This window comes from Acidithiobacillus sp. HP-11, assembly GCF_015100075.1.
Taxonomy (GTDB): domain Bacteria; phylum Pseudomonadota; class Gammaproteobacteria; order Acidithiobacillales; family Acidithiobacillaceae; genus Acidithiobacillus; species Acidithiobacillus thiooxidans.
This window is the reverse complement of record NZ_JACKYY010000003.1, coordinates 35,001-118,437: the sequence shown is the minus strand read 5'-3', so window position 1 is coordinate 118,437 and position 83,437 is coordinate 35,001. Positions and strand designations below refer to the sequence as shown.

Genomic DNA, 83,437 nt, shown 5'->3' with positions numbered 1-83,437 from the left:
GTGGGCTCGGAGATGTGTATAAGAGACAGAAGTCGCCTATACCATGCAGAACCACTGGGACGGCATTCTACGTTGGTTCGAGAGCCATCTGAGTAACGGCACTCTGGAAGGTTTCAACAGTCTGCTCCAGTCCGCCAAATCCAGGGCACGGGGCTATCGCACCCACAAGAATTTTATTAACATGGCTTACCTCGTACTGGGTAAGCTGGATCTCAAGCTACCCACTTAAAACAGCGAGGAACCTGGCAGATTTGGTGCGTGCCCATAAAATTACTCGCGAAGAGGCAATGCGCCGGGTGCAGAACAAAGACAGTTTTATGAATGTGGCCTGAGGAATATTGAATGTCTGTACTGGATGATCTGCTGGCATTGATGGTCGAAAAAAACGGTTCTGATTTGTATCTGACTGTGGGTTCTCCGCCGGTCATGAAAATTGATGGACGCGCCGTAAATCTGGGTACAGATATGTTGAAACCCGGGCAAGTGCTCAGTCTCGCCAAGGAAATTCTGGGGATGGAGCGTCTGCAGGAATTTCAGCACGAAAAAGAAATCAACATGGCTATTTCAGCTACAGGCATCGGGCGTTTTCGGGTCAATGGATTTTATCAGCGTGGTGAACTGAGTTTTGTGTTGCGTGCCATTAAAACCCAAATCCCGACCCTGGAGCAGCTCAAATTGCCACCCATTCTGAAGGATCTCGCCATGACTTCGCGAGGTCTGGTGCTGTTTGTGGGCGCGACCGGTTCGGGTAAAAGTACCTCATTGGCTTCCATGATTCAGTATCGTAATCAGAATGCTGCCGGTCATATCCTGACCATCGAAGATCCTATTGAATTTATTCATAAGAATCAGAAATCGATTGTCAATCAGCGGGAAGTCGGCATAGATACGCTTAGTTATGAAAGAGCACTGGAAAATGCCCTGCGTGAGGCGCCTGATGTGATTTTGATTGGTGAGGTGCGTAATAGGGATACAATGGATCACGCCATGGCCTACGCAGAAACCGGGCACTTATGCATGTCTACCCTGCATGCCAATAATGCCAACCAGGCCATTGAACGCATCATCAACTTTTTCCCCGAAGATCGGAAAAAGCAGTTGCTGATGGATTTATCCCTGAATCTGAAAGCCGTTGTTTCCCAGCGACTTCTGCCCATCAAGGGGCAGGCGGGACGTATTGCCGCCATTGAGGTGTTGATTAATACGCCGGCGATTGCTGATCTTATCTACAAAGGCGAAGTCGGAATGCTCAAGGAAGCCATGGGTCGCACCAATGATGTGGGCATGCAAACCTTTGATCGGAGTCTGCTGAATTTATACGCTCAGGGTTTGGTGGAATATGAAGATGCGCTCCGTGCCGCCGATTCTCAAAATGATTTACGTTTGGCTATCAAGCAGGATTGCTTGCGTCGCGGTTTGGATGACCCAGGGGTTAAGCATTCTTCCGAGGATAAGTGGCAAATATAGCGGGAAGCCCTGTGTTTTGGTTTCTGGATGCACTAGCAGCCTTGGTTCTCCTGGCCTGGCTGGTGCTGTTTTTTGCCCGGGGATTTTTCTGGCGCGCTGATCAGCGCTTGCCGGCGCTCTCCGCAGAATTCCTGAAAGCCGCTGAAACCACTACCGCCGGTCTTCCGGCGGTGACGGCCATTGTCCCGGCACGTAACGAGGCCGAAGGCATCGGACCCTGTGTAACAGCTTTGCTGCGCCAGAATTATCCGGGAGAGCTGCGGGTCATCGTAGTGGATGATCAAAGTGAGGACGGAACTGCACAGCGTGCGAAAATAGCCGCTGAAAAGGCAGGGGCTTCAGATCGTCTGCAGGTTCTCAGTGGAACAACGCTACCCGAAGCGTGGGCGGGCAAAGTCTGGGCCATGCACCAGGGTGCGCTGGCTGCTGAGGATGTGTCACTGCTGTGGTTTACCGATGCGGACATTGTCCATGGTCCTGATGTGCTCACCCGCTTGGTGGCCCTGCAGCAGCGTGCAAACCGCGCATTGGTGTCGCTGATGGTGATGTTGTCCTGTCACAGTTTCTGGGAGCGCCTGCTGATCCCGCCCTTCATTTTCTTTTTTCAGATGCTTTATCCTTTTCCCTGGGTGAATGATCCGCGCCGCAAGCTGGCTGGAGCCGCAGGCGGGTGCATGTTGTTGCGGCGGGATTTACTGATGCAGGCAGGGGGCTTTGCTGCCATGCGCGGGGCCTTGATTGATGACTGTACGCTGGCTGCCTTGTTGAAAACTCAGGGCCCGATTTGGTTAGGGTTGGGTACCGAAAGTTACAGCCTGCGTGACTATCGTTTTCTCGGCGAAATATGGCGGATGGTGACACGTTCGGCCTACGTGCAGCTGGAGTTCAGTCCATGGCGGCTGTTGACGGCGACAGTGGCCATGCTTTTTCTTTATGCCGTACCACTGATTTTGTTGATTGCCGGATGCTGGGAGCAGCAATGGCTAGGGCTGATCCTGTCGGCATTGACCCTGGCCCTGATGTTCAGGGCTTATTTACCCAGCGTCCGCCTCTATGCACAGAACAGCCTCTGGGTTTTGACCTTGCCCCTTGCAGCCATGCTTTACATGCTCATGACGCTGGATTCTGCACGCCGTCACTATCTGGGCAAAGGGGGCGCCTGGAAAGGGCGCCACTACGACCAGTCTGGAGAAAAAAGCTGATGAATGGCTCAGGAAAAGCCGGGTTCTTATCGATAATGCAGCAGATAACGCCATTCAAAAGCCATTTTTGCGGCATGCCAGAGGGGATTGGGGAGAACGCTGGCGTGGTCCTTATTGCGAAACACCATGATGCCGCTGTCCAGCGCATCCACAATGCACACCAGCTCAGCCCGGAAAGGCTTGTCAGAAGCCTTGTTCTGGAGACTTAAAACCGCATTGTGCACGGCGGCTTCGGCCTGCAGGTCGGCGGTATGGCCCTGCTTGGGCAGCCAGTCCGGACTGTTGGCGTAGGATCCCGCATCGCCCACCACAAAAACCCCCGGATGTCCGGGAACCTGACAGTACTCATCCGCCTGGATAAATCCACCGGTCGAAAGCGGTAAACCGGATTGTTGTGCCCAATCAGGCCCCGTCATGCCGGGCATGAAGAGAATCAGATTTGCCGCGATTTCGCCACCTTCCGTCATGACTTTATCTGCAGAAAATCCAGTGATTTTATGACCGAGATGCGTCTTGATCTGGCGTTTTTCCATTTCGGCCAGCAATCCGGTAACTGCTTTGGCACCCAGGCGGTTACCGGGTTCGGTCATGGGATTAAAAAATACCAGATCAATCTGTTCACGCCTACCGGTTTTGCGCAGATAGCTATCAATGCCAAACAGGAGCTCAAAAACCGGCCCGCCGCGCACAGCGGTGGGCTCCTGGGGATTACCGGCAAAGCCAAAGGCGATAGTGCCCTTGTCCAGGGCCGCCAGTCGGTCACGAATTTGTTCGGCGACTTCAATACCGTCACAAATAGCCAGGCTATGTTCGATGCCCGGCAATTTGCGCAGACCCCGGCCACCGCTGGCAATCATCAAAATATCGTTGACTATTTCACCCTGATCAGTAACCACCGTCCGACCTGCGTCGCGCAATTCCGTCACCCGCCCGGCATGGAAATGCACATTTTTGCGCTGAAAAAACCGGTCCAGGGGGATGCGGAGCTGCTCACCCTGACGGAGACCGGTGGGAATCCAGATCAAACTGGGGTAATAAATGAACTCTGCCTTGGGGGCGATGAGGGTGATTTCGGCATCGGGTAACTGCCGGCGAATTTGCCGCACGGCGGTCAAACCCCCAAATCCTGCTCCTATAATGCTGACTTTGTGCATGTTATCGGTCCTCGTTCATGGGTTTCCATATAAAAGCATCCATTTCGATGCATGAGTATATCGCAAAACCTTTTCCGGGATATTGCACCATAACGGAAGGCAGCATACCGAAAAGTCTTATCCTAAAAACGGCATCTGCCGTGGGTGCTTTGCAGCGACTTTTGTTTTGAGCCGTTGTTGTTCTTGGCGAAATCCTGCGCCCGTCAGGAGAGCTGTTTGAGCCCGCAGGGCGAGTTCTCTCCTGACAGCAGGATGAGCCCTAGAACAACAGGCGAGGAACAACGGAGCAAAAAGCACCCACGGCAGATGCCGTTTATGGATCAACTTGTGCGTCGATACACCAGATCATAAACACTGTGTCCGAGTTTTTCGCCACGACGTTCAAAACGGGTCGGAATACGATTGGCGGGTCGCTCCGAAAAGCTATTTCCAGAATCCGTATTTATCAGGCCCTGGGTCTGATTGAGGACGGTCAGCATTTGTTCTGCATAATCAGCCCAGTCCGTTGCCAGTTGTAATTCTCCACCCGTTTTGAGCAGGCGCTGCAAAGTGTTTGCGAACTCAGCCTGAATCAGACGGCGTTTTTGTTGCCGGGTTTTCGGCCAGGGATCGGGAAACTGAATGATGATGCGCGCAAATAAAGCATCTGGCAGGGTTTTCATCCAGGCCGCGACATCATCATGAACAAGACGGATATTATCAATGCCCGCATTTTCCATCTGCAACAAGAGAGAACCGACCCCTGGAGTATGTACTTCTGCACCAATAAAACCCTGTTCGGAATGTGCGGCGGCAAGGGCGGCAAGATGTTCTCCGTTGCCAAAACCAATTTCCAGGGTGATGGCCCGTTGCCCATTCCAGGGATCCTGCCAGGGTTCCCGGGTTGGGATTTGCAGGACAGGGAGGGCATCCCGAATCACCCGACGTTGTGCGGCGGTAATACGTCCCTGGCGTAATACAAAACTGCGAATCGGGCGTTGCCCGGTATTGAGCGCTTCTTCCATGACAGGCATTATAACCCGTTTAATGTGCAGGCCTAGAGAGGAGAGCAGGCATGGAACATCCCCTGGTCGGGGTGGTAATGGGCAGCAACAGTGACTGGGAAGTCATGGTCGCTGCGACAGAACAACTGCAGGCATTGAATATTCCCCATGAAAAGCGGGTGGTTTCGGCGCATCGAACCCCGGACCTGCTTTTTGATTATGCCGCGACGGCCGCATCCCGGGGGCTGCGCTGCATTATTGCCGGAGCGGGCGGCGCTGCCCACCTGCCGGGGATGCTCGCCGCCAAAACCCTCTTGCCGGTATTGGGTGTGCCGGTGCCTTCCCGACACCTTAACGGCATGGATTCACTCCTGTCCATTGTACAGATGCCCAAGGGCATTCCGGTAGCCACTTTTGCCATCGGCACTGCGGGTGCCGCCAATGCCGGTCTTTTCGCCGCAGCCTTGTTGGCGGCAAGTGATCCGATGCTTGCCCGGCGCCTGCAGGATTTTCGTCACCAACAGGAAGCAGCCGTATTAGCCATGACTTTGCCGGATTCTGAGCCATGATTTTACCCGGTGCCACCCTCGGAATTCTGGGAGGTGGGCAGTTGGGTCAAATGTTTACGCTGGCGGCCCGGCGCATGGGTTATGGTGTATGGGTTCTCGATCCTGATCCGGATTGTCCGGCGGCGGCCGTGGCAGACCGTCATCTTTGTGCACGCTATGATGATTTTTCTGCCTTGGAACTTTTGGCGGATCACTGTGCAGCGGTGACCGCCGAGTTTGAAAATGTCCCTGCCTCGGCCATGATTTATCTGGAAGCGCGAATACCTGTGCGCCCCGGCTCCACGGCGTTGGCCATTGCCCAGGACCGGGCCCGGGAAAAGACCTTTTTTCAGGACCTCGGTCTGGAGGTCGCACCCTTTGCATTGCTCAGACAAGAGGATGATGTGGAGCTTGTGCCACGAAAGCTGAGTTTTCCTGCCATCCTGAAAACTACCCGCTTTGGGTATGATGGCAAGGGGCAACAGAATGTGACCACGGCCAGCGAACTTCCAGCCGCATGGGCCAGCCTGAATACCCCGGAAGCCATTCTGGAGTCACGGATTAAACTGGTGCAGGAGTTTTCCGTAGTGCTGGCGCGTTCAGTGGAGGGGATGATGGTGTTTTATCCCCTGGCAGAAAATCGTCATCACCATGCTGTGCTTGATCTCAGTATTGTGCCCGCCCGAATTCCAGAGGCACTACAAAATCAGGCGCGACAAAGCGCGGCGTGCATTGCTGAGGCGCTGAACTATGTCGGTGTGCTTGCCGTTGAATTTTTTGTGGAGGAAGAGGGCCGTCTGTTGGTCAATGAAATGGCCCCGCGCCCCCACAATAGTGGTCATTATACCATTGATGCCTGTGTCAGCAGTCAGTTTGATCAGCAGGTACGTGCGCTTTGCGGGTTATCCCTGGCAGATACCCGTCTGCTCAGCCCCGTAGTCATGATGAATCTGCTGGGCGATTTGTGGGAAGAAGGCGGACCGGATTGGCAGAAGCTGTTCCAGCATCCGCAAATCAAGGTTCATTTGTACGGCAAGAAGGAAGCCCGCCCCGGTCGCAAAATGGGCCATATAAATGCCTTGAGTTCTGATGTCGAGCGGGCTTTGGCGGTGTTGGAGACGCTGCGCCAGGACTGGAACTGGCCGCGTTAACTGCCTGCCCGCTGAAAAAACGGCAACTGCCGTTTTCAGGATTAAGTCTGAACGCGGCGGCTCAACCACTGGGCGATCAGGAGCAGGACGGCGCAACCCACAAAAAAGGCCATACTCCAGTGGGTGATGGGCCATCCTGCCAGGCTTTTGCTGCCAGCCAGCGCACAGGAACCATGGCCGGATAAGGTCGAGGCTAAATCATTTCCCAAGCCGCCCAGGGCGGGACTACTCTGAAAAACCTGGACCGAAGAGCAGGTTTCTATCTGATCTGCCGCCATCTGCGTCAGGTGCCACTGCCACCCTGCCAGGGCTGCGCCCAGCAGGGCATATAACGCTGCCAATATCCATAAACCCCGGCGTACCGTGCCTTTCCAGAAAAAGCCCATGGTGACAATGACGATGACGGCCAGATCAGCCAGACGTTGGTAAACACAAATGCTGCAAGGTTGCTCACCTTGCGCAAACTGCAGCCACAGCACCAGCGAAAAGACAAGGATGCCAGCCAGAATGACCAGAGCCGCCAGCCAGGATGCGTATCTGGACGCAGTCATTGTGCGTGAATAATTTCTGACCATTGTTTGTTGTTGGGTAAACCAGGGACATAACGAATTTTGCCATCCTGGCGATAGACCAGAAAAGGCACACTGGCTCCGGGAATCCCGAGCACTTCGGCTTCCTTGTTGACCAAAAGCGAAGCATTGAAATTCAGTACATCACTCATTTTATTTTGTACGGCAATGGGCGCAGGATCTATGCCCCCTTCTGGACCATCTTTGGTACTGAATTTATTTTCATTCAGTTTCAGGGCGGCTAGCGGGTCCTTGGCCGCGAGAATGGCGGCAGCTTTACCGGCGCTACTGGGTGTCAGAAAACCTACGGTAATAAATCTGACCTGTATTTGTTTGTTATGGATTGGGTTTTGCAGCCAGGTATAGATTTCATGGCAATAAGGACAATTGGGGTCGTAAAAATCATAAATAATCGGTCCCTTGCTGCCTTCCTGAATGTAATGGGTGTGGGTCAGGGCCTGCCAATAATCCTGATCCCCGTCACTGCCTGTTGCTGGTCCAGCGACGGCAACGGTCGAGGCGCTCTGAACAAGTAGAACCCCCAACAATAAGCAAAGCGTCAGACAAGTCCGGTGCAAATTTTTCAGTGCATGAATCATGGGCATAATTCCTTGTATGCTTCAGTTGTGAGGCAAAATGGATATCATTTGGGCGTGCAGCCCATCAAACATCCCTGGACCCGCCTTTCATGATCCGGGCCTTGTCCCTTTGCCATTCCCGCTCTTTGATCGTTGCCCGCTTGTCATGTTCCTGTTTGCCCTTGACCAACGCTATTTCGGCCTTGGCCCGACCCTGCTTCCAGTACATGGCCAGGGGGACAATGGTAAAGCCCTTGCGTTCCACGCTGCCAATCATCCGATTGATTTGCTCGCGGTGCATCAACAACTTGCGGGTTCGGGTAGGGTCGGGATTAATGTGCGTGCTGGCGGTCAGCAGGGGGCTGATATGCGCACCCAGCAGCCAGAGCTCAGCGTCTTTGACAATGACGTAACTGTCTTTGAGGTTCAGGCGCCCGGCGCGCATGGATTTGACTTCCCAGCCTTCCAGGACGATTCCCGCCTCAAAACGTTCTTCTATGAAATAATCGTGTTTCGCCTCACGATTCAGGGCGATGGTGCTGCTCATTGCACAACTCCCGTGCCAGTCAGCCGATGATTGTACGTGAAAAAAGGGGTATGCAGAAAGTGGCATTGACTTTACATGCCCTCCTGTGGAATTTTTGCGCAGTGCGAAGGGAGGAACATGGTGGAGTCCAGATTGTTGACGGGGCACTTGCTACGACGTCGTACCCGGCAACAGGAGGCTATTCCTGACTGGGCGCTGCTGAATGACATGCAGTCCATTGCCGCATGGCTGGAAACCCGCTTGAGCGCCGCGTCCAGCGAAATTTTACTGGAAAACTATATTTTTGCGGCGGGCCTCTGGCCCCGGCAAATTTTGCGGATATTATGCGACAAAGCCCTGACCGGAGTGGCGGTATATATTACGCTCGATGCCCTGGGTAGTCGCAGCTTTCCCGAAAGTTGGATTAGCGAGCTGCGCCAGTCTGGAGCGCACCTGCATTTTTATCACCGTTTGCAACTGAAGGGGCTGGAAAAGCGCTTGCGGCGTACCCACCGTCGTATTGTCGCGATTGATGGCCAATGGCTGGCCGTTGGTGGCTTTGCCCTGGATGATGAGTGGCTGGATGCCAAACCAGGAAGTCCGCCTTACCGGGACATGCTGTTTGCCTGTCGTGGTGCTCTGGTGGATCGTGGTCGGGAAATATTTTTCCGGCACCGGCCGGAACATCTGCCAGCCCTGCCTGCCGGAGTGAGTGAAGAAATGGCGTTCTCTCCAGAATCCTGGGGCGAAGGGCGATTTCTCGAAGGAACTCCGCCTGCCAGTTATGCGGTGCGCCGACGCTTGTTGGCGGCCATTCGGGGGGCGCGCCAAAGCATCTGGATTGCGACGCCCTACTTCAATCCTGATCCGGTGATATTGCGCAGTATTTATCGGGCGGTGCAGCGCGGGGTGGATGTGCGGCTGCTGCTGGCTGGACGCATTACTGATCATCCACTTTTGCGATTCGGGATTCAGGCGTATTATCAAAAACTGATGCGTAGAGGTGTGCATATATATGAATATCAGGGCGCTTTCCTCCACGCCAAGTACGTATTGGTAGACCGATCCTGGGCGACACTGGGTTCGGCAAATTTTGATTTCCTGAGTTTGTGGTTTAATCACGAGCTCAATCTTGAACTGCGTTTGGCCCGGGTATCCTTGCTGTTGCACGGATTATTTGTGCGTGAATTTGCCATATCCCGAAAAATCGATCCAGAACCCTGGCGTAAACGCCCCTACTGGCGACGTTTGCCGGAATGGTGCCTGGCTCAGCTCGATCGCTGGGTGCAGGCCCATGCCATGGGTCAACGCCGTTATTGAGAGGATGCATGCATCATATTTGTAAAACGGCTGTGTTGCCGTACAGCGCGGGTCAGGTTATGGCCCTGATTGAAGATATTCGTTCCTACCCACAATTTCTGCCCTGGTGTGGCAGAACCCGAATCATTCAGGATCGGGACGAAGAAGTGATTGCCGAAATCACCATTTCTCATGGTGCATTTGGTAAATCATTTACCACCAAAAACCGCTATCAGCGCCCCAAGCTGGCAGAAGTGCGTCTGGTGAATGGTCCTTTTCGTTTTCTGGAAGGATTGTGGCAGCTTGAACCTGACTCCAAGGGCACCAGGGTGACGCTGGATATGCGCTTCGAATTTGCCTCACGGCTGGTGGGCGCGTTTCTGGAGCCCATTTTCAAGCAGGCAGCTGAAACCATGGTGCAGCGTTTTGCGCAAAGAGCGCGCGCTGTATATGGCCCCCCTGCAGCCATTCCGGTAACAGGGGACCGTCCATCTTCTTAGGCTTTCACCCTAAAAACGGCAGTTGCCGTGGATGCTTTTTGCTCCGTTGTTCCTTGCCTGTTGTTCTAAGGCTTATCCTGCTGTCAGGAGAGAACTCGCCCTGCGGGCTCAAACAGCTCTCCTGACGGGCGCAGGACTTTGCCAAGAACAACAACGGCTCAAAACAAAAGTCGCTGCAAAGCACCCACGGCAGATTCCGTTTTTAGATTTATCCGTCTAGGCGTCGGGTTTTTCCGGGCTTTTAACTGTGCCTTTCACATCCCCCTGCACGCCGATGAGCTTGTCGTCCTTGTCAAAAAGGACAATCACCTTGCGAACCTGGGTACTGCTATAGGCTGGCTTATAGCTATAAGAGTAAATCCATTGATGGGGGTGCCAAGGGTCCTTCAGCAGTGGTGAACCCAGAATAGTACGCACTTGCAGCGCATCCATACCCGGATGCAATTCTGCCAGTTGCTGGCTGGTGACGACGTTACCCTGCTGTACGGCAACCCGATAAATACTGCAGGCTCCGAGCGAGAGGGCACAAAAGGTAATCAGGGTAATCAGGCGGAGGCTTCTCATAGTCCTTGTCTTAAGCGTCAGGTACAACTATCCTAAACCATTACGCATGGGAATTGCTACGAGCACATGAACTACGAAAAATTGAATAGTGACGAATTGAAGCGGGCTGGTCTGAAAGCTACATTGCCACGTCTGAAGATTCTCCGCATTTTTGAGGACAGTGACACCCGGCATTTAACGGCGGAAGAAGTGTATCGTCAGTTGCTGGATGCCGGCGAAGAAGTGGGTCTGGCCACGGTCTATCGGGTATTGACCCAGTTTGAGATGGCTGGTCTGGTACGCCGTCATCACTTTGAAGGGGACAAGGCCGTTTTTGAAATGAACGAAACCGGTCACCATGACCATATGGTCTGTACGGCTTGTGGCAAGGTTCTGGAGTTTTTTGATGAGGCGCTGGAAGCCCGTCAAAATGAAATCGCCGGAGCTCAGGGGTTTTTCATCAGCGATCATAGCCTGTATTTGTACGGGACCTGTCTGGGAATGCAGGAATCCGGGGTCTGTTCTTTGCAGGCTCCAGCGGGCAAATAATTTTCTGAACATTTGCAAAGTTAGTTGCTGAGTACCAGATTATCACGGTGGATGATTTCCACCTCGTCAATATCTCCGAATAATTCCAAAAGCGTCTTGCTGCTTTTTCCCATTCTCAGCAGGACATCTTCATAAGCAAAATTCACCAGGCCACGGGCTATTTCCTGTCCTTCCGGGTCGACGCAGCATAACAGATCGCCGCGCTGAAAATCGCCCTCGGCAGCAGTAATCCCTACAGGTAGCAGGCTGCTACCTTTTTCGCGCAAGACCTTTACCGCACCGGCATCCAGATGCAACAACCCGTTGGGGCGGAGCTGACCGACCAGCCAGCGCTTGCGTGCCGCCAGCTTGGCGACGCCGGGCCGAAAATAGGTGCCCAAAGGTTCTCCCGCCCAGATGCGCAGCAAGACATCCTCAGCGCCACCCGGCGCGATGATGGTGGCCGCACCAGATTGTGCCGCACGGCTGGCTGCGTGGACCTTGGTGCTCATTCCGCCGGTGCCGACGGCGCTGCCGCTGCCCCCGGCCATGCCCAGCAGGGCAGGATCCCCAGCCTCCACCTCGGTCAGTAAACGGGCATCAGGGGCTTTGCGGGGATCCTGGTCGTACAAACCCGCCTGGTCCGTCAAAATCACCAGTAAATCAGCTTCCAGCAGGTTGGCAACCATGGCAGCCAGAGTATCATTGTCGCCAAAACGGATTTCGGTGCTGGCAATGGCATCATTTTCATTGATGATGGGAATGACCCCGAATTCCAGCAGCGTACGCAGGGTTGCTCGCGCATTCAGATAGCGATGGCGTTCCTGAAGGTCTTCGTGGGTCAGCAGGACCTGACTGCCGTGAACCCCGCCCCGGCGGAGGAATTCGTTATACACCTGAATCAGTGCTGCCTGGCCGACGCTGGCTGCCGCCTGCAGCTGGTGCAGGGCATTGGGGCGGCTCGTCCAGCCCAGGCGCTCCATGCCGGCTGCCACGGCGCCGGAAGAAACCAGTACGATGTCCAGGCCATGCCGGCGTAGCACCAGCAGTTGTTTGACCCAGGTCTCAATGGCAGGGAGGTCCAGACCTTGGCCATTATTGGTGAGCAGGCTGCTACCGATTTTAATGACCCAGCGCTGGGCATTTTTAAGGTTGCGGCTCATTCATCGTCATCCCAGTCGGCGCTCAAATCATCACCTTCCCACTCTTCCAGATATTTTTCCTCTTCATCGCCCCATTCTTCCGACTGGACTGGATCAGGTGCGGGTGGCAGATCCGGCAGTGCCTGCCAGATGGCGTGGGTGAGGGCATTGCAGCCCGCACCGCTGGCGGCGGAAATCAAAAATGCCGGGCCATCCCAGGAAAGCTCGGCACGAATCGCCTGAAAACGCGCCTCGCCTTCTTCAGCGCTGAACAAGTCGGCCTTATTGACCACCAGCCAGCGTGGGCGCTGGGCGAGGGCGGGGCTGTAAGCGAGCAGCTCTTCTTCCAGGGCGCGAATGTTCCCGGCAGGGTTGCTTTCATCCACAGGAGCCATGTCGACCATGTGCAGGAGCAGGCGGGTTCGACTGAGATGTTTCAGAAAACGGGTACCTAGCCCGGCGCCCTCGGAGGCTCCGGGGATCAGGCCGGGAATATCCGCGAGAACAAAAGATTCGTGGGTCGCCACCCGGACTACACCGAGATTGGGGTAGAGGGTGGTGAACGGGTAGTCTGCTACTTTCGGACGGGCCGCACTGACTGCCCTGATCAGCGTGCTTTTGCCCGCATTGGGCAGGCCCAGCAGGCCGACATCGGCCAGAACCCGCAGTTCCAGGCGAAGATTGCGTTCTTCTCCCGGCGTGCCTTTTTCATATTGACGGGGTGCGCGATTGATGCTGGATTTGAAATGCAAATTGCCGTGTCCGCCGCGTCCGCCTTGAGCGACCAGCAAACGTTCCCCGTCTTCGCGCAAATCACCCAATAATTCACGGGTGTCGTCATCGTAGACCAAGGTGCCCACCGGGACGTGGATTTCCTTATCCAGACCCGCGCGCCCGGTCATTTGTCTACCCGCACCACCATGCCCGGTTTCGGCCCGGTAACGGCGCTGGTAGCGGAAATCTATCAGGGTATTGAGGCTGGCCTGGGCGACGAGGAAAACGCTGCCACCGCGACCACCATCACCACCATCTGGACCGCCAAAGGGGATAAATTTTTCCCGACGAAAGCTCAGGGAGCCGTGCCCACCGGTACCCGAAGCAACATGGATGCGTACTTCATCAATAAACTTCATAAAAAAACCCCGCTCCCGCAAAAACGGGGCGGGGTCCCTCTGCGCAGAGGCCTGTTCAGGCCACGGATACGACGCTGACGGTACGTACCTGGCGCGGTCCCTTGCGCTCGAATTTTACGACCCCTTCTGCGGTGGCAAAGAGGGTGTGATCCTTGCCGATACCGACGTTGCTACCCGGATAAAACTGGGTGCCACGCTGACGAATGATGATGTTGCCGGGGATAACCAGCTGTCCGGCGTAACGTTTCACGCCCAGGCGCTTGGATTCTGAATCGCGTCCATTGCGCGAAGAGCCACCCGCTTTCTTATGTGCCATGACTGTGCTCCTTAGGCTTCAATGCCGGTAATGCGGACTTCAGTAAAATACTGACGATGTCCCTGCTGCTTACGGTAATGCTTGCGCCGACGCATCTTGAAAATATGCACCTTGGCAGCCCGTCCCTGACTGAGCACGGTGGCCTTGACGGCTGCACCTGCTACCAGCGGTTGACCGACCACTACATCACTGCCAACGCCGACCATCAGTACCCGGTCCAGCGCGAGTTCCGCACCTGGCTCTGCTTCCATCTTTTCGAGCCGGAGCTTGTCGCCCACCGTCACCCGATACTGCTTGCCACCATTTTCAATGACCGCGTACATCACAAACCTCCAACAAGGGTTTTACCCGGTACTGTCCGGAAAAGTTCGCAAGGATAGCGTTATCAGTCTATTAACGCAAGAGGATGAAGACTTGTTTTGTTGGCTGATCTGCATCGGCGCTTAAATTGTCTGAGCGAACCGCTCAAGCGCGTGGCAACAAGTGGTCCAGAGCATTGGCAAAGGCCTGGCGGTCGGCTTGGCTCAGGGTGGCAGGGCCACCGGTACGCACGCCGGAATCTCGCAGTTGCTCCATCATATCCCTTATCCGTAGACGCTCACGGATGGTTTCGGAGGAGTACCGCTCGCCGCGTGGGCTGAGCGCATAGCCATTTTTCTCCAGTACGGCAGCGGCCAGGGGGATATCGGCGGTAATGACCAGATCGCCCGCTTCAATACGGCGCACAATTTCATCATCGGCCACATCAAAGCCTCCTGGCACTACCACACTGCGAATATGAGCCGATTGGGGCACGCGCAGGGGCTGATTGGCGACCAGGGTCAAGGGCAGTTTCAGACGCGTACTGGCGCGAAACAGAATTTCCTTGATGACATTGGGGCAGGCGTCGGCATCGACCCAGATATGCATGGAAAGACTCGGATATTATAGAGGAATGGACCTTGGCATAGATGGAACTTGCTGGCAATGCCAATATCCCGTTGTGTGGTAGCTAACAACCCACTGGAATCAGTTGAAATGTAGATGGCGGGTAAGTATCTGGAATGCCTTGTCCAATCACTTGCATCAGGCACCCCAAGTATGACAACCTGATTACAAGAGGTTGTAGCGCTGCAATAGCCAAAAGCGCATAAAAACCCGTAAATGAAAAAAGGAGGCAGGCACAGGCTGATCATGGACCCGATTACCTGCTGCAAGGAGCCTTGTAGGAATGTCTCAAACCCGTTTACATACCATTTTGCCCAGTGATTTCAATGATTCTCCGGATTTTCTTCAGGAGCCTGTGTCACTACCACCCCCGTACCGGGATGAAAATCAGCAGGTTGAAGCACTGCTGTCGGCGCTCAGCGGCAAGCTGAACTGGCTGAACGTCATCGATCAGGCGCGGCCCTGGGTGGAGGCGGTGCGCAAGCAGCCAGCCCCGTTCTGGGCTCTGGAGTCGCTGTTAAGGGAGTATCCCATCACCAGCGCCGAAGGCTTGGCCTTGATGCGTCTGGCCGAGGCCCTGCTGCGTGTCCCAGATACCGGTACGGCGGCCTTGCTGGCGGCGGATCAGCTGGGCAGGGCGCGCTTTGCCGGTGAGGAAAAACAGTCCTGGATTACCCAGATTTCGGGTCGGGTGCTGATTCTATCCCGCCGTCTGCTTGCCGAAAAAGAAACACGCAGTCTGGTGCAACGACTGGGCATGAATACCGTCGTGACAGCAGCAGTGCGGGCCATTGCGCTACTGGGGCGGCAGTTTGTACTGGGGCAGGATCTTGGTGAGGCGCGCCGGCGCTCTGCCGAAGCCCGAAAAAAACAGCCCGCACTCTGCTATTCCTACGATATGTTGGGAGAAGGTGCCCGCAACAGTGCCGATGCAACCCGCTATGCGGCTTCTTATGAATCTGCCTTGCGCGTTTTGGCTACCCAACCCGGCAGTGGGGGTTCCCGGGAGCGGGATGGCATCTCCATCAAATTGTCAGCACTGCATCCGCGTTTTGAAGAAGCCCAGCGCGCCCGTCTGTGGAAAGATCTGTTCCCCAAGTTGCAGCAACTGGCCGAGCTGGCGGCTCAGGGGCGTTTGAATCTGACGCTGGATGCGGAAGAAAGTGATCGTCTTGAGTTGCAGCTCGATTTGCTGGATGCCTTGCAACAGCATATTGCCGGGCAGGCCACTTGTGCGGGCTGGGACGGTCTCGGCATTGCCGTGCAGGCGTATCAGAGCCGGGCAGATGCTGCCATTGACGAAGTTCTGGCCCGAACGCGCCGCAATCAGAGCCATTTGATGATGCGGCTGGTCAAGGGCGCTTACTGGGATATGGAAATCAAAAGAGCCCAGGAGATGGGCTTGTCCGGGTATCCGGTGTTTACCCATAAACATCATACTGATATCAGCTATCTGGCCGGTGCGGCGCGGCTCCTTGAAAACGCCAACGGTCCTCAGGCGTTGGTCTACCCGCAATTCGCCACCCACAATGCAGCGACCATTGCTGCTGTTTTGCAATTGGCGGATCAACAACCCGATGCCCGTTTTGAGATGCAGCGTCTGCATGGCATGGGAGAAGGAATTTATCGGGAGGTTTTACGCCACGCCCGCATTCAGCACTTGCGGATATATGCCCCGGTGGGTCGTCATCGCGATCTGCTTGCCTATCTGGTCCGGCGGCTTCTCGAAAACGGCGCCAACACGTCTTTTGTTCATCAGTTGGCTAATCAGCATGTGGCTGCCGAAGATCTGCTGATCAGTCCGCTCTGGCGGGCGGAAGAGACGGCCTTGCCCAAACCCATAGAGATTTACGGCCATCTTCATGGTGAATTACGACTGAACAGCCAAGGAATGGATATGACTTACATTGCTGAACGTAGCCCCGCCCTGGAAGCCGCATTGGCCCTGCGGGTAAAGACCCCCGAAGAAATACAGGTGGAAGAAGTAGACCCCTTAATGCACACACTGCATGCCGGGCAAATGCGCTGGGATGCAGTACCCGTCGAGCGTCGTGCCGAAATTTTGGCTCAGGCGGCTGAGCTGCTGGAAACCCGACATGACAAATTGCTTGCTCTGATTATGCGCGAAGCACATAAAACTTTGGCAGATGCGGTTGCCGAACTGCGTGAGGCCGTAGATTTTTGCCGTTATTATGCCATTCAGGCCAAGGCGCTCATGCGCAAGGAAGCTCTGCCCGGTCCCACCGGTGAGGCCAACTCCCTGAGTCTGCGGGGGCGCGGTGTGTTCGTTTGTATCAGTCCCTGGAATTTTCCCCTGGCAATTTTTGCCGGTCAGGTTGTTGCGGCGCTGGTTACGGGCAATAGTGTGGCAGCCAAGCCCGCCGAGCAGACCATGGCCATTGCCCAGGCTTTTGTCGAACTTTTGTGGGAGGCCGGAGTTCCCCGTGATGTGCTGGCGCTGATGCCAGGTGCTGGCGAAACCGTAGGCGCGGCTCTGGTAGAGCATCCGCTGACTGGCGGCGTGGTGTTTACCGGTTCAACAGGTGTTGCTCGCCACATCCACCAGGGTCTGGCGGCCAAGGAAGGCCCCATTGTGCCCTTGATTGCTGAAACCGGCGGCATTAATGCCATGATTGTGGATTCTACGGCTCTGGCGGAACAGGTGGTCGATGCAGTGATTGCCTCGGCATTTCGTTCCGCCGGACAACGCTGTTCGGCACTGCGTTTGCTCTGTGTACAGGAAGAATGTGCAGAAGAAATTCTGACCATGCTCAAAGGGGCCATGCAGGAACTGGTGATCGGAGCGACCATCCATTATGCCACTGATGTCGGACCCGTTATTGATGCCGAAGCGCAGGCCAATATTCTGGCGCAAATTGCCCGGGTGGAGCAGGGCGGGGGAAGATTGCTGGCCCGTTGTGCCTGGCCCCCGGCTTTGCTGGAAAATGCCCGGGTTACGGATGATTCTGTAGCATTGACCATGCAGGACGATCAGCAGCGTAATCTGCATTTTGTAGCCCCCTGTGCGTATGCCATTACTCATGTCAGTCAGGTTCGCGAGGAAATATTTGGTCCGGTGCTGCAGGTGGTCACCTGGAAAGCCGGACAAATCGATGTCCTGGTGGATGCCATCAACGCTTTGGGATTTGGGCTGACTTTAGGTGTCCAAACGCGGATTGATGGGCGGGCGGCCCATATCGCCGCGCGGTCGCGCTGCGGCAATGTTTACGTAAACCGCAACATGATTGGCGCGGTGGTTGGTGTGCAACCTTTTGGTGGCGAAGGCTTGAGTGGAACCGGCCCGAAGGCCGGTGGTCCCCATTATTTATTGCGCATGGTGGCCGAACAGACGGTGAGCATCAACACCACGGCAGCAGGAGGCAATGCGGAGCTGCTCTCCCAGGGCCGATTGTAAGGATTATACGGGGGCTTTGAGTATCGGTGTGTCGAAATTCTGTTCGCGTAACTGGATGTTTTTCAGTTCGGCGGCACGTTCGAAATCACGAATGACTTCCAGCACGTCGTGATCAATGAAACGGACCTTTTTGCCATCCAGAATCACTTCGGCGTCTCTGGGCAGCCTTTCCAGAATGTGGGAAAGACGTGCCTTGTTGACGAAAGTTACCTCCCTGTTCAGGGAGATTTTGTAGGCGTTACCCTCCCGCCCGATGTCGATGGCGCTGTGATAGTTAGCCTTGAGCACAAAGAAAATACCGGCCAGCAGTCCGATGACTACGCCGGTAATCAGACTGGTGAACAAAATCGCAATAATGGTGATGAGGAAGGGCAAATACTGGGATTTATCCAGCTTGAACATTTTTTGAAAAATTTTCGGATGAGCCAGTTTGAAACCGACGAAAATCAGGATGGAAGCCAGGGCAGCCAGCGGAATGTGATTCATCAGCGTAGCCAGAAACAGGACGGCCAGCAACAGAAAAATCCCGTGCAGAAAGGCGCTGGCTTTGGTCCGTGCCCCGGCCGCCACGTTGGCCGTGCTCCGTACTATGACGGCGGCAACCGGAAGTCCACCAATGAGGCCGCTGGCGATGTTGGCCACTCCCTGTCCCAGCAGTTCGCGGTCAAGAGGGGTGCGTCTTTTGAAAGGATCCAGTTTGTCGGAGGCTTCTGTGGAAAGCAGGCTTTCCAGGCTGGCAATAAAGGTGATGGCGATAGCGGTCATCCATACGGTTTTTGAACCGATCATGCCCCAGTCAGGCATTTGCAGCATGCCCCTTAAGTCCGCCAGAGAACGAATTTCAGGCAGGTTGACCAGATTGCTTTTGTCGATAGCAAGCCCGGGCAGGGCATGGACAAACAGCACATTCAGGAGGGTTCCGAACACCACCGCCATCAACGGGCCGGACAGCCAGGTCTGTTTGCGCAGGACGGCTATCTTATCCCAGACAATCAGGATGACCAGGGCCAGTACGCTGACCAGCAGCGCTCCCCATTCCACATGGGCGAGTGCGGCAATAACGGCACTGAAGGTGTTTTCTCCATGGGCATCAAAAAAATCCTGATTACCAAATTCGCCAATATCAAAACCAATGGCATAGGGAAATTGTTTGAGGATGATGATAATCCCGATGGCCGACAAAATACCCTGGATGACGGCCGACGGGAAAAAATAAGCCACCACCCCTGCACGCAAGAGCGCCAGAATAATCTGAATGCCGCCAGCAATAACCACAGCGAGCAGTAACGCCGGAAAACTGTGCAGGGTTTCCATGGCCACCAGCAGCGTGGCCACAATGGCTGGGGTGGGGCCACTGACGGCCAGGGGCGAGCGGCTGAACAGAGGAACCAGGACTCCACCCATGATGCCAGCAATCAAACCCGCAATCAGTGGGGTGCCAGAAGCCAGGGCGACCCCAAGACAGAGGGGCATGGCGACCAGAGCAACGACCACGGCGGCAGGCGCATCGGCCCGTAGATTTTTGAGTGGGGAAAGATTGATTGACTGATTCATGAAAAGTTCCAAAAAGATAGCAGGAAACTGATGAGTCGCGGAGCACGGTGCAAGCAATCACATGGTATCTTTTTAATTGCCAGTGAGTTTATAGGGGGGGCTGGTAATCAGCAAGCATTAAAAAAGGCCCCGGATGGGGCCTTGTCAGTTTGAAGCCGGTATTCAATCAGGCGTGTTTGGCACGTACCTGTTTGGCTGCCTCGACCATGTTTTCCAGAGCCGGGGTGACTTCTGCCCACTTACGGGTTTTCAGACCACAGTCGGGGTTGATCCACAGCCGCTCTGCGGGAACCACTTTGACCGCTTTTTCCATCAGGCCGACCATTTCTTCCACGCTGGGAACGCGGGGAGAGTGAATGTCATATACGCCAGGTCCGATTTCATTGGGGTAGTTGAAAGTGGCAAAAGCATCCAGCAACTCCATTTGTGAACGGGAAGTTTCAATGGTAATGACATCTGCATCCATGGCCGCAATGGCGGGGAGGATGTCATTGAATTCCGAGTAGCACATATGGGTGTGAATCTGCACGTCATCAGGCGCAATTTGCGCAGAAATGCGGAATGCACGCGATGCCCAGTTCAGATACTGATCCCAGTCCTTGCGCTTCAGGGGGAGTCCTTCACGGTAGGCGGGTTCGTCAATCTGGATGATGCCGATACCGGCGTCGATCAGATCCTTGACCTCGTCGCGGATCGCCAGCGCAATCTGCAGCGCCGTTTTCTCACGGGGCTGATCATCGCGCACAAAAGACCATTGCAGGATGGTCACCGGGCCGGTAAGCATGCCTTTCATAGGCCGCTGGGTCAGGGACTGGGCATATTTGCTCCAGGTCACGGTCATGGGGGTAGGACGGGATACGTCACCGAAAATCAACGGCGGCTTGACGTAACGTGAACCGTAACTCTGCACCCAGCCATGCCGGGTAAAAGCGAATCCAGCGAGCTGTTCGCCGAAGTATTCCACCATGTCATTGCGTTCGGGCTCGCCATGGACCGGCACGTCAATACCCAGACGTTCCTGTTCTTTCACGACCAGCGCAATTTCTGCTTCCATGGCTTTCTGGTAGTCGGCATTGCTCAGTTCGCCCTTGCGATTTTGCAGGCGGGCTTTACGGATTTCGGGGGTCTGCGGGAAACTGCCGATACTTGTGGTGGGGAAGGCCGGCAGTTTGAAACGGGCACGCTGTGCGGCTTCACGGGTCTGGAAAGCACTTTTGCGCTGGCCATCATCGTTGCCCAAACCTTCCAGACGCTGGGCAACGGCCGGGTTGTGGATACGTGGTGAAGTTTTACGCGACTGGACGGCGGCACGGGCGGTTGACAGTTCCTGCGCTACGGCTGCCACGCCTTCACTCAGAGCGCGACCAATAAGGGCGACTTCATCGAGCTTTTGTACGGAGAAAGCCAGCCAGGATTTCAATTCGGTGTCGAGTTCGGTTTCCTGATCCAGATCAACCGGGGTGTGCAACAGGCTGCAGGAAGGTGCTACCCAGAGACGGTCTCCCAGCTGTTTATGTGCAGGTTCCAGGATCTTGATGGCTGCATCCAGGTCGGCGCGCCAAACATTGCGGCCATCTACCACGCCCAGAGAAAGCACTTTGTCAGCCGGATAATTTTTCAGGAAGCTGTCCAGCTGCTGCGGAGCGCGCCGCAAATCCAGATGCAGGCCGGCGACGGGAAGGGCTTTGAGAGCCTCGGCATGCTCCGCTACAGAATCAAAATAGGTGGCCAGCAATACCTTGGGGCTTTTGCCCTTGCTGAGGGTCTGGTAGGCAGAGGTCAGAGCCTGGTGCCATTCGGCGGGCAGATCCAGTGCCAGAGCGGGTTCATCCATTTGCACCCATTCCACGCCCATGCCGGCAAGACGCTCGAGTATTTCGGCATAAACAGGCAGCACCTTGGGCAGCAAAGTCAGACGGTCAAAGCAGGCATTACCCACCGGTGCACCATGACCATGACAGGCGCTGTCGTCATGATGATGTTGGGCTTCGTGATGGGCTTCGGCATTCAGATCTTTTTCCTTGCCCAGCCACAGATAGGTGATGGGACCGACCAGTACGGGCTTGGCCTTGAGGCCCAGGGCCTGGGCTTCCTTGATTTGGTCGAACAGGCGTTCGCTGCTCAGGTGAAACTCCATGTTTTCATGGAATTCCGGCACAATGAAGTGATAGTTGGTATCAAACCATTTGGTCATTTCCATGGCGGGCTGGGTGCTGGAGCCGCGTGCCATGGCAAAAAAGGTATCCAGACCCACCAGACCGCCGGAGAATCCGTAACGGGGAGGAATGGCACCGAGGGTGCAGCTCATGTCCAGCATGTGATCGTAGAGGCTGAAATCACCAACCGGGATGAAGTCCATCCCGCAGGTCTGCTGGATTTTCCAGTGACGGTCACGCAACTGGGCAGCGCGGGACTGCAGTTCCTGCTCATCAATTTCTTTGGACCAGAAGCTTTCCAGCGCTTTTTTGAGTTCGCGTTTATGACCGATACGCGGAAAACCGAGACTGTGGACGGACGTCATGGGCATTACTCCTCTGCGAAAATTGTCGCCATCATGCCCTGCCCGGAGTCTCGGCTCAAGAGGGAATTTTTAGGCATTCAGATGAAAAGCATTCATCAATCCATACGAAAGCCGCGATGCAGGGCAACAATACCACCCGACAGGTTGAACACCTCAACCCGTTCCAGACCGGCTTCTTCCATCATCATTTTGAAGGTTTCCTGATCGGGGAAGCGGCGGATGGATTCCACCAGATATTGATAGCTGTCTCGATCCCTGGCGACGAGTTCGCCAATGCGCGGCAGTAACTTGAAGGAATACAGATCATAAATGGACTGCAACCCCGGCCAGCGCGGGTGTGAAAACTCCAGAATCAATGCCCGCCCGCCGGTTTTGAGGACGCGGTGAATTTCCTTCAAGGCCCGTTCGGGATGGGTCATGTTGCGGATGCCAAAGGCCAGGGTGACCAGGTCGAATTCGCGGTCGGGAAAGGGGAGTTCTTCCGCATTGGCTTCGACAAACTCGACGCCTGCGATGATACCCTTGTCCGCCAGGCGGTTTTCGCCAACCGCCAGCATTTCCGGATTGATATCGGAGACCACAATGGAACCATTGGGTTTGATGCGCGGATAAATGGCGGCAGCCAGGTCACCCGTGCCTCCGGCGAGATCCAGCACCCGTTGGCCGGGACGGGGACGGGCGAGGTCAACCGTGAAGCGCTTCCACAGGCGATGCACACCCAGTGACATCAGATCGTTCATCAGGTCGTATTTACCCGCGACACTGCTGAAAACCCCTTTGACCAGGTCTTCTTTTTCCGTTTCCGGAACTTCCTGATAACCAAAGTGGGTGGTGGGCACGAGCGCCTGATCCTGCATGTCCTCTCCCTGTTGATCACTCATACGCATGACTCCTGTGCAAATCGTAAATGCGGCAGCTTGTATTCAGACTGAGCGTAGCAGAAGACTGCCTTTTTCGCTGATATAATTCCGCAGCCGTTCTGGAAAGTCGGCGGTTACGGAGCCTGCTACCTCGGGTAATTCCATGAGTAAGGCCGTCCAGCGGCGCAGTTTGCCCAAGGATTCCCAACGCGGCAATGGCCGTAATGCGTGCAGAATTTCCATGCGCATGAATAAGGGAGCAAAGGCAGCATCCACCAGGCTGAAATGTTGACCCGCAAAAAATGGTCCTTCGGCCATGTTTTTTTCCAACCGCTCAAGCTTGTCAAAAAGCTGGCGACTGGCCGCCGTAAAAGGTTCTTCACCCTGGGCCACCATCATCTGGAACTGATCACCAATCATTTCGCTGCCAAAGGCAATCCAGGCGCGGTGCCGGGCGCGTTCCAGCGGGTCAGAAGGATGCAGTGGCGGTGCAATGGTTTCATCCAGATATTCATTAATCACCTGAGATTCGAACAGTACGGCGTCAGTGCCGATTTTCAGGCAGGGGACCCTGCCCATGGGCGAAAGTTCGAGAAACCATTCGGGTTTGTGGGCGAGATCAATGTGCGTCAGTTTGAAGACTACCTGTTTGTGCAGCAGAGTAATCACCGAACGCTGTACATAGGGGCAGAGGGGGAAGCTGATCAGTTCCAGGGTCATGGCGTTCTCCTCGCATGAGCTTCAGCGTGCGACCAGGGCGCAACGATATAAAGCGACTTCTCCAAATAGGTTGGGTAACAAACGGTTGCGCCAAGTGCTGCGCCGCCGCTCATTGAGCACGACCCGCTGATGGATGGCGATGCCGTTGTCGGCACAGAGTTGTTCAAAGTCACGAATCGTACACAGATGGATGTTGGGGGTATCGTACCACGTATGGGGCAAGGCGTCTGTGGTGGGCATTTTGCCCAGCACGCCCAGTTGCCAGCGCGCATGCCAGTGTCCCATATTGGGAAAGGTGACAATGACCTCACGGCCGACGCGTAACATTTCCAGTAATAACTGACGGGGATAGGTAGAAGCCTGCAGGGTCAGGGAAAGTACTACCGTATCGACACTCTGGTCTGCAAAATTTTTGAGTCCCTGATCAAGATCCTGCTGAATGACCGGAATTCCGCGTCGGATGGCGGCGACGACCCGATCTTCCTCAATTTCCACCCCATAACCTTGCACGCCCTTTTCGGCGCGCAAATAGGCCAGCAGTTCTCCTTCCCCGCAGCCCAGATCGAGAATGCGGCTTTGCGGGGGAATCCATTCGGCGATAATGGCCAGATCCTGGCGTAGCTTCATAGTCCGATTTCCTCTGCAACGCGTTGCAGATAAGTGCCGAGAACGGCGACATATTGGGGAATGGGCATTAAAAAGGAATCGTGGCCGTGGGTGGCCTCAATTTCCGCATAGCTGACATCGCGATTACAGGTATATAGTGCCTGCACGATTTCGCGGGAGCGTTCCGGGGAAAACCGCCAGTCAGAACTGAAAGAGACTACCAAAAATGCCGCTTGCACCCGCGCAAAGGCTTCCGCCAGGCTGCCGCCATACGCACTGGCCGGATCAAAATAATCCAATGCCTTGGTAATATATAAATAGCTGTTGGCATCAAAGCGTTCGACAAAGCTTGAACCCTGATAGCGCAAATAACTTTCCACCTCAAAATCCACATCAAAGCCAAAGGAAAAGGCCTTGCCGCCCCGGGTATCCCGGCCGAACTTGGTGCGCATGGCGTCATCAGAAAGATAGGTGATGTGACCGATCATGCGCGCCAGTGACAGTCCCCGGCGCGGTTTGGTGTCATGGGCATAATAGCGGCCATTGTGAAAATCCGGATCAGTCATGATGGCCTGACGACAAACTTCGTTGAAGGCGATGTTCTGCGCCGTCAGTTTGGGTGCAGCAGCAATGACCACGGCGTTACGCAGCCGGTCCGGATAATCCATGCTCCATTGCATAACCTGCATGCCACCCAGGCTGCCGCCAATAACCGCTGCCCATTGTTCAATCTCCAGATGATCGGCCAGGTCGGCCTGGGTTTTTACCCAGTCGCGGACGGTGACCATAGGAAAATCCAGACCCCAGGGACTGCCGGTTTCAGGATTGATGCTGGCTGGACCCGTTGAGCCTTTGCAGGACCCGATAAAATTGGCGCAGACGAAAAAAAACTGTTCAGTATCCATGGCCTTGCCGGGTCCAAGCAGATGCTCCCACCAGCCCGGCTTACGATCATCCATGTGATGATACCCGGCAGCGTGATGATCACCAGAAAGCGCATGGCAGAGTAAAATCGCGTTACTGTGATCCTTGTTCAAGGCCCCATAACTTTCATAAACCAGGGTGTAACCCGGCAAGCTGCGCCCACACTCCAGTTGCAGGTCAGCTGGAAAAGTGACCGTCTGCGGGGTTACCAGTCCAACGGAATCAGCGGGTATCTGAGCAGGCATTGTGTGCTTTTCTAATCATCAAACAGAGCCGGAAGAGTCTAAACGTCAAGACCGTCGGCGACAAGCGGCGTAAGGCGGCAGCATTTTGTGTTTATCCTAACGGCAACTGATGTTTTTAGTTTTATGCGCCTTGATGGTTTAGAATCAAAAGAGATAGCATGAGCGACAAGTTGTGCTTGGCCGTGTGTCATGTTGCCGGGAGATAATTTTGGCCTGGAAGTGGGTAAATCGTGTAGTGAGCTGGGTCGAGGGAGGTGCCGAGCTGGTAGTGGCCCGGCCTCGGCCATGGCTGTTACTTACCGCTGCTGCATTGGTGTTTGCGGCCATTCCCTTTCCCGAATGGTTGATGTACGCCATGGCGCCCTTCGGTCTGCTGTTTGGCCTGGAAATCGCTGCCAATACCGATGAAGAAACGGAATCTTATACGAACCGACAAATGCGGCATGCCCTCCATGTGGCGGTGGTTTGGGGTATGCTTTTTGCCGTTTTTGGCATGATTTTCGAATTTGGCCAAGACATAGTGGTCATGGGCAGCTTGCTGGCCGGGATAAATATTCCCTGGCATGACGACTCGGGCATGGGTCAGGGATTCTGGGGCTGGTGGTTCGCTTTCGGACAGCGGTTTTCGGATTTATCACTAATGCCTTACTTCTGGTTCTCTCCGGCTTTTTTCGGGATTGCCCTTGCCTTGCACAAAGGACATGGCTGGCTGGAGTCAGAAGTGGAAACTACACTCACCCTGCTGTTCAGGCCGGAATTGCGGGATCCTCTGATCGGTCTCTGGGCCGTCATTTTGCTGGCGAATCTGTTTATGCCAGCTTTTTCCCAGTTATGGTTGGGCTTGATTGTCTGGGTGTTGGGTCCACCGGTCATCCATGTGGCCTATCAGGATATTTTTGCTGACAAGCGGCGTCCTCCCCGAAAAAAGAAAGAAAAGAAGGCCGCCCGCTTTGTACTCGCCCATCACCCGCAGCCGGTGCGTGTCAAACTCTGATGAGTTTCATTCATGACTTGCACGCATTTTTTACCCTTGCCGTTCGTTCTTGCATCCATTAGTGTCTAGCCACAAATTTTCCGGAAGTTTTTGAAGGAGTGCACCATGTTTTCCAAAACCCTCAGTATTGCTGATTTTGATCCTGCACTATGGGATGCCATGTGTAAGGAAACCCAGCGTCAGGAAGATCATGTGGAACTCATTGCTTCTGAAAACTACGCCAGCCCCATGGTAATGGTGGCGCAGGGTTCAGTGCTGACCAACAAGTATGCCGAGGGTTATCCGGGCAAACGCTATTATGGTGGTTGCGAGTATGTGGATGTTGCTGAACAGTTGGCCATTGATCGGGCTCTGGAGCTGTTCGGCGCAGAACACGCCAACGTTCAGGCCCATTCCGGTTCTCAGGCTAATCAGGCTGTTTACCTTTCGGTATTGAAGCCGGGCGACAAAATTATGGGCATGAGTCTGGCGCATGGTGGACATCTGACCCACGGAGCCAAGGTCAATGTTTCGGGCAAGCTGTTTCAGGTGGCCGCTTATGGGGTGCGCGCCGAAGATGGTCGAATTGACTATGAGGCAATGGCAGCACAGGCCGAGCAGGAACGTCCCAAAATGATCGTCGCCGGGGCCAGTGCCTATTCGCGCATTATCGATTTCGAAAGGATCGGTGAAATTGCCCGGAGTATCGGCGCTTATTTGCTGGTGGACATGGCCCACATTGCCGGATTGGTTGCGGCCGGTTTACATCCCAGTCCCGTTCCCCATGCGGATTTTGTCACCACCACGACCCACAAAACCCTGCGTGGACCGCGTGGTGGTCTCATCCTTTGTCGGGAAGAATATGCCAAGAAGGTCAACTCGTTGATTTTTCCTGGCTTGCAGGGTGGTCCTCTGATGCACGTCATTGCTGGCAAGGCGGTAGCTTTCCGTGAAGCTTTGCAGCCGGAGTTCAAAACCTATCAGCAGCAGGTCATTCGCAACGCCCAGGCGCTGAGTCAGGTACTTGCCGGGCGAGGTTATACAGCCGTGTCAGGCGGTACGGATAATCACCTTTTCCTCCTCAATCTGGGCGAAAAGGTGACCGGTAAGGAAGCCGAGGAAGCGCTGGGTCAGGCGCACATCACGGTCAACAAAAACGCAGTGCCTTTCGATACCCGTCCGCCAGCGGTGACCAGTGGTATTCGCATCGGCACCCCGGCAGCAACCACCCGTGGCTTTGCAGAAGCGGAAATGCAGCGCTTGGGCAAGGGGATCGCCGATGTGCTGGATGCTCCCGCAGATGCCGCAGTGATTGCTCGGGTCAAGGCGGATATGACTGCCCTGTGCAAGCAGTTTCCGGTGTACGGCTAGGTTCCGTGCATTGCCCGTTCTGCGCCTTCGCTGACACCCGGGTGGTGGATTCCCGCCTTGCGGATGAGGGCGGGACGGTGCGGCGCCGTCGGGAATGTCCGCAATGTAATCAGCGCTTCACGACTTTTGAGCGTGCCGAGCTCGCTTTGCCCATGGTGGTTAAAACCGATGGGCGTCGTGAGTCTTTTAACGAAGACAAATTGCAGCGTGGTTTGACGCGGGCGCTGAGCAAGCGTCCGGTCGCTACCGACCAGGTAGATTCAGCCCTGCGTTTGATTCAACGGCGTCTTCGTGAAAGAGGCGAGCGCGAAGTGCCGGCGCGCCTGATTGGCGAACTGGTTATGGAAGCTTTGCGCGGCCTCGATCCGGTGGCTTATGTGCGTTTCGCTTCGGTGTACCGGCGTTTTGAAGATGTAGATGCATTCAGTGCGGAAATTGCCCGCCTGAAAGAGGGCTCCCATCCCGATCAGCAACAGGCACCCGGAAAAGGACGATCTGGTGCTGACTGAGCAGGACCATAATTTCATGGAAATGGCCCTGGACCTGGCGAAGCGGGGTTTATATTCGACTCACCCTAATCCGCGAGTGGGTGCGGTGGTGGTGCAGGAAGGGGTCGTTGTTGGCCGTGGCGCTCACCTTTTTGCTGGTGAAGCCCATGCCGAAGTGCTGGCCCTTGCCGAAGCCGGAGCGGCGTCGCGTGCGGCGACCGTTTACGTCACCCTCGAACCCTGCAGTCATCAGGGGCGGACCGGCCCCTGTGCGGATGCCCTGATGGCCGCAGGAGTGAAACGGGTGGTGGTGGCGGTTCAGGATCCCAATCCTCTGGTTTCCGGACAGGGGATTGCCCGGCTCAGGGCCGCTGGCATCGAGGTTGAACTGGGCTGTTGCGAAGCCGAAAGTCGTGCGCTGAACCCCGGATTTTTTATGCGCATGGAAGGCGGGCGTCCCTGGATTCGCTTAAAGCAGGCAGTCAGTCTGGATGCAGGTGTGGCGCTGGGCAATGGACAAAGTCAGTGGCTGACCGGTACCTTGGCGCGCGCCGATGTGCAAAAAGAGCGGGCCAGCGCCAGTGCCATCCTGGTGGGGATTGGCACGGTTCTGGCCGACAACCCGCGTCTGGCCCCGCGTCTGGATATTCCGCTGCGCCGGTGTCCAGTGAAGGTGATTTTGGACACCCGTTTGCGGACCCCGGCAGATGCGGCACTGTTTGCTTCACCCGGCGCGGTCTGGATATTCCATGGGCCGGACCGGCCGGAATCAGCCAAAAAAATGCTGCAAGCCGCAGGTGCAGAGTTGTTTGCCGTGCCGCTGGATGGCGAGCGCCTGGATTGTCCGGCAGTCATGCGCATTTTGGCAGAGAAACAAATGAATGAAGTATTGGTAGAGGCGGGCCCGGGTCTGGCCAGTACCCTGTTTGCAGCCGGATTGGTCGATGAGTGGTTGCTCTATATGGCCCCCATGCTCCTCGGCCAGGGGGCATTGCCCGCCATGCAGGTTGGTCCTTTTCAACAACTGACCGAAGCGCCGCGCTGGCGGAGTCTTCGGGTCGAGTCGCTGGGTAATGATTTGAAGTGGACCCTGGGTCCGCAGGAGTTTTGATTCATGTTCACCGGTATTATCGAGGCCTTGGGTCAGGTTAGACAATTGCAGCCTCAGGGAGGTGATTTTCGGATGACGCTCGCCTCTGGCGGGCTGGATTTGGGTGATGTCAAACTCGGTGACAGTATTGCTGTATCGGGTGTTTGCCTGACCGTAGTGGAACTGCACAAAGACGGGTTTGCCGTGGATATTTCCCGCGAGACCCTGGACAAGACCCTGCTGGGTAGCCTTAAAACAGGTAGTGCCGTGAATCTCGAAAAAGCACTGCGTCTGGCTGACCGTCTGGGCGGTCATATGGTAGCGGGTCATGTAGATGGGGTCGGACAAATCCATAGTGTGCAGAATTCCGGACGTTCACAGGTTTTTGCGGTGACCGCACCGCGCGAACTGCTGCGCTATATCGCCGCCAAAGGCAGCATTTGCGTGGATGGTATCAGCCTGACCGTCAATGCTCTGGAAGGCGAGCAATTCATGCTTAATCTGATTCCCCATACACTGACAAATACGACTGCATCAGCCTGGCGTGCGGGTCAGGCGGTCAATCTCGAAGTGGACCTGATTGCCCGCTATCTGGAACGTTGGGTAGCGACGGAGGCGCAGTCGGGGCTAAAATCGGAGATTACCCGCGAATCACTAGCTGCCAGAGGATACCCCGTATGAGTGAAGGTAAAATCAGTCCCGCCGAAGAAATTATTGCCGAAATTGCAGCGGGTCGTATGGTGATCCTCATGGATGACGAGGGCCGTGAAAATGAGGGTGACCTGATCATGGCGGCGGAGTTCGTGACTCCCGCTGCCATTAATTTTATGGTGACCCAGGCACGCGGACTGGTCTGTCTGCCCTTGACCCGGGAACGTTGCCAACAGCTGCGTCTGCCACAAATGGTCGGACATAATACGGCCAGCCTGGGCACCGCCTTTACAGTATCCATTGAAGCGGCTCGGGGAGTGACTACGGGTATTTCTGCAGCCGACCGGGCAGCCACAGTTCAGGCTGCTATTGCTGAAAATGCTGCGCCCGAAGATCTGGTCATGCCCGGACATATTTTTCCCCTTGCTGCCGAGCCGGGTGGGGTTCTGGTCCGCGCCGGGCATACCGAAGCGGCCGTTGATCTGGCACGACTGGCGGGTTGTCAGCCAGCAGGAGTGATTTGCGAGATTCTCAATGCCGATGGGGAAATGGCTCGTTTACCCGATCTGCTTCCCTATGCCGCAAAGCATGGACTTAAAATTGGCACCATTGCCGACTTGATCCGCTATCGCCTTGAAAGAGAAAGGATTGTCGAGCGCCAGGCCCAAGGGCCATGGCAGAGTCCCCATGGAGAATTCCAGCTAACGGTTTATCGGGACTGGGTAGCGAAAGAAACGCATTTTGCCTTGGTCATGGGTGAAGTGGCGGCTACAGAAAGTCCCGTGCTGGTGCGTGTTCAGGTAGGTAAAACACTGAATGATCTGTTTGCGGGAGCGGCCAGTCCCAATACGCGCGCATTAGAGCGGATTGCGGCTGAGGGTCGGGGCGTGCTGGTGTACTTGCACCATGAAGAAAGTGTGGAAGAGCTGGTCCAGGAAGTATCTGCCCTGCCGGAAATGCCCAAAGGGCCTGGGCAGGCTGGAGATGCTGGTCGGGTTTTGCGCACTTTTGGTATTGGCGCCCAAATCCTCACGGATCTGGGCGTGCATCGTGCCGAGGTGCTGAGTGACAGCCATTTCCAGTACCGGGGTATTGGCGGATTTGGTCTCGAAATTGTGGGCCAGCGTCCATTTCAGGAAAATAAATAAGGAAAAATCATGATTCAGCAAATAGAAGGTAGTCTCCAGGCCGGTAAGTTTCGATTTGCCCTGCTGGTCAGCCGCTTTAACAGTTTCATTACCCAGCAACTGGAGCAGGGCGCTATAGATGGTTTGCGTCGTCATGGTGCCAGTGATGAACAAATTCATGTGGTCTATGTGCCTGGCGCTTATGAAATTCCATTGATTGCGCAAAAACTGGCGCGTAGTGGAAATTACGACGCGGTTCTTTGTCTGGGTGCCGTTATTCGTGGCGGAACGCCCCATTTTGATTATGTAGCAGGAGAGGTTTCCAAGGGTGTGGCACAGGTGGCCATGGACACGGGTATTCCTGTGATTTTCGGCATTTTAACCACTGACAGCATTGAACAGGCTATTGAGCGTGCCGGTACCAAGGCAGGCAATAAAGGTTTTGATGCGGCCATGACGGCTCTCGAAATGGTACAGCTTCTGGGTCAGATCTGAGCCTCCATGAAAAACAGTCGTCGTCGCCTGGCGCGTCAGGCTATTATCCAGGCCCTTTATCAGTGGCAGCTGAATCCGGGACATTGTGCAGAAATTGCGCTTCAGTTTACTACAGACCCGGAACGGCTTCGGGGCGCCGATCGCGCTTTCTTTGCGACAGTATGGGAAGGCGTTTGCCAGGCGATTCCGCACTTGGATCCGGCCATCGCCGAAGAAATCCCGGATCGGCGCTGGACTGATGAAATCAGTGAAGTGGAGCGCGCCATTTTGCGTCTTGCCGCCTATGAGCTCCGTGATCTGCCGCAAACACCATACCGGGTAGTCATCAATGAAGCCATTGAATTGGGAAAGGACTTTGGGGCTGAACAGGGGCATCGTTTTGTCAATGCGGTACTTGATAAGCTGGCCCAGCGCTGGCGCCAGAGCGAGATAGAGCAAAGCACAAAATCCTGAAAGAGGATTTTCCCTGGTTGGGAGGTTGGCGTAAAAAGTTGTGGCAGTTTCTTAGCTTTATGGTGTAACCTTCACATCTGAAAGCTATTAACCCTCATTTATGGAGTGAATCATGCCAGCTCATCGTTTATTTTCCAATCCTGCGGTGCTTGCTTGTTCGGCTGCCGCGTTTTTGCTCCTTGCCGCACCCTTGGCCAATGCCCAGACGACGGCCAATAAAGCAGAAATGGAAGACTCAGCCAGCTCGCAGCCGACCGATTTGACCACCGCCAAACTGGAAAACAGCATCGGTACCCGCTGCGCATTGGGCGATGGTGTGCCACAAAATTACACGTTGGCGGCACAGTGGTTTGAAAAATCAGCCATGCATGGTTACGGCAAGGCCGAGTACAACCTGGGCATGCAATATTATTTTGGTCAGGGCGTGCCCAAAGACCTGATTAAAGCAGCCTATTGGTGGAACAAGGCGGCAGAGTTGGGGGTTTCGGCTGCTCAGTATAATCTGGGCAACCTCTATTTCATGGGCCAGGGTGTTCCTCAGGATTACGCCAAAGCGGCATTGTGGTGGCACAAGGCGGCAGAAGCAGGTAACACGCAAGCTACCAAAAACCTCGAAGTACTTGCCCGTGCCGTGCCGATTAATAAAACGGCTTCTGCGGTACCCGTCGCGGACAAAAAAGCCGAATAAGCTTACCAATATCGCCGGGTTCTCAGCTTTCGGCCTTGGACCCGGTCACACCGTTGTTTTTCTGGATGCGTAAGGCGGCGGCGTGTTCCTTTTCAATATACTCACGCTTGCCCTTTTCTTCATTGAGTTGCCCTTCAAGATCAGACAGGCGGCGTTCATGACGACGTATTTTGAGCTTGTTGCGGATATGGGTGGGTAGATAGATCAGCATGCTGGCTATAAACCCCGCCACAAACCCACCCAGTAAAATCACGCCCTGAGATTGGGCAAAAGTCCATGAAAAAAAATGCACGGATGTCATGGTATTATTCTGTACGGCGAATAGGACAGCAACAGCAGCAATCACCAGCGAAATAATGACCCACATAAAAGCAATCCTCCCTTGTTGTTAATCGATTAAGCGTTAATCTCGGATCCTGAAAAAACTACCGACCCATCGAACGCCAACCCAGGTGAATCCAGGTATTAAAATCAACCATGCCCAGAGAGGCAGATCGAAAATCGCGTAATCCAATTTATGCGCGAGTGCCGCCATAATACCAATGCCGACGACAATGAAAGTACCACTGACACCAAATGAAAGGCGCAACATGCCGCGACGGATTTCCTTGCGAATCCCTTCCAGATCCTGATTACGAATAACCAGGGGCAGCTCTCCCTGTTGGGCCTGACGAAGAATGCCATGCAGTAAAACGGGCATTTCCGGAAGGACCAGTCCCCATTCTGGAAAATGGCGCTTCATTTCCGTCCACCAGCCACGGGGGCCGCGCTGACGACTGAGCCATTCAGTCAGCAGTGGAGTGGCCACTTCCCACATGTTCAATGCAGGATTGAAATCGCGGGCGATACCTTCGACGTTCACTAAAGTTTTCTGGAGCAATAGAAGTTGGGGCTGGGTTTGCATGTGAAAGGCCCGGGTCGTCTGGAATAAGCGCAGCAACAAGTTAGCGACCGAAATTTCGTTTAGGGGTTTTTCAAACACAGGTTCGGCAATGGCCCTGATCGCTGTTTCAAAATCCTGAACATTGGTATCGGGCGGAACCCAGCCTGCCTCCACATGCGCCTCGGCGACTCTCCGGTAATCTCTTTGAAAAAAGGCGATCATGTTTTCTGCCAGATAATGCTGGCTGGCATCATCCAGGCTGCCCATGATGCCAAAGTCCACAGCAATAAAGCGCCCGCTTTGGGGATCTATGAAAATGTTGCCGGGATGCATATCTGCATGAAAGTAGGCGTCGCGAAAAACCTGACGGAAGAAAATATCTGCGGCGCGTCTGGAGAGTTGATCAAAGTTGATGCCGGCAGCGCGTAAGGCATCCAACTGACCAATCGGGATACCGTAAATCCGTTCCATGACCAGGACCGAGGAACTGCAGTAATCCCAGTAAATTTCAGGGATATAAAGCAGATCAGGATCGGCGGCAAAATTGCGACGTAATTGACTGGCATTAGCAGCTTCGCGAAGCAAATCCAGTTCTCCGCGCAAGGTCTTGGCATATTCCGCGACAACAGCGCGAATTCTCAGTCGTCGTCCTTCCTGGGAATAGCGTTCCGCCAAATCAGCCAACAGGCCTAAAATAGCCAGATCCTGATCAATAATTCGTCTTAAGCCGGGACGGCGGACCTTAATAGCGACTTCGCGACCATCCTGCAGCACGCCGAAATGAACCTGAGCAATAGAAGCCGCCGCAGCCGGTTTGGAATGAAACTCTGAAAACACTGTATTGATCGGTTTGCCCAATGCGCTTTCAATGATTTTGCAAGCTTCTTCAGAGGGGAAGGGTGGGACGGCATCTTGCAGCTTGGCCAGTTCCTGGGTGATATAGTCAGGCAGAAGATCGCGTCGGGTCGACAACATTTGTCCGAGCTTGATGAAAGTTGGTCCCAGAGTTTCCAGAGCCTGGCGCAGTCGTTCTGCAAAATCCCCCTGCGGCTTGGGACCCAGCCAGGACATGGGGCTAAGGCGTAAAATAGCCTGATACGGCTTTAATATGGGCAGAAAATAAAGCACTTCATCCAGGCGGTACCTCACCAGGACGCGAGTGATGTGCAGAGTACGTACGAAACGAAGCAGGGATTGTCGCATGGTCGCTAGTCTAGCATGGAATTTGAATGCTGCATGATGGACAAAAGGCACAAAAAAGGCGGATCAATTTCGACCCGCCTTATTCAGCCGTTCAGGACTGGTTACTGAACTGTTTTTTGAACCTTGATGTTGGAATTGATTTCCACACGCTGGTTCAGGAAGCGCCCTTGTGAAGTGGCGTTGCTGGCGACGGGATCATTGTAGGAATGTCCTTTCAAGACCATGCGATCATTGGAAACACCATGATTGGCAAGGTATTGAGCAACGCTTTGGGCGCGCAACTTGGACAGCTTCAGGTTGTAGGCGTAACTACCAACTTTGCTGCAATATCCATTCACGTCCAGAACAGCCGCCGGATGATTTTTGGCAAAATCGGCTACTTCGTCCAAAACCCTGATGTCATGATCCAGGAGTTTGTAGGAATCAAATTTAAAGTTGATGCCAGTAATGGTAATGGGCTTACTGACCAGAACCGTACGTTCGACTGGGGCAATAGGTGCCGGAACGGGAGCCGGAGCGGGTGCTGGCTTCACCGCAACCGGAGCAGGCTGAGGTGCGCAATAAGCAGGAATGGCGCCATCCGTGACTGGACGTCCGCCACGGACACAAGCACCATTGGAAGCGACTACCGGCTTTCCACCAGCCTCAATGGCATAACCGTTGTAAGCATTATCAGCAAACGCCGTTCCAGCAATAAAACCGCCGCTGATGGCAAGCATCAGCGTAATACGTTTAATATGTTGCATTATAAACCCTCCTCTCAAGCCCAGGCAGAAATCTACCTGGCAAAATCTAGTACAGCCAGGCAGAGAATGTTGTAAATCGGCAACGATGTCAAGAAATGGGCACAATAAGCAAAGAGGATCTTTTAAAATCAAGATAAAAAAGCCATCTGGGGCACTTGACTGGCGTGGTGCGGGATAAATAAAGTGCGACAGAGATTGTCATAATTTCTATTGACAGGTGCCAGCACTAAGCGGCACAATGCGCCGCTAATCGTGGAGGGGTTCCCGAGCGGTCAAAGGGATCAGACTGTAAATCTGACGGCTCTGCCTTCGGAGGTTCGAATCCTCCTCCCTCCACCATATTTCGATTAAAAGTGCATAGGTAAATAAGTAGTAAGCGGCGCGGGCGCCACGGTTTATGCGGGTGTAGTTCAATGGTAGAACCTCAGCCTTCCAAGCTGATGGTGTGGGTTCGATTCCCATCACCCGCTCCAGAAGTAGGCCCACATAGCTCAGGCGGTAGAGCACTTCCTTGGTAAGGAAGAGGTCACCGGTTCGAATCCGGTTGTGGGCTCCATATTTTTTTCTTGGGTCTGTTTTCTTGGGGAGTTTCTGATGTCCAAAGGGAAATTTGAGCGGACGAAGCCGCATGTAAACGTGGGAACGATTGGTCACGTGGACCATGGGAAGACCACATTGACGGCGGCGCTGACGAAGGTGCTGTCGACGAAGTTTGGTGGAGAAGTACGGGCCTATGATCAGATTGACAACGCACCGGAAGAACGGGCGCGTGGCATCACGATCGCGACCTCGCACGTCGAGTATGAGACGGAAGCGCGTCACTATGCCCACGTGGACTGCCCCGGACACGCCGACTACGTCAAGAACATGATTACCGGAGCGGCGCAGATGGATGGCGCCATTCTGGTCTGTTCAGCGGCGGACGGCCCCATGCCGCAGACGCGTGAACACATCCTGCTGGCCCGTCAGGTGGGCGTACCTTTCATTGTCGTGTTCCTGAACAAGGCTGACATGGTGGATGACGCCGAACTGCTTGAGCTGGTCGAAATGGAAGTCCGCGAACTGCTGTCCAAGTATGATTTCCCGGGAGACGATATACCGGTAATCATTGGCTCCGCCCTGAAGGCCCTGGAAGGCGATCAGAGCGACATCGGCGAACCCGCTATTTTCAAACTGGCAGACGCCCTGGACAGCTACATTCCGTTGCCTGAGCGTCCGGTTGACAAGCCCTTCCTGATGCCGATCGAAGACGTCTTCTCGATTTCCGGACGTGGCACCGTGGTCACCGGGCGTATTGAGCGCGGTATTGTCAAGGTCGGTGATGAAATTGAAATCATTGGCATCCGCGACACCGCCAAGAGCATTGTCACCGGTGTAGAAATGTTCCGGAAGATTCTGGATCAGGGACAGGCGGGCGACAACGTCGGCGTGTTGCTGCGTGGCACCAAGAAAGACGACGTGGAGCGTGGACAGGTACTGGCCAAGCCCGGCAGCATCAAACCGCACACCCGTTTTGAAGCGGAAGTGTATGTCCTGTCGAAAGAAGAAGGCGGACGCCACACCCCGTTTTTCAATGGCTATCGTCCACAGTTTTACTTCCGCACCACGGACGTAACCGGTGCGGTGGAATTGCCGGAAGGTGTAGAGATGGTGATGCCTGGTGACAACGTGTTGTTCAAGGTTGCCCTGATTGCCCCGATTGCGATGGAAGAAGGCTTGCGCTTTGCGGTACGTGAAGGCGGCCGTACGGTGGGTGCCGGCGTCGTTTCCAAGGTGGTCGAATAATGGACAGTTCAAAAATTCGTATTCGCTTGAAATCATACGATTACCGCATGCTGGATATTTCTGCAGCAGAAATCGTTGAAACAGCCCGGCGGACCGGGGCACGGGTATGCGGTCCTATTCCTCTGCCCACCAAAATCGAGCGCTTCACGGTGTTGCGTTCACCCCATGTGGATAAGAACGCCCGGGATCAGTTTGAACAGCGGACTCATAAGCGTTTGCTCGATATTCTCGATCCCAATGATAAAACCGTAGATGCGCTGATCAAGCTGGATCTTGCAGCGGGAGTCGACGTCGAGATCAAGCTGTAATTTTAGAAAGGACAAGAAAATGGTAATGGGTCTGATCGGACGGAAAGTAGGTATGACGCGTATCATCTCGGATGATGGGCGGGTTTTGCCGGTAACCGTCATTCATGTGGCACCGAACAAGGTGACCCAGATTAAAGATATCGCCACTGATGGTTACTGTGCCGTGCAGGTGGCCTGCGGTGAACGACGTCCCCAAAGGGTAACGTCCGCACTGGCAGGACACTTCCGTAAAAGTGGTGTAGTCCCCGGTCGCTTGCTGAGAGAGTTCCGGGTTGAAGATACCGGGGCATACAGCAGTGGTAGTGAGATTGGTCTTGATGTGTTTACTGCTGGTCAAAAGGTCGATGTAACTGGAACCAGCAAAGGTAAAGGATTTGCTGGGGCCATCAAGCGTCATAATTTCCGGAGTAACCGCGCCAGTCATGGTAACTCACGGGCGCACAATGCACCGGGCTCCATTGGTTGTCGGCAGACACCTGGTCGGGTATTCAAGGGCAAGAAGATGGCCGGACATTTAGGTGATGAACAGGTCACTACGCTGAACCTTGAATTGGTGCGCATTGATGAAGCTCGGCATTTGCTGATGATCAAAGGTGCTGTTCCTGGTGCACGCGATGGTGATGTCATCGTGCGTCCTGCAGTGCGCGGTTAGGAGAGAGAAATATGCAAGTCCAAAGTCTGGAAATTGCCAGCGGCAAAAACAGTCCGGTTGAAATTGCCGACGGTGTTTTTGACGTTCCCTACAACGAAGCGCTGTTGCACCAGGTGGTTGTAGCGCAAATGGCTGGCATGCGGGCTGCAACTGCGCACCAGAAGAATCGTTCTGCTGTGCGCGGTGGTGGTCGTAAACCCTGGAAGCAAAAGGGTACCGGTCGTGCGCGCGCTGGTACAACACGCAGCCCAATCTGGCGTGGTGGTGGTCGGGTGTTCCCTGCTGGTGGTGAAAACTATCATCAAAAGGTCAATAAAAAGATGTGGGCAGGTGCCATGCGTACTGTCCTGGCAGAGTTGTTGCGCCAGGGTCGGTTGCAGATTATTCAGCAGGAAGATTTTTCCGAAGCACGCAGTAAAAACGCGCGTGAGTGGATTGATCAGGCCGGTGGTACGGATTTTCTCCTGGTCATGGGTGAAGTGCCAGTCAATTTATTCTTAAGCTTGCGCAATTTTCCGAGAGTCGGTATTGCCGGCTGGCAGGATATCGGTCCTGCAGATCTTCTCCAATATGGCCGTGTGCTGATGGATCAGGACGCAGTCATGAAATTAGGTGAGGTGTACGGATGAATGCAGAACGTAAATATCTGGTCCTTTTGGCCCCGGTCATCAGCGAAAAAAGCACCATGGTGCAGCAGCAGTCTAACCAGTTTGTTTTCAAAGTGGCGCGCGACTCTACCAAGCTTGAAATTAAGTCGGCTGTTGAAAAACTATTTGAAGTTCAGGTGTTGTCTGTTCAGACCTGCAATTACATGGGCAAGGAAAAGCGTATGGGACGGCACGTTGGCCGCCGCTCTTCCTGGAAAAAGGCTTATGTACGTCTGGCCGAAGGCAACAGCATTGACTACGGCGTGGCCTGAGGAAAGGATCTAAAAAATGGCATTGATTAAAACCAAACCCACCTCTGCAGGTCGACGTTTTGTCGTTAAAAGCGTAGATACGCGTCTGCACAAAGGGGATCCGTATCCCACGTTGGTGGAATCTCAGTCACATAGTGGCGGCCGTAATAACCATGGGCGAATTACCCGACGCCACCAAGGTGGTGGGCACAAGTCACATTATCGTCTTATCGATTTTAAGCGCAATAAGTTTGACGTTCCCGGTAAGGTTGAACGCCTGGAGTATGATCCCAATCGTTCGGCACATATTGCACTCGTTTGTTATGTCGACGGAGAACGTCGTTACATTCTGGCCACCAAAGGAATGAACGTCGGTGACGCCATCCTTTCTGCTGAACAAACGCCCATCAAGCCCGGCAACTGCATGCCGCTGCGCGGTATCCCGGTAGGTTCGGTAGTGCATAATATTGAAATGCGTCCGGGCAAGGGTGGGCAGATTGCCCGTTCGGCAGGTGCATCGGCTCAGCTTATGGCGCGTGATGGAGAATATGCTCAGTTACGTTTGCGCTCTGGTGAAGTGCGCCGAATTCATGTATCCTGCCGCGCTACCATTGGTGAGGTCGGTAATGAAGAACACGGATCTCAGCAGTTGGGTAAGGCTGGTGCCACACGTTGGCGCGGTGTTCGCCCAACCGTACGAGGTGTGGTTATGAACCCGGTAGATCACCCCCACGGTGGTGGTGAAGGTCGTACTTCCGGTGGTCGGCATCCGGTTTCACCTTGGGGGCAACCGACCAAGGGTTATCGTACCCGTAAAAACAAGCGTACAAGCAATATGATTGTACGACGTCGTTCGCGTTAGTGGTTAAGGGGATTTGACGTGCCACGTTCCATTAAAAAAGGTCCGTTCATTGATGAACATCTGGACCGTAAAGTACAAAGTGCACAGGCGAGTAGTAGCCGGCGTCCGATCAAAACATGGTCGCGTCGTTCCACTATTACCCCTGATTTCATCGGTCTGACCATCAGTGTACATAATGGTCGTCAGCACATTCCTGTTGTGGTCAACGAGAACATGGTTGGCCATAAGCTCGGTGAATTTGCACTGACACGGACCTTCAAAGGTCACGTGGCTGACAAAAAAGCCAAGCGATAAAGGGGAATCAGATGAAATCATCAGCTGTACTTAAAGGACTGCAGATGTCTCCCCAAAAAGCGCGACTGGTTGCTGACCTGGTGCGCGGCAAACCGGTAGACAAGGCGTTGGAGATTTTGCAGTTTACCAACAAGAAAGCAGCATTGCCCATTCGTAAATGTCTCGAATCAGCAATTGCTAATGCAGAAAACAATGAAGGTGCCGATGTGGACGCCCTTTTCGTCGAACAGATTCTGATTGACGGTGGTGCGGTGCTGAAGCGCTTTGCGGCCCGGGCAAAAGGTCGGGGCTCACGGATCCTGAAACGGACCAGCCATATCACGATTGTGGTCGCAGAGAGTTAACTGAGGAAGCTATGGGACAAAAAACCAATCCAGTCGGACTGCGTCTGGGAATCATTAAGAATTGGAACTCCCGTTGGTACGGGAAGGGCGATTTCCAGGAAAAGTTGCTGGAAGATATTAAAATCCGCCAGTTCATTCGCGAGAGACTTTCCGGTGGAGCTGTTTCCGATATTATTATCGAACGTCCTGCACGGAGTGCGCGTATCACAGTACATACTGCGCGCCCTGGTATCGTTATCGGTAAAAAGGGCGAAGACATCGAAAAGTTACGTCACGATGTGCAAAAGCGCATGGGCGTTCCGGTTCATATTAATGTCGAAGAAATTCGTAAGCCTGAATTGGATGCGCAGCTGGTTGCTGAAAGTGTTGCACAACAGCTGGAACGCCGAATCATGTTCCGTCGGGCGATGAAAAGAGCCGTTACCAATGCCATGCGTTTCGGAGCACTGGGTATGCGCATTAATTGTGCCGGTCGATTGGGTGGAGCAGAAATTGCTCGTACTGAATGGTATCGGGAAGGGCGGGTGCCTTTGCACACCCTGCGAGCCGATATTGATTACGGTTTTGCTGAGGCGAAAACCACCTACGGTATTATTGGCGTCAAGGTATGGATTTTTAAGGGCGAAATTCTGGAATGGAGCACGGTACAAAATACCGGTGCTCACCAGAAGTAACGGGAGCTTCAGATGCTGCAGCCTAAACGTACGAAATTTCGTAAACAACACAAGGGACGCAATCGCGGCATAGCGACGCGTGGGAGTAAGGTAAGCTTTGGCGAATTTGGCCTTAAAGCCATTGGCCGGGGCAGAATTACTGCGCGTCAGTTGGAAGCCGCTCGGCGTGCCATTAGTCGTCATGTAAAACGTGGCGGTCGGATCTGGATCCGTATTTTTCCGGACAAGCCCATCAGTAAAAAGCCGGCAGAAGTCCGGATGGGTAAAGGTAAAGGTAACCCTGAGTATTGGGTGGCGCTGATCCAGCCTGGTAAAGTTCTTTATGAAATGGAAGGTGTCAGTGAGGAAGTGGCCCGTGAAGCTTTCGCTTTGGGTGCGGCCAAACTTCCAGTGCAGACCGTATTTGTAAGTCGGCGGGTGATGGGATGAAAGCGCAAGAAATACAAAAACTGGATCTGGCCGGCTGCCAGACTGAACTCATGCAATTGCTGGAAGAGCAGTTCAAGTTACGCATGCAGCATGCTACTGGTCAGCTCGCCAAGACTACCCGTTTGCGTACAGTGCGCAGAGATATTGCCCGTGTGCGTACAGCGATTAGTGCCAAGAAGGGAGTGCAGTGATGAGTGAAGTAAAAAATCCCCGTAGTCTCGTTGGCACTGTTGTTAGCGACCGTATGGATAAAACCATTGTAGTTCTGGTCGAAAGACGTATCCAGCATCCGCTTTACAAAAAGTATATTCGTCGTTCCAAAAAGTTTCATGCGCACGACGCTGATAATGCCTGCCACATTGGTGACACGGTAAAAATTGAAGAATGTCGGCCCTTGTCTAAAACCAAAAGCTGGCGCCTGGTGAATGTGCTCAGCCAGGGTGTTGTCGAAGGAGATAACGCATGATTCAGATGCAGACTAGATTAAGCGTCGCGGACAACAGTGGTGCGCGGGAAGTGATGTGCATCAAGGTTCTCGGCGGCTCGCACAGGCGTTATGCGGACATTGGCGATGTTATCAAGGTCAGCATCAAGGACGCAGTGCCTCGTGGTAAGGTCAAAAAGGGCGATGTTTACAATGCCCTGGTCGTCCGTACTCGCAAAGGCGTTCGTCGTGAGGATGGTTCCTTGATCCGCTTTGATACCAATGCAGCGGTGCTGCTTAACAATCAGTTACAGCCTATTGGTACGCGTATTTTTGGACCGGTAACCCGTGAATTGCGCGGGGCTAATTTCATGAAAATAATTTCGTTAGCGCCAGAAGTGCTGTAGGGGATGACCATGTTGAAGTTGCGTAAGGATGATGAAGTCGTGATTCTGGCCGGTAAGGACAAAGGTAAGCGCGGTAAGGTGCTGAAAGTTCTTCGTAGCGAATCACGGGTGCTGGTGGAGAAGGTGAACATGATCAAGCGTCACGTTCGTCCTGATCGTATGGGCAAGCCTGGCGGCATTGTCGAAAAAGAAGCGCCACTTCATATTTCCAATGTGGCTATTTTCAATGCTACTGCGGGAACTGCAGACAGAGTTGGTTATAAAACGCTGGAAGGCGAACGTAAGGTTCGGGTTTTCAAGAGCAGCGGCGAAGTTATCAGCGGCCGTTAAGGGTAAAATATAAAATGGAAGCACGTTTACATACTTTGTACAAAAGCGCCATCGCCCCCAAGCTGATGCAGGATTTCGGTTATCAAAGCGTGATGGAAGTACCCAAGATTCTCAAAATCACCTTGAATATGGGTGTGGGTGAAGCGGTTGGTGACAAGAAAATTCTTGAAGCCGCCGTTGGTGACATGACTAAAATTGCAGGTCAGAAGCCAGTGGTCACCCGTGCCCGTAAATCGGTTGCTGCTTTTAAAATTCGGGATGGTTATCCAATTGGTTGCATGGTGACTTTGCGAGGTCTGGTCATGTATGAGTTTCTCGATCGCCTGGTAACAGTAGCTATTCCCCGCATTCGCGATTTCCGTGGTCTGTCACCAAAATCTTTTGATGGCCGTGGTAACTACACCTTGGGTGTGAAAGAACAAATCATATTCCCTGAAATTGAATATGATAAAATTGATCGTTTGCGCGGGTTGGACGTGGTGTTCACTACCACCGCCAAGAATGATGAAGAGGGCCTTGGGCTGTTAAAAGCCTTCAAGATGCCCTTCCGGCCTTGAAGGGAGTTTGACGCGTGGCAAAAAAATCATTGATTGCAAAGTCCGAAAGGACCCCAAAGTTTAAGGTGCGTGCGTACCACCGTTGCAAATTGTGCGGACGTTCACGTGGTTACTATCGGAAATTTGGTCTGTGTCGTTTGTGCCTGCGTAAGCATGCCTCGGCGGGTTCAATTCCCGGTATTGTCAAAGCGAGCTGGTGAGGAAACACGATGAGCGTAACGGATCCTATTGCTGATATGCTTACGCGCATTAGAAATGCGCAACAAGTAAATAAAGCGAAAGTCTTAATGCCTGCTTCAAAACTGAAACGCGCCATTGCTCGCGTTCTGGTTGAAGAAGGTTATATTACCGATTTCCGGGAAGAAACACAGGATGGTCATCCGGTTCTGAATCTGACTCTTAAGTATTATGCCGGAGCTGGGGTTATTGCCGAGATCCGTCGTGTAAGTAGACCGGGTGTGCGTATTTATCGGGGTGCTGATGATCTTCCCAAGGTTCGGGATGGATTTGGCATTGCCATCATTTCAACTTCGCAGGGAATCATGACTGATCGTGCGGCACGTACTGCCGGGATTGGTGGTGAAGTACTCTGCGTAGTCTCTTAAGGGAGATTCAGTATGTCTCGAGTAGGGAAACAGCCTGTTACTCTTCCTAAAGGTGTGGAAGTTCATGTGGCTGATAAGTATTTGCATGTAAAAGGTCCCAAAGGTCAGATTTCCACTCCATTTCACTCCAGTGTGACGCTGCAGGTGGACGATGGAGTCGCTACCTTAGCCTGGGCTGATGGGCAAAATGCTTTTGCCGGCACAATGCGTGCCCTGTTAAACAATATGGTGCATGGCGTCTCGGTAGGTTTTGAGCAGAAACTTGAAATTATCGGTGTGGGTTATCGTGCGCAAGCAAAAGGCAAAACTCTAAGCTTGAGTCTGGGATTTTCACATCCTGTAGATTATCCGGTACCTGACGACATTACGATTGAAACGCCGACCCAGACAGAAATCGTGATCAAGGGTATTGATAAGCAGAAAATCGGGCAAATTGCCGCAGACATTCGTGCGTATCGTCCTCCTGAACCGTACAAAGGTAAAGGTGTACGTTATGCAGGTGAAAATGTCCGTCGTAAAGAAGCCAAGAAGAAATAATGGTTGAGGCAGGTAATCATGAATAAAAATACATCCAGACTCCGTCGTGCACGTAAAACCCGTGCCCGAATTGCATCTCAAGCCAAACCAAGACTTTGCGTCTTTCGTTCCGGAAAGCACATCTATGCACAGGTCATTGATGATTCCAAGGGGGTCGTCATTGCCCAGGCATCCAGCGTGGAAGGTGAGTTGCGGGCGACCATGCCCCGAGGTGCCGATGTGGCTGCGGCAGTGACCATCGGTCAGCGGGTTGCCGCCAAAGCATTGGCTGCTGGTGTGAAGGAAGTAGCCTTTGACCGAAGCGGTTATCGTTATCATGGTCGGGTGCGAGCCCTGGCCGACGCCGCCCGCGAGGGCGGGTTGTCGTTCTGACGGAGATCTGAAAAATGGCAAGGGAAAATCGTGATGCTCAGCCCAGCGATGGTATGCAGGAAAAGCTGATTCATATCAATCGTGTATCTAAGGTGGTCAAGGGCGGTCGGCAATTTGGTTTTGCAGCACTGATGGTTGTCGGCGATGGTGATGGCAAGGTCGGGTTTGGTCGTGGTAAAGCCAAGGAGGTTCCTGCGGGAATCCAGAAAGCCACAGACCAGGCTCGTCGTTGGATGACGCAAATCCCATTGATGCGTGGTGGCACAATTCCCTACCCGGTAGAAGGTCGTCATGGTGCTGCTCGTGTCATGTTGCGTCCTGCTCCAGAAGGTAGTGGTGTTATTGCTGGTGGTGCCATGCGCGCTGTCTGTGAAGCAGTTGGCTTGCGCAACGTGGTGGCTAAGTCGCTGGGTTCCAATAATCCTATCAATGTGGTGCGTGCAACTTTTGATGCATTCAACAAGCTTTCCAGCCCCCAGGCCATCGCCATGAAGCGTGGCAAAAGCCTGAAGGAAATTCGTGGTGATGGAGGTCATGATGAGTAAACAGTTACGCATTACTCTGGTAAAAAGTTTAATTGGGGTGACCGAGAATCATCGCCGTGTTGTGGTCGGCCTTGGTTTGCGCCGCACCAACCATACTGTTGAACGTCCTGATACGCCAGAAATCCGTGGCATGGTCAATAAAGTGCCTTACCTATTGCGCTGGGAAGAGTTGTCATGAAATTAAATACAATAGCGCCTGCAGAGGGTGCCAAGAAAGACCGTCGTCGTGTCGGACGCGGCATTGGAAGTGGCCTCGGTAAAACCGCAGGTCGTGGTCACAAGGGGCAGCATGCGCGGTCAGGTGGTTACCACAAGGTCGGTTTTGAGGGCGGTCAGATGCCCTTGCAACGCCGTATTCCTAAAAGAGGATTTCGGAATACCTTTGGTGCCCGTACTTGCGAGGTAACCTTGTCCCAGCTGGAAAATGCAGCGATTGATGGTGTGGTCGACATGGAAGGCCTACTGTTGCGGCGCATTGTTCGGGGCAGTCCGGACGTCGTTAAGGTTATTTTGACGGGTGAATTGAGCCAGGCGCTTACCGTGCGTGGATTGAGAGTCAGTGCGGGAGCCAAGGCTGCGATTGAAAGTGCTGGCGGAAAGGTCGAAGAATAATGGCCGGGTTGCGTAACATTGCGGGTGCCGCAAAGGGCGCTGGTAAGATCAATGAATTACGTAACCGCATTTTATTTTTGCTGGGTGCTTTGCTGGTTTTTCGTATTGGTGCGCATATTCCGGTTCCGGGCATTGATCCGGCTGCTATGGCTTCTTTTTTCAATGAGCAGCGCGGAACAATTCTCGGCATGTTCAACATGTTCTCCGGCGGTGCTCTGTCGCGCTTGACAGTTTTTGCATTGGGGATCATGCCCTATATCAGCGCTTCCATTATTTTCCAACTGGCGGGTTCTGTTTTCCCCAAGCTGGAAGAACTAAAAAAAGAAGGCGAGTCAGGCCGTAGAAAAATCACCGAATACACGCGTTATGCCACGGTCGGTCTCGCCCTCATGCAAGGGCTGGGTATTGCTGTTGCCATTGAAAAAATGCACGCAGGTCATATTCCTGTTGTAATTGATCCTGGTCCTTTGTTTTTGTTTACCACGACGATCTCTCTGGCCTGCGGTACGGTTTTTCTCATGTGGATTGGTGAACAAATCACCGAGCGAGGTATTGGCAATGGCATATCGCTGATCATTTTCGCGGGGATTGTCGCGGGGCTACCTGATGCTATCGGGACAACCTTTGAGTTGATGCAAACCGGGCAGTTCCAGCCGATGTTTGTGGTGGCACTGTTTGTTCTGGCCCTTCTGGTTACCGCTTTTGTGGTCTTTATGGAAAGCGCCCAAAGACGTGTTCCTATTCAGTACGCCAAGCGTCAGGTTGGACGTAAAATTTATGGTGGGCAAAGCACGCACATGCCCCTCAAGGTCAATATGAGTGGCGTTATTCCACCGATTTTTGCGACCAGCATATTATTGTTGCCAGCTACGCTTTCGGGGTGGTTTGCCAATGTCCCAGGTATGGAATGGTTGGCGCGCTTCGGCCAGGCCTTGAGTCCGGGTTCTGCGCTATATGTCGTCGTATTTACTACGGCCATTGTATTTTTTGCCTTCTTTTATACGGCAATGGTCTTTAATCCGAGAGACACGGCCGATAACCTCAAAAAATCCGGTGCGTTTGTTCCAGGGATCAGACCAGGGGAACATACTGCCCGTTACATGGACAGGATTTTAACGCGTCTAACCCTTTGGGGAGCCATTTACCTGACACTGGTCTGCTTGTTGCCTGAATTTCTCATTGTTCAGTACAACGTGCCCTTTTATTTAGGAGGCACCAGTTTGCTGATTGTGGTTGTGGTGATGATGGATCTTATGGGTCAGATTCAAAGTCATCTGCTTACGCATCAATATGAAGGGTTGATTCGTAAGAATCCCCTGAGTGGACGATGAGTTTGGCCAGACACCTCATATTTCTGGGTGCTCCAGGAGCGGGTAAGGGTACACAGGCTCAGCGCCTGGCTCAATATTTAGGCTTGCCTCATGTCTCTACCGGTGATATGCTCCGCGCCTCTGTTCAGTCTGGTAGTGATATAGGACGTCGTGCTGCTGCAGTGATGGATTCTGGGGCACTGGTCAGCGACGACATTATTGTTGGTATTGTTGCAGAGCGCTTGACGTTGGAAGATGCGGTTGCTGGGGTGATATTCGACGGCTTCCCGCGCACCGTGTATCAAGCGCATGCATTAGACCAACTATTGCAGGATAGCGGTGGGGTCATCTCTGCTGTACTGCATATTGCACTGGATGATGAGGAAATTGTTGTGCGGCTTTCAGGACGGCGTGTCTGTTCTGGTTGTGGCGCGATTTATCACGAACGCTATCATCCTTCATTGGTCACTGCAGTATGTGATCAGTGTGGGGGCAGTCTGGTCCAGCGTGAAGATGACCAGCCGGATGTGATCAGAAAACGTCTGGCGGTTTATCAGGCGGAAACAGCTCCTTTGATCGCTTATTATCACGATCGGCCAGCCTACCATCAGATTGATGGTCATGGTGAGGCGGATGAAGTGTTTGCCAGAATCGTGGAAGCGGTGAGGGAAAAAGATTAGATGTCTAAAGAAGATACTCTGGAGATGCAGGGCGAAGTGATTGAAAACCTGCCGAGTGCAACTTTTAAAGTGCGTCTCGAAAATGGGTATGTAGTGAATGCACATATATCCGGCAAAATGCGTATGCATTATATCCGTATTCTGCCAGGAGATAAGGTGACCGTAGAAATGACGCCCTATGATTTAACCAAGGGTCGCATTATATATCGTGCCAAATAGGGGGTTGTAATGAAAGTTCGGGCGTCGGTAAAAAAGCTCTGTCGTAATTGCAAGATAGTCCGTCGTAACGGTGTGGTGCGGGTCATTTGCGTGGAACCCCGTCACAAACAACGTCAAGGTTAAGGCGACTAAATTTATCAGTCTGTGGGATTGACCCACTTAGTCTTTTGGAGGAATTGCGGATGGCCCGCATCGCTGGTGTTAATATTCCAAACAACAAGCAAATAGAAATTGCTTTGACGTATATTTATGGTATCGGCAGAACTCGTTCGCAGAGTATTTTATCTGCAGCTGATATTGCGTTTGATATGCGCGTCAAGGACATCAGCGAACCCGAGCTGGAACGCATTCGGGCTGAGGTCGCCAAATTTCTGGTGGAAGGTGATCTCCGTCGTGAGGTAACCATGAACATCAAACGATTGATGGATCTTGGTTGCTATCGCGGTATTCGGCATCGTCGTGGACTTCCTGTTCACGGCCAGCGTACCAAGACGAACGCACGGACACGTAAGGGTCCTGCGAAATCGATCACTCGTTAACTAGGAAGATTCCAGTAATGGCGAAAACTCAGACAAACTCCCGTGTGCGGAAGAAAGTAAAGAAAAACGTACTTGATGGAGTAGCGCATATATATGCGTCATTTAATAACACCATCATCACCATCAGTGACCGTCAGGGCAATGTTCTGACTTGGGCCAGCTCTGGTGGCTCCGGTTTCCGTGGGTCGCGCAAAAGCACCCCTTTTGCCGCTCAGGTGGCAGCGGAAAACGCGGGTAAAAAAGCGCAGGAATATGGTGTCAAAAATCTGGATGTAGAAGTGCGCGGTCCTGGGCCCGGTCGGGAAAGTACAGTTCGTGCGCTGCATTCCATCGGCTTTCGCATTGCGAGTATTCGCGACGTCACGCCGATTCCCCATAACGGCTGCCGTCCGCCTAAAAAGCGGCGTGTTTAATTTTTAGGTGGAGGTAGTTAGTGGCTAAATATACGGGTCCCAGTTGTCGTTTGTGCCGTCGTGAAGGCGGCAAGCTCTTCCTGAAAGGTGAGAAATGCTTTTCGGACAAATGTCCTGTGAGCATTCGTGCCTATGCACCAGGCCAACATGGTCAGCGTCGTGGAAGAGTGAGCGAATACGGCGGTCAGCTGCGTGAAAAGCAGAAAATTCGGCGCATTTATGGTGTTCTCGAAGGTCAGTTCCGACGTTATTTCGAGCGGGCCAGTCAGGCTCGGGGTGTAACCGGTGAGACCCTGCTGCGTCTTCTTGAACTGCGTCTGGACAATGTTGCGTACCGGCTTGGATTTGGATCTTCGCGTGCGGAAGCCCGTCAGGTCGTTCGCCATGGCCATGTTCTGGTCAATGGCCGCCGCGTTGATATTCCATCCTATCAGGTCCGCGCCGGCGATGTGGTGAGTGTGGCTGAATCTGCCCGTCAACATGTACGGATTGTAGCTGCGGTTGAAGCAGCCGGTGGTCGCGGGTTTCCTGAATGGGTGAGCATGGATGCTGCCACACTCAGTGCAACAATTAAGGCCGTACCGGCGCGTGAAGATATCGCACCGGATTTGAACGAACAGGTCGTCGTGGAGTTGTACTCTAAGTAAGACCGGGGGTTGAGGAACGCTTATGACTGATGTTGGTGATTTGTTACGTCCGCAGGGCGTAGAAGTTGAAGAAATTTCCGTACGTCGTGCGCGCCTGTCTTTGGGCCCTCTGGAGCGTGGCTTTGGTCACACCTTGGGCAGTGGTTTGAGGCGTATTCTGCTTTCTTCGCTGAAGGGAGCGGCAGTGACCGAGGTGGAGATTGAGGGTGTTCTGCACGAATATTCAAGCATCGAAGGGGTGCAGGAAGATGTCGTGGATATTCTCCTCAATCTGAAAATGCTTGCGGTCCGCTCCCAGGGACACAGTGATGTGATGGTTACCTTGCGCAAGCGTGGCCCGGGTTTGATGACCGGTGCAGATATTGTTTCTGAGCATGGTATTGAAGTGGCCAATCCTGATCAGGTCATAGCTACTTTGACTCGGGATGTCGAACTGGTGATGCATCTGCGGATTGACGATGGTCGCGGCTATGATGCTGCAGCTACCCGGCGTCAGAATCATGAGAAACGTATTGGCGTGATGGCGCTGGATGCCAGTTTCAGTCCGGTTTTGAAAGTCAGTTACCAGGTCGAAAGTGCGCGTGTAGAACAGCGTACCGATTTGGATCGCTTGGTACTGGATGTGGAAACCAACGGCGTCGTTGATCCGGTTTGGGCCGTTCAGGAGGCCTCACGGATTCTGCGTAGTCAGTTGGGCGTTTTGGCTGGCGCTGAAAACCAGCAGGAGCCTGAAGCTTCTCAGGTACAAAACGGTCAGGATCTGATGCCCTTGCTGATACGTCCCGTGGATGATCTGGAGCTGACGGTTCGTTCTGCCAATTGTCTCAAAGCAGAAGATATTTTTTACATTGGTGATCTGGTTCAAAAATCCGAACAGGAACTATTGAAAGCTCCTAATCTCGGCAAAAAATCACTCACTGAAATCAAGGAAGTGCTGGTGGCCCATGGCCTCAGTCTGGGTATGCGTGTTGAAAACTGGCCGCCGGAGAACCTGCCGCCCATTTCCGGGCGCGGCGCAGACGTTGATGTTAACGGCTAATGTTCAGAATTTGGTAGAGGGAATGGGTTATGCGTCATCGCAAAAGTGGTAAGCAACTAAATAGAAATAGCAGCCATCGGCAGGCCATGTTTGCCAACATGATGGTGTCCTTGTTTCACCATGAGCGTATTGTTACGACGCTTCCAAAGGCCAAAGAGCTGCGCCGCTTTGCCGAACCGATGATAACCTTGGCGAAGGATGCCACGGTTGCCAAGCGTCGTCTGGCTTTTGCGCGCTTGCGTGATCGGCAGGCCGTGGTTAAACTTTTCGATGATCTCGGCCCACATTATGCTGCGCGTCCCGGTGGATATTTGCGTATTGTGAAATATGGCTTTCGTGCTGGTGACAATGCCCCTTTGGCTATTGTCGAGTTGGTCGACCGTCAGGTTGCTACTACCTGATATCGCTGTACAAGGGCTTTTGAAGCACAAATCGGTCCATGATGAAAATCTGGGCCGTTTTTTTTGTGCTTTTTTTAGGTTTCTATCTACACATTCAACATGACTATGTACTATAGTAGTTTGGTATCGTTGTGCTTATTCTTCGGTACCCATGCTAATAGGAGAAGTGTATGAAGAAGTTGACCCGTCGTGAATGGTTCCGGTCGAGTGGTAAGGTGGTTTTGGCAGCCGCAGTGGCACCGGCAGTGCTGTCCAATATCGCAGAGGCCGCAACCAGTAAGGCCAGTCAGGCCTCAGTGCAGTATGTTACCCACCCCAACGGCAAGGAAATGTGCAGTAATTGCAAATTTTTTATCCCTGGAGCCAAACCCAACGAAGATGGGGCGTGCAAGGTCGTGTCGGGCAAAATTAGTCCCCATGGATATTGCGCTGTTTATATGCCGAAAAAATAAATCGCTGAATTATTGCTGTCCGGTGCTGCCAAATCCGGCACTACCCCTCTCTGTGGCAGCAAACTCATCCACCACCAGAATTTCGGGGCGAATAACGGGTACCAGAACCATCTGCGCTACCCGTTCTCCCGGTTCAATGACAATTTCATCTTGACTGCGGTTCCATAGTGACATTTTTATGGGTCCCTGGTAATCCGCATCAATGAGACCGGTTAGATTACCCAATACCAGTCCCTTATGTCCGAGCCCGGAGCGGGGTAACAGGAGTGCGGTGATTTTGGGATCAGCGATGTGCATGGCAAAGCCAGCTGATACTAACTCCACAGTGTTTGCCAACAGATGCAAGGGCTCATCCAGGCAGACGCGTAAATCCATCCCAGCGGCGTCAGCGCTGGCATAATGGGGTAAAGGCCATTGTTTACCAATGCGTGGGTCGAGGATGCGAATTTGCAAATTAGTCACGGGAATGATGAACCTCGCTGGCGAAGTGGATTTTGCTGATGTGGCGGATGAGTATTCTTGCCATATCAATTTTACGGCAAGCTGGAATTTCTATATGCATTTTATCGTGGAGTAGGGTGCAGGCATTGATTTCACAGCCCATTCCAGTCGTGCTCCTGCTGATATCGTTGACAATAATGGTATCGGCCCCCTTGCGGCTTGCTTTGGCGCGTGCTGAATCCAAGTGATCCCGGGTTTCTGCGGCAAAGGCAACAATGACCCGTGGGCGTTGGGGGTGACGATGGATGCTGGCCACGATATCTGGATTCTGCGTTAACGCAATCTGCTCAGGAACTGCTGATTTGGGCGTTTTATGCGGGCTTTGCAGAGTGGGTCGATGGTCCGCAACTGCGGCATTGGCAATCAATAAATCCGTGGGTATTTCCAGACTATGCAGGCAGGCCTCGAGCATCTGCTGGGCCGAGGTGACATCTTCGCGCACAACCCCTGGCGGCGTTGCTTCATGACTGGGACCGCTGATGAGTCTTACCTGCGCACCGGCTTCAGCACAAGCCTGAGCCAGAGCAAATCCCTGTTTGCCGCTTGCCCGGTTGGTCAGTCCCCGGGCTGGATCCAGGCTTTCCCAGGTGGGGCCTGCAGTAACCAGTATTTGCTTTCCAGAAAGCGTTTTGCTGGCCAGAGCCAGGCGCAGTTGGCCAACTATCTGCTCTGGTTCCAACATGCGTCCCGCACCCTCTTCGCCACAAGCCAAAACTCCGGCATCAGGGCCCAGAAATTGGGCACCAAATTCAAGCAGACGCCGGACATGTCCCTGGGTTGCAGAATGTGACCACATGCTGGCGTTCATGGCCGGAGCAAGAAAAACGGGTGCGTGCGTGACCAGCAGCAGGGTACTGAGTAGATCATCGGCAAGGCCCAGGGAAAAACGGGCAAGACTATTTGCCGTCACCGGCGCCACAATAATGGCATCCGGCCAGCGTGCCAGGCGAATATGATCCATTGCGGCTTCTTCCTCAGCGGCAAATAAATCCTGGCGTACCGGCTGACCACTCAGGGCCTGTAAAGTGATGGGCGTAACAAACTGCCTGGCATTTTGGGTCATGACTACGCGTACTTCGGCGCCCAGGCGCAGCAAATGGCGGACTATTTCCGGACTTTTATAGGCCGCAATGCTGCCACAAATTCCCAGCAGAATTCGTTTGCCAGCCAGGGGCTCGGTCGTGTTGAATAGGGTTCCTATCATGATAATCCCAGTTTAAGGGATGGAGGGAGCAAATGGCTATTACTGATTGGCCGGTGGACGAACGGCCGCGAGAAAGATTATTACAGAAAGGGGCGCAAAGTCTGTCTGATGCCGAGCTTTTGGCGATTTTTCTGCGGGTTGGTGTGAAAGGTAAAAGTGCAGTGGATGTATCCCGGGAATTGTTGCAAATTTTTGGTGGGTTACGGGCCTTGCTGACGGCTACCCGGGATCAGTTTTGTGCGCATCATGGTATGGGTGATGCGAAATATGCTTTACTGCAGGCGGTATTGGAGATGGGGCGACGGCATCTGGCAGAAGATTGGCAGCGGGGTAGTTGCCTGGACTCCCCACAGCGCGTTCGCCAGTATTTGTCGGCCAGTCTGCGCGATCGCGGCCGGGAAATATTCGCTGTCATTTTTCTGGATCATCGCCACCGGGTGTTGAAGCTCGAAGAAATGTTTTTGGGGACCATAGATGCTGCGACAGTCCATATTCGCGAAGTGGTGAAGCGCGCGCTGGAGTTGAATGCGTCCGCCTTGATTGTCGCGCACAATCATCCTTCCGGCGTGGCAGAGCCGAGCTCTGCTGATCTCGCGCTGACCCGGCGTCTGGAAAGTGCCATGCAGTTACTGGAGTTGCGTTTGCTGGATCATTTTATTGTCGGTGAAGGTGAACCCTTGTCTTTGCGCGAGCAGGGGGGTTGGTGAATAAAAATAAACCCATCTGGCAGCGCGCACTCTATGCTCTGCGCGGGCTGAGGATTGCCGCACGGGAAGAAGCCAGCTTTCGCGCAGAATTATGGGCTGTGCTGGCGGCCGTGGCGTTTTTGCTTTGGGCGCAGGTCGCTTTATGGTGGTGGGGTTTGGCCCTGCTGTGGATGGCCATGCTGTTGGCTACCGAGTTATTGAATAGTGCAGTAGAGTCGCTGGCGGATCTGGTCAGTCCCGAATTTCATCCCCTTGTTGCTCGCGCCAAGGATTGTGGGGCGGCAGCGGTTTTTGTCTTGAGCATCGTCGGTGTTGCTCTGCTGTTACTGATTTTGTGGCAGCATTTCCATGCTGGGGGTGGATAAGATGGGTGTTATTTTACCCGGTGCGCTGTTGCTGCCTATAATGACCGTATATGCGGGTTGCGGCGGGGCTTATGGAAGCCACGGACTGGCTGCCGGAAAATTGCAAAACGTAGGGAGAAATAATGGGTATTAACGCAGGCATTACCGTTATTGCCGTTGTCTTGATCATTATTTTGCTGATCATTGCGGTGACTGCGGGCGTATTTATTCGGACTTTTTTGCGTTTGGAAAGATTGCTGGCCCGTGCTGAACAGGATGTTGGCCCCCTGATTTTTGAGCTGAAGTCGGCCTTGGTAGATATCAAGAAAATGACCCAGGTGGGGCGGGCGCAAATGAATCGGGTGGATTCCACCATGAAGTACCTCAGTCGGGAAATTATGGAAACCACCGAAACCCTGGTCCAGCCTGTACAGGAACTCGGTATGTGGTATCGGGCTTTGCGCACAGGCTGGCGCTATTTTTCACGCAAACGTTAAAGCCGGAAACGGCGAGGAGAAAAACCATGAGAAACGCAGAAGGTTTTGTAGTGGGGATTCTGGTAGGTGCAGTAGGCGCCTTATTGCTGGCACCAGCCAGCGGTGCGGAAACCCGTCAGGAATTGCGTAAGGCGATGGACAAGGGTAGAGAGCGTTTTTACAACCTGGAATCTTTGGCGGAAGAACGCATTGCGGTGTTGATTGATGAAATCCAGGAAAAAACTGCTCGATTGATGGATGCCGGCGGAGATTTAATGGAATCCAAACGTGAAGATTTGCTGGAGGCTATCCAGGTAGCCAAGCGGGCTCTGGCCGACGAGCGGGACATTCTTACCAGAAGCACACGTGCCCGTCGGGAAGTGCTGTTGGAAGAAGAAGAGAACCTCTGATTTCAGTGTTCGACACGTGACTTTTTATGGTGTAATCAATCATTTCATGGTGCGGTTGCGGGTCGGGACGGCTATGATGTGCAGACCGAATTCTTAAGGAGATACAGATGGCTGATAAATTGTTGATGGTTATGGTAAACACCGATCCTTCCAACCCCCAGGAACTGGGTGCGCCGTTCTTTCAGGCTACCGTTGCTGCCGCAATGGATTTTGACGTGGAAGTGGTGTTGACCGCCCGTGCCGGTGAGTTGGCCAAAAAAGGCGTGGCGGAAAAAATGTTCGTGATGCCTGGCAGTCCCAAAAGTGTCTACGATTTCATCAAGGATGCCCATGAGGCTGGCGTAAAGTTTTTTGTCTGCACTCCGACTCTGGAATTGTGGGACTGCACCAAGGAAGATTTGATTCCTGAAGTATCCGACGTGGTCGGTGGCGCTTATGTGATTGAGCAGGCCATGGACGACGACGTGGTCACCTTTACGTATTGATGCCAAGATGACACCTACCCATTTGGGGCCCGCTGAACATCTGTTCAGCGCGGAAGAGGTGGAAGCGGCCATCCAGAGGATGGCCGTTGCCATTAATAAGGATCTTGAACATCTGACCCCACATCGCCCGGTGGTGCTGCTCTGTGTGTTGACTGGCGCCATTGTCGTGGTGGGCCAGCTCATGCCGCATTTGCATTTTCCCATGACGCTGGATTGTGTACAGGTCAGTCGCTACGGTTCAGAAACCAGTGGTGGCGAGTTGCAATGGCGTACGCGTCCCAAGGAGTCTCTCTCAGGGGCTGTTGTGCTCCTGGTGGATGATATTCTGGATGAAGGTATTACCCTCAAATCCATTCAGGATTATTGCATGGCAGAAGGTGCTGTGGCGGTGCATACGGCGGTGATGGTACGCAAGATGCGGCCGCGATCTGTGGACCTGCAGGTAGATTACGTCGGTCTGGAGGTTCCAGATCAGTTTGTGTTTGGCTATGGTCTGGATGCCCGAGGCCTGGGCCGTAATGCCCCGGGAATTTTTTTTCTCCCGGAGGATCACTAAATGGGTGTGGTCGGCATTATTGGTGGAAGTGGTTTGACGCGACTCAATAATCTGCAGATCCGTAATCGTCGGGTGGTGAGAACGCCGTTTGGTGAGGCTTCCGGCCCCCTGACTTTTGGTGATCTGGGCGGGCAGGAAGTGGTTTTTCTGGCTCGGCACGGTTACGGACATACCATTCCCCCGCACCGGGTGAATTATCGTGCCAATATCTGGGCCTTGCACCATGTGGGAGTGACCCATGTGATTGCCGTGGCGGCGGTGGGTGGTATCAGTGCAGCCATGCAATCCGGGGTGATATGTGTTCCGGACCAGTTGATTGACTACACCAGCGGAAGGCCTGGCACTTTCTTTGAAGGTGGCGAAAGCATGGTGGTCCATATTGATTTTTCCGAACCCTACTGCGGACGTATTCGTGAACGTCTTTTAGAGGGGGCAAAGGTTTCTGATGTGGGGGTGATAGATGGGGCTACCTATGCGGCTACCCAAGGTCCCCGTCTGGAAACCATTGCGGAAATTCGGCGCATCGAAAAAGATGGTGGAGATATTGTGGGCATGACCGGGGCACCGGAAGCGGTATTGGCCCGCGAGATCGGTCTTTGTTACGCACCCATATCGTTGGTAGTCAATCCGGCCGCTGGCAAATCCAGCGAGCCCATCACCATGGAGGCCATTGACGCCGTCATGCATGAGGGCATGGAAAGAGTCCGGGCGATTCTGGCCAGTACGGTGCCTCTGCTGGCTGATTGCCCGCAATGTGACTGCGGCGTTTCAGTAGGCCCGGAAGCACTTAAACATTTGCACAGTCGGCGCAAGTAACGATCGACTAAAAAAGGCAGATCGTCAGTCAGATCTGCCTTTTTAACTTTCAGCGTAAAGTGACCAACTCTTCCGAGCTGGTGGGATGAATGGCGATGGTATCGTCAAAATCCTTTTTGCTGGCGCCCATGCGTAAAGCTACTGCAAAACCCTGCAACATTTCGTCGACGCCATCGCCAATGGCATGCAAACCGACAATTTTTTCTTCCCGTCCTACGGTCACCAGTTTCATGGCGGTTTTTTCAGGGTCTTCGGAAAATGCCCGCAACATGGGGGTAAAACGGGTTTGATACACCTTGACGGCTTCATCTCCGTAAGTTTCCCGCGCGGCCGTTTCGCTGAGGCCTACCGTGGCGATGGGGGGATGGCTGAAGACTACCGTTGGCACCAGCGTGGCATCCAGGTGGCGTTCGGTCTGCTGGTTGAATAAGCGATCCGCCAGTCTTCTCCCGGCAGCAATAGCCACCGGGGTCAGGGCGGGAGCGCTGGTCACGTCGCCCAACGCATAAATGCCGGGAATAGCGGTGTTCTGGAAAGCATCCACGGGAATAAATCCTTGCGCGTCTTTGGTAATGCTCGCATTTTCCAGCTCCAGTTCTTCACTGTTTGGGCGTCTGCCAATCGCCCAAATGACGGCATCCAGTCCGCCCAGGCAGTCTCCATCCTGAAAGTGCAGGCATAAACCATCAGGGCGTTTTTCCAGCTCACGCACCTGACGCTGGGCCAGCAAATTGATGCCTTGATGGAGCATGGCATCCATCAGATGTTCACGAAGCATCGGCTCGAAATCATTCAGAAAATGTTTGCGTCGCATGAGCAGTGATACATCACTGCCCAAAGCATGCAAAACGCCAGCCAGTTCTACGGCAATATAACCGGCTCCGACAATGGCGACACAGCGTGGAGCCTTTTCCAACGCAAAAAAACCGTCCGAACTGATACCCAGCTCGGCACCAGGAATATCCGGCCAGGTGGGTTGGCCACCAGTAGCGATGAGGATGTGCGGGGCACGCAGAATCTTACTGTCTACTTCCACCTGGTTTTTGTCATGAAAACGCGCATGTCCACGAATCAAGGTAACGCCATTACCATCCAGTCCCTGTGCATAGCGGCCATTGAGACGATCAATATAAGCGTCTCTTTTGGCCTTGAGCCGTTCCCAATGAAAACTGGAGGCAACCGCATCAAAACCATAGTCTTCTGCCATCCGCATTTGTTCGGCCAGGTGAGCAGCATTCCAGAAGATTTTTTTAGGCACACAACCGACATTGACGCAGGTGCCTCCCAGTGGTCCTGCTGCGATCAATGCAGTTTTGGCCCCATAGCTGGCTGCCCGGTTGGCCGTGGCAATACCGCCACTGCCGCCGCCAATGACGATTAAATCATAATCCTGGTTCACGCTGGTTTCTCCTTGTTTTGCTGCGTTTATTCCGGCTTTCTGGATTCAGGTTAATACAAATTTATTTACCTAAAAACTTCTCCAGATCATCTGCACCACCAATATGGCGTCCGCCAATAAACACCTGGGGTACCGTCGAGCGACCACTGACTGCGCGAATACTGCGCGAGCTGATGCCCGTCCCCATGCCGGTGTGGATTTCCTCGAAAACCATATTATGTTCTTTTAACAGGGCTTTGGCCCGGGCGCAGTGCGGACAACCTTCACGCGTAAATACGGTGATAAATTCCGGATCCCTGGCCTCGGGATTGATGTAACGCAACATGGTATCCGCGTCGGAGACTTCAAAGGGATCACCGGGTTTGTCAGGCTCGATAAACATTTTGCTAATGGCGCCATCTTTGACCAGCATGGAGTAGCGCCAGGAACGCTTACCAAATCCCAAATCGCTTTTGTCTACCAGCATACCCATACCTTGGGTAAAATCCCCATTCCCATCGGGAATCAGGCGGATATTTTCTACGCCCAGTTCTTTGGCCCAGGCATCCATCACAAAAGCATCGTTCACTGAAAGGCAGATAATTTCATCCACACCGTTTTCCCGAAAGGTCGGAGCCAATTCGTTGTAACGGGGCAGATGGCTGGAAGAACAGGTAGGGGTGTAAGCACCGGGCAATGAAAATACCACGACGGTTCTGTCCTTGAAGAGGCTGTCACTGCTCATATCCCGCCATTGGTTGTCGACGCGGGTGCGAAAAGTGGCTTGTGGAACCGATTTACCTTCCATACTGGTAAGCTTCATAACGATCTCCTTGTGCGGTTGTGGAAACAATGCATCACGATGTGTTCTGCACTATGAACAATAATAGAATAAGTCTAAAAAATGTGCAATATATTTTGCTGACGCCCCTGACTCGCCTGAATATAAGCTAACTCTCTTGGTAAAGCTTGTGTTTCTTGTTGCCTCGTCCAACTGCCTTTTATGGGCGTGGGTGTAGTAGATGTTCTTCAGTCCAAGTTGTCGTGATGCAGGACGATCGCGAAAAAACTACGGTGTCCCGCAAATGGTTTGCCCAGGCAGTGCAACTTATATTTACTGGGTATGATTGTCATCTGGGAGTCTCTTGGTATGCGTGTATTTATTACTGGCGCGACGGGTTTCATAGGTACGGCGGTTGCACGTGAATTGAAGGAAAATGGCCACACAGTGGTCGGGCTAGCCCGCACCAGCGCAAAGGCGGTGGCACTACGAAGGCAAGGAATTGAGCCACATCAGGGTGATCTGGATGATCTTGATAGTCTGCGCGCAGCTGCTGCAGGGTCTGATGGTGTGATTCATCTCGCTTTCATGCATGGATTATCCAGTGCCTCTTGGCGTAGCCGCCTGTATATATTGGCTGGCGGCACACCGGATAGAATCGTACAGCACTTTCTCAAAGTCGTCAGTGACGCCGACCGGCGCGCCATTGATGCGATGAGCACCGTCTTGCAGGGCTCGAACCGCCCGCTGGTCGCCACGTTTGGTACTTTGGGTTTGGCTGCCGCCGGTGTTATGCGTAATGTGCCTGGTGTAGAGGCGGATGGGCCGGATCCGGCTTCCCCCGGCTATGGACGTGCCATCACCGAGACTGTGCTCGAAAGGTGGGCAGACAGTGGTGTGCGCACATCAATTGTCCGGTTGTCACCCACCGTGCACGGCGCTGGCGACAACGGGCTAATGCGGCAGATAATCCAGACGGCGCGTAAAAAGCGGATGATGGGATACGTTGGAGATGGACGCAATCGCTGGCCTGCTGTGCATCGTGACGACGCGGCAAAGCTGTTCAGGCTTGCGTTGGAAAAAGGTACAGCCGGTGCCCGTTATCATGGTGTAGCAGAAGAGGGTGTTGCCATGTCTGACATCGCCGGCATGATTGGCCAACGGCTGGGCCTGCCAGTGAAGTCGGTGACTTCTGAAGGAGCAAAAAAGCAGTTCGGGTGGCTGGGTCCTTTTATGGCGTTGGATAATCCTAGCTCCAGCAGTTGGACACGCGCACAGCTGGGTTGGCAACCGCGCGGGCCGTTATTGCTCAAAGACCTTGAAGCCAGCGATTATTTCCGCGACTGATTCGAGGTTCAGGCATAGTATGAGCATTAACGCTTCTGTTTGGTATTCACCTTTGTTGCGCCATACTCCATTTATCGGGCTATCGGCCCCGAGGTAATTCATGGACCCGCTTTCGGATATGCTGTCTTTGCTCCGACCGCAGAGCTATGCATCTCGCGGTCTTGACGCGGGCGGCCGTTGGGCACTGGATTTTCCATCTGGCCCGGGAATCAAGTGCTACGCACTGACTACAGGACGTTGCTGGTTGTGGGTTGACGGCAAAAATTCGCCGATTGCTATGACGGCTGGTGACTGCGTGCTGCTGCCGCGTGATCTAGCATTCCGTTTTGGCAGCGATGCAGATGTGCCAGCGCAGGACGTAATGACATTGATTTCCGATACGCAGATGGGGGCCGTGATTACTCTCAACGGCGGGGGAGAATGTAGCGGCGTGGGCGGTTATTTTGAGTTTATAGATCCACAGGCTGATCTGCTGCTTAGCCTGTTGCCGCCTGTGATACAGGTACGCGAAGAGTCAGACCGTGTTGCTTTGCGTCAGTCGATAGAGCGTTTGATGCAGGAGCTCCGTGAACCACAGCCCGGTGGCGAGTTATTAGCTGGCCACATTGCGCAGATGCTGCTGATACAAGCTTTGCGCCTATTCCTGGCTGATGGTTCTGAACAGGGAATAGGGTGGTTGTTCGCCTTGGCTGATCGCCATATCGGCGCGGCGCTGGTCGTCCTACATGCTGACCCAGGCTATCGCTGGACCCTGTTGGCGCTTGCGCAACACGCTGGTTTGTCTCGTTCCAGTTTCGCTAAACGCTTCAAAGCCACTGTTGGCGAAGCACCTATGGAATATCTCACCAGTTGGCGTATGCAGCTCGCTGCTGATCGACTTGTGCGCAGGCAAGAATCCGTTGCCAGCATAGCCTACGCGTTGGGTTACGAATCTGAAAGTGCCTTCAGCGTGGCTTTCAAACGTCGGATGGGCTGTCCACCGGGAAGGTATGCTCGGGGTGGTTCCATTTAGAACCAGCCAAGAAAATGCGCTGCAGTATCCAGTCCGCCATAGCGAATCTGAAAATCGGCCTGGGCGCGGACAACCGCCTTGGCATGATAGGCAATACCCACACCTGCCTTGCGTAACATCGGCAGATCATTGGCGCCATCGCCAATGGCAATGCAGTGACTGGCATCGGTTCCGGCACTGATGGCCAGCAAATCGAGAAGGTCGGCCTTGGCGTTGGCATCGACAATATCACCCAAAACCTGCCCGGTGATTTTACCATCGACAATTTCCAGGGTATTGGCAAAGGCGTAATCCAGATCCAGCATTTCCTGGAGATGGCGGGTAAACTGGGTGAATCCACCGGAAACCACACCGGTTTCCAGGCCCTGAGACTTGGCTGCCTGGATGAGTTCCCGTGCGCCTGGACTCAGTTGCAGGCGTTCGCGAATGATGGCGTCGATAGTGCTGGCGGGTGTGCCCTGGAGCAAGCGCACGCGTTCGCGCAGGGAGGTCTGAAAGTCCAGTTCACCCGCCATGGAGCGTTCGGTAATGGCGGCAACCTGCCGCTTGAGACCCAGGTGATCCGCCATTTCATCAATACATTCAATGCTGATCAAGGTGGAGTCCATGTCGGTCAACAACAGCTTAAAGTTACCAGCTTCCCAGAGTGGTGTTATGGCCAGATCAAGCTGGATGCCTTCCAGAGCGTCGGCCAAGGCACGATTGGCGGCAGGAACCGGACCTTGAGGGCCGTGAATGGCAATGGCCAGACTATCGCCCTGGGCATGAAGTATGCGGCCAGGCATGCTGTTCTGAAGATGCAGGGTCGTCAATGCACGGCGCAGCGCCTCGGGCTGCGCCGTGCCGCGCAATACCATACGGGAGACGCTGTCTACACTGGACATGGGGGACCAGAAAACTTCTCTTTGCTGATGCAAGGCCTGCCGCGATAATTCATCCAGAAACGGCGCAATTTCGCTGACGGCAACCGGTAAATTCCAGCTTTGTAGCCAGCATCCCCACAGTTCCTGATGGCTTTCCGTACTATGAACAAATTGTCCCATACTGGAGGGTAAAGTCATGGGGCCACGTCCGGCGGGACTCAATATGGCAAGGCGCGTGCTGCTCATGCATTACTCCTTAATGGTTCAATGAGTTGAATGATTTTTTGGCAGCGTGCCTCGCCGTCGGGTAAATCCTGGCGAATTCTGAGGCGTTGGCCGCCATCCAGCTGATAGACACTGTGCGGACGCTGAATAAGCGCAATGATTTTTTCCGGGGATACCTGATTTTCCTGGGCGAATTGCAGGCGCGCTCCCGAAGGTCCGGCATCAATCTGATCAATGCCGATTTGGCTGGCCAGGAGTCGGAGCTGGGTCTGGCACAGCAAGGTTCTGGTCGGGTCTGGCAATGGCCCGAATCGGTCGATCATTTCCACCATGATTTCACCAATGGCGGAATCACTGCGGACATCGCTGAGGCGCTTGTATAGCTGCAAACGCAAGTGCACGTCGGGCAGATAATTGTCGGGAATCAGTGCCGCCGTATTCAGATGAATTTCCGGTCCGCTGGCGCGTTGTTCGGCCAGGCTGCGGGGGTCCTTGCCCGCACGGATGGCGGCAACGGCGTCGTTGAGCCATTCCATAAAGAGCGTGAAACCCACTTCATCCATGTGCCCGCTTTGCTCTTCGCCCAGAAGTTCACCGGCTCCACGAATTTCCAGATCATGACTGGCCAGGGCAAAGCCGACCCCCAGATCTTCCAGAGATTGAATGGCATCCAGGCGGCGCCGGGCATCATCACTCATGGCGCGTACATCGGGGGTAAACAGATACGCATAGGCCCGTTGATGGGAACGTCCCACCCGGCCCCGGAGCTGGTGGAGTTGCGCGAGGCCAAATTTATCAGCGCGATTGATGAGTATGGTATTGGCGTGGGGATTGTCGATACCGGATTCGATAATCGTGGTGCTGAGCAGAATATCGAAGCGTTGATGATAAAAATCCAGCATGACCGCCTCCAGCTCGCCTTCAGGCATTTGCCCGTGGGCGATCCGGAGCCGGGCTTCGGGAAGCAGACGCTTCAGGTTGCTGGCCATGCGTTCGATATCCCGTACTTCATTGTGCAGAAAATAAATTTGTCCGCCCCGATGTAATTCTCGCTGACAGGCTTCGACGACCACAGCGTCTTCCCAGATCTGCACAAAAGTACGCACTGGTTGCCGACGCTGGGGTGGGGTGGCGATGATGGATAAATCGCGCAATCCGGCCAGGGACAGATTCAGGGTGCGGGGAATAGGCGTGGCCGTCAGGGTGAGAATATCCACTTCGGCACGCAGGGCTTTGATCTGCTCCTTTTGCCGCACACCAAAGCGGTGCTCCTCGTCCAGAATCAACAGGCCGAGATCCTTAAAAGCCACATCTTTCTGGAGCAGGCGATGGGTTCCGATCAGAATCCGGACGTCTCCGGCCTGGGTGGCGGCCAGGATTTCCTTGTGGGTTTTGCCCTTCTGAAAACGGGACAGGACCTCGATCCGCAGCGGCATTCCGGCAAAGCGGTTTTGAAAGTTTTCATAGTGCTGCTGAGCCAGCAAAGTGGTCGGTACCAGAACCACGACCTGTGCCCCGCCATGGGCTGCCAGAAAGGCTGCCCGCAACGCCACTTCGGTTTTGCCGAACCCTACATCACCACAAACCAGTCGATCCATGGGATGCGGGCTGATCATGTCGGCAATGACGGCGTCAATAGCTTGTTGTTGATCGGGCGTTTCTTCAAAAGGAAAGCGGGAAATAAAATCCCAATAGGCTTCATCCGGTGGCGCAAAAGCACGGCCCTGGCGAGCTGCCCGCCGCGCGTATATGTCCAGCAGTTCACTGGCGGCATCAATGGCTTTCTCCCGGGCCCTGGCTTTGGCTTTATCCCAGTGTTGACTGCCGAGGCGAGATAGCACCGGTTCTGCTGCCCCATTGCCCACATAACGGGCAATGCGATCCAGATGATCTGCCGGGACATACACCAAATCTCCCTGGGCATATTCCAGTACCACATACTCGTTGACGTCGCCTTGGGCGGCAAAAGGCGTGCTCATTCCCTGAAAACGTCCAATGCCATATTCTTCGTGGGTGACCGCATCGCCGGGCTGCAGTTCGCCCAGATCGCGAACCATGCCTTCCACATGACGTTGGCGGACCTGCGCACTTCGTCTTTGCGCAAATACCCGGTCACCGAAAATCTGCGCTTCCGAGATGAGTGCAAGTTGGACCAGATTTTTCTCTTTCAGCAGCAGACCGCGCTCCAGAGGGGCTACGGTAATGGCGATTTTTTCTGTGGACAGGAGAAAATCCGGCCAGTTTTTCAGGCGGGCGGCGCCTAAACCCGCTTTGTTCAGGCGCTCAGACAGTGCTTCCTGACGGCCCGGAGATTCTGCAGCAATCAGGGCGCGGCCCTGCTGGGGGAGGTGACGCAGAAAAGTTTCCAGTGCGGACAGGGGCGTTTCGCTGTTTCCCTGCAGGGCTGGTAGTGGTCCGCAGGGTAGGCTTTCACCGTGGCCTTCTACCTCGCCATGCACCTGTGCATGACTCTGGAGTGCTGTTTCCCATTCGGAAGGCGTCAAAATAAGTGCGTCTGGTGGCAAAATCGGATAACTGGTGTCGTATGCCCGCTCTTCATGGCGTTCCTGCCAGTCCTGGCGAATCTGCTGGCTGGCGCTTTCCAGGCCGGGGGGCATGAAAATGATCCCGTCCGGAGGAAAATGGGTAAGCAGATGGCTGCTTTCCGGGAAAAACAGAGGCAGGTAATGCTCTGCTCCCTGGGGAATCTGTCCGCGACTTGCCGCTCGATAGACTTCGGCACGTTGCGGGTCACCACTGAATTTGGCCCGAAACTGACTGCGGAATTCATTCAGTGCTGCCGCATCCACAGGAATTTCGCGCGCCGGCAGCAGGGATACCCTGGATACTTTCTCCAGAGTCCGCTGGGTTTCCGGATCAAATGCCCGGATGCTTTCTACCTGGGTGTCAAATAACTCAATTCGGTAGGGCAGCGGGCTACCACTGGGAAACAGGTCAATAATGCCGCCGCGCCAGGCGAGCTCTCCAGGTTCGGAAACTTCGCTGACATTGCGGTAGCCCGCATCAATCAGGCGTTGTCGAAAGCGCTCGGGCTGGAGGTTGTCTCCCACGGCCAGTACAAAGGCATGTTGATCAAGAAAACTCCTGGGCGGAAGACGTTGTAGAGCGGCCGCCAGAGGGACCAGACACAGCCCGCGCCAATTGGGTAAGGCCGCCAATGTCGCGAGACGGGTGGCGGTCGCATCAGCCGGAGGTGCCAGACGATCATAGGGCAGAATTTCCCGATCCGGGAAAATCAGGGGCGCATCCAGATCCGGCGCAAAAAATGACCACTCGCGCTGCCATTCTTCCAGATCACGGGGATTGGGCAGGAGCACCAACAGAGGTTTTTGCCATTTCCGGAGCATTTCGGCTGCCAGCCAGCAATCGGCAGCCCCGAAAACATGGCTGAAACTGCGTGCATTACCTGCACGGGGGACAGGGCCCAAAGCGAGAGGAAAGTCCAAAATATCCGGGATATCATATCAGCAAATTCAGGGAGCCTAGTGTAAGGTGCCCGTGCTCAAACTGCAAAAGCTGAAACGCTTGCGCCTGCTGGATAGACTGCGGATACTGCGTCTGAATCCCATAGGTTGAGGAAAATTGATGGAGCGGATCTGGGTCATTATTCCAGCCGGAGGGCGGGGCCAACGTTTTGGTGGAACTCAGGCTAAACAATATGTTTTGCTACGCGGGCAGCCTGTTCTTGCGCATACCCTGAATATTTTTCTGCACGAAAAACGGATATCCGGAGTGCAGTTGGTGTTGCCGGGTGAGGACCTGGAAAGCGGAGCCTGGCGAGACTTGTTGGGTGATGATTTGGCCTTGTCTTTGGCCCCTGTAAGAGGCGGGAAGCAACGTGCTGATTCCGTGCGGCTCGGTTTGGAGGCCTTGCGGAAAGCCGGCGCTGCCGATACGGACTGGGTGCTGGTACATGATGCTGCACGACCCTGTTTGCGCGCCGAAGACCTGGGCAATTTGCTGGATAGTCTGAGAGAATCACCGCAGGGGGCATTGCTGGGAATTCCCGTTGCCGATACCCTCAAGCGCGAAAAAGACGGCCTTTCCCTGGGTACGGTGGATCGGGAAGGGTTATGGCGGGCTTTAACACCTCAGGCTTTCCCCCTGGCAGCATTGCTTGCAGCCCTGCAATCTGCGCAGGGTGCCGCAATGCCCATTACCGATGAAGCTTCGGCGATGGAGCTGCAGGGTTGGCGTCCGCATCTGATTCAGGGGCATGGGGATAATATCAAGATTACCCTGGGAGATGATCTGGCTTTGGCCGCAGCCATCCTGGCGGCCCGTGACGAGGAGAAATGATGCAGCTGCGTATTGGTCATGGTTTTGATGTGCATGCTCTGGTTCCCGAGCGCCTGTTGATACTCGGAGGGGTCAAGATTCCCTATGAGCGGGGTCTGGCCGGGCACTCCGATGCGGACGTCTTGCTGCATGCCATTTGTGACGCCTTGCTGGGTGCCGCAGCATTGGGAGATATCGGCCGCCATTTTCCCGACACGGATGCACGTTTTGCCGGCGCCGATTCCCGTCTTTTGCTCCGGCATTGTCATGCTTTGATTCAGGAAAAGGGTTTTTCGGTCGGGAATGTGGATGCCACTATTGTTTGTCAGCGACCCAAACTCGCGAGCCATATACCGCAAATGCGCGCGCACATTGCCGAAGATCTGCAGGTTTCTGAGGATGCGGTCAACATCAAGGCGACGACGACTGAGCAGCTGGGTTATGCCGGTCGGGGTGAAGGAATCGCTGCCCACGCCGTGACCTTGATTCAACATGTCTGAATTATTCCCACGCATTTATCCGCATGTGGATGTCCTGCTGGAAGCCGAACTCAAATCGACGGAAGAGGATTTTCAGGTTACGGAAATGCTGCCTTTTACGCCTTCCGGTACGGGGTCGCATTACTGGTTTTTCATTGAAAAGCGCGGACTGAATACCCAGGAAGTAGCCAAACGACTGGCACAACTTGCCAGCATCCCCGTGCGTGATGTGGGTTATGCGGGAATGAAAGATCGGCACGCCATTACCCGACAGAGTTTTTCCGTGCCGGTACAAGCCGGGACAACGCCGGATTGGCTGAGCCTGGAAAGTGAAAATCTCCATTTTCTGGAGATGACCCGCCATGACCACAAGCTCCGCAGGGGGGTGCTCAAGGGAAATCATTTTCGCCTGGTTTTGCGCCATTGTCAGGGCGAACCAGCTTTGTGGGAGACGCGTTTGCAGCATTTGCAAAAAACGGGCTTTCCCAATTATTTTGGAGCGCAACGCTTTGGCCACCGTAATTTGCAGGAGGTCAGTCGCCTGTTGTCCGGTACAGCGCGCAAAATGGATCGTCATCAACGTGGCCTGCTGCTGTCAGCGGCGCGCTCTGCACTTTTTAATCAGGTGCTGGCCGAACGGGTACGCCAAAATAACTGGAATGTTCTCTTGGCGGGAGAAATTGTGCAATTAAATGGTTCGCATAGCATTTTTCTGGCCCAGGCTAATGAGCAGGAGAGCTTGCAGCAGCGTTCTGCAGAGTGGGATGTGCACCCCAGTGGACCCCTGCCGGGCCGGGGCGGGCTCTCTCCTGAAAATCAGGCTGCCCTCGTAGAAAAGCAGGCCCTGGATGCCTTGCCCGAGGAGTCAGAGACTTTGGGTAATATCCGTCATTGGCCACAACAATTAGCCGCGCAGGACGTGGACGCTGCCCGCCGCGCCCTGCGTGCGCGTCCGGATTCGCTGCAATACCACTGGCAGGATGCCAGCACCCTGATTCTGGAGTTTTCGCTACCTGCGGGCGTATTTGCAACCAGTTGTATTGAAGCATTACTGGGCCATGAGCAAGTTCGCGCCGATAGGCTTGACCTTTGTGTTGACTAGATGCTTTAGAATGAGGACACTATACGTGTGGAGCGTGAAAATTCAGTCAATATAAGGAGGGAGACAAGATGGATACACCTGTAACAATAGGTCGCTTGGCCCGTGAAGCTGGGCTGGCTGCAGAAACATTGCGTTACTACGAGCGTATTGGCTTGATTCAGCCGGTACAGCGCACCCAATCCAATTACCGTCTTTATGATAGTCACGCCGAGTCGCGTCTGCGCTTTATCCGCCGCGCCCAGAATCTGGGTTTTTCCCTGACAGAGGTGAAAGAGTTGCTGGACATCAGTAGCAGCACCGAAAATGACATGGGCGATGTGAAGGCGCTGACCGAACAGAAAATTGCAGAGATTGATTTCAAAATTGCAGATCTGCAGAGAATGCGTAGCGCTCTGGCTATCCAGGCAGAGCGTTGCCCCGGCCATGGTTCAGTAGACAATTGCCCTATTCTGGCCTCCCTGGCCGAGGCGGAAGGTGACATGGCTGTTCGCCGGCGCTGGGATGTGAGTCGGGATCCTTCCGCACCGCGTAGCGTTGCCCAGCGTTGAGTAAAGCATATGGCACTGATTGAATTGTCTGTTCAGGGAATGACCTGCAATCACTGCGTGGCTGCTGTAGAAAAAGCACTTCGGGCAGTACCCGGGGTACAGACTGTTGCAGTACATCTTGACGCTAACAGCGCTACCGTGGAGGGTGACTCCATGGACACTGAGGCATTAGTTCAGGCCATTGAAAGCGAAGGCTATACGGCTCAAGTCCGATAATTACGATGTTGGTGGCGGCGCCAGCCGAGCAATACCTGCAAGGCCCCGCCCCCGCCTTCTCCGGGACGGGCCTGAGTAAAAGCCAGGACCTCCTGGTGCTTCATCAGCCAACCACCTACCAGTCTTTTCAGTACTGGTATGCGTCCCGGGGAACCCAACCCTTTGCCATGCACAATGCACACGCAATTCCAGCGCCACTGCTGGGCTTCGTGTAAAAAGGCCGCCAGTTCGAGTCGGGCTTCTTCAACCGTGCAACCATGTAAATCCAGTCTGGACTGGATCCGGAAACGCCCTTTGCGTAAATCCCTGAGGAGAGCAGGAGATTGCCCCTGCTGCAAATAGAGCCATTCATCTCCTGCTTCCAGGATTTCGTCGCTGTTCAATGTGCGACTGAGCGCCGTCCGCACGGCCAGTTCGTCTTTTTGCCGTTGCAAGGGCAAAGGTGCCGGGGGGCTGGGTCGTGCGGGGATGGGCGGCGCCGGAAAGCGTTTTACATCTGCCATGGCTTCTTCAAAGCAAGCCTTTTCAGCAGGATGGACGGCGAGCGATACCGGTGTTGTCTTGGGTGGTCGCCGCCGTCTCATGCTTCAATCCTCCTGTTGCTCCAGCCAGCGTTCTGCATCCAGAGCCGCCATACAGCCCGTTCCGGCGCTGGTGACCGCTTGCCGGTACACATAATCCTGGACATCACCGGCGGCAAAAACGCCTTCAATGCTGGTTGCTGTAGCCATCCCGTCACGCCCGCCACGGGTAATCAGGTAACCACCTGCATCCATTTCCAGTTGTCCCTTGAAAATGTCGGTGTTGGGTTTATGGCCAATGGCAATAAATACCCCCATCAAAGCTAGGTCCTGGGTATTACCGTTTTCTATATGCTTGATCCGCAGTCCGGTGACGCCCGACTGATCGCCCAGCACTTCATCTACGGCATGATCCCAGATGATGGTCACGTTTTCCTTGGCCATCAGCTTGTCCTGCAGGATTTTTTCGGCACGAAACTTATTGCGACGATGGACTACCGTGACATGCTTGGCAATATTGCTCAGATAAAGCGCTTCTTCGACGGCCGTATTTCCACCGCCGATGACGGCGACATCCTGATTGCGATAGAAAAAGCCGTCGCAGGTGGCGCAAGCTGAAACGCCTTTGCCGCGAAACTTTTCTTCGCTGGGCAGACCCAGATATTTGGCAGAGGCCCCCGTCGCCAGAATCAGGGCATCACAGGTGTAATTGTGTTGATCCCCACTGAGTTGGAAGGGTCGCTGGCTCAGGTCGGCCTTATGAATATGATCAAACACCATTTCCGTATCAAAGCGCCGTGCCTGTTTTTCCAGTTCCTGCATCAGTTCCGGACCCATGATGCCCTCTGCAGCACCAGGCCAGTTGTCTACATCGGTCGTTGTCATTAATTGACCACCAGGCTCCATCCCTTGCACCAGCAGGGGTTGGAGATTGGCCCGCGCTGCGTAAATGGCAGCCGTGTAGCCACCGGGGCCTGAACCCAGAATCATTAATCGGGCGTGTTTGCTATCAATGATGCTTTTGGAGTCGCTCATCGGGTTCCTCATCAGTCAGGGTGTGGATTCAGTTTAACATCAACCGGGAAGACCTGTAACGAATGCGGGGATGAATTTATCCCGCCACGCTGTTATCGGTTGCGGGCCGATTTCATCATTTATATTTCTTTCTGATTCACTCTTCGCGATAACTCCTCAGCAGATTCCTTGCGTTCGGAATATCGGTCTGTCAGGTAATCACTTTGTCCTCGCGTCAGTAAGGTGAATTTCATCAATTCTTCCATAACATCCACCACCCGGTCATAGTAGGCAGAGGGTTTCATGCGTCCTGCCTCATCGAACTCCAGAAAGGCTTTGGGCACCGAGGACTGATTCGGTATGGTGATCATGCGCATCCAGCGACCCAAAATCCGCATCTGATTAACCGTGTTAAAGGACTGTGAGCCTCCGCAAACCTGCAGCAATGCCAGGGTTTTTCCCTGGCTCGGTCTTACTGCTCCGGAGTTCAGCGGAATCCAGTCGATTTGTGACTTGAATACTCCGGTCATTGCGCCATGCCGTTCGGGTGAACACCAAACCTGCCCTTCCGACCATTCTACCAGCTCCCGCAACTCAATGACTTTGGGGTGGGTTGCGGGCGCATCATCGGGCAGCGGTAAGCCACTGGGATGAAATACCCGCGTTTCCGCCCCAAAATGGCGTAATAGTCGCTCTGCTTCCAGGGTCAGCAGCCGGCTGTAGGATTTTTCCCGATTGGAGCCATAGAGCAGCAATATACGAGGCGGATGTTGAGTGGCCGCAGTACCGGTCAGACGGTTTTTATCCGGTTGCTGCAGCAGGCTCTCGGTGATGTTGGGAAGATCATCAGACACAACAGTTCTCCATGATGAACAGCTCGGCAAATGATAAATGCCTACACATTTTGTAAGCAGTGTTGATGAGTGCCGGCTATTTGTCAATACTACAAGCATTATTCGCGGATTTGTTTTGATGGTTTTGGGTGTCCCGAAATTGCATAGTTGACAGTAAGGTTTGCGATTGGCAATAATGCAACAAAGTTGCAAATAGAAAGGTTGTCAGTTATGGAAAAAGCATCTGCCGCTCCCGAAACCCTGCAAGAGGATGTGGTCAGTCTCTGGGGGCTGATCAGCCAGAGCATCTCCGGTATGGCGCCCACCTGTGATGTGGTAGCCTTCATGACGGCGGGTGCGGCCTTTGCGCTGGTGGCTCTACCCCTGTCCTACCTCTGGGCTTTTGCGCTCATGTTCATCGAAATGAACACTATTTATCACCTCAGCAAGCATCGTGCTTCAGCCGGCGGATACTACGCCTATGTGGCTGCTGGTCTGGGGGCCAGACCAGCCTTGCTGACCGGTTTCATGGTGGTGTTCTACCAGTTGCTCAGTGTTGCTGCTATTCCGGTTTATGTGGGTGGGGTATTTCTGCCGGGGCTGGCAAAAAGTCTGGGTTATCCCTTACCTGCCTGGTTCTGGTTGGTATCTATTGTGTTTTTCATTGGTATTCCGTGGTTACTCAGTATTTCCGGGATTCGCCCCAGTATTCGCGTGGTGGCCATTACCAGTTTTGTGGAAGTAGCGTTTCTGGTAGTGGCGTCCATGCTTATTATTGTCAAAGCGGCACCCGTGCATCCTCTGGCCCCGTTTAGTATTCCGACCGATGGTTTCAAAGGCGTGGCCATGGGTATGATTTTCGCCATCACCAGTTTTATCGGGATAGGCAGCCACACGCCCCTCGGCGAGGAAGTGCGCGGACCCCGAACCCAGCGTGGCAGGCTCATCGGTAAGGCGGCATTACTGTCTTTGACGCTGGTGGGCGCAGCGCTGGTGCTTTCTGCCTACGCCTTGACCGTTGGCTGGGGTCCCGCCGATATGGCGAGTTTTGCTCATGCCGACGCGCCGGGTGTGACCGTATTTCTGCGTTATCTTGGCCCGGTGGGTGGCATGGCGCTGGTCATTCTCGCCATTAATAGTGCCATGGCCGATAGTCTTGCCTTGCTGAACAGCTCTTCCCGGGTACTGTTTGCCATTGGTCGCGATGCGCTGATTTCCGAACGCTTTGCCCAGGTCAGCAATACCCGGGCTCCACAACGCAGCATCTCGGTTATTACCGGGCTGACTATTGTTGTTGCGGTGCTGGCCGTCGCCGTATTCGGGTCCAGTAATGGCTTTAATGTTCTGACCACGGCGGTCCTGTTTGGTCTGGTCACCGCACATACTTTCATGAATGTGTCCTTGATGCGTCTGGCCCATGCGGATCACGAAGGAACCAGCACACGTCTGTTCTATCATTTTCTCCTGCCGATCGTAGCCACCGGTCTGTTCTGGTGGGTGTTATATGAATCCATTGTCCCGCTGGCCTATCCACTGGACTGGTCGTTGGCAGCCTGGCTGGGTTTTACTCTTTTGGTTCTGGCCTATGTGTTCCGGATTCATGGCCGCATTCATCCCGATCATCGGCACCATCTGGGTACTGTTCGCGACCCGCAATGAGTTCTCCGAATGCTTCATTATGAGGCGCTAACAGCGCCATTTGTAAGTGTTTCTTATGCTCCTGAAGCTTGACACTGGCGTATGCCTCGTTTAGCTTGCGATCATGAGTTCTGCTGCCCGTAATGCCTCCCGAACCACCCGACCGACCCCGGCCGGGCCATCCAAAGCCATGCCCGGAAAACCCTGGCGCCGTGAAGCCCTGTTACTGGTTATGCTGGCCATCGCCCTATTCATGACCATGTCTCTGCTGAGTTTTTCTACTGCAGATCCCAGCTGGTTCAATAGTGGAAAAGGCGAGGCTGTACAAAATTGGGGAGGAGAGGCCGGATCTTATCTGGCAGGGTTTCTGGTGCAGTTTTTGGGGATGTCGGCCTGGTTGCTCCCTCTGGCGTTAATCGGGTGGGTCGCGCAACTCTGGAATCACTGGTTTCGCCAACGACCCGGCCGACGTCTTGCCCCGGTGGGGGGGCTGGCCATTTTTTTGGGCTTGATGACATTTTTGGCGATAGTTTGGCCACCTGCCTGGTGGTCGGTCACAGGAACCCTTGCCGGTGGTATCGTGGGCCAGGAAATTGCTCAGTTCTTTGAGCCTCTCATTGGTTCCGGTGGAAGTGCATTGCTGTTTTTTGCAGTATTTGTCTTCGGCCTGTTTTTACTGACGGGCCTTGGGCCACGGGAAATGCTGGCAAAATTCCAGCAGGAATCGGACCGGCTGAGTGGCCTGAACTTGTTCGCGCGTTTGCCGCTACCCCGCTTCTCGCGGCGGCAGACAGGCCAGTTGCAACCCAAGGTTTCAGCGCCGCTTCCGGCAGCTATTCCGGAAAAAGCAAAACCCGCTGTTGAGAAAGCCCCCGGCTTTTTTGCAGCGAAAAAACCGCGTCCAATGACTGCTTCATCAGCAGCTAAAAATACCCGGCAGATGCCGCTACCGGCACCGGTCGGCCCGCCTCGGGCTGATGGTCTTCCCGATCTGGCGCTTTTGGATCCGGCAGATCCTATGGATCCCACGGGACAACTGGATCCAGAAACACTCGCCCAGCAGTCACGCATGCTGGAAGAGAAAATGGCGGATTTTGGTGTCCAGGCCTCGGTAGTCGCTGCCAATCCCGGCCCCGTAATTACCCGCTTTGAAATTGAGCCCGCTCCCGGTGTCAAGGTGAGTCAGGTGGCCGGGCTCAGCAAGGATCTCTCGCGGGTGTTGGCAGCCCGGGTACGCGTAGTGGAAGCGATTCCGGGTAAGGCGACCATGGGCATTGAGGTGCCCAACCCTAAGCGACGCACAGTAAGACTTTCTGAAATTCTCTCCAGCTCCGGTTTTAGCCACAGTAAAAGTTTTCTGACTTTGGCTTTGGGCCAGGATATTGGTGGCCAGCCTGTTTCGGCTGACCTCGCCAAAATGCCGCATCTTTTGGTAGCAGGCACTACCGGCGCGGGGAAATCGGTGGGTGTCAACGCCATGATTCTCAGCATCCTCTTCAAAGCGACTGCTGAAGAGGTACGCCTTATCATGGTTGATCCCAAAATGCTGGAATTGTCCATTTACGAGGGTATTCCCCATCTTTTAGCGCCGGTGGTCACCGATATGAAAGAGGCGGCCAATGCGCTGCGCTGGTGTGTGGCCGAAATGGAAAGACGTTACAAGCTGATGGCTTTTGTCGGGGTGCGCAATCTGGCCGGATATAATCAAAAAGTCCAGGAGGCCCTGAGTGCAGGACATCCTCTGCCGGGTCCCGATAAGGATCTGGATGGCGAACCTGTCAGCTTGAGCAAGTTGCCGGCTATTGTAGTGATTATCGATGAATTTGCAGATTTGATGATGGTAGTCGGCAAGCAGGTGGAAACGCTGATTACCCGGCTCGCCCAAAAAGCCAGAGCGGCAGGATTGCATCTGATTATGGCTACCCAGCGTCCTTCTGTAGATGTAATCACCGGCCTGATCAAGGCCAATGTCCCAACCCGTATTGCCTTTCAGGTTTCTTCCCGCATTGACTCACGCACCATTCTCGATCAGATGGGTGCAGAAACCCTGCTGGGCCAGGGGGATATGCTGTATCTGCCGCCGGGTTCCGGCTATCCCCAGCGCGTGCACGGCGCCTTTGTGAGTGATGACGAAGTCCATCGCGTAGTGGAATCCTTACGCCAATTGGGTGCACCCCAATATGATGAGCGCATTTTACAGGGTGGTGAAAGTATAGATGGTGAGGATATGGATGGTGGCGGAGGTGAAGATGCTGATCCCCTTTACGATCAGGCTGTGGCTATTGTCACCACCAGTCGCAAGGCCAGTATTTCTTACGTGCAGCGCCAACTGAAGGTAGGCTATAATCGCGCCGCACGCATGATCGAAGAAATGGAAAGAGTGGGTGTTGTTGGCCCTTTGCAAAGTAACGGGAGCAGAGAAATTTATGCAGCAGCACCACCAGGTCGTGATTGAATTAAAGCGGCGTAGTGTTTCACGCTATTTGCAAATACTGGGCGCGGCCTGCTTGCTGGGCTGGAGTGCCTGGGCGAATGCCGCCTCCGGTCTGGATATTTTGCATCATTTTTTTCAGAGTACGCACACCATTACCGCGCAATTCAGCCAGGAAGTGGCCAACCATAATGGTCAGATTGTCAAAAAAGCCGGCGGTACCTTGTGGATTTCCCGGCCCGGTAAATTTCGCTGGGATTATAGTGGCCCCAATGGACAGACCATAGTTTCCAACGGGCTGAAGGTCTGGTTGTATGAGCCCGCCCTGCAACAGGTAACCGTTCAACCTTTGGGCAAGGCGCTGGGATCCACTCCCGCTGCATTAATTGCCGGAAATGATGACTTGAGTCAGCGTTTCAACATCAGCGATCTGGGTGTCAAAAATCAGCTTCACTGGTTGTTGCTGCGGCCTAAAAATGGTCAGGACCAGGGTTTTACTGCGTTGCGCCTGGGCTTTGATACTGCAGGAATCCTGAAGGAAATGCGTATGGAAGATGCCTTCCAGCAGGAGACTGTCCTGCATTTCACGCATGTAGAAATTAATCATGCCATTCCCAGCCATGAGTTCCAGTTTACGACTCCGGCCGGAGTAGATGTTCTTTCGCAATAAACTTTTCTGGAGTCGTTCATGCGTAATGCCAAAATTGCTTTGACCCTGCTTGCCTTGGGAGTTTTCGTCAGCGTGCAGGCCCAGGCATCAGGATTTGCGGTGCCCACATCGGTGGTGGGACTTTCCGAAGCGGGAGCCACGGTAGCCGATGCCGGCCCCGTCAGCAGTTTTGCGGTTAATCCAGCAGATATGGTGTTTTTCCCGGGGACGCGCGCCAGCCTGGACGTGGTAGCATCAGAACCCAGCTATAAAAGAAATGGTGAGGGTGCCAGCAATAATCTCCTGATTATGCCCAATTTGTTTGTAACCCACCGTTTCAACGACCTGCCTTTGGCGCTTGGCTTGGGCATTACATCTCCTTACGGCATCAATTCAACCTGGCCTGCAGGGACTTTTGGAACGTCACAGACCACCCCCGATAAAAATGATCTGCGCATCATCGACATCAATCCCGGTGTGGCCTATATGATCCTGCCCAATTTAAGCATTGGTGCGGGGGTGGATTATTATCAAAGTCTGAGCGCCAATTTCCCTGAAAAGTCAGGTAATGGCGGTGGTGTGGGTGGCAATGTTGGCTTATTTTACACTACCGAAACTTTTAATGCCGGTTTGAGTTATCGCTCAACGGCCAATTTGGAAGGAGACATCAGTCTGCCCAGCCGCCTTCAGGCCGGTGTACGTTACCGCTTTACGCCGGCTTTTGCTACGGAACTGGATGTAGACTGGAATGACTGGAGTAATACCCGCCTGCCGGGTTACGGCAATTTGGGCTGGAAATCGGCGCTTGCCTATCGTTTGGGTTTGAGCTACCACTTCAGTCAGTACCTGGCTCTGCGTGGTGGTCTCGCCCATGAAGACAGCCCCACTGATGGCAGCAGTATTCAGGCCGCCGCACCAGCACCCAGCAGTAATTTGCTGTCCTTCGGATTAGGTATTGGACTGGGACATTGGCAGTACGATCTCGGCGCTTCCTATGCGCTTTCCGGTAATACGACTTCCTATGCCGGTCCCTATGCGGGCACTTACAAAGCCAGTACCTTTAATTTTGGTGCGGCCATTTCCCGGAATTTTTGAGTCAGGGCAGCAACGGAGCTTCCTGCTTGAGTACCACGCATGATCTCCGGCCTCTGGCGGCGCGACTGCGACCCCGGAGCCTGGAAGATTATGTCGGTCAAAAGCATCTTTTAGGCGATAACGGTCCACTGCGTGCCATGTTGCGCTCCCGGCATCTCCATTCCATGATTTTATGGGGGCCTCCGGGCACGGGTAAAACCACCCTTGCCCAGTTGTTGGCGCGTTCAGCCGGGTGTCAGTTTCAAATTCTTTCGGCGGTTAACAGTGGTGTCAGGGAAATTCGCGCCGCCATCAGCAGTGCCGAGCAGACCCGGGCTCAGGGGCAAGATACCGTTCTTTTTATTGATGAGATCCATCGCTTTAACAAAGCTCAGCAAGATGCCCTGCTTCCCTATGTGGAAGAAGGCGTTATTATCCTGATTGGGGCCACGACTGAAAATCCCAGTTTCGCTCTCGTCAACGCGCTGCTTTCCAGAGCACGGGTTTATGTACTCAAGGCTCTGGATGTCACCGATCTGGCGCACATTCTGGAGCGGGCGCTGAGTGATGAAATCCAGGGCCTTGGCGCCATCTCCATTGATTTTCCCCCGGAGTTGCGACAGGGCCTGCTACAGGCTGCAGATGGGGACGCCCGCCGGCTTCTCAATTTGCTGGATCTGGCCGTACAACTTGCCGAGCGGCATGAGGATGCCGTCAAGATCACGGCCCAGGTGCTGATTGCCGCAACCGGGCAAAGCTGGCGCCGTTTTGACAAGGGTGGCGAAGCCTTTTACGACGAAATCTCGGCTTTTCATAAATCCCTGCGGGGTTCTGATCCTGACGCTGCCCTGTACTGGCTGGCAAGAATGCTGGATGGTGGTGCCGATCCTCTCTATCTGGCCCGGCGCTTGGTCAGGATGGCCTCAGAAGATGTGGGTCTCGCCGATCCCCGGGCGCTGGAAATGGCTTTGGCAGCCAGGGACGCCTATCAGTTTCTAGGTAGTCCCGAGGGTGAACTGGCCCTGGCCCAGGTGACGGTTTACCTGGCCAGCAGTCCCAAAAGTAATCGGGTTTATACGGCATGGAACAAGGCTCAGGCCCTGGTGAAAGCGGGCACCAGCCAGGAGGTCCCCCTGCATCTGCGCAATGCCCCGACCAAATTACTCAAAACACTGGATTACGGCAAAGAATATCAATACGATCACGATTATCCGGATGCTATTGCCCCCAATCAGGAATATTTTCCGGCAAGGCTGATCGGAACCCGTTTTTATGATCCCAGCGAACGTGGCCTGGAAACGCGTATTCAGGAGCGCCTGCGCTGGATTCGCGCCCATCGTTCAACTACTCAAGAGAAAACCCCGAATGCTTGATCCTAATTTGCTGCGCAATGAACCGGAAGCTGTTGCTGCTGGATTGGCCCGTCGTCATTTCAAGCTCGATGTGTCTGCCTTGACCGCCCTGGATCAACAGCGAAAATCGTTGCAAATTCAGATGGAAGAACAGCGCAACGCGCGTAATGAGGCCTCTCGTGAAATTGCCCAGGCGCGCCGGCAAGGCTTGGATATCACGGCGATGCAAAATGCAGCGGGGCAGTATGGAGAAACCATCAAGGCCCTGGAGCAGTCTCTGGAAATCGTCCTGCAGCAATGGGAGGCGCTGGTCAGCAGCTTGCCTAATATTCCCCAGGCTTCCGTCCCTGATGGACATGATGAAGCCGATAACGTGCCGGTAAGGCATTGGGGAACGCCTCGCGAATTTTCATTTACGCCCAAAGATCATGTGGACCTGGGTGAGGCTTTGGGTATTCTCGATTTTGCAGCAGGGGTACGCCTGGCCGGCGCCCGCTTTGTCGTGTTACGTGGCCTGGGCGCCCGACTGGAAAGGGCTTTGACCCAGTTTATGCTGGACCTGCACGTCACTGCCCATGCCTACACGGAAATTGCTCCGCCTTTTTTGGCGAATTCCGAATCTCTGTTCGGCACCGGACAATTACCCAAGTTTGAAGAAGATCTTTTTGCGCTGCGCGATGATCCCTATTACCTGATACCAACTGCCGAAGTGCCCCTGACCAACTTGTTGCGCGGTGAAATCGTCAGCACGCTTCCCCAACAGTTTTGTGCCTATACGCCCTGTTTCCGGCGTGAAGCGGGCGCTTATGGGCGCGATACCCGGGGCATGATTCGCCAGCATCAATTTGACAAGGTAGAGCTGGTGCAGGTGGTTCGTCCCGAAGATTCTGCTACCGCTCTGGAAGAACTCACCGGGCATGCCGAAAAAATATTGCAATTACTGGAGCTGCCTTACCGGGTAATGGCTCTGTGTGCGGGAGATATGGGTTTTAGTGCGGCCCGGACTTATGACCTCGAAGTGTGGTTGCCGGGTCAAAGTCAATATCGGGAAATCAGCTCCTGCAGCAATTTTGAAAGCTTTCAGGCCCGTCGCCTGCAGCTCCGGTATCGTGGTGAGGATGGTAAGCCGCAGTTGGTGCACACCCTGAATGGTTCTGGTCTCGCCATTGGCCGGACCCTGGTGGCCTTGCTTGAAAATCATCAACAGGCTGATGGGAGTGTGCATATTCCCGAAGTCCTGCGCCCCTATCTGGGCGGCATGGAAATACTCAGAGCATAAAAATCGATGCGCGACCCCTATGTGCCCGTTAGCTGTGCCTTGCACAGCGCTCTGGAGCTGGCAGCCCTGCAACATAAATCGGTAGTCCTGCAAATGCGCGATGGCAGTCAGTTAGCAGGGCAGATTCTGGATGTCTGGACCGCTGACGGACGCGAGTGGCTCAAACTACGAAATGCTCATCAAGAACAAATTATTGATCTCACCCTCATCGATCATCTTCAGGAATCCCCTCTTCATGAACATTAAGCTCATTCGTTTTATTCTGTGTGGCGGTTTGCTGCTGGATACAACTTGCGCCTTTTCAGCCGAATTTCCTCTCCCTCCAGCTGGAAGCAATATGGTTGGTCAGCTGCGGGTGGTCCTGGCACGTCATCAGGATACCCTGCTCGACATCGCCCGCCATTACGACGTGGGTTATAACGAAATCCGGGCGGCCAATCCGGGTGTGGATCCCTGGTTGCCCGGTGCGGGCACCCGGGTGCTGGTGCCAACCGAATATGTTCTGCCGCCCAAACCCTGGCAGGGCATTATTATTAATATACCGGCCCGCCGCCTGTTCTATTTTCCGGCAGATCAGAGAGTCGTGTACACCTTTCCGGTAGGTATATTCCGACCCAACTGGCCGGATCCGGTGGGGAGCACAAAAATCATCGCCAAGGTGAAAAACCCGACCTGGACAGTCCCGAAAAATATCCAGGAAGAACATGCCAAAGCGGGAGAGCCCATCCCGGACTTTTTCCCGGCAGGTCCCGATAACCCAATGGGCGAGCTGGCCCTCGAAACCGGCTGGTCACAAATATTCATCCACGGGACCAATAAGCCCTGGGGTGTAGGGATGCGTGTCAGTCATGGTTGTTTTCATGTGTATCCTGAAAACGAAGTGCAGTTATTCAAGATGGTCAAGGTCGGCACCCCGGTCAGAACCATCGACCAGCCCTACGTTGTGGGTAGTAATGGTAACGGAAACCTGTACTTGCAAAGCTTTGAACCGGTTGAAGCCTACCATAAGGGCGGAAATAACCAGCAGCGTGCCGTGGATGCCATTACCGCATTCAGTAGCAGTCAGCATCAGGGCTGGACCATCAACTGGCAGCGAGTCATCAATCTGGTGCAGAAACCAAATACTGTTCCTGTAGCCATCAATATTAATACGCCTGACCTGCAGACGGTGGCAGACCAGTTAAGCGCGCAATCCTATGATTTTGCCCCCTATGGCGACAATGCAAATACTGCCACACCACCACCAGCACCGGTAACCATTGGAAATACGCCGAAATCATGAAGGACAAAACATTCAAAAAAAGTGCTTGCACACCCCCAGACCCGCATGTATAGTGCGCTCTCTCGACGGGGCAACGGTCCTGAAAGAGAGCGACAAAGCAACTAGGTATTGACAGTAAATTAACTTACCCAGTATCATTGTCGACCCTGTTGCGGGGTGGAGCAGCTTGGCAGCTCGTCGGGCTCATAACCCGAAGGTCGTAGGTTCAAATCCTACCCCCGCTACCAAGATTCGCAGTATGCAGTTTCGTTCTTTAAAAGCCGAGTGGAGATGTGTGGGGTTTAGGCCCAGGCTGTATTTGGTACGATTTATTGTACTGAATATGGTAGAAGTTGAAGAAATTGTATGGATTGAACTTAAGAGTTTGATCCTGGCTCAGATTGAACGCTGGCGGCATGCCTAACACATGCAAGTCGAACGGTAACAGGTCTTCGGATGCTGACGAGTGGCGGACGGGTGAGTAATGCGTAGGAATCTGTCTTTGAGTGGGGGACAACCCAGGGAAACTTGGGCTAATACCGCATAAGCCCTGAGGGGGAAAGCGGGGGATCTTCGGACCTCGCGCTGGAAGAGGAGCCTACGTCTGATTAGCTAGTTGGTAGGGTAAAGGCCTACCAAGGCGACGATCGGTAGCTGGTCTGAGAGGACGACCAGCCACACTGGGACTGAGACACGGCCCAGACTCCTACGGGAGGCAGCAGTGGGGAATTTTTCGCAATGGGGGCAACCCTGACGAAGCAATGCCGCGTGAATGAAGAAGGCCTTCGGGTTGTAAAGTTCTTTCGTGGAGGACGAAAAGGTGGGTGCTAATACCGCCTGCTGTTGACGTGAATCCAAGAAGAAGCACCGGCTAACTCCGTGCCAGCAGCCGCGGTAATACGGGGGGTGCAAGCGTTAATCGGAATCACTGGGCGTAAAGGGTGCGTAGGCGGTGCATTAGGTCTGTCGTGAAATCCCCGGGCTCAACCTGGGAATGGCGGTGGAAACCGGTGTACTAGAGTATGGGAGAGGGTGGTGGAATTCCAGGTGTAGCGGTGAAATGCGTAGAGATCTGGAGGAACATCAGTGGCGAAGGCGGCCACCTGGCCCAATACTGACGCTGAGGCACGAAAGCGTGGGGAGCAAACAGGATTAGATACCCTGGTAGTCCACGCCCTAAACGATGAATACTAGATGTTTGGTGCCAAGCGTACTGAGTGTCGTAGCTAACGCGATAAGTATTCCGCCTGGGAAGTACGGCCGCAAGGTTAAAACTCAAAGGAATTGACGGGGGCCCGCACAAGCGGTGGAGCATGTGGTTTAATTCGATGCAACGCGAAGAACCTTACCTGGGCTTGACATGTCTGGAATCCTGCAGAGATGCGGGAGTGCCCTTCGGGGAATCAGAACACAGGTGCTGCATGGCTGTCGTCAGCTCGTGTCGTGAGATGTTGGGTTAAGTCCCGCAACGAGCGCAACCCTTGTCCTTAGTTGCCAGCGGTTCGGCCGGGCACTCTAGGGAGACTGCCGGTGACAAACCGGAGGAAGGTGGGGATGACGTCAAGTCCTCATGGCCTTTATGTCCAGGGCTACACACGTGCTACAATGGCGCGTACAGAGGGAAGCCAAGCCGCGAGGTGGAGCAGACCCCAGAAAGCGCGTCGTAGTTCGGATTGCAGTCTGCAACTCGACTGCATGAAGTCGGAATCGCTAGTAATCGCG

The 83,437-nt window shown here is 53.9% G+C and carries 100 protein-coding genes, 4 tRNA genes, 1 rRNA gene and 1 pseudogene (1 of these 106 running past the window's edge); 77 read left to right on the top strand and 29 right to left on the bottom strand.

What is annotated here, in order from left to right; translation table 11 throughout:
• Positions 1-28: 28 nt before the first annotated feature.
• The 3 genes and pseudogenes from H7F08_RS02015 to H7F08_RS02005 form a co-directional block, all read left to right on the top strand.
• A pseudogene (locus H7F08_RS02015) lies at positions 29-229 on the top strand (transposase); the annotation flags it as partial.
• Positions 230-342: 113 nt separating this feature from the next.
• Positions 343-1,467 carry a PilT/PilU family type 4a pilus ATPase gene (locus H7F08_RS02010; protein WP_024893379.1) on the top strand — a complete coding sequence of 375 codons (1,125 nt, stop codon included), beginning with the start codon at positions 343-345 and terminating at the stop codon, positions 1,465-1,467.
• Between the two features lie 11 nt (positions 1,468-1,478).
• Positions 1,479-2,669: a glycosyltransferase gene (locus H7F08_RS02005; RefSeq protein ID WP_193639730.1), complete on the top strand. Its 1,191-nt coding sequence runs from the start codon at positions 1,479-1,481 to the stop codon at positions 2,667-2,669.
• A gap of 26 nt (positions 2,670-2,695) precedes the next feature.
• On the opposite strand, the gene H7F08_RS02000 is transcribed toward H7F08_RS02005, so the two are convergent.
• Positions 2,696-3,823 carry an NAD(P)/FAD-dependent oxidoreductase gene (locus H7F08_RS02000; RefSeq protein ID WP_193639729.1) on the bottom strand — a complete coding sequence of 376 codons (1,128 nt, stop codon included), beginning with the start codon at positions 3,821-3,823 and terminating at the stop codon, positions 2,696-2,698.
• A gap of 320 nt (positions 3,824-4,143) precedes the next feature.
• Positions 4,144-4,836, bottom strand: a complete 693-nt coding sequence (gene trmB / locus H7F08_RS01995) for a tRNA (guanosine(46)-N7)-methyltransferase TrmB (RefSeq protein WP_193639728.1) — start codon at positions 4,834-4,836, stop codon at positions 4,144-4,146.
• A gap of 41 nt (positions 4,837-4,877) precedes the next feature.
• Here trmB and purE point away from each other — a divergent pair, with 41 nt between their 5' ends.
• Both purE and H7F08_RS01985 read left to right on the top strand, forming a co-directional pair.
• Positions 4,878-5,375, top strand: a complete 498-nt coding sequence (purE, locus tag H7F08_RS01990) for a 5-(carboxyamino)imidazole ribonucleotide mutase (protein WP_031569989.1) — start codon at positions 4,878-4,880, stop codon at positions 5,373-5,375.
• Entirely contained in the window at positions 5,372-6,505 is a 1,134-nt protein-coding gene (locus H7F08_RS01985) for a 5-(carboxyamino)imidazole ribonucleotide synthase (protein ID WP_193639727.1), read from the top strand. The genes purE and H7F08_RS01985 overlap by 4 nt, the downstream gene beginning before the upstream one ends.
• A 41-nt stretch (positions 6,506-6,546) precedes the next feature.
• Here the strand turns inward: H7F08_RS01985 and H7F08_RS01980 are convergent, their stop codons facing one another.
• The 3 genes from H7F08_RS01980 to smpB form a co-directional block, all read right to left on the bottom strand.
• Positions 6,547-7,056, bottom strand: coding sequence for a disulfide bond formation protein B (locus H7F08_RS01980; protein ID WP_193639726.1), 510 nt, complete (start codon positions 7,054-7,056; stop codon positions 6,547-6,549).
• Positions 7,053-7,673 (bottom strand): thioredoxin fold domain-containing protein, encoded by a 621-nt coding sequence (locus H7F08_RS01975; RefSeq protein ID WP_010641343.1) that lies wholly within the window; start codon positions 7,671-7,673, stop codon positions 7,053-7,055. Before H7F08_RS01975 ends, H7F08_RS01980 begins: the two co-directional genes overlap by 4 nt.
• Positions 7,674-7,737: 64 nt before the next feature.
• On the bottom strand, positions 7,738-8,199 hold the full coding sequence (gene smpB / locus H7F08_RS01970; protein WP_010641344.1) for an SsrA-binding protein SmpB: 462 nt from the start codon (positions 8,197-8,199) through the stop codon (positions 7,738-7,740).
• Positions 8,200-8,316: 117 nt separating this feature from the next.
• On the opposite strand from smpB, the gene H7F08_RS01965 reads away from it, so the two are divergent.
• Together H7F08_RS01965 and H7F08_RS01960 are read left to right on the top strand one after the other, a co-directional pair.
• The gene (locus H7F08_RS01965) at positions 8,317-9,498 is read left to right on the top strand and encodes a phospholipase D-like domain-containing protein (protein WP_193639725.1); all 1,182 of its coding nucleotides are present in this window, start codon (positions 8,317-8,319) and stop codon (positions 9,496-9,498) included.
• An 8-nt stretch (positions 9,499-9,506) separates the two neighbouring features.
• Positions 9,507-9,977: a type II toxin-antitoxin system RatA family toxin gene (locus H7F08_RS01960; protein WP_010641348.1), complete on the top strand. Its 471-nt coding sequence runs from the start codon at positions 9,507-9,509 to the stop codon at positions 9,975-9,977.
• 216 nt (positions 9,978-10,193) lie between these two features.
• Here the strand turns inward: H7F08_RS01960 and H7F08_RS01955 are convergent, their stop codons facing one another.
• Complete coding sequence (locus H7F08_RS01955) at positions 10,194-10,541, bottom strand: outer membrane protein assembly factor BamE (RefSeq protein ID WP_010641350.1); 348 nt, start codon at positions 10,539-10,541, stop codon at positions 10,194-10,196.
• A gap of 66 nt (positions 10,542-10,607) precedes the next feature.
• Between H7F08_RS01955 and fur the strand changes: the two genes are divergently transcribed.
• Positions 10,608-11,069, top strand: coding sequence for a ferric iron uptake transcriptional regulator (gene fur, locus H7F08_RS01950; protein WP_010641352.1), 462 nt, complete (start codon positions 10,608-10,610; stop codon positions 11,067-11,069).
• A gap of 20 nt (positions 11,070-11,089) precedes the next feature.
• Here the strand turns inward: fur and proB are convergent, their stop codons facing one another.
• The 5 genes from proB to H7F08_RS01925 form a co-directional block, all read right to left on the bottom strand.
• Positions 11,090-12,211 (bottom strand): glutamate 5-kinase, encoded by a 1,122-nt coding sequence (gene proB / locus H7F08_RS01945; protein ID WP_193639724.1) that lies wholly within the window; start codon positions 12,209-12,211, stop codon positions 11,090-11,092.
• On the bottom strand, positions 12,208-13,323 hold the full coding sequence (cgtA, locus tag H7F08_RS01940; protein ID WP_193639723.1) for an Obg family GTPase CgtA: 1,116 nt from the start codon (positions 13,321-13,323) through the stop codon (positions 12,208-12,210). Before cgtA ends, proB begins: the two co-directional genes overlap by 4 nt.
• Before the next feature lie 55 nt (positions 13,324-13,378).
• Positions 13,379-13,639, bottom strand: coding sequence for a 50S ribosomal protein L27 (gene rpmA / locus H7F08_RS01935; RefSeq protein WP_010641358.1), 261 nt, complete (start codon positions 13,637-13,639; stop codon positions 13,379-13,381).
• Positions 13,640-13,650: 11 nt separating this feature from the next.
• The gene (rplU, locus tag H7F08_RS01930) at positions 13,651-13,962 is read right to left on the bottom strand and encodes a 50S ribosomal protein L21 (RefSeq protein ID WP_010641361.1); all 312 of its coding nucleotides are present in this window, start codon (positions 13,960-13,962) and stop codon (positions 13,651-13,653) included.
• A 142-nt stretch (positions 13,963-14,104) separates the two neighbouring features.
• Complete coding sequence (locus H7F08_RS01925; RefSeq protein WP_142089377.1) at positions 14,105-14,548, bottom strand: YaiI/YqxD family protein; 444 nt, start codon at positions 14,546-14,548, stop codon at positions 14,105-14,107.
• A 301-nt stretch (positions 14,549-14,849) separates the two neighbouring features.
• On the opposite strand from H7F08_RS01925, the gene H7F08_RS01920 reads away from it, so the two are divergent.
• On the top strand, positions 14,850-17,981 hold the full coding sequence (locus tag H7F08_RS01920) for an L-glutamate gamma-semialdehyde dehydrogenase (RefSeq protein ID WP_193639722.1): 3,132 nt from the start codon (positions 14,850-14,852) through the stop codon (positions 17,979-17,981).
• Between the two features lie 3 nt (positions 17,982-17,984).
• On the opposite strand, the gene H7F08_RS01915 is transcribed toward H7F08_RS01920, so the two are convergent.
• From H7F08_RS01915 to metX, 6 genes are all read right to left on the bottom strand, one after another.
• Positions 17,985-19,535, bottom strand: a complete 1,551-nt coding sequence (locus H7F08_RS01915; RefSeq protein ID WP_010641366.1) for a SulP family inorganic anion transporter — start codon at positions 19,533-19,535, stop codon at positions 17,985-17,987.
• A 166-nt stretch (positions 19,536-19,701) separates the two neighbouring features.
• Positions 19,702-22,056, bottom strand: a complete 2,355-nt coding sequence (gene metE / locus H7F08_RS01910) for a 5-methyltetrahydropteroyltriglutamate--homocysteine S-methyltransferase (protein ID WP_193639721.1) — start codon at positions 22,054-22,056, stop codon at positions 19,702-19,704.
• A 95-nt stretch (positions 22,057-22,151) separates the two neighbouring features.
• Positions 22,152-22,937 carry a bifunctional demethylmenaquinone methyltransferase/2-methoxy-6-polyprenyl-1,4-benzoquinol methylase UbiE gene (gene ubiE, locus H7F08_RS01905; protein ID WP_010641369.1) on the bottom strand — a complete coding sequence of 262 codons (786 nt, stop codon included), beginning with the start codon at positions 22,935-22,937 and terminating at the stop codon, positions 22,152-22,154.
• Between the two features lie 42 nt (positions 22,938-22,979).
• Complete coding sequence (locus H7F08_RS01900; protein ID WP_010641371.1) at positions 22,980-23,636, bottom strand: glutathione S-transferase family protein; 657 nt, start codon at positions 23,634-23,636, stop codon at positions 22,980-22,982.
• Positions 23,637-23,657: 21 nt separating this feature from the next.
• Positions 23,658-24,263: a methionine biosynthesis protein MetW gene (gene metW, locus H7F08_RS01895; protein WP_010641373.1), complete on the bottom strand. Its 606-nt coding sequence runs from the start codon at positions 24,261-24,263 to the stop codon at positions 23,658-23,660.
• Positions 24,260-25,411: a homoserine O-succinyltransferase MetX gene (gene metX, locus H7F08_RS01890; RefSeq protein ID WP_010641375.1), complete on the bottom strand. Its 1,152-nt coding sequence runs from the start codon at positions 25,409-25,411 to the stop codon at positions 24,260-24,262. Before metX ends, metW begins: the two co-directional genes overlap by 4 nt.
• Positions 25,412-25,619: 208 nt before the next feature.
• On the opposite strand from metX, the gene H7F08_RS01885 reads away from it, so the two are divergent.
• The 9 genes from H7F08_RS01885 to H7F08_RS01845 all read left to right on the top strand — a co-directional run bounded on the left by H7F08_RS01885 (position 25,620) and on the right by H7F08_RS01845 (position 32,747).
• Positions 25,620-26,405, top strand: coding sequence for a hypothetical protein (locus H7F08_RS01885; RefSeq protein WP_193639720.1), 786 nt, complete (start codon positions 25,620-25,622; stop codon positions 26,403-26,405).
• A gap of 105 nt (positions 26,406-26,510) precedes the next feature.
• Positions 26,511-27,755, top strand: a complete 1,245-nt coding sequence (glyA, locus tag H7F08_RS01880; protein WP_065957719.1) for a serine hydroxymethyltransferase — start codon at positions 26,511-26,513, stop codon at positions 27,753-27,755.
• A 5-nt stretch (positions 27,756-27,760) separates the two neighbouring features.
• Positions 27,761-28,264 carry a transcriptional regulator NrdR gene (gene nrdR / locus H7F08_RS01875; RefSeq protein WP_193639732.1) on the top strand — a complete coding sequence of 168 codons (504 nt, stop codon included), beginning with the start codon at positions 27,761-27,763 and terminating at the stop codon, positions 28,262-28,264.
• Complete coding sequence (ribD, locus tag H7F08_RS01870; RefSeq protein WP_193639719.1) at positions 28,254-29,354, top strand: bifunctional diaminohydroxyphosphoribosylaminopyrimidine deaminase/5-amino-6-(5-phosphoribosylamino)uracil reductase RibD; 1,101 nt, start codon at positions 28,254-28,256, stop codon at positions 29,352-29,354. The genes nrdR and ribD overlap by 11 nt, the downstream gene beginning before the upstream one ends.
• A 3-nt stretch (positions 29,355-29,357) precedes the next feature.
• Complete coding sequence (locus tag H7F08_RS01865; RefSeq protein WP_193639718.1) at positions 29,358-30,014, top strand: riboflavin synthase; 657 nt, start codon at positions 29,358-29,360, stop codon at positions 30,012-30,014.
• On the top strand, positions 30,011-31,132 hold the full coding sequence (ribB, locus tag H7F08_RS01860) for a 3,4-dihydroxy-2-butanone-4-phosphate synthase (RefSeq protein WP_010641386.1): 1,122 nt from the start codon (positions 30,011-30,013) through the stop codon (positions 31,130-31,132). Before H7F08_RS01865 ends, ribB begins: the two co-directional genes overlap by 4 nt.
• Positions 31,133-31,138: 6 nt before the next feature.
• Positions 31,139-31,606, top strand: a complete 468-nt coding sequence (gene ribE / locus H7F08_RS01855; RefSeq protein WP_215866304.1) for a 6,7-dimethyl-8-ribityllumazine synthase — start codon at positions 31,139-31,141, stop codon at positions 31,604-31,606.
• 6 nt (positions 31,607-31,612) lie between these two features.
• Complete coding sequence (nusB, locus tag H7F08_RS01850; protein ID WP_193639716.1) at positions 31,613-32,059, top strand: transcription antitermination factor NusB; 447 nt, start codon at positions 31,613-31,615, stop codon at positions 32,057-32,059.
• Between the two features lie 112 nt (positions 32,060-32,171).
• Positions 32,172-32,747 (top strand): tetratricopeptide repeat protein, encoded by a 576-nt coding sequence (locus H7F08_RS01845; RefSeq protein WP_024894704.1) that lies wholly within the window; start codon positions 32,172-32,174, stop codon positions 32,745-32,747.
• Positions 32,748-32,769: 22 nt separating this feature from the next.
• On the opposite strand, the gene H7F08_RS01840 is transcribed toward H7F08_RS01845, so the two are convergent.
• The 3 genes from H7F08_RS01840 to H7F08_RS01830 form a co-directional block, all read right to left on the bottom strand.
• Positions 32,770-33,114, bottom strand: coding sequence for a lipopolysaccharide assembly LapA domain-containing protein (locus H7F08_RS01840; RefSeq protein WP_142089392.1), 345 nt, complete (start codon positions 33,112-33,114; stop codon positions 32,770-32,772).
• Between the two features lie 36 nt (positions 33,115-33,150).
• Positions 33,151-34,833 carry a ubiquinone biosynthesis regulatory protein kinase UbiB gene (gene ubiB / locus H7F08_RS01835; RefSeq protein ID WP_075322134.1) on the bottom strand — a complete coding sequence of 561 codons (1,683 nt, stop codon included), beginning with the start codon at positions 34,831-34,833 and terminating at the stop codon, positions 33,151-33,153.
• Positions 34,834-34,934: 101 nt separating this feature from the next.
• Positions 34,935-35,579: an OmpA family protein gene (locus H7F08_RS01830; protein WP_010639713.1), complete on the bottom strand. Its 645-nt coding sequence runs from the start codon at positions 35,577-35,579 to the stop codon at positions 34,935-34,937.
• Positions 35,580-35,833: 254 nt separating this feature from the next.
• Between H7F08_RS01830 and H7F08_RS01825 the strand changes: the two genes are divergently transcribed.
• The 35 genes from H7F08_RS01825 to H7F08_RS01655 all read left to right on the top strand — a co-directional run bounded on the left by H7F08_RS01825 (position 35,834) and on the right by H7F08_RS01655 (position 51,914).
• Positions 35,834-35,918, top strand: a tRNA-Tyr gene (locus H7F08_RS01825).
• A gap of 60 nt (positions 35,919-35,978) precedes the next feature.
• Positions 35,979-36,052 (top strand) — tRNA-Gly (locus tag H7F08_RS01820).
• A gap of 7 nt (positions 36,053-36,059) precedes the next feature.
• A tRNA-Thr gene (locus tag H7F08_RS01815) sits at positions 36,060-36,135 on the top strand.
• A 38-nt stretch (positions 36,136-36,173) separates the two neighbouring features.
• Positions 36,174-37,364: an elongation factor Tu gene (gene tuf, locus H7F08_RS01810; protein ID WP_142089393.1), complete on the top strand. Its 1,191-nt coding sequence runs from the start codon at positions 36,174-36,176 to the stop codon at positions 37,362-37,364.
• Entirely contained in the window at positions 37,364-37,672 is a 309-nt protein-coding gene (gene rpsJ, locus H7F08_RS01805; protein WP_012536086.1) for a 30S ribosomal protein S10, read from the top strand. The genes tuf and rpsJ overlap by 1 nt, the downstream gene beginning before the upstream one ends.
• Positions 37,673-37,691: 19 nt before the next feature.
• Entirely contained in the window at positions 37,692-38,324 is a 633-nt protein-coding gene (gene rplC, locus H7F08_RS01800) for a 50S ribosomal protein L3 (protein ID WP_010639707.1), read from the top strand.
• 11 nt (positions 38,325-38,335) lie between these two features.
• Positions 38,336-38,953, top strand: coding sequence for a 50S ribosomal protein L4 (gene rplD / locus H7F08_RS01795; RefSeq protein WP_010639705.1), 618 nt, complete (start codon positions 38,336-38,338; stop codon positions 38,951-38,953).
• Positions 38,950-39,243: a 50S ribosomal protein L23 gene (gene rplW / locus H7F08_RS01790; protein WP_010639703.1), complete on the top strand. Its 294-nt coding sequence runs from the start codon at positions 38,950-38,952 to the stop codon at positions 39,241-39,243. Before rplD ends, rplW begins: the two co-directional genes overlap by 4 nt.
• A gap of 16 nt (positions 39,244-39,259) precedes the next feature.
• Positions 39,260-40,084 carry a 50S ribosomal protein L2 gene (gene rplB / locus H7F08_RS01785; RefSeq protein ID WP_010639701.1) on the top strand — a complete coding sequence of 275 codons (825 nt, stop codon included), beginning with the start codon at positions 39,260-39,262 and terminating at the stop codon, positions 40,082-40,084.
• Between the two features lie 18 nt (positions 40,085-40,102).
• On the top strand, positions 40,103-40,378 hold the full coding sequence (rpsS, locus tag H7F08_RS01780; RefSeq protein WP_010639699.1) for a 30S ribosomal protein S19: 276 nt from the start codon (positions 40,103-40,105) through the stop codon (positions 40,376-40,378).
• Between the two features lie 11 nt (positions 40,379-40,389).
• Entirely contained in the window at positions 40,390-40,722 is a 333-nt protein-coding gene (gene rplV, locus H7F08_RS01775; RefSeq protein ID WP_010639697.1) for a 50S ribosomal protein L22, read from the top strand.
• Positions 40,723-40,733: 11 nt separating this feature from the next.
• Positions 40,734-41,396: a 30S ribosomal protein S3 gene (rpsC, locus tag H7F08_RS01770; protein ID WP_010639696.1), complete on the top strand. Its 663-nt coding sequence runs from the start codon at positions 40,734-40,736 to the stop codon at positions 41,394-41,396.
• A gap of 12 nt (positions 41,397-41,408) precedes the next feature.
• Positions 41,409-41,825 (top strand): 50S ribosomal protein L16, encoded by a 417-nt coding sequence (rplP, locus tag H7F08_RS01765; RefSeq protein ID WP_010639694.1) that lies wholly within the window; start codon positions 41,409-41,411, stop codon positions 41,823-41,825.
• The gene (rpmC, locus tag H7F08_RS01760) at positions 41,822-42,016 is read left to right on the top strand and encodes a 50S ribosomal protein L29 (RefSeq protein ID WP_031573675.1); all 195 of its coding nucleotides are present in this window, start codon (positions 41,822-41,824) and stop codon (positions 42,014-42,016) included. The genes rplP and rpmC overlap by 4 nt, the downstream gene beginning before the upstream one ends.
• Positions 42,016-42,291 (top strand): 30S ribosomal protein S17, encoded by a 276-nt coding sequence (gene rpsQ / locus H7F08_RS01755; protein ID WP_010639691.1) that lies wholly within the window; start codon positions 42,016-42,018, stop codon positions 42,289-42,291. The genes rpmC and rpsQ overlap by 1 nt, the downstream gene beginning before the upstream one ends.
• Positions 42,288-42,656, top strand: a complete 369-nt coding sequence (gene rplN, locus H7F08_RS01750; RefSeq protein ID WP_010639690.1) for a 50S ribosomal protein L14 — start codon at positions 42,288-42,290, stop codon at positions 42,654-42,656. Before rpsQ ends, rplN begins: the two co-directional genes overlap by 4 nt.
• Before the next feature lie 9 nt (positions 42,657-42,665).
• Complete coding sequence (gene rplX / locus H7F08_RS01745) at positions 42,666-42,986, top strand: 50S ribosomal protein L24 (protein ID WP_010639688.1); 321 nt, start codon at positions 42,666-42,668, stop codon at positions 42,984-42,986.
• A gap of 14 nt (positions 42,987-43,000) precedes the next feature.
• Positions 43,001-43,543: a 50S ribosomal protein L5 gene (gene rplE, locus H7F08_RS01740; RefSeq protein WP_010639686.1), complete on the top strand. Its 543-nt coding sequence runs from the start codon at positions 43,001-43,003 to the stop codon at positions 43,541-43,543.
• 14 nt (positions 43,544-43,557) lie between these two features.
• Positions 43,558-43,743: a type Z 30S ribosomal protein S14 gene (locus tag H7F08_RS01735; protein WP_010639684.1), complete on the top strand. Its 186-nt coding sequence runs from the start codon at positions 43,558-43,560 to the stop codon at positions 43,741-43,743.
• 9 nt (positions 43,744-43,752) lie between these two features.
• Positions 43,753-44,148, top strand: a complete 396-nt coding sequence (gene rpsH / locus H7F08_RS01730; RefSeq protein WP_010639682.1) for a 30S ribosomal protein S8 — start codon at positions 43,753-43,755, stop codon at positions 44,146-44,148.
• 12 nt (positions 44,149-44,160) lie between these two features.
• Complete coding sequence (gene rplF / locus H7F08_RS01725; RefSeq protein WP_193639715.1) at positions 44,161-44,685, top strand: 50S ribosomal protein L6; 525 nt, start codon at positions 44,161-44,163, stop codon at positions 44,683-44,685.
• A gap of 18 nt (positions 44,686-44,703) precedes the next feature.
• Complete coding sequence (gene rplR / locus H7F08_RS01720; RefSeq protein WP_075322144.1) at positions 44,704-45,057, top strand: 50S ribosomal protein L18; 354 nt, start codon at positions 44,704-44,706, stop codon at positions 45,055-45,057.
• A gap of 14 nt (positions 45,058-45,071) precedes the next feature.
• Positions 45,072-45,602: a 30S ribosomal protein S5 gene (gene rpsE, locus H7F08_RS01715; protein WP_010639676.1), complete on the top strand. Its 531-nt coding sequence runs from the start codon at positions 45,072-45,074 to the stop codon at positions 45,600-45,602.
• Complete coding sequence (gene rpmD / locus H7F08_RS01710; protein ID WP_077218175.1) at positions 45,595-45,780, top strand: 50S ribosomal protein L30; 186 nt, start codon at positions 45,595-45,597, stop codon at positions 45,778-45,780. Before rpsE ends, rpmD begins: the two co-directional genes overlap by 8 nt.
• Positions 45,777-46,214 carry a 50S ribosomal protein L15 gene (rplO, locus tag H7F08_RS01705; protein WP_142089406.1) on the top strand — a complete coding sequence of 146 codons (438 nt, stop codon included), beginning with the start codon at positions 45,777-45,779 and terminating at the stop codon, positions 46,212-46,214. The genes rpmD and rplO overlap by 4 nt, the downstream gene beginning before the upstream one ends.
• Positions 46,214-47,545, top strand: a complete 1,332-nt coding sequence (secY, locus tag H7F08_RS01700) for a preprotein translocase subunit SecY (protein WP_193639714.1) — start codon at positions 46,214-46,216, stop codon at positions 47,543-47,545. The genes rplO and secY overlap by 1 nt, the downstream gene beginning before the upstream one ends.
• Positions 47,542-48,204, top strand: coding sequence for an adenylate kinase (locus H7F08_RS01695; RefSeq protein WP_031573694.1), 663 nt, complete (start codon positions 47,542-47,544; stop codon positions 48,202-48,204). Before secY ends, H7F08_RS01695 begins: the two co-directional genes overlap by 4 nt.
• Entirely contained in the window at positions 48,205-48,423 is a 219-nt protein-coding gene (gene infA, locus H7F08_RS01690; RefSeq protein ID WP_010639668.1) for a translation initiation factor IF-1, read from the top strand. It abuts the gene before it with no gap.
• Positions 48,424-48,432: 9 nt separating this feature from the next.
• Positions 48,433-48,546, top strand: a complete 114-nt coding sequence (gene rpmJ, locus H7F08_RS01685; RefSeq protein WP_009568281.1) for a 50S ribosomal protein L36 — start codon at positions 48,433-48,435, stop codon at positions 48,544-48,546.
• Positions 48,547-48,605: 59 nt separating this feature from the next.
• On the top strand, positions 48,606-48,962 hold the full coding sequence (gene rpsM, locus H7F08_RS01680; protein ID WP_010639657.1) for a 30S ribosomal protein S13: 357 nt from the start codon (positions 48,606-48,608) through the stop codon (positions 48,960-48,962).
• Positions 48,963-48,979: 17 nt separating this feature from the next.
• Positions 48,980-49,375, top strand: coding sequence for a 30S ribosomal protein S11 (rpsK, locus tag H7F08_RS01675; protein WP_010639656.1), 396 nt, complete (start codon positions 48,980-48,982; stop codon positions 49,373-49,375).
• 20 nt (positions 49,376-49,395) lie between these two features.
• Positions 49,396-50,022, top strand: coding sequence for a 30S ribosomal protein S4 (gene rpsD, locus H7F08_RS01670; protein WP_193639713.1), 627 nt, complete (start codon positions 49,396-49,398; stop codon positions 50,020-50,022).
• Between the two features lie 22 nt (positions 50,023-50,044).
• Positions 50,045-51,061: a DNA-directed RNA polymerase subunit alpha gene (locus H7F08_RS01665; protein ID WP_010641442.1), complete on the top strand. Its 1,017-nt coding sequence runs from the start codon at positions 50,045-50,047 to the stop codon at positions 51,059-51,061.
• A 29-nt stretch (positions 51,062-51,090) separates the two neighbouring features.
• The gene (gene rplQ, locus H7F08_RS01660) at positions 51,091-51,462 is read left to right on the top strand and encodes a 50S ribosomal protein L17 (RefSeq protein ID WP_010641444.1); all 372 of its coding nucleotides are present in this window, start codon (positions 51,091-51,093) and stop codon (positions 51,460-51,462) included.
• A 170-nt stretch (positions 51,463-51,632) separates the two neighbouring features.
• The gene (locus H7F08_RS01655) at positions 51,633-51,914 is read left to right on the top strand and encodes a high-potential iron-sulfur protein (protein ID WP_024894017.1); all 282 of its coding nucleotides are present in this window, start codon (positions 51,633-51,635) and stop codon (positions 51,912-51,914) included.
• A gap of 9 nt (positions 51,915-51,923) precedes the next feature.
• Here the strand turns inward: H7F08_RS01655 and dut are convergent, their stop codons facing one another.
• Both dut and coaBC read right to left on the bottom strand, forming a co-directional pair.
• Positions 51,924-52,376, bottom strand: coding sequence for a dUTP diphosphatase (dut, locus tag H7F08_RS01650; RefSeq protein ID WP_193639712.1), 453 nt, complete (start codon positions 52,374-52,376; stop codon positions 51,924-51,926).
• Positions 52,369-53,619 (bottom strand): bifunctional phosphopantothenoylcysteine decarboxylase/phosphopantothenate--cysteine ligase CoaBC, encoded by a 1,251-nt coding sequence (coaBC, locus tag H7F08_RS01645; RefSeq protein ID WP_193639711.1) that lies wholly within the window; start codon positions 53,617-53,619, stop codon positions 52,369-52,371. The genes dut and coaBC overlap by 8 nt, the downstream gene beginning before the upstream one ends.
• A gap of 32 nt (positions 53,620-53,651) precedes the next feature.
• Here coaBC and radC point away from each other — a divergent pair, with 32 nt between their 5' ends.
• The 7 genes from radC to H7F08_RS01610 all read left to right on the top strand — a co-directional run bounded on the left by radC (position 53,652) and on the right by H7F08_RS01610 (position 57,413).
• Positions 53,652-54,326 carry a RadC family protein gene (gene radC / locus H7F08_RS01640; protein ID WP_010641452.1) on the top strand — a complete coding sequence of 225 codons (675 nt, stop codon included), beginning with the start codon at positions 53,652-53,654 and terminating at the stop codon, positions 54,324-54,326.
• Positions 54,323-54,691, top strand: coding sequence for a diacylglycerol kinase (locus tag H7F08_RS01635; RefSeq protein WP_193639710.1), 369 nt, complete (start codon positions 54,323-54,325; stop codon positions 54,689-54,691). The genes radC and H7F08_RS01635 overlap by 4 nt, the downstream gene beginning before the upstream one ends.
• A 122-nt stretch (positions 54,692-54,813) precedes the next feature.
• Entirely contained in the window at positions 54,814-55,167 is a 354-nt protein-coding gene (locus H7F08_RS01630) for a hypothetical protein (RefSeq protein ID WP_031573709.1), read from the top strand.
• Between the two features lie 26 nt (positions 55,168-55,193).
• Positions 55,194-55,556 carry a YtxH domain-containing protein gene (locus H7F08_RS01625; protein WP_024894021.1) on the top strand — a complete coding sequence of 121 codons (363 nt, stop codon included), beginning with the start codon at positions 55,194-55,196 and terminating at the stop codon, positions 55,554-55,556.
• Positions 55,557-55,663: 107 nt separating this feature from the next.
• Positions 55,664-56,041, top strand: a complete 378-nt coding sequence (locus H7F08_RS01620; RefSeq protein ID WP_010641460.1) for a DsrE/DsrF/DrsH-like family protein — start codon at positions 55,664-55,666, stop codon at positions 56,039-56,041.
• A 7-nt stretch (positions 56,042-56,048) separates the two neighbouring features.
• Positions 56,049-56,597, top strand: coding sequence for a hypoxanthine-guanine phosphoribosyltransferase (locus H7F08_RS01615; protein WP_024894022.1), 549 nt, complete (start codon positions 56,049-56,051; stop codon positions 56,595-56,597).
• The gene (locus tag H7F08_RS01610; protein WP_142089414.1) at positions 56,598-57,413 is read left to right on the top strand and encodes an S-methyl-5'-thioinosine phosphorylase; all 816 of its coding nucleotides are present in this window, start codon (positions 56,598-56,600) and stop codon (positions 57,411-57,413) included.
• A 49-nt stretch (positions 57,414-57,462) separates the two neighbouring features.
• Here the strand turns inward: H7F08_RS01610 and gorA are convergent, their stop codons facing one another.
• Positions 57,463-58,812 (bottom strand): glutathione-disulfide reductase, encoded by a 1,350-nt coding sequence (gene gorA, locus H7F08_RS01605; protein WP_142089416.1) that lies wholly within the window; start codon positions 58,810-58,812, stop codon positions 57,463-57,465.
• A 61-nt stretch (positions 58,813-58,873) separates the two neighbouring features.
• Positions 58,874-59,614: a glutathione peroxidase gene (locus H7F08_RS01600; protein WP_193639709.1), complete on the bottom strand. Its 741-nt coding sequence runs from the start codon at positions 59,612-59,614 to the stop codon at positions 58,874-58,876.
• Between the two features lie 327 nt (positions 59,615-59,941).
• Between H7F08_RS01600 and H7F08_RS01595 the strand changes: the two genes are divergently transcribed.
• Together H7F08_RS01595 and H7F08_RS01590 are read left to right on the top strand one after the other, a co-directional pair.
• On the top strand, positions 59,942-60,919 hold the full coding sequence (locus H7F08_RS01595; RefSeq protein ID WP_193639708.1) for an SDR family oxidoreductase: 978 nt from the start codon (positions 59,942-59,944) through the stop codon (positions 60,917-60,919).
• A gap of 100 nt (positions 60,920-61,019) precedes the next feature.
• Positions 61,020-61,931: an AraC family transcriptional regulator gene (locus H7F08_RS01590; RefSeq protein WP_024894027.1), complete on the top strand. Its 912-nt coding sequence runs from the start codon at positions 61,020-61,022 to the stop codon at positions 61,929-61,931.
• Here H7F08_RS01590 and serB read toward each other — a convergent pair.
• Positions 61,928-63,040 (bottom strand): phosphoserine phosphatase SerB, encoded by a 1,113-nt coding sequence (gene serB / locus H7F08_RS01585; protein ID WP_193639707.1) that lies wholly within the window; start codon positions 63,038-63,040, stop codon positions 61,928-61,930. The two genes, H7F08_RS01590 and serB, sit on opposite strands and share 4 nt — an antisense overlap.
• A complete protein-coding gene (gene mfd, locus H7F08_RS01580) occupies positions 63,037-66,486 on the bottom strand; it encodes a transcription-repair coupling factor (RefSeq protein WP_193639706.1) in 3,450 nt (1,149 codons plus the stop codon). Before mfd ends, serB begins: the two co-directional genes overlap by 4 nt.
• Before the next feature lie 139 nt (positions 66,487-66,625).
• On the opposite strand from mfd, the gene ispD reads away from it, so the two are divergent.
• The 5 genes from ispD (at position 66,626) to H7F08_RS01555 (ending at position 69,663) form a co-directional block, all read left to right on the top strand.
• On the top strand, positions 66,626-67,339 hold the full coding sequence (gene ispD / locus H7F08_RS01575) for a 2-C-methyl-D-erythritol 4-phosphate cytidylyltransferase (protein WP_193639705.1): 714 nt from the start codon (positions 66,626-66,628) through the stop codon (positions 67,337-67,339).
• Positions 67,339-67,818, top strand: a complete 480-nt coding sequence (gene ispF / locus H7F08_RS01570; RefSeq protein WP_010641482.1) for a 2-C-methyl-D-erythritol 2,4-cyclodiphosphate synthase — start codon at positions 67,339-67,341, stop codon at positions 67,816-67,818. Before ispD ends, ispF begins: the two co-directional genes overlap by 1 nt.
• Positions 67,811-68,899: a tRNA pseudouridine(13) synthase TruD gene (truD, locus tag H7F08_RS01565; RefSeq protein ID WP_193639704.1), complete on the top strand. Its 1,089-nt coding sequence runs from the start codon at positions 67,811-67,813 to the stop codon at positions 68,897-68,899. The genes ispF and truD overlap by 8 nt, the downstream gene beginning before the upstream one ends.
• Before the next feature lie 68 nt (positions 68,900-68,967).
• Entirely contained in the window at positions 68,968-69,447 is a 480-nt protein-coding gene (locus H7F08_RS01560; RefSeq protein WP_010641489.1) for a heavy metal-responsive transcriptional regulator, read from the top strand.
• Between the two features lie 9 nt (positions 69,448-69,456).
• Positions 69,457-69,663 (top strand): CopZ family metallochaperone, encoded by a 207-nt coding sequence (locus H7F08_RS01555; protein WP_010641491.1) that lies wholly within the window; start codon positions 69,457-69,459, stop codon positions 69,661-69,663.
• Here H7F08_RS01555 and H7F08_RS01550 read toward each other — a convergent pair.
• From H7F08_RS01550 to arsH, 3 genes are all read right to left on the bottom strand, one after another.
• Entirely contained in the window at positions 69,651-70,247 is a 597-nt protein-coding gene (locus H7F08_RS01550) for a Smr/MutS family protein (protein WP_031573733.1), read from the bottom strand. The genes H7F08_RS01555 and H7F08_RS01550 overlap by 13 nt on opposite strands.
• Before the next feature lie 3 nt (positions 70,248-70,250).
• Positions 70,251-71,219: a thioredoxin-disulfide reductase gene (gene trxB, locus H7F08_RS01545; protein WP_024894034.1), complete on the bottom strand. Its 969-nt coding sequence runs from the start codon at positions 71,217-71,219 to the stop codon at positions 70,251-70,253.
• Positions 71,220-71,338: 119 nt separating this feature from the next.
• Complete coding sequence (arsH, locus tag H7F08_RS01540) at positions 71,339-72,052, bottom strand: arsenical resistance protein ArsH (protein ID WP_142089430.1); 714 nt, start codon at positions 72,050-72,052, stop codon at positions 71,339-71,341.
• Between the two features lie 210 nt (positions 72,053-72,262).
• Here arsH and H7F08_RS01535 point away from each other — a divergent pair, with 210 nt between their 5' ends.
• From H7F08_RS01535 to H7F08_RS01490, 10 genes are all read left to right on the top strand, one after another.
• The gene (locus H7F08_RS01535; RefSeq protein WP_193639703.1) at positions 72,263-73,690 is read left to right on the top strand and encodes an APC family permease; all 1,428 of its coding nucleotides are present in this window, start codon (positions 72,263-72,265) and stop codon (positions 73,688-73,690) included.
• 169 nt (positions 73,691-73,859) lie between these two features.
• Positions 73,860-76,124: a DNA translocase FtsK gene (locus H7F08_RS15690; protein ID WP_193639731.1), complete on the top strand. Its 2,265-nt coding sequence runs from the start codon at positions 73,860-73,862 to the stop codon at positions 76,122-76,124.
• Positions 76,096-76,770: an outer membrane lipoprotein chaperone LolA gene (gene lolA, locus H7F08_RS01525; protein ID WP_193639702.1), complete on the top strand. Its 675-nt coding sequence runs from the start codon at positions 76,096-76,098 to the stop codon at positions 76,768-76,770. The genes H7F08_RS15690 and lolA overlap by 29 nt, the downstream gene beginning before the upstream one ends.
• Positions 76,771-76,788: 18 nt before the next feature.
• Positions 76,789-77,844 carry an OmpP1/FadL family transporter gene (locus H7F08_RS01520; RefSeq protein WP_075322161.1) on the top strand — a complete coding sequence of 352 codons (1,056 nt, stop codon included), beginning with the start codon at positions 76,789-76,791 and terminating at the stop codon, positions 77,842-77,844.
• 26 nt (positions 77,845-77,870) lie between these two features.
• Entirely contained in the window at positions 77,871-79,196 is a 1,326-nt protein-coding gene (locus H7F08_RS01515) for a replication-associated recombination protein A (protein ID WP_193639701.1), read from the top strand.
• Complete coding sequence (gene serS, locus H7F08_RS01510) at positions 79,189-80,454, top strand: serine--tRNA ligase (protein WP_193639700.1); 1,266 nt, start codon at positions 79,189-79,191, stop codon at positions 80,452-80,454. The genes H7F08_RS01515 and serS overlap by 8 nt, the downstream gene beginning before the upstream one ends.
• Positions 80,455-80,460: 6 nt before the next feature.
• Positions 80,461-80,700: a Rho-binding antiterminator gene (locus tag H7F08_RS01505; RefSeq protein ID WP_193639699.1), complete on the top strand. Its 240-nt coding sequence runs from the start codon at positions 80,461-80,463 to the stop codon at positions 80,698-80,700.
• Positions 80,690-81,736 (top strand): L,D-transpeptidase family protein, encoded by a 1,047-nt coding sequence (locus H7F08_RS01500; protein ID WP_193639698.1) that lies wholly within the window; start codon positions 80,690-80,692, stop codon positions 81,734-81,736. The genes H7F08_RS01505 and H7F08_RS01500 overlap by 11 nt, the downstream gene beginning before the upstream one ends.
• A gap of 150 nt (positions 81,737-81,886) precedes the next feature.
• A tRNA-Met gene (locus tag H7F08_RS01495) sits at positions 81,887-81,963 on the top strand.
• 125 nt (positions 81,964-82,088) lie between these two features.
• A 16S ribosomal RNA gene (locus H7F08_RS01490) occupies positions 82,089-83,437 on the top strand (it continues 187 nt past the right edge of the window).

Bases quoted from the DNA above. Each gene is read 5' to 3' on its own strand.
- rplD (WP_010639705.1), top strand. From the start codon at position 38,336: ATGCAAGTCCAAAGTCTGGAAATTGCCAGCGGCAAAAACAGTCCGGTT.
- ispF (WP_010641482.1), top strand. From the start codon at position 67,339: ATGCAGCTGCGTATTGGTCATGGTTTTGATGTGCATGCTCTGGTTCCC.
- rplU (WP_010641361.1), bottom strand. From the start codon at position 13,962: ATGTACGCGGTCATTGAAAATGGTGGCAAGCAGTATCGGGTGACGGTG.
- nusB (WP_193639716.1), top strand. From the start codon at position 31,613: ATGAAAAACAGTCGTCGTCGCCTGGCGCGTCAGGCTATTATCCAGGCC.
- metW (WP_010641373.1), bottom strand. From the start codon at position 24,263: ATGAAGCTACGCCAGGATCTGGCCATTATCGCCGAATGGATTCCCCCG.
- H7F08_RS15690 (WP_193639731.1), top strand. From the start codon at position 73,860: ATGCCCGGAAAACCCTGGCGCCGTGAAGCCCTGTTACTGGTTATGCTG.
- H7F08_RS01920 (WP_193639722.1), top strand. From the start codon at position 14,850: ATGTCTCAAACCCGTTTACATACCATTTTGCCCAGTGATTTCAATGAT.
- H7F08_RS01550 (WP_031573733.1), bottom strand. From the start codon at position 70,247: ATGAGACGGCGGCGACCACCCAAGACAACACCGGTATCGCTCGCCGTC.
- trxB (WP_024894034.1), bottom strand. From the start codon at position 71,219: ATGAGCGACTCCAAAAGCATCATTGATAGCAAACACGCCCGATTAATG.
- ubiB (WP_075322134.1), bottom strand. From the start codon at position 34,833: ATGCGACAATCCCTGCTTCGTTTCGTACGTACTCTGCACATCACTCGC.
- rplW (WP_010639703.1), top strand. From the start codon at position 38,950: ATGAATGCAGAACGTAAATATCTGGTCCTTTTGGCCCCGGTCATCAGC.
- rpsQ (WP_010639691.1), top strand. From the start codon at position 42,016: ATGAGTGAAGTAAAAAATCCCCGTAGTCTCGTTGGCACTGTTGTTAGC.
- rpsH (WP_010639682.1), top strand. From the start codon at position 43,753: ATGAGCGTAACGGATCCTATTGCTGATATGCTTACGCGCATTAGAAAT.
- fur (WP_010641352.1), top strand. From the start codon at position 10,608: ATGAACTACGAAAAATTGAATAGTGACGAATTGAAGCGGGCTGGTCTG.
- rplQ (WP_010641444.1), top strand. From the start codon at position 51,091: ATGCGTCATCGCAAAAGTGGTAAGCAACTAAATAGAAATAGCAGCCAT.
- H7F08_RS01600 (WP_193639709.1), bottom strand. From the start codon at position 59,614: ATGAAGCTTACCAGTATGGAAGGTAAATCGGTTCCACAAGCCACTTTT.
- rpsJ (WP_012536086.1), top strand. From the start codon at position 37,364: ATGGACAGTTCAAAAATTCGTATTCGCTTGAAATCATACGATTACCGC.
- glyA (WP_065957719.1), top strand. From the start codon at position 26,511: ATGTTTTCCAAAACCCTCAGTATTGCTGATTTTGATCCTGCACTATGG.
- secY (WP_193639714.1), top strand. From the start codon at position 46,214: ATGGCCGGGTTGCGTAACATTGCGGGTGCCGCAAAGGGCGCTGGTAAG.
- H7F08_RS01925 (WP_142089377.1), bottom strand. From the start codon at position 14,548: ATGCATATCTGGGTCGATGCCGACGCCTGCCCCAATGTCATCAAGGAA.
- tuf (WP_142089393.1), top strand. From the start codon at position 36,174: ATGTCCAAAGGGAAATTTGAGCGGACGAAGCCGCATGTAAACGTGGGA.
- H7F08_RS02000 (WP_193639729.1), bottom strand. From the start codon at position 3,823: ATGCACAAAGTCAGCATTATAGGAGCAGGATTTGGGGGTTTGACCGCC.
- smpB (WP_010641344.1), bottom strand. From the start codon at position 8,199: ATGAGCAGCACCATCGCCCTGAATCGTGAGGCGAAACACGATTATTTC.
- infA (WP_010639668.1), top strand. From the start codon at position 48,205: ATGTCTAAAGAAGATACTCTGGAGATGCAGGGCGAAGTGATTGAAAAC.
- rpsK (WP_010639656.1), top strand. From the start codon at position 48,980: ATGGCGAAAACTCAGACAAACTCCCGTGTGCGGAAGAAAGTAAAGAAA.
- H7F08_RS01840 (WP_142089392.1), bottom strand. From the start codon at position 33,114: ATGTGGGTCATTATTTCGCTGGTGATTGCTGCTGTTGCTGTCCTATTC.
- truD (WP_193639704.1), top strand. From the start codon at position 67,811: ATGTCTGAATTATTCCCACGCATTTATCCGCATGTGGATGTCCTGCTG.
- H7F08_RS01985 (WP_193639727.1), top strand. From the start codon at position 5,372: ATGATTTTACCCGGTGCCACCCTCGGAATTCTGGGAGGTGGGCAGTTG.
- H7F08_RS01615 (WP_024894022.1), top strand. From the start codon at position 56,049: ATGACACCTACCCATTTGGGGCCCGCTGAACATCTGTTCAGCGCGGAA.
- H7F08_RS01960 (WP_010641348.1), top strand. From the start codon at position 9,507: ATGCATCATATTTGTAAAACGGCTGTGTTGCCGTACAGCGCGGGTCAG.
- purE (WP_031569989.1), top strand. From the start codon at position 4,878: ATGGAACATCCCCTGGTCGGGGTGGTAATGGGCAGCAACAGTGACTGG.
- H7F08_RS01865 (WP_193639718.1), top strand. From the start codon at position 29,358: ATGTTCACCGGTATTATCGAGGCCTTGGGTCAGGTTAGACAATTGCAG.
- H7F08_RS01555 (WP_010641491.1), top strand. From the start codon at position 69,457: ATGGCACTGATTGAATTGTCTGTTCAGGGAATGACCTGCAATCACTGC.
- H7F08_RS01500 (WP_193639698.1), top strand. From the start codon at position 80,690: ATGAACATTAAGCTCATTCGTTTTATTCTGTGTGGCGGTTTGCTGCTG.
- H7F08_RS01830 (WP_010639713.1), bottom strand. From the start codon at position 35,579: ATGCAACATATTAAACGTATTACGCTGATGCTTGCCATCAGCGGCGGT.
- H7F08_RS01520 (WP_075322161.1), top strand. From the start codon at position 76,789: ATGCGTAATGCCAAAATTGCTTTGACCCTGCTTGCCTTGGGAGTTTTC.
- H7F08_RS01915 (WP_010641366.1), bottom strand. From the start codon at position 19,535: ATGAATCAGTCAATCAATCTTTCCCCACTCAAAAATCTACGGGCCGAT.
- H7F08_RS01595 (WP_193639708.1), top strand. From the start codon at position 59,942: ATGCGTGTATTTATTACTGGCGCGACGGGTTTCATAGGTACGGCGGTT.
- H7F08_RS01695 (WP_031573694.1), top strand. From the start codon at position 47,542: ATGAGTTTGGCCAGACACCTCATATTTCTGGGTGCTCCAGGAGCGGGT.
- H7F08_RS01590 (WP_024894027.1), top strand. From the start codon at position 61,020: ATGGACCCGCTTTCGGATATGCTGTCTTTGCTCCGACCGCAGAGCTAT.
- H7F08_RS01965 (WP_193639725.1), top strand. From the start codon at position 8,317: ATGGTGGAGTCCAGATTGTTGACGGGGCACTTGCTACGACGTCGTACC.
- serB (WP_193639707.1), bottom strand. From the start codon at position 63,040: ATGAGCAGCACGCGCCTTGCCATATTGAGTCCCGCCGGACGTGGCCCC.
- rpsC (WP_010639696.1), top strand. From the start codon at position 40,734: ATGGGACAAAAAACCAATCCAGTCGGACTGCGTCTGGGAATCATTAAG.
- rpsE (WP_010639676.1), top strand. From the start codon at position 45,072: ATGGCAAGGGAAAATCGTGATGCTCAGCCCAGCGATGGTATGCAGGAA.
- metE (WP_193639721.1), bottom strand. From the start codon at position 22,056: ATGACGTCCGTCCACAGTCTCGGTTTTCCGCGTATCGGTCATAAACGC.
- rpsM (WP_010639657.1), top strand. From the start codon at position 48,606: ATGGCCCGCATCGCTGGTGTTAATATTCCAAACAACAAGCAAATAGAA.
- lolA (WP_193639702.1), top strand. From the start codon at position 76,096: ATGCAGCAGCACCACCAGGTCGTGATTGAATTAAAGCGGCGTAGTGTT.
- H7F08_RS01980 (WP_193639726.1), bottom strand. From the start codon at position 7,056: ATGACTGCGTCCAGATACGCATCCTGGCTGGCGGCTCTGGTCATTCTG.
- rplN (WP_010639690.1), top strand. From the start codon at position 42,288: ATGATTCAGATGCAGACTAGATTAAGCGTCGCGGACAACAGTGGTGCG.
- H7F08_RS01630 (WP_031573709.1), top strand. From the start codon at position 54,814: ATGGGTATTAACGCAGGCATTACCGTTATTGCCGTTGTCTTGATCATT.
- rpmJ (WP_009568281.1), top strand. From the start codon at position 48,433: ATGAAAGTTCGGGCGTCGGTAAAAAAGCTCTGTCGTAATTGCAAGATA.
- rpmD (WP_077218175.1), top strand. From the start codon at position 45,595: ATGAGTAAACAGTTACGCATTACTCTGGTAAAAAGTTTAATTGGGGTG.
- rplO (WP_142089406.1), top strand. From the start codon at position 45,777: ATGAAATTAAATACAATAGCGCCTGCAGAGGGTGCCAAGAAAGACCGT.
- H7F08_RS01655 (WP_024894017.1), top strand. From the start codon at position 51,633: ATGAAGAAGTTGACCCGTCGTGAATGGTTCCGGTCGAGTGGTAAGGTG.
- H7F08_RS01900 (WP_010641371.1), bottom strand. From the start codon at position 23,636: ATGACCCTGGAACTGATCAGCTTCCCCCTCTGCCCCTATGTACAGCGT.
- H7F08_RS01955 (WP_010641350.1), bottom strand. From the start codon at position 10,541: ATGAGAAGCCTCCGCCTGATTACCCTGATTACCTTTTGTGCCCTCTCG.
- radC (WP_010641452.1), top strand. From the start codon at position 53,652: ATGGCTATTACTGATTGGCCGGTGGACGAACGGCCGCGAGAAAGATTA.
- H7F08_RS01535 (WP_193639703.1), top strand. From the start codon at position 72,263: ATGGAAAAAGCATCTGCCGCTCCCGAAACCCTGCAAGAGGATGTGGTC.
- H7F08_RS01625 (WP_024894021.1), top strand. From the start codon at position 55,194: ATGAGAAACGCAGAAGGTTTTGTAGTGGGGATTCTGGTAGGTGCAGTA.
- H7F08_RS01665 (WP_010641442.1), top strand. From the start codon at position 50,045: ATGACTGATGTTGGTGATTTGTTACGTCCGCAGGGCGTAGAAGTTGAA.
- rplB (WP_010639701.1), top strand. From the start codon at position 39,260: ATGGCATTGATTAAAACCAAACCCACCTCTGCAGGTCGACGTTTTGTC.
- rplX (WP_010639688.1), top strand. From the start codon at position 42,666: ATGTTGAAGTTGCGTAAGGATGATGAAGTCGTGATTCTGGCCGGTAAG.
- rplP (WP_010639694.1), top strand. From the start codon at position 41,409: ATGCTGCAGCCTAAACGTACGAAATTTCGTAAACAACACAAGGGACGC.
- H7F08_RS01845 (WP_024894704.1), top strand. From the start codon at position 32,172: ATGCCAGCTCATCGTTTATTTTCCAATCCTGCGGTGCTTGCTTGTTCG.
- rplE (WP_010639686.1), top strand. From the start codon at position 43,001: ATGGAAGCACGTTTACATACTTTGTACAAAAGCGCCATCGCCCCCAAG.
- rplF (WP_193639715.1), top strand. From the start codon at position 44,161: ATGTCTCGAGTAGGGAAACAGCCTGTTACTCTTCCTAAAGGTGTGGAA.
- cgtA (WP_193639723.1), bottom strand. From the start codon at position 13,323: ATGAAGTTTATTGATGAAGTACGCATCCATGTTGCTTCGGGTACCGGT.
- H7F08_RS01620 (WP_010641460.1), top strand. From the start codon at position 55,664: ATGGCTGATAAATTGTTGATGGTTATGGTAAACACCGATCCTTCCAAC.
- rplR (WP_075322144.1), top strand. From the start codon at position 44,704: ATGAATAAAAATACATCCAGACTCCGTCGTGCACGTAAAACCCGTGCC.
- rplC (WP_010639707.1), top strand. From the start codon at position 37,692: ATGGTAATGGGTCTGATCGGACGGAAAGTAGGTATGACGCGTATCATC.
- ubiE (WP_010641369.1), bottom strand. From the start codon at position 22,937: ATGAGTGATCAACAGGGAGAGGACATGCAGGATCAGGCGCTCGTGCCC.
- rplV (WP_010639697.1), top strand. From the start codon at position 40,390: ATGAAATCATCAGCTGTACTTAAAGGACTGCAGATGTCTCCCCAAAAA.
- H7F08_RS02010 (WP_024893379.1), top strand. From the start codon at position 343: ATGTCTGTACTGGATGATCTGCTGGCATTGATGGTCGAAAAAAACGGT.
- H7F08_RS01560 (WP_010641489.1), top strand. From the start codon at position 68,968: ATGGATACACCTGTAACAATAGGTCGCTTGGCCCGTGAAGCTGGGCTG.
- ribB (WP_010641386.1), top strand. From the start codon at position 30,011: ATGAGTGAAGGTAAAATCAGTCCCGCCGAAGAAATTATTGCCGAAATT.
- H7F08_RS01610 (WP_142089414.1), top strand. From the start codon at position 56,598: ATGGGTGTGGTCGGCATTATTGGTGGAAGTGGTTTGACGCGACTCAAT.
- H7F08_RS01975 (WP_010641343.1), bottom strand. From the start codon at position 7,673: ATGATTCATGCACTGAAAAATTTGCACCGGACTTGTCTGACGCTTTGC.
- serS (WP_193639700.1), top strand. From the start codon at position 79,189: ATGCTTGATCCTAATTTGCTGCGCAATGAACCGGAAGCTGTTGCTGCT.
- proB (WP_193639724.1), bottom strand. From the start codon at position 12,211: ATGAGCCGCAACCTTAAAAATGCCCAGCGCTGGGTCATTAAAATCGGT.
- H7F08_RS01505 (WP_193639699.1), top strand. From the start codon at position 80,461: ATGCGCGACCCCTATGTGCCCGTTAGCTGTGCCTTGCACAGCGCTCTG.
- rpmA (WP_010641358.1), bottom strand. From the start codon at position 13,639: ATGGCACATAAGAAAGCGGGTGGCTCTTCGCGCAATGGACGCGATTCA.
- coaBC (WP_193639711.1), bottom strand. From the start codon at position 53,619: ATGATAGGAACCCTATTCAACACGACCGAGCCCCTGGCTGGCAAACGA.
- rpmC (WP_031573675.1), top strand. From the start codon at position 41,822: ATGAAAGCGCAAGAAATACAAAAACTGGATCTGGCCGGCTGCCAGACT.
- trmB (WP_193639728.1), bottom strand. From the start codon at position 4,836: ATGCCTGTCATGGAAGAAGCGCTCAATACCGGGCAACGCCCGATTCGC.
- ispD (WP_193639705.1), top strand. From the start codon at position 66,626: ATGGAGCGGATCTGGGTCATTATTCCAGCCGGAGGGCGGGGCCAACGT.
- metX (WP_010641375.1), bottom strand. From the start codon at position 25,411: ATGCCTGCTCAGATACCCGCTGATTCCGTTGGACTGGTAACCCCGCAG.